Annotated in this window: 92 protein-coding genes and 1 tRNA gene (2 of these 93 running past the window's edge); 40 read left to right on the forward strand and 53 right to left on the reverse strand. The window is 64.6% G+C overall.

Features of this window, described 5'->3' with window-relative positions:
- Both G404_RS0102245 and G404_RS0102250 read left to right on the forward strand, forming a co-directional pair.
- Positions 1 to 1,078, forward strand: partial view of an ATP-binding protein gene (locus G404_RS0102245; RefSeq protein ID WP_028639642.1) — the 3' portion only. 773 nt of this gene lie to the left of the window's left edge; 1,078 of the gene's 1,851 nt are visible here — the last part of the coding sequence; its start codon lies off the left edge, out of view; it ends in the stop codon at positions 1,076 to 1,078.
- Complete coding sequence (locus tag G404_RS0102250; protein WP_028639643.1) at positions 1,078 to 1,527, forward strand: MaoC family dehydratase; 450 nt, start codon at positions 1,078 to 1,080, stop codon at positions 1,525 to 1,527. The genes G404_RS0102245 and G404_RS0102250 overlap by 1 nt, the downstream gene beginning before the upstream one ends.
- Here G404_RS0102250 and G404_RS0102255 read toward each other — a convergent pair.
- Both G404_RS0102255 and G404_RS0102260 read right to left on the reverse strand, forming a co-directional pair.
- On the reverse strand, positions 1,511 to 2,992 hold the full coding sequence (locus tag G404_RS0102255; protein WP_028639644.1) for an MFS transporter: 1,482 nt from the start codon (positions 2,990 to 2,992) through the stop codon (positions 1,511 to 1,513). The two genes, G404_RS0102250 and G404_RS0102255, sit on opposite strands and share 17 nt — an antisense overlap.
- A 156-nt stretch (positions 2,993 to 3,148) precedes the next feature.
- On the reverse strand, positions 3,149 to 4,177 hold the full coding sequence (locus G404_RS0102260) for a LacI family DNA-binding transcriptional regulator (protein WP_028639645.1): 1,029 nt from the start codon (positions 4,175 to 4,177) through the stop codon (positions 3,149 to 3,151).
- A gap of 283 nt (positions 4,178 to 4,460) precedes the next feature.
- On the opposite strand from G404_RS0102260, the gene G404_RS0102265 reads away from it, so the two are divergent.
- Both G404_RS0102265 and G404_RS0102270 read left to right on the forward strand, forming a co-directional pair.
- Positions 4,461 to 7,334, forward strand: coding sequence for a TonB-dependent receptor (locus tag G404_RS0102265; protein WP_028639646.1), 2,874 nt, complete (start codon positions 4,461 to 4,463; stop codon positions 7,332 to 7,334).
- Between the two features lie 85 nt (positions 7,335 to 7,419).
- Positions 7,420 to 8,904 (forward strand): tryptophan halogenase family protein, encoded by a 1,485-nt coding sequence (locus G404_RS0102270; RefSeq protein WP_028639647.1) that lies wholly within the window; start codon positions 7,420 to 7,422, stop codon positions 8,902 to 8,904.
- Here G404_RS0102270 and G404_RS0102275 read toward each other — a convergent pair.
- Both G404_RS0102275 and G404_RS0102280 read right to left on the reverse strand, forming a co-directional pair.
- The gene (locus G404_RS0102275; protein WP_028639648.1) at positions 8,870 to 9,553 is read right to left on the reverse strand and encodes a DUF6445 family protein; all 684 of its coding nucleotides are present in this window, start codon (positions 9,551 to 9,553) and stop codon (positions 8,870 to 8,872) included. The genes G404_RS0102270 and G404_RS0102275 overlap by 35 nt on opposite strands.
- A 2-nt stretch (positions 9,554 to 9,555) precedes the next feature.
- Positions 9,556 to 11,073, reverse strand: coding sequence for a tryptophan halogenase family protein (locus G404_RS0102280; protein WP_028639649.1), 1,518 nt, complete (start codon positions 11,071 to 11,073; stop codon positions 9,556 to 9,558).
- Positions 11,074 to 11,247: 174 nt separating this feature from the next.
- On the opposite strand from G404_RS0102280, the gene G404_RS0102285 reads away from it, so the two are divergent.
- The 4 genes from G404_RS0102285 to G404_RS0102300 are packed head-to-tail and all read left to right on the forward strand — an operon-like array spanning position 11,248 to position 16,898.
- Positions 11,248 to 13,095, forward strand: coding sequence for an alpha-amylase family glycosyl hydrolase (locus G404_RS0102285; RefSeq protein ID WP_051280045.1), 1,848 nt, complete (start codon positions 11,248 to 11,250; stop codon positions 13,093 to 13,095).
- Positions 13,092 to 14,726: an alpha-amylase family glycosyl hydrolase gene (locus G404_RS0102290; protein WP_245584349.1), complete on the forward strand. Its 1,635-nt coding sequence runs from the start codon at positions 13,092 to 13,094 to the stop codon at positions 14,724 to 14,726. Before G404_RS0102285 ends, G404_RS0102290 begins: the two co-directional genes overlap by 4 nt.
- A 55-nt stretch (positions 14,727 to 14,781) precedes the next feature.
- Positions 14,782 to 15,639, forward strand: coding sequence for a dimethylarginine dimethylaminohydrolase family protein (locus G404_RS0102295; protein WP_036520037.1), 858 nt, complete (start codon positions 14,782 to 14,784; stop codon positions 15,637 to 15,639).
- Complete coding sequence (locus G404_RS0102300; protein ID WP_028639653.1) at positions 15,636 to 16,898, forward strand: Zn-dependent hydrolase; 1,263 nt, start codon at positions 15,636 to 15,638, stop codon at positions 16,896 to 16,898. The genes G404_RS0102295 and G404_RS0102300 overlap by 4 nt, the downstream gene beginning before the upstream one ends.
- A gap of 44 nt (positions 16,899 to 16,942) precedes the next feature.
- On the opposite strand, the gene G404_RS0102305 is transcribed toward G404_RS0102300, so the two are convergent.
- Positions 16,943 to 19,381, reverse strand: a complete 2,439-nt coding sequence (locus G404_RS0102305; RefSeq protein WP_028639654.1) for a TonB-dependent receptor — start codon at positions 19,379 to 19,381, stop codon at positions 16,943 to 16,945.
- Positions 19,382 to 19,528: 147 nt separating this feature from the next.
- The gene (locus G404_RS0102310; RefSeq protein ID WP_028639655.1) at positions 19,529 to 21,946 is read right to left on the reverse strand and encodes a glycoside hydrolase family 31 protein; all 2,418 of its coding nucleotides are present in this window, start codon (positions 21,944 to 21,946) and stop codon (positions 19,529 to 19,531) included.
- A gap of 130 nt (positions 21,947 to 22,076) precedes the next feature.
- Here G404_RS0102310 and G404_RS17790 point away from each other — a divergent pair, with 130 nt between their 5' ends.
- The 5 genes from G404_RS17790 (at position 22,077) to G404_RS0102335 (ending at position 26,934) form a co-directional block, all read left to right on the forward strand.
- Entirely contained in the window at positions 22,077 to 23,741 is a 1,665-nt protein-coding gene (locus tag G404_RS17790; RefSeq protein ID WP_051280046.1) for a M28 family peptidase, read from the forward strand.
- A 98-nt stretch (positions 23,742 to 23,839) separates the two neighbouring features.
- Positions 23,840 to 24,850, forward strand: a complete 1,011-nt coding sequence (rsgA, locus tag G404_RS17795; protein WP_028639656.1) for a ribosome small subunit-dependent GTPase A — start codon at positions 23,840 to 23,842, stop codon at positions 24,848 to 24,850.
- 3 nt (positions 24,851 to 24,853) lie between these two features.
- Positions 24,854 to 25,009 carry a hypothetical protein gene (locus G404_RS20585; RefSeq protein ID WP_169719674.1) on the forward strand — a complete coding sequence of 52 codons (156 nt, stop codon included), beginning with the start codon at positions 24,854 to 24,856 and terminating at the stop codon, positions 25,007 to 25,009.
- A 133-nt stretch (positions 25,010 to 25,142) separates the two neighbouring features.
- Positions 25,143 to 26,033 (forward strand): ion channel, encoded by an 891-nt coding sequence (locus tag G404_RS0102330; protein ID WP_036520126.1) that lies wholly within the window; start codon positions 25,143 to 25,145, stop codon positions 26,031 to 26,033.
- Between the two features lie 91 nt (positions 26,034 to 26,124).
- A complete protein-coding gene (locus G404_RS0102335) occupies positions 26,125 to 26,934 on the forward strand; it encodes a class I SAM-dependent methyltransferase (protein WP_028639658.1) in 810 nt (269 codons plus the stop codon).
- A 45-nt stretch (positions 26,935 to 26,979) separates the two neighbouring features.
- On the opposite strand, the gene mdlC is transcribed toward G404_RS0102335, so the two are convergent.
- Positions 26,980 to 28,536, reverse strand: coding sequence for a benzoylformate decarboxylase (gene mdlC / locus G404_RS0102340; protein ID WP_036520039.1), 1,557 nt, complete (start codon positions 28,534 to 28,536; stop codon positions 26,980 to 26,982).
- Between the two features lie 178 nt (positions 28,537 to 28,714).
- Here mdlC and G404_RS0102345 point away from each other — a divergent pair, with 178 nt between their 5' ends.
- The gene (locus G404_RS0102345) at positions 28,715 to 29,062 is read left to right on the forward strand and encodes a RidA family protein (protein WP_028639660.1); all 348 of its coding nucleotides are present in this window, start codon (positions 28,715 to 28,717) and stop codon (positions 29,060 to 29,062) included.
- Between the two features lie 87 nt (positions 29,063 to 29,149).
- Here the strand turns inward: G404_RS0102345 and G404_RS0102350 are convergent, their stop codons facing one another.
- Positions 29,150 to 31,540, reverse strand: a complete 2,391-nt coding sequence (locus G404_RS0102350; protein WP_028639661.1) for a TonB-dependent receptor — start codon at positions 31,538 to 31,540, stop codon at positions 29,150 to 29,152.
- 407 nt (positions 31,541 to 31,947) lie between these two features.
- On the opposite strand from G404_RS0102350, the gene G404_RS0102355 reads away from it, so the two are divergent.
- The 5 genes from G404_RS0102355 to G404_RS17800 all read left to right on the forward strand — a co-directional run bounded on the left by G404_RS0102355 (position 31,948) and on the right by G404_RS17800 (position 37,868).
- Positions 31,948 to 33,948, forward strand: coding sequence for an alpha-glucosidase (locus G404_RS0102355; RefSeq protein WP_028639662.1), 2,001 nt, complete (start codon positions 31,948 to 31,950; stop codon positions 33,946 to 33,948).
- Positions 33,945 to 34,958 (forward strand): LacI family DNA-binding transcriptional regulator, encoded by a 1,014-nt coding sequence (locus tag G404_RS0102360; RefSeq protein WP_028639663.1) that lies wholly within the window; start codon positions 33,945 to 33,947, stop codon positions 34,956 to 34,958. Before G404_RS0102355 ends, G404_RS0102360 begins: the two co-directional genes overlap by 4 nt.
- On the forward strand, positions 34,955 to 35,869 hold the full coding sequence (locus G404_RS0102365; protein ID WP_028639664.1) for an aldo/keto reductase: 915 nt from the start codon (positions 34,955 to 34,957) through the stop codon (positions 35,867 to 35,869). The genes G404_RS0102360 and G404_RS0102365 overlap by 4 nt, the downstream gene beginning before the upstream one ends.
- Complete coding sequence (locus G404_RS0102370) at positions 35,866 to 36,966, forward strand: LLM class flavin-dependent oxidoreductase (RefSeq protein ID WP_028639665.1); 1,101 nt, start codon at positions 35,866 to 35,868, stop codon at positions 36,964 to 36,966. Before G404_RS0102365 ends, G404_RS0102370 begins: the two co-directional genes overlap by 4 nt.
- Positions 36,967 to 37,043: 77 nt before the next feature.
- A complete protein-coding gene (locus G404_RS17800) occupies positions 37,044 to 37,868 on the forward strand; it encodes an alpha/beta hydrolase (RefSeq protein WP_211230711.1) in 825 nt (274 codons plus the stop codon).
- A gap of 27 nt (positions 37,869 to 37,895) precedes the next feature.
- Here the strand turns inward: G404_RS17800 and G404_RS0102380 are convergent, their stop codons facing one another.
- A complete protein-coding gene (locus G404_RS0102380) occupies positions 37,896 to 39,119 on the reverse strand; it encodes an MFS transporter (protein WP_028639666.1) in 1,224 nt (407 codons plus the stop codon).
- Between the two features lie 133 nt (positions 39,120 to 39,252).
- Between G404_RS0102380 and G404_RS0102385 the strand changes: the two genes are divergently transcribed.
- The 3 genes from G404_RS0102385 to G404_RS17805 all read left to right on the forward strand — a co-directional run bounded on the left by G404_RS0102385 (position 39,253) and on the right by G404_RS17805 (position 44,872).
- Positions 39,253 to 40,344 (forward strand): YeiH family protein, encoded by a 1,092-nt coding sequence (locus G404_RS0102385; RefSeq protein WP_028639667.1) that lies wholly within the window; start codon positions 39,253 to 39,255, stop codon positions 40,342 to 40,344.
- A gap of 178 nt (positions 40,345 to 40,522) precedes the next feature.
- A complete protein-coding gene (locus tag G404_RS0102390) occupies positions 40,523 to 43,168 on the forward strand; it encodes a TonB-dependent receptor (RefSeq protein ID WP_028639668.1) in 2,646 nt (881 codons plus the stop codon).
- A 366-nt stretch (positions 43,169 to 43,534) separates the two neighbouring features.
- Positions 43,535 to 44,872 carry a spinster family MFS transporter gene (locus G404_RS17805; protein ID WP_084600954.1) on the forward strand — a complete coding sequence of 446 codons (1,338 nt, stop codon included), beginning with the start codon at positions 43,535 to 43,537 and terminating at the stop codon, positions 44,870 to 44,872.
- 229 nt (positions 44,873 to 45,101) lie between these two features.
- Here the strand turns inward: G404_RS17805 and G404_RS0102400 are convergent, their stop codons facing one another.
- The 5 genes from G404_RS0102400 to G404_RS0102420 form a co-directional block, all read right to left on the reverse strand.
- Positions 45,102 to 45,446, reverse strand: coding sequence for a hypothetical protein (locus tag G404_RS0102400; protein ID WP_028639669.1), 345 nt, complete (start codon positions 45,444 to 45,446; stop codon positions 45,102 to 45,104).
- Positions 45,447 to 45,482: 36 nt separating this feature from the next.
- Positions 45,483 to 46,148 carry a transposase gene (locus tag G404_RS0102405; protein WP_028639670.1) on the reverse strand — a complete coding sequence of 222 codons (666 nt, stop codon included), beginning with the start codon at positions 46,146 to 46,148 and terminating at the stop codon, positions 45,483 to 45,485.
- 281 nt (positions 46,149 to 46,429) lie between these two features.
- The gene (locus G404_RS17810) at positions 46,430 to 47,536 is read right to left on the reverse strand and encodes a glycoside hydrolase family 53 protein (protein ID WP_245584350.1); all 1,107 of its coding nucleotides are present in this window, start codon (positions 47,534 to 47,536) and stop codon (positions 46,430 to 46,432) included.
- On the reverse strand, positions 47,536 to 49,971 hold the full coding sequence (galA, locus tag G404_RS0102415; protein WP_028639671.1) for a beta-galactosidase GalA: 2,436 nt from the start codon (positions 49,969 to 49,971) through the stop codon (positions 47,536 to 47,538). Before galA ends, G404_RS17810 begins: the two co-directional genes overlap by 1 nt.
- A gap of 11 nt (positions 49,972 to 49,982) precedes the next feature.
- On the reverse strand, positions 49,983 to 50,903 hold the full coding sequence (locus G404_RS0102420; protein ID WP_342663686.1) for a Gfo/Idh/MocA family protein: 921 nt from the start codon (positions 50,901 to 50,903) through the stop codon (positions 49,983 to 49,985).
- A 136-nt stretch (positions 50,904 to 51,039) separates the two neighbouring features.
- Between G404_RS0102420 and G404_RS0102425 the strand changes: the two genes are divergently transcribed.
- Both G404_RS0102425 and G404_RS0102430 read left to right on the forward strand, forming a co-directional pair.
- On the forward strand, positions 51,040 to 52,836 hold the full coding sequence (locus G404_RS0102425) for an IlvD/Edd family dehydratase (protein WP_028639673.1): 1,797 nt from the start codon (positions 51,040 to 51,042) through the stop codon (positions 52,834 to 52,836).
- 7 nt (positions 52,837 to 52,843) lie between these two features.
- Positions 52,844 to 53,710 carry an SMP-30/gluconolactonase/LRE family protein gene (locus tag G404_RS0102430; RefSeq protein ID WP_036520042.1) on the forward strand — a complete coding sequence of 289 codons (867 nt, stop codon included), beginning with the start codon at positions 52,844 to 52,846 and terminating at the stop codon, positions 53,708 to 53,710.
- Here G404_RS0102430 and G404_RS0102435 read toward each other — a convergent pair.
- Positions 53,707 to 54,435 (reverse strand): FadR/GntR family transcriptional regulator, encoded by a 729-nt coding sequence (locus G404_RS0102435; protein WP_156906160.1) that lies wholly within the window; start codon positions 54,433 to 54,435, stop codon positions 53,707 to 53,709. The genes G404_RS0102430 and G404_RS0102435 overlap by 4 nt on opposite strands.
- Before the next feature lie 101 nt (positions 54,436 to 54,536).
- On the opposite strand from G404_RS0102435, the gene G404_RS0102440 reads away from it, so the two are divergent.
- From G404_RS0102440 to G404_RS0102450, 3 genes are read left to right on the forward strand one after another with little or no spacing between them, the layout of a single operon-like run.
- The gene (locus G404_RS0102440; RefSeq protein ID WP_028639676.1) at positions 54,537 to 56,114 is read left to right on the forward strand and encodes a sodium/sugar symporter; all 1,578 of its coding nucleotides are present in this window, start codon (positions 54,537 to 54,539) and stop codon (positions 56,112 to 56,114) included.
- Position 56,115: 1 nt separating this feature from the next.
- Positions 56,116 to 56,985, forward strand: coding sequence for a 2-dehydro-3-deoxygalactonokinase (locus tag G404_RS0102445; RefSeq protein ID WP_028639677.1), 870 nt, complete (start codon positions 56,116 to 56,118; stop codon positions 56,983 to 56,985).
- The gene (locus tag G404_RS0102450) at positions 56,982 to 57,611 is read left to right on the forward strand and encodes a 2-dehydro-3-deoxy-6-phosphogalactonate aldolase (RefSeq protein ID WP_028639678.1); all 630 of its coding nucleotides are present in this window, start codon (positions 56,982 to 56,984) and stop codon (positions 57,609 to 57,611) included. Before G404_RS0102445 ends, G404_RS0102450 begins: the two co-directional genes overlap by 4 nt.
- On the opposite strand, the gene G404_RS0102455 is transcribed toward G404_RS0102450, so the two are convergent.
- The 5 genes from G404_RS0102455 to G404_RS0102475 all read right to left on the reverse strand — a co-directional run bounded on the left by G404_RS0102455 (position 57,608) and on the right by G404_RS0102475 (position 65,392).
- Positions 57,608 to 58,711 (reverse strand): nucleoside hydrolase, encoded by a 1,104-nt coding sequence (locus tag G404_RS0102455; protein WP_036520044.1) that lies wholly within the window; start codon positions 58,709 to 58,711, stop codon positions 57,608 to 57,610. The two genes, G404_RS0102450 and G404_RS0102455, sit on opposite strands and share 4 nt — an antisense overlap.
- Positions 58,712 to 58,740: 29 nt before the next feature.
- Entirely contained in the window at positions 58,741 to 60,072 is a 1,332-nt protein-coding gene (locus G404_RS0102460; protein WP_036520046.1) for a uracil-xanthine permease family protein, read from the reverse strand.
- An 85-nt stretch (positions 60,073 to 60,157) separates the two neighbouring features.
- Complete coding sequence (locus G404_RS0102465; RefSeq protein ID WP_028639681.1) at positions 60,158 to 61,519, reverse strand: 8-oxoguanine deaminase; 1,362 nt, start codon at positions 61,517 to 61,519, stop codon at positions 60,158 to 60,160.
- Positions 61,520 to 61,529: 10 nt separating this feature from the next.
- A complete protein-coding gene (locus G404_RS0102470; protein WP_084600956.1) occupies positions 61,530 to 62,606 on the reverse strand; it encodes a purine nucleoside permease in 1,077 nt (358 codons plus the stop codon).
- Positions 62,607 to 62,815: 209 nt separating this feature from the next.
- Positions 62,816 to 65,392: a TonB-dependent siderophore receptor gene (locus G404_RS0102475; protein ID WP_245584351.1), complete on the reverse strand. Its 2,577-nt coding sequence runs from the start codon at positions 65,390 to 65,392 to the stop codon at positions 62,816 to 62,818.
- Positions 65,393 to 65,683: 291 nt separating this feature from the next.
- Here G404_RS0102475 and G404_RS0102480 point away from each other — a divergent pair, with 291 nt between their 5' ends.
- Positions 65,684 to 66,607 carry a LysR family transcriptional regulator gene (locus G404_RS0102480; protein ID WP_028639684.1) on the forward strand — a complete coding sequence of 308 codons (924 nt, stop codon included), beginning with the start codon at positions 65,684 to 65,686 and terminating at the stop codon, positions 66,605 to 66,607.
- On the opposite strand, the gene guaD is transcribed toward G404_RS0102480, so the two are convergent.
- Genes guaD through G404_RS0102555 form a run of 15 tightly spaced genes read right to left on the reverse strand, consistent with a single transcriptional unit; the run spans position 66,600 to position 83,651 of the window.
- Positions 66,600 to 67,916, reverse strand: coding sequence for a guanine deaminase (gene guaD, locus G404_RS0102485; RefSeq protein ID WP_036520052.1), 1,317 nt, complete (start codon positions 67,914 to 67,916; stop codon positions 66,600 to 66,602). The two genes, G404_RS0102480 and guaD, sit on opposite strands and share 8 nt — an antisense overlap.
- Positions 67,913 to 68,830: a xanthine dehydrogenase accessory protein XdhC gene (xdhC, locus tag G404_RS0102490; RefSeq protein ID WP_028639686.1), complete on the reverse strand. Its 918-nt coding sequence runs from the start codon at positions 68,828 to 68,830 to the stop codon at positions 67,913 to 67,915. Before xdhC ends, guaD begins: the two co-directional genes overlap by 4 nt.
- Positions 68,827 to 71,106: a xanthine dehydrogenase molybdopterin binding subunit gene (xdhB, locus tag G404_RS0102495; protein ID WP_028639687.1), complete on the reverse strand. Its 2,280-nt coding sequence runs from the start codon at positions 71,104 to 71,106 to the stop codon at positions 68,827 to 68,829. The genes xdhC and xdhB overlap by 4 nt, the downstream gene beginning before the upstream one ends.
- The gene (gene xdhA / locus G404_RS0102500) at positions 71,099 to 72,532 is read right to left on the reverse strand and encodes a xanthine dehydrogenase small subunit (protein ID WP_028639688.1); all 1,434 of its coding nucleotides are present in this window, start codon (positions 72,530 to 72,532) and stop codon (positions 71,099 to 71,101) included. Before xdhA ends, xdhB begins: the two co-directional genes overlap by 8 nt.
- A gap of 1 nt (position 72,533) precedes the next feature.
- The gene (gene uraH / locus G404_RS0102505) at positions 72,534 to 72,866 is read right to left on the reverse strand and encodes a hydroxyisourate hydrolase (protein WP_028639689.1); all 333 of its coding nucleotides are present in this window, start codon (positions 72,864 to 72,866) and stop codon (positions 72,534 to 72,536) included.
- Positions 72,863 to 74,059, reverse strand: a complete 1,197-nt coding sequence (locus G404_RS0102510; RefSeq protein ID WP_036520055.1) for a urate hydroxylase PuuD — start codon at positions 74,057 to 74,059, stop codon at positions 72,863 to 72,865. The genes uraH and G404_RS0102510 overlap by 4 nt, the downstream gene beginning before the upstream one ends.
- The gene (gene uraD / locus G404_RS0102515) at positions 74,056 to 74,547 is read right to left on the reverse strand and encodes a 2-oxo-4-hydroxy-4-carboxy-5-ureidoimidazoline decarboxylase (protein WP_028639691.1); all 492 of its coding nucleotides are present in this window, start codon (positions 74,545 to 74,547) and stop codon (positions 74,056 to 74,058) included. The genes G404_RS0102510 and uraD overlap by 4 nt, the downstream gene beginning before the upstream one ends.
- Positions 74,544 to 74,924, reverse strand: coding sequence for an oxalurate catabolism protein HpxZ (gene hpxZ / locus G404_RS0102520; protein ID WP_028639692.1), 381 nt, complete (start codon positions 74,922 to 74,924; stop codon positions 74,544 to 74,546). The genes uraD and hpxZ overlap by 4 nt, the downstream gene beginning before the upstream one ends.
- Positions 74,921 to 75,802: an allantoinase PuuE gene (puuE, locus tag G404_RS0102525; protein WP_028639693.1), complete on the reverse strand. Its 882-nt coding sequence runs from the start codon at positions 75,800 to 75,802 to the stop codon at positions 74,921 to 74,923. Before puuE ends, hpxZ begins: the two co-directional genes overlap by 4 nt.
- Complete coding sequence (locus G404_RS0102530; protein WP_028639694.1) at positions 75,799 to 77,043, reverse strand: pyridoxal-phosphate-dependent aminotransferase family protein; 1,245 nt, start codon at positions 77,041 to 77,043, stop codon at positions 75,799 to 75,801. Before G404_RS0102530 ends, puuE begins: the two co-directional genes overlap by 4 nt.
- Complete coding sequence (locus tag G404_RS0102535; RefSeq protein ID WP_028639695.1) at positions 77,030 to 78,277, reverse strand: allantoate amidohydrolase; 1,248 nt, start codon at positions 78,275 to 78,277, stop codon at positions 77,030 to 77,032. Before G404_RS0102535 ends, G404_RS0102530 begins: the two co-directional genes overlap by 14 nt.
- On the reverse strand, positions 78,271 to 79,854 hold the full coding sequence (locus tag G404_RS0102540) for a gamma-glutamyltransferase family protein (RefSeq protein ID WP_036520140.1): 1,584 nt from the start codon (positions 79,852 to 79,854) through the stop codon (positions 78,271 to 78,273). The genes G404_RS0102535 and G404_RS0102540 overlap by 7 nt, the downstream gene beginning before the upstream one ends.
- Before the next feature lie 4 nt (positions 79,855 to 79,858).
- The gene (locus G404_RS0102545; RefSeq protein ID WP_028639697.1) at positions 79,859 to 81,196 is read right to left on the reverse strand and encodes an NCS2 family permease; all 1,338 of its coding nucleotides are present in this window, start codon (positions 81,194 to 81,196) and stop codon (positions 79,859 to 79,861) included.
- The gene (locus tag G404_RS0102550; RefSeq protein ID WP_028639698.1) at positions 81,193 to 82,521 is read right to left on the reverse strand and encodes an AtzE family amidohydrolase; all 1,329 of its coding nucleotides are present in this window, start codon (positions 82,519 to 82,521) and stop codon (positions 81,193 to 81,195) included. Before G404_RS0102550 ends, G404_RS0102545 begins: the two co-directional genes overlap by 4 nt.
- Positions 82,518 to 83,651 (reverse strand): bile acid:sodium symporter family protein, encoded by a 1,134-nt coding sequence (locus G404_RS0102555; protein WP_084600960.1) that lies wholly within the window; start codon positions 83,649 to 83,651, stop codon positions 82,518 to 82,520. The genes G404_RS0102550 and G404_RS0102555 overlap by 4 nt, the downstream gene beginning before the upstream one ends.
- A 195-nt stretch (positions 83,652 to 83,846) precedes the next feature.
- Between G404_RS0102555 and G404_RS0102560 the strand changes: the two genes are divergently transcribed.
- A complete protein-coding gene (locus G404_RS0102560; protein ID WP_425411613.1) occupies positions 83,847 to 84,470 on the forward strand; it encodes a cysteine dioxygenase family protein in 624 nt (207 codons plus the stop codon).
- A 216-nt stretch (positions 84,471 to 84,686) separates the two neighbouring features.
- On the opposite strand, the gene yaaA is transcribed toward G404_RS0102560, so the two are convergent.
- The gene (gene yaaA / locus G404_RS0102565; RefSeq protein ID WP_028639701.1) at positions 84,687 to 85,439 is read right to left on the reverse strand and encodes a peroxide stress protein YaaA; all 753 of its coding nucleotides are present in this window, start codon (positions 85,437 to 85,439) and stop codon (positions 84,687 to 84,689) included.
- A 185-nt stretch (positions 85,440 to 85,624) separates the two neighbouring features.
- On the opposite strand from yaaA, the gene G404_RS0102570 reads away from it, so the two are divergent.
- The 3 genes from G404_RS0102570 to G404_RS17815 all read left to right on the forward strand — a co-directional run bounded on the left by G404_RS0102570 (position 85,625) and on the right by G404_RS17815 (position 89,756).
- Positions 85,625 to 87,058 carry a coniferyl aldehyde dehydrogenase gene (locus G404_RS0102570; RefSeq protein WP_028639702.1) on the forward strand — a complete coding sequence of 478 codons (1,434 nt, stop codon included), beginning with the start codon at positions 85,625 to 85,627 and terminating at the stop codon, positions 87,056 to 87,058.
- A gap of 83 nt (positions 87,059 to 87,141) precedes the next feature.
- Positions 87,142 to 87,669, forward strand: a complete 528-nt coding sequence (locus G404_RS0102575) for a hypothetical protein (protein WP_028639703.1) — start codon at positions 87,142 to 87,144, stop codon at positions 87,667 to 87,669.
- Positions 87,670 to 87,770: 101 nt separating this feature from the next.
- The gene (locus G404_RS17815; protein ID WP_245584352.1) at positions 87,771 to 89,756 is read left to right on the forward strand and encodes a DUF2075 domain-containing protein; all 1,986 of its coding nucleotides are present in this window, start codon (positions 87,771 to 87,773) and stop codon (positions 89,754 to 89,756) included.
- 153 nt (positions 89,757 to 89,909) lie between these two features.
- Here G404_RS17815 and G404_RS0102585 read toward each other — a convergent pair whose 3' ends face one another.
- Entirely contained in the window at positions 89,910 to 90,581 is a 672-nt protein-coding gene (locus tag G404_RS0102585) for a DUF3291 domain-containing protein (RefSeq protein ID WP_245584353.1), read from the reverse strand.
- Positions 90,582 to 90,748: 167 nt separating this feature from the next.
- Positions 90,749 to 90,839, reverse strand: a tRNA-Ser gene (locus tag G404_RS0102590).
- A 77-nt stretch (positions 90,840 to 90,916) separates the two neighbouring features.
- On the opposite strand from G404_RS0102590, the gene G404_RS0102595 reads away from it, so the two are divergent.
- The 3 genes from G404_RS0102595 to G404_RS0102605 all read left to right on the forward strand — a co-directional run bounded on the left by G404_RS0102595 (position 90,917) and on the right by G404_RS0102605 (position 94,386).
- The gene (locus G404_RS0102595; protein WP_028639705.1) at positions 90,917 to 91,873 is read left to right on the forward strand and encodes a peptidylprolyl isomerase; all 957 of its coding nucleotides are present in this window, start codon (positions 90,917 to 90,919) and stop codon (positions 91,871 to 91,873) included.
- Between the two features lie 76 nt (positions 91,874 to 91,949).
- Positions 91,950 to 93,110: a CaiB/BaiF CoA transferase family protein gene (locus tag G404_RS17820; RefSeq protein WP_245584354.1), complete on the forward strand. Its 1,161-nt coding sequence runs from the start codon at positions 91,950 to 91,952 to the stop codon at positions 93,108 to 93,110.
- A gap of 22 nt (positions 93,111 to 93,132) precedes the next feature.
- Complete coding sequence (locus G404_RS0102605) at positions 93,133 to 94,386, forward strand: cysteine desulfurase-like protein (protein ID WP_028639706.1); 1,254 nt, start codon at positions 93,133 to 93,135, stop codon at positions 94,384 to 94,386.
- A gap of 31 nt (positions 94,387 to 94,417) precedes the next feature.
- Here G404_RS0102605 and G404_RS0102610 read toward each other — a convergent pair whose 3' ends face one another.
- Complete coding sequence (locus G404_RS0102610) at positions 94,418 to 96,526, reverse strand: RelA/SpoT family protein (protein WP_028639707.1); 2,109 nt, start codon at positions 96,524 to 96,526, stop codon at positions 94,418 to 94,420.
- 118 nt (positions 96,527 to 96,644) lie between these two features.
- On the opposite strand from G404_RS0102610, the gene G404_RS0102615 reads away from it, so the two are divergent.
- Complete coding sequence (locus G404_RS0102615) at positions 96,645 to 97,895, forward strand: glycosyltransferase family 87 protein (protein ID WP_028639708.1); 1,251 nt, start codon at positions 96,645 to 96,647, stop codon at positions 97,893 to 97,895.
- Here the strand turns inward: G404_RS0102615 and G404_RS0102620 are convergent.
- Complete coding sequence (locus G404_RS0102620) at positions 97,874 to 98,521, reverse strand: GNAT family N-acetyltransferase (RefSeq protein ID WP_036520062.1); 648 nt, start codon at positions 98,519 to 98,521, stop codon at positions 97,874 to 97,876. The two genes, G404_RS0102615 and G404_RS0102620, sit on opposite strands and share 22 nt — an antisense overlap.
- Positions 98,522 to 98,537: 16 nt before the next feature.
- Complete coding sequence (gene hemF, locus G404_RS0102625) at positions 98,538 to 99,407, reverse strand: oxygen-dependent coproporphyrinogen oxidase (RefSeq protein WP_028639710.1); 870 nt, start codon at positions 99,405 to 99,407, stop codon at positions 98,538 to 98,540.
- A gap of 64 nt (positions 99,408 to 99,471) precedes the next feature.
- Here hemF and pdeM point away from each other — a divergent pair, with 64 nt between their 5' ends.
- The 4 genes from pdeM (at position 99,472) to G404_RS0102645 (ending at position 102,665) form a co-directional block, all read left to right on the forward strand.
- A complete protein-coding gene (gene pdeM / locus G404_RS0102630; RefSeq protein WP_028639711.1) occupies positions 99,472 to 100,188 on the forward strand; it encodes a ligase-associated DNA damage response endonuclease PdeM in 717 nt (238 codons plus the stop codon).
- A gap of 118 nt (positions 100,189 to 100,306) precedes the next feature.
- Positions 100,307 to 100,828, forward strand: coding sequence for a translation initiation factor IF-3 (infC, locus tag G404_RS0102635; protein ID WP_028639712.1), 522 nt, complete (start codon positions 100,307 to 100,309; stop codon positions 100,826 to 100,828).
- 116 nt (positions 100,829 to 100,944) lie between these two features.
- Complete coding sequence (locus tag G404_RS0102640; protein WP_028639713.1) at positions 100,945 to 102,066, forward strand: potassium channel family protein; 1,122 nt, start codon at positions 100,945 to 100,947, stop codon at positions 102,064 to 102,066.
- Between the two features lie 179 nt (positions 102,067 to 102,245).
- Positions 102,246 to 102,665, forward strand: coding sequence for a hypothetical protein (locus G404_RS0102645; RefSeq protein WP_156906162.1), 420 nt, complete (start codon positions 102,246 to 102,248; stop codon positions 102,663 to 102,665).
- 68 nt (positions 102,666 to 102,733) lie between these two features.
- Here G404_RS0102645 and G404_RS0102650 read toward each other — a convergent pair whose 3' ends face one another.
- The 12 genes from G404_RS0102650 to ccoN all read right to left on the reverse strand — a co-directional run.
- The gene (locus G404_RS0102650; RefSeq protein ID WP_028639715.1) at positions 102,734 to 105,517 is read right to left on the reverse strand and encodes a phosphoenolpyruvate carboxylase; all 2,784 of its coding nucleotides are present in this window, start codon (positions 105,515 to 105,517) and stop codon (positions 102,734 to 102,736) included.
- A 42-nt stretch (positions 105,518 to 105,559) separates the two neighbouring features.
- Positions 105,560 to 106,174: a bifunctional 4-hydroxy-2-oxoglutarate aldolase/2-dehydro-3-deoxy-phosphogluconate aldolase gene (eda, locus tag G404_RS0102655; RefSeq protein WP_028639716.1), complete on the reverse strand. Its 615-nt coding sequence runs from the start codon at positions 106,172 to 106,174 to the stop codon at positions 105,560 to 105,562.
- A 94-nt stretch (positions 106,175 to 106,268) separates the two neighbouring features.
- Positions 106,269 to 107,600, reverse strand: coding sequence for an oxygen-independent coproporphyrinogen III oxidase (gene hemN, locus G404_RS0102660; protein WP_028639717.1), 1,332 nt, complete (start codon positions 107,598 to 107,600; stop codon positions 106,269 to 106,271).
- Positions 107,590 to 107,853: a hypothetical protein gene (locus G404_RS0102665; protein WP_028639718.1), complete on the reverse strand. Its 264-nt coding sequence runs from the start codon at positions 107,851 to 107,853 to the stop codon at positions 107,590 to 107,592. Before G404_RS0102665 ends, hemN begins: the two co-directional genes overlap by 11 nt.
- On the reverse strand, positions 107,850 to 108,005 hold the full coding sequence (ccoS, locus tag G404_RS0102670; RefSeq protein ID WP_028639719.1) for a cbb3-type cytochrome oxidase assembly protein CcoS: 156 nt from the start codon (positions 108,003 to 108,005) through the stop codon (positions 107,850 to 107,852). The genes G404_RS0102665 and ccoS overlap by 4 nt, the downstream gene beginning before the upstream one ends.
- Positions 108,002 to 110,071, reverse strand: a complete 2,070-nt coding sequence (locus G404_RS0102675) for a heavy metal translocating P-type ATPase (RefSeq protein WP_036520149.1) — start codon at positions 110,069 to 110,071, stop codon at positions 108,002 to 108,004. Before G404_RS0102675 ends, ccoS begins: the two co-directional genes overlap by 4 nt.
- Positions 110,072 to 110,133: 62 nt before the next feature.
- Positions 110,134 to 110,625 (reverse strand): FixH family protein, encoded by a 492-nt coding sequence (locus G404_RS0102680; protein WP_028639721.1) that lies wholly within the window; start codon positions 110,623 to 110,625, stop codon positions 110,134 to 110,136.
- On the reverse strand, positions 110,622 to 112,106 hold the full coding sequence (gene ccoG, locus G404_RS0102685) for a cytochrome c oxidase accessory protein CcoG (RefSeq protein ID WP_028639722.1): 1,485 nt from the start codon (positions 112,104 to 112,106) through the stop codon (positions 110,622 to 110,624). Before ccoG ends, G404_RS0102680 begins: the two co-directional genes overlap by 4 nt.
- 21 nt (positions 112,107 to 112,127) lie before the next feature.
- Positions 112,128 to 113,051 carry a cytochrome-c oxidase, cbb3-type subunit III gene (gene ccoP / locus G404_RS0102690; protein WP_051280063.1) on the reverse strand — a complete coding sequence of 308 codons (924 nt, stop codon included), beginning with the start codon at positions 113,049 to 113,051 and terminating at the stop codon, positions 112,128 to 112,130.
- A complete protein-coding gene (locus tag G404_RS0102695; protein ID WP_028639724.1) occupies positions 113,041 to 113,214 on the reverse strand; it encodes a CcoQ/FixQ family Cbb3-type cytochrome c oxidase assembly chaperone in 174 nt (57 codons plus the stop codon). The genes ccoP and G404_RS0102695 overlap by 11 nt, the downstream gene beginning before the upstream one ends.
- On the reverse strand, positions 113,211 to 113,963 hold the full coding sequence (gene ccoO, locus G404_RS0102700) for a cytochrome-c oxidase, cbb3-type subunit II (RefSeq protein WP_028639725.1): 753 nt from the start codon (positions 113,961 to 113,963) through the stop codon (positions 113,211 to 113,213). Before ccoO ends, G404_RS0102695 begins: the two co-directional genes overlap by 4 nt.
- Positions 113,964 to 113,981: 18 nt before the next feature.
- A protein-coding gene (gene ccoN / locus G404_RS0102705; RefSeq protein WP_028639726.1) for a cytochrome-c oxidase, cbb3-type subunit I crosses the window boundary here: on the reverse strand, positions 113,982 to 115,343 show its 3' portion. It continues 297 nt past the right edge of the window; 1,362 of the gene's 1,659 nt are visible here — the last part of the coding sequence; its start codon lies beyond the right edge, outside the window — the gene reads right to left on this strand; its stop codon occupies positions 113,982 to 113,984.

The following is a 115,343-nucleotide window of genomic DNA, read 5'->3' on the forward strand; positions in this document are numbered from 1 at the left end:
CGCGGTGCGCGCGGCCCGCGCGGTGAATTATTGCGGGGCGGGTACGATCGAATTCATCGCCGATGGTTCGGGCGCGCTGTCGGCCGATCGCATCTGGTTCATGGAAATGAACACCCGGCTGCAAGTCGAACATCCGGTGACCGAGGCGATCACCGGCATAGATCTGGTCGAATGGCAATTGCGCGTGGCATCGGGCGAACCGCTGCCGCTGACCCAGGCGGCGATCACGATGGCGGGCCATGCGGTCGAAGCGCGGCTTTATGCCGAAGATCCGTCCACCGGATTTCTGCCCAGCATCGGCAGGCTTGATCATTTCCGCCTGCCACAGACGGGCCGGATCGACAGCGGTGTCGAACAGGGCGATGCAATCAGCCCGTTTTACGACCCGATGATGGCCAAGCTTATTCAGCACGCGCCGACGCGGACCGAGGCCATCGCGGGCCTGGCCGACATGGCCCGCGCGGTCGAATGCTGGCCGGTGCGCACCAATGCCGGTTTCGTCGCGCGCGCGCTGGCCGACGCCGATGTCGTGGCCGGGCGGCTCGATACCGGACTGGTCGGGCGGCGTGGCGACGACTGGGCGGCGCGTCCAGCGCCTGGCATGCCGCTGTTGCGCGCAGTGGCGCAGCATCTGCATGGCCCGGCCTGGCCCATGGCGGGATGGCGGCTCAACGCCCCGGCGATACCGACCACACTGCGGCTTGATGACGGCGAAGCCGTTCACACGGTGGCGGTTGCGGGCGACGCGCGCGGGGCGATCACGCCCATGCCCCACGGCGTCCTGGCCAGCGAGGCGGGCGCAACCTGGTTGATCCGGCCCTGGCGTCCGGCCGGGGTCGAAGATGCCGCAACGGCCGGCGCATTGCACGCGCCGATGCCCGGGCTGGTGACCGCGGTGATGGTGGCTGTGGGCGATCGCGTTGCCAAAGGTCAGACGCTGCTGACACTCGAAGCGATGAAAATGGAACAGGCGATCAAAAGCCCGATCGACGGCGTGATCAGCCAATTGCCTGTTGCGGCCGGGCAGCAAGTCGGCGCAGAGGCGCTGCTGGTGCGTGTGGAAAAGGAACAGGGCTGATGCCGGGACGTTTTTTCGAAGACTGGACGATCGGCACGCGGATCACGCATCAGCCCAGCCGCACTGTCACCGAAACCGACAACCTGCTGTTTTCAGCGATGACCCACAACCTGCAACCGCTGCATCTTGATGCCGAAACCGCGCGCGCCAGCGAATTCGGCCAGATTCTGGTCAATTCCACCTTTACCTTTGCGCTGTGCGTGGGGCTTTCGGTGGGTGACACCACCGTCGGCACGCTGGTGGCCAATCTGGGCTTTGACAAAGTGGTCACGCCCCGGCCGACATTCATCGGCGACACGCTGACCTGTCACAGCGAAGTTATCGAACTGCGCGACAGCAAGTCTCGGCCCGAAGCAGGGCTGGTCGTCTTTCGCCACGCGTTGACCAACCAGCGCGGGGACGAAGTGCTGTCGTGCACGCGTACCGCGCTGATCAGGCGGCAGGCCTGAGCCGCATCGAAAAACCCGCAGCGATCACCAGCGCACCTGCGCCAAAGGCCATCGTCCACACCGGCTGGCCCGGAAACGCCAGTTTCAGGATCGATCCCATCAGCGTCGATACCAGCAATTGCGGCACCACCACAAACACGTTGAACAGGCCCATATAAACCCCCAGCTTTGACTGCGGCAGGCTGGACGCCAGGATCGTATAGGGCATTCCCAGGATCGAGGCCCAGGCCATGCCCACCCCGATCTCGCTCGCGATCAGCAGCATGGGATCGTGCAGCACCATGAAACTGCCCAGCCCCGCAGCGCCAGCCAACAGGCACAAGGCATGCGCGCGCGCGCTGCCCATGGTGCGCGCCAGCCACGGCAGCGCGGTCAGCGAAAACAGCGCCGCCACACCGTTGTAACAGGTGAACAGCACCCCGACCCAGTTGCCCGCCGCCTGATAGCCCGCACTCGCGGTATCGCTGGTGCCATAGAACACTTGCGCCACCACCGGCGTGGAATAGATCCACATCACGAACAGCGCCGACCAGCTGAAAAACTGGACCACCGCCAGCCGTTTCATCAGCGCGGGCATGCCCGAAAAATCACCGACGATGCTGGCCAGCATCGTCTGCCCGCGCCCCACCCGCGCCAGCCCCCAGGCCACCAGCGACAGCACGCCATAGCCCGCCAGCAATGCACCCAGCAGATAGACCTCTTTTTGCAGATGCAGCCGTGGCACCAGCGCCAGCACGACCAGCCCGCCGGCAATCCACACCAGGCTGGGGGTCCAGCCGCGCGCCACCAGATCGACCGCGGGATGCGCATGATCGTCTTCGTGCCCGAACGCGGCCATTTCATCGGGCGAATATTCGCGATTGCCCAAAACCGTGGCCAGCACCGCGATCAGCAAGGCGGCGGCACCTGCATAAAAGCTGATCCGCACGGTATCGGGGATCATGCCGGCCGATGCCACATTGGCCACACCGAAATGGCTGAGCACAAAGGGAAAAATCGAACCGACCACCGCACCCGCGCCGATAAATGCGGTCTGCACCGCATAGCCCGCAGCGTGCTGATCCGAACGCAGGCTGTCGCCGACAAAGGCCCGAAACGGCTCCATCGCCACATTCATGCTGCCATCGAGCAGCCACAGCAGCAGTGCTGCGGCCAGCAACCCCTGCGCCTGCGGCATGCCCACCAGCGCCAGCGAGGCAAGCACCGCACCCGCCAGGAAATAGGGCCGGCGCCGCCCGAACCGGCCCAGCCAGGTGCGATCCGACAGATGGCCGATAATCGGCTGGACGAGCAGCCCGGTCAACGGCGCCGCCATCCACAGCGCGGCCAGATCGTCGACACTGCTGCCCAACGACTGGAACACCCGGCTCATATTGGCGTTTTGCAGCGCAAACCCGATCTGGATGCCGAAAAAGCCCACGCTGATGCGACACAGGCCAAAAAAGGACCGGCGCGGCTTGTCCATGCATTCTCTCCCCGGGGGTATCAATTTATCGCCAGGACCGCTTACCCGCAGCGGGGCCTGTTTGCCGGTTTGTGAAGCACGCCCCCACCCCGCCAACAACCGCACTGCATACGAATACTGTCATGGTCTGGTGTCACCCACCGCCCCGCAACCGCATCACAGCGGCCGGATCGCCGACTGGCGGACGATCAGACGCGGGGGCAGCACGGCATTCTGGATATCCTGCCCCTTGATCTGCGCGATCAGCGCCTCGACCAGGAGCGCCCCGGCGCGCGTGGCGTCCTGCGCCACGGTGGTCAGCGGCGGGTGGGTGAATGCCGCCAGCGGAATATCGTCAAACCCGACCAGGCCGATGTCGGCGGGGATCGACAGGCCCGCCTCTTCAAACGCGCGCATCGCGCCGATCGCGATCAGATCGCAGGCGGCGAACACCGCATCGAATGGCGTGCCCTGCGCCAGCAAGGCGCGCGCCGCGACATAGCCTGCGGTATCGGTGGTTACCGCGCTGATCACCAGATCGGGGTCGGGGGTGATCCCGGCCTCGGCCATGGCATCGCAGGCCCCGCGATAGCGATCCTCGATTTCGGGCGCATGGCTCGATGCCTCGCCCAGAAAGGCGATGCGGCGATAGCCTTGTGCAATCAGGTGGCGCGCCGCCAGCTTGCCGCCCAGCCGGTTGTCGCAGCCGATCGTCATGCCCGGCGCATCGGCGGTGACCGAACCCCACCGCACATAGCGCGTGCCCTCATCCTCCAGCTGCGCCAGCCGTTCGCGATAGGTCTCGTAATCGCCATAGCCCAGCAGCATGATGCCGTCGGCTTTGCGGCTGTATTCATAATCGACATGCAGATTGCGCGAAAACTGCTGGAACGAGGTCAGCAGGTCATAGCCGTGCTGCGCACAGGTGCGGGCAATCGACCCCAGCATGGCCAGAAAAAACGGATTGATATGCGATTCATCGGGCGTGGGATCTTCGAAAAACAGCAGCGCCAGCGTGTTGGTGGTGCGCGAACGCAGGCGTGACGCATTGCGATCGACGGCATAGTTCAATTGCGCGGCGATCGCCTCGATCCGCAGACGCGTCGCTTCGCTGACCGATGGATGCCCGCGCAGCGCGCGCGACACGGTCGGCTGCGAAACGCCCGCACGCTGGGCGATATCGAATGATGTCGGTTTGAAGCTCATGCCTGTTGCGGTCCCTCTCACCGCGCGTTTTTTTCTGCGCGCAATGACTAGCAGGCCCGCAGCGGTTCTCAAAGGGGTCGTTGGGGAAAACGGGGGCGGATACCCGCATGCCCGTGCATGGACGTAACATACGTATGTCGATGTCTTTACCCGGAGGCCCCCTCGGGCGCAAAGCAGAGCAGCGATGTCGTGGTGGGGGAACCATCCCAGGGGGGATGCAACAGCACGGCCGAGTTTTGAGCAACTCGCAAGATGCGCCCAGCGCACTGGCAGGGAGAGAGACATGACCGAGCGGAATCCGAGCCACGGCTCGACGGCGCTGTTCAAGCAGATTTTGAAGACGGGTGTTGCAGCCATGGCCGTTGCCGGGTTTACGCCCGCGATGGCGCAGGACGCGACCGCGCCTGCCACCAAGGCGGCCGAACCCGAAGCCGGCCAGATCGTGATCAGCGGCTATGCCCGTTCGATCACCAACGCCAACCGCATCAAGGAACTGTCGGTTTCGGTGGTTGAAGCGATTTCGGCCGAAGACGTGGGCAAGCTGCCCGACGTGTCGATCGCCGACGCGTTGTCGCGCCTGCCCGGCCTGGCCGTGCAGCAGGCTTCTGGCCGCGCCAAATACCTGTCGATCCGCGGCTTTGGCCCGGATTACACCACCGCCAGCCTGAATGGCCGGATGATCGCCACCGTGGATGACAACCGCCGGTTTGACTATGGCCAGTTCCCGGGCGACCTTTTCCAGGAAATCGACGTCATCAAGACGCCTTCGGCAGACCTTCTCAACCAAGGCTTGGCAGGCACGGTCGATCTGAAGACTTACGATCCGCTGAAGGCCAAGAAAAGCTTCAGCATCAATATCCAGGGTCAGGTTGGCCAGTATGCCCCGCTCAACCCTGAAGGCTCAAACAAGGGCTACAAGGTTTCCAGCGTGTATGTCGACAAATTTGCCGACGACACCATCGGCGTGTCTTTGGGCTTTTCGGCAATCAAGGACCCAACGCAGGACTATCACTGGGCAACCGGCGGCGGCAACGGCAACTATTACGGGCCGGGCAGTCCGGATGCGGCAGGCAATATCGGCCCCGACGACATCCAGAACTATGCAAACACCAACACTCTTTATCGCCAGTCGGGCTTTGGCCACGTTGTCTATCGCCCGAGCGACGCGTTCGAGATGTCGGTAGACGGCCTCTACACCCAGTCCAAGACCCGCGAATATTCGCGCGGTTGGGAAATGCCGCTGGCCAGCTGGAGCCATGACTCCGAAGTAGCAGGCAGCGAAACCGCCAACAATGGGTATGTCCAGTCGGAACAATGGTTGGTCAATCCCGTGCTGCGTAACGATTTCAACACCTCGGATGCCAGCACGTATGCCGTGGGCTGGAATGCCAAGGCCAAGCTGTCGGATAGCGTGAAGCTGGTGGTTGATGCCAACATTTCGCACGCGCATCGCCACGACAACACGTACGAAATTTACGGCGGTACTTCGTTTCAGAACATCACCAATCCGGCCACGGCGACCATCACCCGCCAGCCCGATGGGTCGTATGGCGTCAACATCGCCGGCGCCAACTACGCCGATCCCAACCAGGTTTCGCTGACCGACCCACAAGGTTGGGGCCAGGTCGGGTTCAACAACGTTCCCGACGTAACCGACACAATCAAGGGGCTGCGTGGCGAACTCGACGGCGATCTGGGCACCGGCTTCTTCAAAAGCTGGGAAGTGGGGGCGAACTATTCCGATGAAAACAAGGTTTCGGCCTATTCGGGATACTTCATCTGTCTGCCGGGCGCGCCGGGCACGACATCGGTCGCTGGTTGCGGCAATTGGCCGGGTACCAACGGCGGCGCCAACAGCGTCGCCATCCCGCAGTCGATCATCACCGGTTCAGTTACACCTTATGGCGTGACAGGCACCAGCCTCATCGCTGTTAACCCGATCGCCGCCCAAAACCTGCTGCGCGTCGCGCCACAGTCGCTTGCCAGCGACAGTGCCCGCGACTGGACTGTGCGCGAACGCGTGCTGACCGGTTATGCGCAGCTGAATTTCGACGGGACAACCGCGGGCATGAACATTCGCGGGAACGCGGGCATGCAGATCGTCCACACCAATCAGAGCTCGATCGGCAACATTGCGCTGTCAGCCACCCAGTTCTCGCCCAGCGAAGCAGGCACCACCTACACGTATTTCCTGCCCAGCCTGAACACGCGCATCGAAGTCGCGCCGTCGACGTTTGTCCGGTTCGGCGCAAGCCGCACCCTGGCCCGCGCCACGCTCGACAATGAAAATGCGTCGTTCTCGGTCAATTACTGCGGCACCCAGGGTTGCACCACCGTCCCGCAGATCAACGGCAAAACACCGCTGCTGTCGGGCAATGGTGGCAACCCCTACATCCGGCCCTATTTTGCCGACAACGTCGACCTTGCCGTTGAAAAGTACTTTGCCCACGATCAGGGCAAGATCGCGCTGGCGGGTTATTACAAGCACATCAGCAACTTCGCGACACAGAACTCGAACCTCAACACCGGCAACATCAACAGCAACGGGCCGAGCACATCCACGACCTATGGCTATGACTTCTCGGCCTACAGCGCGCTTGTGACCAACCAGGCGCTGTTGACCAACACGAACTACACCACGCAAGGCTGGGCCTCGGCGCCGATCAACGATGGTTCGGGTGATGTTTATGGCTTCGAAGTCAGCGCAGTGCTGCCGCTCAAGGTGATCGCCCCCGAACTCGACGGGTTTGGCGTGATTGGCAACTACGCCAACACGACAAGCAAAATCAAGTTCTCCAATGGTGCAGCTATTACGTTGCCCGGTCTGTCAAAAGACGTTTTCCAGGCACAATTTTACTTTGAAAAATATGGCTTTAATGCCCGCGCTTCTTTTACCCATCGCGGCGAATATCTGGGTGATTACCAGCTGTTCAGCGCGCAGGTTACGGCGAACGAAACCAAGGCGCAGTCGACGCTCGATGCGCAGATCGGCTATGACTTCAAGTCGGGCCCGCTCAACGGCGTTTCGATCTATCTGCAAGGTCACAACCTGACCAATGCAAAGACCCTGTCGTATGTGAACAGCGATCCGAAAGAGATCAACATTCGCGACCAGTATGGTTCGACGTATCTCGCCGGTATGACCATCAAGTTCTGATAACACGGTCCCTCACCGTGGGCGGCGAACAGGTTGTGCCTGTTCGCCGCCTTTTTCTTTTGTGGCGGCAGGGTATGGTGACGGCATGAGCACGGTTCAACGCATCGTTGTTGTCGGCGGCGGCACCGCCGGATGGATTGCCGCGGCATCGCTGGCGCGGTTTTTGCCGCCGCAGCGCTATGCCATCACGCTGATCGAATCCGACGAGATCGGGATTGTCGGCGTGGGAGAGGCAACGATACCCCAGATCCGTCTGCTCAACGCCGCGCTGGGCATCGACGAATACGCGTTCATGCGCGCAACGCAGGCGACGTACAAGCTGGGCATCGAATTTGCCGGCTGGGGTGCGCAAACCAGCCGCTACATGCATGCCTTTGGCGCGGTTGGCCGCCCGACCGGCACGGTGCCGTTCCACCATTTCTGGCTGCGCGGGCAAACGCTGGGTGAACATGCCCCGCTCGATGCCTATGCCCCCAATGCCCAGGCAGGATGGGCCAACCGGTTTGCCAAGGCGGACCCTGCCGATCTGCCCTATGCCTTCCATTTCGACGCGTCGCGCTATGCCGGTTTCTTGCGCAGTTGGGCCGAACCGCGCGGTGTCACCCGCGTTGAAGGGCGCATCGTTGCGGTGGGACGCGATGGCGAAACCGGTGATGTGACGGGCGTGCAACTGGCCGGCGGCGATACCGTCGCGGGCGACCTGTTCATCGATTGCTCGGGATTTCGCGGACTGCTGATCGAAGGCGCGCTGCAAACCGGGTATGACGACTGGTCGCATTGGTTGCCGTGCGATCGCGCGCTGGCGGTGCCCTGCGCACCTGTGGCAAAGCTGACCCCCTATACCCGGTCAACCGCGCATGCGGCGGGATGGCAATGGCGCATCCCGTTGCAGCACCGCACCGGCAACGGCCACGTCTATTGCTCGTCGCAGATCAGCGATGACGAAGCGGCCGCAGTCTTGCTGCGCAACCTTGATGGCGAAGCGCTGGCCGATCCACGACCGATCCGGTTCACCACCGGGCGCAGGCGCCGGTTCTGGAACCGCAATGTCGTGGCGCTGGGGCTGGCGGCAGGTTTTCTTGAACCGCTTGAATCAACCAGCATCCACATGGTGCAATCGGGCATCGAACGGGTGATCAAATACCTGCCCAACGGCCCGCTGCGCGATGCCGACATGGCCGCCTACAACACCGAAGCCGGGTTTGAATGGGAACGCGTGCGCGATTTCATCATCCTGCACTATCATGTCAACACCCGGCCCGAACCATTCTGGCAGATGTGCGCAGCGATGCCCGTGCCCGAGACGCTGGCGGCAAAACTGGCGCTGTTTTGCGCCAATGGCCGCATCACCCGGTTCAACGAGGAACTGTTTGCCGAAATCGGCTGGTTGCAGGTGATGGTCGGCCAGGGGATCATGCCGCAGGGGTACCACCCGCTCGCCGATGCCCCTTCGGATGGCGAGGTGCGCGAACTGCTGGGCCTGATACGCCAGGTCATCGCGCGCCAGGTCGGTGCCCTGCCCGATCATGCCGCCTTTATTGCGCAGCACTGCCCATCAGGAACGTGTTGACCGTCAGCCGGGCGCGGCGCGGATCGGGCGTCAGGTCCAGATCGGGCGGCAGATCGGCGCAATGCAGCGCGTGGCTGCGATAGATCAGCGCACGATTGGGTGCCGCGTCAAACCGCGCGATGCATTCGTAGATCGCGGTATCGTCGGTGATATAGGCCGCCTGGGGCAAACCATGCTGCGCAACATCGCGATGCAGCGCTGCGTCATAGGCCGGGTGGCGTGCGGCATCGATCGTTTCAAAGCCGGTGCTGCGATGGCGCCAGAAACTGGTGCCGCCCTGGTCGGTCCGCGACAGGAAATGCAGCAACGCGATCCGTTCGCGCTCAAGCCCGTCGATATGCGGAATCCGCTGGATCGGGGTCAGGGCCTGTGGCGGTGTGGTGACGATCGAATAGCCCGCAGAAACAATCGCAGGCACCGAGACAAAACCGAACGTGTCGGCGACAAGTTCGAGCACCGGTGCCAGAAAGGCCTGCACATCGTCATCGGCAACTTCGGCGCGAAGCCCGGGATAATGCCGGCCCATCGGCTGATACGCCAAAGCCTCGGCCCGGGCACGCAACGCGGCCGGATCGGGGACAAACTGGTCAAGCACGATCACCGGCTGCCGTTCGTTGCCGATCATTTCGATGCGGTGGCGCAAGGCCATGATCAGGCGACAGGTTCGGGCGCCGCCAGCCGGGCCAGCACCGCGTCATGCGCCGGAAAGGTCTGCGCCGCAGCCTGCATCAAGCCGCGCAATCGCCTCAATTGCGCCGCAGGATCGACCGTGCCCGCGCGGATATCGGCCATCGTGTCATACGTGTCGGGGACCATGCCCTGCCCGAGATAGACCGCCAGCCAGCTGGGATTGCGAAACAGTTCATCCTGCGGTGAAACCAGCCGCGCGGCGGCCATCCAGTGGCGGATCTTGTAGGCCAGTTCGTCGGGCACGGGTGTGCTGGCGCATTGCTGCCAGAATGGTTCGGGCCGCGTGTTGGCGTGATAGTGCAGGATGATGAAATCGCGGATGCGTTCGTATTCGGCCTGGCTGGCGCGGTTGTATTCCTGCGCGTTCAACGGATCGTGATTGCGGTCGGGCAGCACCAGCAGCAGCCGTTCGATCGCGCTCTGGATCAGGTGCAGGCTGGTCGATTCAAGCGGTTCGAGAAACCCCGACGACAGCCCGATGGCCACGCAATTGCCGACCCACGCGTGCCGCCTGCGCCCGGCGGTAAAACGGATCACGCGCGGATCGGCCAGCGCTTCGCCATCAAGATTGCTGCGCAGCACGGCCTGTGCTTCATCGTCGCCCATCGCCTGCGAGCAATAGACATGGCCATTGCCCTGGCGATGCTGCAAGGGAATGCGCCATTGCCAGCCGGCGGCGTGCGCGGTCGATCGGGTATAGGGTGTGATCGGCCCGGTGTTGGTGCACGGCATCGCCACCGCGCTGTCACACGGCAGCCAGTGCGCCCAGCTTTCAAACCCCGCGTTCAGTTCGCGTTCGATCAGCAGCCCGGCAAAGCCCGAACAATCGACAAAAAAGTCGCCCGCGATCGCCCGGCCGTCGTCCAGCGTGACATGCGTGATGTGCCCGGTCTGGCCATCGCGCTGGACCTGGTTGATACGTCCCTCTTCGCGCCGCACGCCGCGGTCTTCGGCATAGCGGCGCAGGAATTTGGCGTAGAGCCCGGCATCGAAATGATACGCATAGCCATGCGTTGATCGCACATCGCGCGGATTGTCGACCGGCGCGCCAAACCGGTTTTCGCGCGCCAGTGCCCAGCACATCGCAAAGTCGTCAAACGGCGTCGCATCGCCGCGCAGCCGTTCGCGCAGCCACCAGTGGTGCAGCGATACCCGGTCGAAATCGGCGCCATAGCTGCCGAACGGGTGGAAATAGCGCGATGTCGCCGCACCCCAGCCGACAAATTCGATGCCCAGCTTGTAACTGCCGCGCGTGGCGCGCAAAAAATCAGCCTCGGCAATGCCCAGCCTGGCGTTGAACGACTGGATCGGCGGGATCGTCGCCTCACCCACCCCCACCGTGCCGATCGCATCGGATTCGATCAGCGTGATCGCCACGGTCGTGCCCACGGCATTGGCCAGCGCGGCCGCCGTCATCCACCCGGCCGAGCCGCCGCCCACAATCACGATCGAACGAAGCATCTGGGGATTGGTCTGCATGATAGGTGCAAACGCTACCGGGGCAGCCCCCCCTTGGCAATTGCCGTGCGGTGACACATGCGCGATCGCCGCTTCGGCGGTATACGTATTCTTGTAAACGTGGCCGCAAACCGATGGCACAAGACACAAAAGAAGGGAGAAGTCGTGCCATCATCCGTTGCGACGTGCGCCGCATTGCGGCCCGCGCGCCCGAAAGGTTCGCTTGCACGGTTTGCCCTGCAGGCCGGCGCCGCATTGGCGGCGCTGGCGTTTGGCGTGTCTGCGCAGGCCGCGCCTGTCCTGTCCGCTGTGGCGGCGCGTCCGGTGCAGGACGAAGTGATCTATTTCCTGTTGCCCGACCGGTTCGACAATGGCGATCCCGCCAACGACACCGGCGGCCTGTCGGGCGATCGGTTGCACACCGGGTATGATCCCACGGCCACCGGGTTCTACCACGGTGGCGATCTGGCCGGGGTGATCCGGCGGCTCGACTATATCAAATCGCTGGGCGCAACCGCGGTGTGGGTGGGGCCGGTGATGAAAAACCGCCCCGTGCAGGGCCCGCCAGGGCACGAAAGCGCCGGGTATCACGGCTACTGGATCACCGATTTCACCCAGGTCGATCCGCATTTCGGCACCAACGCCGATTTTGCCCGGCTGGTGCAGGCGGCGCATGCGCGCGGGCTGAAGATCTATATGGATATCGTCATCAACCATACGGCAGATGTGATCCATTACCGCGAATGCCCCACCGGCGATTGCCCATACCGGTCGCGCGCCGATTATCCCTATCAGCGGCACCTGGGGGTCGATGGAGCGCCGATCAACCCCGGTTTTGCCGGCGACGGCGTGGGCACTGCCGACAATTTCGCGCATCTGGTGCGGCCCGACTATGCCTATACCCCCTATCTCGACGCGGGCGACGAACACCTCAAGGTGCCCGACTGGCTGAACGATCCGCTGTTGTACCACAATCGCGGCAATTCGACCTTTGCCGGGGAAAGCTCGACGATGGGCGACTTTGGCGGGCTGGACGATGTGATGACCGAAAACCCCCGCGTGATCCGCGGGATGATCGATATCTATGCCGACTGGGTGCGCCGCTTTCACGTCGACGGGTTCCGCGTCGATACTGCCAAACATGTCGATCCGGCGTTCTGGCGGGCATTTGTCCCGGCGATCCGCGCGGTGGCGCGCGATCAGGGCCTGCCCAATTTCGCGATCTTTGGCGAAGTCGGCGGCGGACCCGACAATGCGGTCTATCAGGCGCGGTTTACCCGTGTGGCCGATTATCCGGCCACGATCGACTTTGGCTTTCGCTTTGCCGTGATCGATGCGGTCAGCGGCAAAGGCGGCACCGACCGGCTGGAAGACCTGTTTGCGGTCGACACGTTGTATGCCGGCGGCGAGGCGGGCGCGCGCGATCTGGTGACCTTTGTGTCGAACCACGACAATGGCCGCATCGGCTGGTTTGTGCGCCGCGCCCTGCCGCAGGCCGACGATGCGCAAGTGCTGGCGCGCGTCACGCTGGCGCATGCGATGATGTTTGGCCTGCGCGGGGTGCCGTCGGTCTATGCCGGCGATGAACAGGGCTTTCCCTCGGGCGGCGACGACCAGGCCGCGCGCGAAGACCAGTTCGGATCGAAAGTGCCCGCGTACAACGCCGAACGCCTGATCGGCACCACGACCACCACTGCAACCGCGCATTTCGGCACCGATCACCCGTTGTTTCGCGCGATCGCCGATCTGGCACGCGTGCGCAGCGCCACGCCTGCCCTGCGGCGCGGGCAGCAGATCGTGCGCGCGCGTTCGGCCACGCCCGGCCTGTTCGCCGTATCGCGCATCGACCCGGTTGACGGACACGAGGTCCTGGTGGCGTTCAACACCGCAGCCACCCCGGTTACGGCGCAAATCGAGATCGACGTGGCGACCACGCGGTTTGCCGCGTTGATCGGCACGTGCCCCGCCCTGGCCAATGCGCCCGGGTCGGTCCGTCTGGAATTGCCCGCACTGGGCTATGCAATCTGTGAGGCCCGCAAATGACTGCCACCCAACCGATGCCGCGTGCGGGCGCCGACACCGGGCAGGCCTGGTGGCGCGGGGCCACGATCTATCAGATCTATCCGCGCAGCTTTGCCGACAGCAATGGCGATGGCATCGGCGATCTGCCCGGGATCACTGCGCATCTTGATCATGTGGCCAGGCTGGGGGTCGATGCGATCTGGATTTCGCCGTTTTTCACCAGCCCGATGGTCGATTACGGCTATGACGTGGCCGATTATCGCGATGTCGATCCAACCTTTGGCACGCTGGCCGATTTCGATGCGCTGATCGCCCGCGCGCACGAACTGGGGCTGAAAGTCACTATCGATCTGGTGTTTGCGCACACGTCCGACCGCCACGCCTGGTTCGTCGACAGCCGCAGCGCAAAGCACAGCGCGCATGCCGACTGGTATGTCTGGGCCGACGCCAACCCCGACGGCACCCCGCCCAACAATTGGCAATCGGTGTTTGGCGGCCCGGCCTGGACCTGGGACGCGCGGCGCCAGCAATACTATTATCACCAGTTCCTCAAGGAACAGCCGCAACTGAACGCGCACCTGCCCGCGGTGCAGGCGGCGCTGCTCGATGTGACGCGGTTCTGGCTTGAACGCGGCGTCGACGGGTTCCGGTTCGATGCGCTGAACCATTCGATGTTCGATCCGTCGCTGACCGACAACCCGCCCGCCACCGGCGACCACCCGCGTACGCGGCCCTATGATTTTCAGGTCAAGACATTCAGCCAGAACCACCCCGACGTCGTCGGTTTTGTCGAACGCATCCGCGCGGTCTGCGATGACTATGGCGCGGTGTTCACCGTGGCCGAAGTCGGCGGCGACGGCGCCATGCCGCTGATGAAAGCCTACACCGCGGGCGAGCACCGGCTGTCGAGCGCCTATGGCTTCGATTTCCTCTATGCCCCCGAACTGAGCGCCGATCTTGTCGCCAAAGTCATGCGCGACTGGCCCGATGCGCCCTGTGCCGATGGCCTGTCCGAAGGCTGGCCCAGCTGGGCGTTCGAAAACCACGATGCGCCGCGCTGCCTGTCCCGCTGGGCTGACGAAGCCTCGCGCGGGCCGTTTGCGCGGCTCGCGCTGGCCTTGCTGACAGCGATGCGCGGCAATGTGTTCCTGTATCAGGGTCAGGAACTGGGCCTGTTGCAGGACGATATCCCGTTTCATCTGCTCAAGGACCCCGAAGCGATTGCCAACTGGCCGCTGACGCTCAGTCGCGACGGGGTGCGCACGCCGATGCCATGGAATGCGCAGGCTCCGCATGGCGGGTTTACCCGGGGCGAACCCTGGCTGCCGCTGTCGGCCGGCAATATTGCCCGCGCGGTCAGCGCGCAGGAGGGCGATCCCGATGCGTTGCTGACGCACACCCGCGCGATGATCGCGCTGCGCCGCGCCCACCCCGCGCTGCGCCTCGGCGCGATCGAGGCGCTGCGCGCCCATGGCGACGTGCTGACCTTTACCCGCCGCCTGGATGACGAGATGATCCATTGCGCGTTCAACATCGGCAAGACCGCGCATGTCCATCACAGCCCGCCGGGCGAGGTGATCCTGACGCTGAACGGTGCCGACACCCGGCACCTGCCGGCGTGGGGCGTTGTTTTCGTCAAGGCAACCGCATAAGACTGCACCCCGCGCGCATCCCCGCTCGGTACGGGGCTGCGCGAAGGGGGTGGCGATGCGTTGGAAAGTGGATTCGGAAACGGGCGTTTTGACCGATGTGCTGTTGTGTGCGCCGGATCATTACCGCTGGCTCGATACCAATGCAGTGGCAGTTTCGACGCTGGCCGCGTCCACACAGTTCAACCGTGCCGAAATGCTGCGCCAGTGGGACGGCCTGCTTGATGCGCTGACCCGCGCCGAAGTGCGCCAGCATTTCCTCAAGCCCAGCGCTGCGCACCCCTATCAGGTCTATACCCGCGATTCGAGCCAGACGACACCCTGGGGCCCGGTGCTGACCCAGCTGGCATTGCCGCAACGGCGCGGAGAATACGCCGCCGTGCTTGATTTTCACCTGTCCGCCGACGGGTTTCACGCCTTCGGCAGCGAGGGCGTGTTTGAAGGCGGCGATATCCATATCGTGCGCCCCGGCCTGATGATCATCGGCCATTCGGGCGTGCGCACCAACCGCACCGGCGCACAGCAGTTTGCCGGATGGTTTGCCGAACACGGCTGGGAAACCCGCCTGGAGGAATTCCCCGAACATTTCCTGCATCTCGACGTGCTGTTCTGCATGGCGACCGACCGGCTTGCGGTGGCGTGCATCGATGTGCTGGGCGACGAATTTGCCCGTTACCTGAACCATCACGGCATCGAGATCGTCGCCGCGACTTATCCCGAAGTCATGGCGATGAGCTGCAACCTGCTGGCGCTGGGCGACAATCGGGTAATCAGCCCCGCGCACAGCGTGCGGATCAACGCGGAACTGCGCGCGCGCGGCATAACCGTGATCGATCCGCCGCTCGATCTGTTTGCGCGTGGCGGCGGCAGCATCCATTGCATGACCATGCCGCTGAACCGCGAGGCGCTGGCATGACCCCCACGCGCCTTGGCGATCTGCGCATTTCGGGCGAACGGCTGTGGGCCAGCCTGTGCGAAACCGCACAGTTCGGCGCGATCCCGGGCACCGACCGGGGCATGTGCCGGATCACCCTGTCGGACGAAGATATCGCGGTGCGCCGCTGGTTTGTCGCCGCGTGCGAAGCGGTTGGCATGTCTGTCACCACCGACCAGATCGGCACGATCTATGCGCGCCGCCCCGGTAGCGACGCAGACCTTGCCCCGATCGCAATCGGCAGCCACCTCGACACGCAGCCGACCGGCGGACGGTTTGACGGCATTCTGGGCGTGCTGGCCGGGCTGGAACTGGTGCGCACGCTGCACGATGCGGGCATCACCACCCGCCACCCGATCGAAGTGATCAACTGGACCAACGAAGAAGGCGCGCGGTTTGCCCCGGCAATGGTCGCCTCGGGCGTGTTCGCGGGCGAATTCACGCTTGACCATGCGCTGGCGCAGACCGACCGCGATGGCGTGACCCTGGGCGAGGCGCTGGCCCGGTCGGGCTTTGCCGGCGACGAGCTTCCGGGCGGGCATCGCCTGGCCGCCCATTTCGAATTGCACATCGAACAGGGCCCGGTGCTCGAGGCCGAGGGGCTTGAGATCGGTGTGGTCAGCGGCGTGCAGGGCATTCGCTGGTACGATGTCACGGTCCGGGGTCAGACCTGCCATGCCGGCACCACGCCGATGCATCTGCGCCGCGATGCGCTGCATGCGGCCGCGCGTCTGGCACTGGCGGTCGACGCGATCGGCCGGTCGGACCCGGGGGCCTCGCTGTCGACTATCGGCCTGTTCCAGGCCTATCCGGGATCGCGCAACACCGCGCCGGGCGAAGTGCGCCTGACGGTCGACTTGCGCCATCCCCAGGTGCCCGGGCTCGACACGATGGAAGCGGCGCTGCGCCGCGCGATCGAAGCATTGCAGGCCGAATTGCGCGTCGCCATCACGCTGACGCCGGTGTGGTCATCACCCCCGGTGGAATTTGACCCCGATGTGCTGTCGGCGATTGCAGCAGCAACCCGGCGGCTTGGCTATAGCCACCGCACAATGCAGTCGGGGGCCGGGCACGATTCGGTCTATACCGCGCGTGTCGCCCCCACCGGGATGATCTTTGTGCCGTGCGAACAGGGCATCAGCCACAACATCGCCGAAAACATCACCCCCGCACAGGCCGAACAGGGCGCGAATGTCTTGTTGCAGGCCGTGCTCGACTACGATCGCGGCGCAAACGCCTGACGGCGCAGGGGCGGGCCGATGCGCCCGCCCCTGCGCCTGCACGATCAGTACCGCGCGCTCAGCTTCAGGCCGAATTGCTGCGGCTTGATCGGATAGTTGCGTGCATAGGCGCCGCAGATCGTCGGCACGCAGATCGGATTGACGCTCAGGATCCCGCGCTCGTCGAACAGGTTCTGGACGAAGGCCTCGATCGTATAACCGCGGAACTTGCCGCCCAGCGACATGTCGACCGTGCCGAACCCGGCCGAATTGGGCAGATACGGCATCATGGTGCCCGGCACATTGGTCAGATATTGCCGCGCCCCCGCCTGGTGGTTGCCCGTCACCTGGAACCAGCCCTTCACCCCGCCTGCGACAAAATCGTACCGCGCGGTGACATTGCCCTTGAACTGCGGCTGGATCGGCAGCGGCGTGCCCACCGGTGCGGCCAGGCCATTGGTGCAATCAGGGTTGTTGCCCACGCCGAAATTGCAGAACGGCGTGGTCAGCCGGGCATCGATATATGATCCCGAACCCGACAGCGTGATCGGCGCCAGGTGCAAGTTGAAATTGGCTTCGACGCCTTTGATCTTGGCATTGCCCGCGTTGTAGGTGGCCAGCACGCCGATCGCACCCGGAGGGGCCAGGCCGAACTGCATCTTGTTCCAGTTTTCGACAAAGGCGGCCATGTTGACCGTCAGCTTGCGATCAAGCCACTGCGTCTTGGCGCCAAGTTCGAAATTGTCGAGCCTGTCGGCCTGATAGGGCAGGACGCTGGTGATACGGTTGATCCCGCCAGGGCGAAAACCGGTCGAATAGGTGAAATAGACCAGCTTGTCGGGGGTGACTTTCCAGCTGAGGTTCACCTTGTGGGTTTCGCCGCTTTGTTTGACCGTGCTGCCGAACACCAGGCATGGATCGACCCCGCCGGTGCCGATGACGCAGCTTTTGCCCGCGACCGGCGTTGACCCGGCAGCCAGCACCGAACTTGCCAGACCCGAAAAGCCCGACAGCGAGTTCTTGGTGGTGAAATAGCGGATCCCCGCATCGATCGTGACATTCGACAACAGATCGTACGACCCGTCGGCAAAGGCGGCATAGTCGCGGTCCACGCGATAGACCCGCGTGCAGAACACATCGTCGCCGCAGGTGGGCACGGCGGTGGTGTATTCGTTGGGGTTGGCCACTTCACCGGCCAGTCCGGTTACGCTGTAATCGTTGAACATCTTGTCGGTCTGGCGTTCCATGAACACCCCGGCGGTGAAGTGATAGGCTTCGCTGGCCGGTGACGAGACGCGCAGTTCGTTGTTCAGCTTGGAATAGATATCCTTGCCCGAATAGTTCTGCGTCGGATCGATGTTGTTGCCATGCCCGTCGAAGAACGTGGCGTAAGACGGTGACAGCGCGTCATAGGCCACGGTATAGGCCGAATAATCCTGCACCACTTGCGCCGTGCGCGCAAAATATCCCCCGGCATAGGTCACGTCCCAGGTGCCGATCTTGCCCTTGATCGTCAGCGCCGCCTGAACCCACTCGTCGCTGCCAAATTCGGGCGTGTAATCCTGCACCTGCAGATCGCCGACCGTGGGATCGTAAAGATAGCTGCCGTGGCTGTTCTGGTGCTGATAGATCAGCGAAGGTTCCAGATACCAGTCGCCGAACGTGGCGCCCAGGGCCACGCGCCCGCCCGCTGTCTCGGTGTCGTTGAAATTGCGCTTGACGAAAGGCGCGTTCGAAACCGGGCCAAAGCTGGCGGGATTGCCGTTCTGGTCGATGACCTGGTAGGTCCGCGTGCCGGGCACATTGCTGATAAAGCCGCCATCGCGTTCATAAAACGCCGAGGCACGCACCGCGATATCGCGATTGAGCGGAACGTTGACGAACCCTTCGACAGTGCCACCCGACGAATTGCTGCCTTTGCCAAAGGTCGTGCCGGTCACATCGAAGCCGGCTTCGAACTTGCCCGGATTGGGCTTCTTGGTGATCAGGCGCAGCGTGCCCGACAACGAGCTTGATCCGAACAGCGTGCCTTGCGGCCCCGACAGCGCCTCGACCCGTTCCATGTCATAGACATGCAGGTCGGGCGCGCCGCCGATCGTGGTCAGCGGAATTTCATCGACATAGATCGCGCTGGTCGGCTGCGGGCCCGAATGGCTGCCGTTGGCATCCGAACCGCTCGACACGCCGCGGAAATAGATCTGCGACTGCCCCGGTCCGAACGACTGAAAGCTGACGCTGGGCAACAGCTTGGCATAGTCGTCAAAGCTGGTGATCTGGTTTTCTTCAAGTTTTTTCGATCCGAACGCCTCAAGGCTGATCGGCACATCCTGCAGATATTGCGCCCGTTTTTGCGCGGTCACCACGATCTGCGATCCCGTATCGGGCGCGGCAGCGGCGGGCGCCTGTGCGTCGGCGGCATGCGCCTGCGATCCCGCCAGCATCGATCCGCCCAGCAATGCCGACAACAGCGCGGCACGACCCACGCGGTTCGTTTCAAACCTCATGTCAAATCCCTTTTTACGTCTTTGCGTGACGCGACGCTGCACCACCGCGCGCGCCCGCGCAAGCCGGCCGCGTCGAAAAGGTCACAGGTGATGCACGAAGTCCACGCCGGCAGCTTTCACGCATCGCCGCCGGCCGATCCCGCATTGCTAGCCCGCGTTGAATGTCACCGTGACAGCCTGGGGCTGATCGGGGATGACGATCGTCCGGGTGCCCGATGCGGCGGGATAGGCTTTGCCACCCACCGTGGCCGAAATCGGCGCGTGATCACCATGCACCACCAGCGCGATCGCGTGCCACCATGGTTTCCATGTGCCCTGGCGCGCATCAAACGTGATGGACTGCACACCGTTTGCACCGGTGGTGCAGCGCACCGCCTGGCGCGCATAGGCGCCTGCCGCAAACGCCATGCTGTGGCCGTCGTCGTCGTACAATTCGCCCGCACAGTCCGCACCCGGATAGACATGCAACTCCAGCGGCCCGTCGGGCACTTGGCTGGTGCTTTGCACCAGCGGCTGGCGCGGCACGATCGATCCCGCACGCACAAACACCGGCAGCGCATCGAGCCGGGGCGTCACGCTGATCGTGGCATAAGGTTTGTGGCCGATCGGCTGTGCGGTGACGGCTTCGCCCGTCCAGTAATCGAACCAGCCGCCTTCGGGCAGGCAGACGTCATAGGCTTGCAGCGATTCGGGCTTGGGGCTGCCCGCGATCAGCAGCTTTGCCCCCAGCGTGAACGTCAGCGCGGTGTTGCACGGCGCCGTCAGCGCCTGCGGATAGTCATAGAACACCGGACGCATGATCGGATCGCCGGTCTGCGCGTTGCTGGCGGCCAGGCTGTAAAGATAGGGCATCAGGCGATAGCGTTCCTCGACAAAATGCCGCCGGATCGCCAGGTGCGCCGGCCCGTCAACCCAGGGTTCGGCCTGCGGTGCATCGTTGGCGGCATGATCGCGGAAAAATGGCGTGAACGCTGCGACTTCGAACCATTTGGTCAAAAGATCGGGTGACGGCCCCCCGGTAAACCCGCCGACATCGGCCCCGCTATAGCTGAATCCCGACAGCCCGAGATTGAGCAGCATGCTGACCGACAGCTTCAGGTGGTCCCAGGTCGAACTGTTGTCGCCGGTCCAGGTCGCTGCGTATTTCTGCCCTCCGGCATAGCTGGCGCGGGTCAGGACAAAGGCGCGTTCTTCGGGGCGCAGCGCGCGCAATCCGTCATACGTCGCGCGCGTGTTTTCCATGCCATAGATATTGTGGATTTCGGCATGACTGGCATTGCGCGGCGCAAAACCGTCGCCGGCGATGCGGTGCACGGTGTCGATCGGCATGGTCTTGCTGGGCGTTTCGAAAATGGCCGGTTCGTTCATGTCGTTCCAGATGCCGCCGACACCGGCATCGGTCAGACGCTTGAACTGCGTGCCCCACCAGGCGCGCGTGGCCGGCACGGTAAAGTCGGGAAACACCGCCGGCCCCGGCCAGACCGGTGCGACATAGACCGACCCGTCGGGGTTGTGCACGAAATGATTGGCCGCGGTGCCGCTGTCATAGGGGGCATAGGCCTGCCCCGGTGCATGCGCGACATGCAGGTCGACAATCGTCACCAGCTTGATCCCCAATGCCCCGACCGTGTCGGTCAGCTTGTGCATGTCGGGAAAGGTGACCGGGTTGAACGTAAAGGGGCGGTTGCGATCCTGATAATCGATATCCATCCACACCACGTCGGCCGGGATATGGTCCGAACGCAGATGCGTGGCGATCGCTTCGACTTGCGCTGCAGAGCTGTAGCCCCAGCGCGATTGCTGATAACCCAGCGCCCAGCGCGGCATCAGCGGCGCCTTGCCGGTCAGATCGGTATAGCGGCGCACCACATCGCGCACGGTTGGCCCCGCAATCACGTAATAGGTGATCGGGCCCCCGGTCGCGCCAATCGCCACCACACCCTCTTCGCGATGGCCGAAATCGAACCATGTCCGCCAGGTGTTGTCGAGAAACAGGCCATAGCTGCCCCCTGCCCCGCCCGTTGCAATGAAAAACGGCACTGACTTGTACAGCGGATCCGTGCTCGACGCATAGCCGAACGCATCGGTGTTCCAGTTGACAAAGCTGCCGCCGCGCCGGTCGAGCAGACCGGATTTGTCGCCCATGCCAAAGAAATGTTCATCGGTGCCCATGACCTTGCGCAGGGTGAAACCGTCGCGATCCAGCACCACCGGGTTTGCCGCATCGTCGACAATCGCGCGCCCGCTGGCATCGACCACGCGCAAATGCAGCGTTGCGGGATCGACGCTGGCCGTCAGCTGCGCGGTGCGCAACGTGCCGTAATCGATGGTGGCGGGGGCGCGATGTGCCAGCATCGCCGGCGATACCGCCCAGCTGGCCGTTTCGCCCGGTTTGCCATCGCGATCGATAGTGACGCGCAAGATCGTGTCGGTAATCGCGGTCACATGTACGGTGGCGCCGTGCGCCGAAACATCCAGCGTATCGGGTGCGGCCTGCGCGCCCGTGGCCGCCAGCATCAGGCACGTGGCAAGCGCAAGATTTTGCAAATGATTGATTCTACGCATGACCTCATCCCGTATTGATCGCGCCGCGCGCTGGCATCGCGTGCAAGGAAGACCCTTGCATTGCGCCGCTTCGGCTGTTGTGTTGCACAGCTTAAGCAGATCATGCCCGATCGGGAGGAAATTTATTCGTATGCGACTGTGCCCCGCGCTTGCCGTCGTTGCCCTGGTTGCCACGCCTGCCAGTGCCGATCCGCTGCCCCGGCCCGTGGCAGCCGCGCTCGCCGCGATCAACGAGGCCGGCTTGCGCGCCGATCTGACCTTTCTGGCGTCGGACGCGTTGCGCGGGCGGATGTCGCTTGAACCGGGCGACGATGCCGCGATCGCCTGGATCGCTGCGGAATTTGCCAAGGCCGGGCTGCAACCTGCCGCGATCGATGCCGACGGCATGCCCAGCTATCTGCAGGCAGTACCGTTGATCGAATATATCGGCGATGGCCGCACCAGTTTCATCGCGCTGGGCGATCGGCGGTTTGCACCGCCCAGCTATACCGGCGGCTATCGCGACGATGTCGACCTGACCGCGCCATTGGTGTTTGCAGGCTATGGCATCACGGTGCCGGGGCTCGACTATGACGATTATCGCGGGATCGATGCGCGCGGCAAAATCGCGCTGGTGTTCGACCACGAACCGCAGGAAGACGACCCCGCATCGCGGTTCAACGGCGCGGGCAACACGCGCCACGCCACCGCACGGGTCAAGGCGTTGAATGCACAGGCGCATGGCGCGCTGGCGGTGATCGTGCTGCCCGAACCCAACCGCAAGCATCTGTCGAACGCCGAACGGTCGCGCCGGATCGGCGGCAGCATCACGCGCACCCCGCCCCTGCCATTGCAGGCCCGCGCCGATGACGAACTGCACATTCCGGTGCTGACCCTGACCGATCCGGTAACCAAAGCGATCTTTGCCGCGGCCGGGATGGACGCGGGCGCGTTGCAGGCGGCGATCGATCGCGATCTGGCCCCGCGCGGCGCGGCGCTGGCGACCGCACCCTTGCACCTGCATATCGAAAACGCCCTGCGGCGGCGCGGCATCAGTTACAACGTCGTGGCGCTGCTGCCGGGTTCAGACCCCTTGTTGAAAAACGAAACGCTGATCCTGTCGGGCCACCACGACCACGATGGATCAAGCCAGAACGGCGCGCAGATCTGGCACGGCGCCGATGACAATGCCTCGGGCACGGTGGGCGTGGTGGCGCTGGCGCGCACCTTTGCGGCAATGCCGGTACGGCCCCGGCGCTCAATCCTGTTCAGCGTGTTTGCCGCCGAGGAACGCGGACTGCTGGGCGCCTATGAAATGGCCGCGCACCCGTTGCGCCCCCTGGTGACAACGCGCGCGATGATCAATTTCGACATGATCGGCCGCAACGAGGCGCCCAGTCCGCAGACCGACGGCCTGATCGCCATTCCCGCCGACACCACCAACCGGCTGAACCTGATCGGCGCACCTTACAGCCCCGATTTCAACGCCGCGATTGCTTCGGCGAACAAGGATGTGGGGCTGGTGCTGGATGACCGGTTCGACCGCGACAATGTGCTGAACGTGTTTTTCCGGTCAGACCAGTTTCCGTTTGTGCTGCACGATGTGCCCGCATTCTGGTTCTTCACCGGGTTTCACCCCGATTATCACCACGAAACCGACACCGCCGACAAGATCAACTATGCCAAGATGGCCAGGATCCTGCGCCTGAGCGGCACGACGCTGTGGCAGCTTGGCAATGCCGCCACAGTGCCGGCATTTGTCCCCAACCCGCGCCCCGACGGGGGGGCCGCACAGCCAATCGGGCGCCCGCAATAACCGCCCCGATCAACGTATCCATAGCCATGGATGATCTGTATGGGCCTGAATCGAGCACTGCCTGTTCACCCCTGCAAAGGCCGCCTTGCGCACCACCGATGACCGAACCTGAACCCACACTTGAAGACCTTGGCTGGCGGCCGTTTTTCGTCGACCAGATCACGCCCGATGAGCGCAATGCCAGCCGCCCTGTCCGGGTCATGGCGGTGCATCGCGGCAAACTGGCGGTGGCGGGCGCAGCGCTTGAATGCCAGATTGCCTCGCACCTTGCCTCGTCGCGCGGGGAAGAGGACAGGCCGACCGTGGGCGACTGGCTGCTGATCGATCGCGACAGTCTTGAGCCGCAGCGCATTCTGGACCGCGCCAGCCTGTTCAAACGGCGCGCGGCGGGCGGCGATCATCGGCTGCAACTGATCGCGGCCAATGTCGATACGGTCTTGATCGTGGCCTCGTGCAACCAGGATTTCAACATTCCCCGGCTGGAACGCTATCTCGTGCTGGCCCGCGAAGTGGGGGTGAACCCGGTGATCGTGCTGACCAAGATCGATCTGACCGACCGGCCCGACACTTTTGCCGCGCAGGCACGCGCGCTGCAACCGGGGCTGCGCGTCGAATGCGTGAACGCGCGCGATCGGGCCAGCGTGGCGCAGCTTGCGGCGCTGTGCGGCCCGGGCGAAACCGTGGCCCTGCTGGGATCATCGGGCGTCGGCAAATCGACGATGGTCAACACCTTGCGCGGTTCGGACCTGATCGCCACCCAGGCCGTGCGCGACCACGATGGCAAAGGCCGCCACACCACCACCGTGCGCGAAATGCATCGGCTGGAAGGCGGCGGCTGGCTGATGGACACACCCGGCATGCGCGAATTCCAGATGATCGACGCCGCGGCGGGCCTGGCCGAAGTGTTCGACGATATCGAACAATCCGCGCTTGCCTGCCGCTTTACCAATTGCAGCCATACCACCGAGCCTGGCTGCACGATCCAGGCGGCGCTGGCCAACGGCACGCTCGATAGCGCCCGGCTGGACCGCTGGCGCAAATTGACCGAACAGGATAGCGGCACCCCCGCATGGCAAACGCGCGCGCGCAAACCCGCAAAAAGGACCTGACCAATGGCCGATCTCTATCTCAAGGCGCTCGAATCCGAACGCAAAAGCCTGTGGGCCGCCTGCCGCCTGAAGGGCCTGCCCGTGGGCACGCCCGAACGCCAGCGGATCGTCGAACTTGACCAACTGCTGGCCGAGCACAAGGCAAAGAAGGCCGTCTGACCAACCACATCGTGCCAACTCTTGGGTCGCTGCCTGATGTTGCGATCGGCGCGTGTTGCCATTGACCATCGACGCGGGGCCAAGGCCAAGGCACAAGGGCCGCAATCCCACGACCAGCAAGGCCGTCCCCGCCGTGAGCAACGCCAATCCCCGCAGCCTGTCACAATCGATCCGCAACGCCGATGGGCCCGATATCGCGCGCAAAGGCATGGATCAGCGCTGGCACCAGGATCTGTACCATCGCTGGATCAGGACGAGCTGGACCAGGTTCTTTGCCGGTTTTGCCGCGGTGTTCACCGGGCTCAATCTGGTGTTCGCGTTGCTCTATGCGCTTGACCCTGCAGGGTTGGTGCAGATCGGCGCGCATACACCCGACAGCGTGCTGTTCCGCAGCTTCATCTTCAGCGTGCACACCATCGCCACCGTCGGATATGGCAATATCTATCCGGATTCGACGTATGTGAACGTGGTCGTCGTGCTGGAAATCGCCATCGGCATTCTGGTGTTTGCACTGACCTCGGGGCTGGTGTTTGCCCGTTTTTCGATCCCGCGCGCACGGATCATGTTTTCCGATGTGGCGGTGGTGCGAAATTTCGAAGGCTGGCCCACGCTGATGTTCCGCGCCGCCAACCAGCGCAGCAATTTCATTGTCGAAGCCAGCGTGCGCGTATCGATCCTGCGGTATCAGACGATCGACGGGCGGATGATGCGACGCTTTTTCGACCTGCCGCTGATCCGGGCAAGCTCTCCGGTGTTCGCGCTCAGCTGGCTGGTGATGCACCGCATCGACGAAGCCAGCCCGCTGTTCGGCGTGACGCAGGACCAGTTCGATGCCCGGGAAGACGAGCTGATCATCCTGATGACCGGGATCGATTCGAGCGTGTCGCAGCCGGTGATCGCGCGCCACGGCTATGGCCCTGGGCGCATTTTGTGGAATCATGAATTTGTCGATGTGATGCGCCGCGATGATGCGGGACGGCAATGGATCGATTTTGGCCGGTTTCACGACGTCACACCGATCTGACCCCCCTTTCGCGCAAGTTCCGGTGGCGAAGGCCGCGCGGCGTGCTAGTTTCACCTGCAATCGCCTGCCCTGTTTTCGAAAGGTCCCCTTCATGCGCGCCCGTATTCTTGCATCGGGGCTGTTTGCCTCGCTTGCCCTTGCCACTGTGGCCACCGCGCCGCTTGCCGCCAAAAGCACATCCGACATCACCGCCGCCGTGGCCGACCCCCACCGTACCGAGGCCGAACGCCACCGCGATCCATATCGCCACCCGGTACAGACCCTGGAATTTTTCGGGGTCCGCGCCGATCAGACCCTGGTTGAATTCAATCCCGGCGGCGGTTGGTACACCGCCATTCTTGCGCCGATGCTGGCGCCGCACGGCCATTACATCGGTCTGGTCGTGCATGGCGAAAAGAGCGAGGCTTCGCTGGCCAAACTGATCGCCGCGGGCGGCGATCGTTATCACGGGGCGACCGCAGCAACGCTTGATCCTGCCACCGGGTCTTCGACCGTGCCCGACAATTCGGCCGATGTGGTGGTGACATTCCGCAATGTGCACAACCTGATCTTTGCCGGTGGCACGACGCCCGACGGGGCGTTCAAGGCGTTTTATCGCATGCTCAAGCCCGGCGGCGTGCTGGGCGTGGTCGACCACCATCTGCCCGAGACGATGGACAGCGCGCTTGAAAAGAAAAGCGGTTACCTGAAGCGTTCGACCGTGATCCGCCTGGCCGAAGCAGCCGGTTTCAAACTGGCAGGCGAAACCGCGATCAACGCCAACCCCGCCGACACCCACGATTGGCCCGAAGGCGTATGGACCCTGCCGCCGGTTCTGCAACTGGGCGACAAGGACAAGGCCAAGTACCTTGCCATCGGCGAAAGCGATCGGATGACCTTGAAATTCGTCAAGCCCCGGTGATCGCCTGATCAAGCACCCCTGTGGCGCCGCGGTGCCACAGCGGGATCAGACGATCATCATTTCGACGAGTGTCGGCCCGGTCTGCGCAAACGACCAGCGCAGCGCGGGCCCGACACCATCGGGTTCCCCAACCTTTTGGGCCGGGATGCCCTGGGCCGTGGCCAACCCGCAAAAGTCGATCCCCGACAGATCTGTTCCCGCGACGCTGTGCATCCCGAACAGGCGGCCAAAGCCGCGCAACGCCTCGTACCGGCGATTGTTGAGAATGATAAAGCTGATCGGCAGGCCAAGCTGCCCCGCGCTCCACAGCCCCTGGATTGCATACATCGCCGAACCGTCGCCCAGCACCGCGATCACGCGCCGGTCGGGCCTGGCCAGTGCCATGCCCACGCTGGCGGGCAGGCCATGGCCCAGGCCGCCGCTGGCGCACGTATAGAACGTGTCGGGCACGGTGATCGGCAGATGATCGTGCATCGGTCCGCGCGCGGTCGGCGCTTCTTCCACCACGATCGACCCTGCGGGACGCAGCGCGGCCAGATGGTCGAACACCAGCCGGTCGGTCAGGATCGCCCGATCGGGCGCCGCCGCCGCCGCGCGTGGCGCGATCGCGGTGCGCGGCGCCGGCTCCGGCCCCACCAGCAGCGCCGCCAGCGCATGATCGGCGTCGGCGACAACTGCCAGATCGCACGGCGCCCAGCTGACCTGCGCCGGATTGTCGGCGATGAACACGGTGGTCGCACCCGGCGGCAGGTGCGGCCCATCGCCTTCGACGTGATACAGGCTTAACGGCCCCCCCAGCGCCACGATCACATCGTGTGGCGTCAGCGCCGCCACGATCGCTTCGCGCCGCGGATCGAGAAATCCGGCAAACAACGGGTGATCTTCGGGGAAACTGCACCGGGCGCTGAACGGCGCGACCCACACCGGCGCCTGGTGCCGTTCCGCCAGCGCGATCACACGGGTCCACCCGCCGTCGCGCGCCACCCCGGCACCGACCACCAGCACCGGCTGCCGCGCGCGCGCCAACACTTGCGCGGCCTGCGCCAGCAACGCCGGATCGCCCGGATTGGTTGCCCCGGCCTGCGGGATATGCACCGGTTCACAAGGCCTGTCCCAGTCATCGACCGGGATCGACACAAAGGTCGGCCCGCGCGGCGGCTGCATCGCCACGATGTAGGCGCGCGCGATGGCCGCAGGCACGTCTTCGGCGCGTGCCGGTTCGATCGCCCATTTCACGAACGGCCTGGGAAATTCGGTGGCTTGTTCCGCAAACAGGAACGGTTCGAACGGCAGGATCGAACGCGCCTGCTGTCCGGCGGTGACCACCAGCGGGGTCTGGTTCTTCCATGCGGTGAACAGGTTGCCCAGCGCATGCCCGGTGCCGGCGGTGGCATGCAGATTGACCAGCGCGGCGCGGCCGGTGCCTTGCGCATAGCCATCGGCCATGCCCAGCACGACCGATTCCTGCAGGCCCAGGATATAGCGGAAATCCGCTGGCAAATCGCGTAGCAGCGGCAGTTCGGTGCTACCCGGATTGCCGAATATCGTGGTCATGCGCAAGGCGCGCAGCACAGCCAGGGTTGCAGTTTGTACGTTGGGCATCAGCTCTCGAATTTCAGGGTTTGGTTGCGCGCCGACGATGCAACACAAAACCACCGAACGCTATCGCAAATAGCCATATGCCACGCCGGCAACCATGGCCGGTTCGCGCAAAGCCGCGTGCAATCGCGGCAATTTTCGTCAACAAGGCACCGGCACACGCACCAACAAGGAGACCACAATGACCATTACCCGCATCGATCAGGGGCCCCGCATGAGCCAGGCCGTGGTCCACGGCGGCACCGTTTATCTGGCCGGGCAAGTCGGTGCGCCAGGCGCGACCGTGACCGAACAGACCCGGGCCGTGCTGGCCGCGATCGACGCGCTGCTGGCGCGCACCGGCAGCGACAAGGACCACCTGCTGACCGCCACGATCTGGCTGGCCGACATGGCGGATTTTGGCGAAATGAATGCAGTGTGGGACGGCTGGATCGCCGGGCACCCCGCCCCGGCACGCGCCACTTCCGAAGGCAAGCTGGCCACGCCCGACTTCAAGGTGGAAATCATCATCGTCGCCGCGGTCGCCTGACCGCCGGTTGACAGGCGCCCCGGCCGCCAAGCGCACACAAAAGGGGCCGGCGCGCCGCGCCGGCCCCTTGTTCATGGCGTCGGCCGATCAGAAACTGGTGCGCAGCGTAAAGCCCCAGTAGCGATCGGAATCGCGCGGAATCTGATAAAGGTAAGACCCGCCCGGCCCACCGGTGCCGATGGTCGAGGCATAGTGATCGTTGAACAGGTTCTTGACCACGAACGCCAGCCGATAGTGCTTGGCCAGATCGACCGCGGCCACGCTGATATCCACCTGGGTATAGGCCTTGAGGATCTGGTTCTGGAATGCCACCTGCTGGGCCGCGGTGTTGGTCGGCGCCAGCGTGGAAACCTGCTTGTCGCTATAGGCGGCCAGCGCGTTGAATTCGATCCCGAACGGCAGGCCTTGCGGCAGGGCCGTATAGGTTGCGCCCAGATTGCCTTTGTTCTTGGGTGCAAAGGCCAGCGGCGTGCCCGACGCAATGAAGTTTACCGCCTGGGCTGCCGGCGGTTCCAGAAACTGGTCGACATGCGCGTCGGTGTAGCTGTAGCCGCCATTGATCGTCAGCTGCGGCGTCGGGCGATACAGCAGTTCCACTTCGGCGCCGCGGGTCGATACATTGCCCGCGTTGATGATCGTGGTGGTCACCGCGCCATTGACGGTGGTCGGGTAATTGGCCTGGTAGTTGTCGACCTTGGTGTAGAACCCGTCGACGTTGAAGATGATCCGGCCATGATCAAAGCTGTTTTTCAGGCCCACTTCGAATGCGTTGGAGGTTTCGGCCGAAATCGGCGCGGTGTTGAACCACTGCATGTTGAAGAACACGTTGAACGCCGGGCCCTTGTAGCCGCGCGAATAGCTGGCGTAGAGCATGTGGCCCTTGGCCAGGTCATATTCCAGCGCCGCCTTGCCCGAGACATTGCTGGCACTGGTCTGGCCCGTCCACGGCGTGCCGTTGAACCCGGCGCCGTTGGTAACCTGGGCTGCGGCAACATTGGCATCGAAGCTGGCCGCGATCCCGGCCGGGCCGCCTACACCGGGAAACGTGCTGCCGGTAAAGTTGTCGGTGCGCGTGTCATAGGCCGAAACCTTGTCATGGGTATAGCGCAGGCCCGTGACCGCGCGGAACGCCGGGCTGAAATGCCAGGTGGCCTGGCCATAGGCGGCAACGTTGTCAAAAGTCGATCCGAACACGCCCACGCCCACCGGATTGGCGGTGGTCGAACCGGCAGCAGGGCACGGGGTCAGGCCATTGGCCTGCACCGTGGCCGTGGTCGACAGGCAATAGGTATCCGACCGGGTATACGTACGTTCGGCCAAGGCCTGATAGTAGAACGCGCCGATCACATAATCGAGGAAACCGCCGGTGGGCGACGTCAGGCGCAGTTCCTGGGTAAAGGTATGCGCGCGTTCGGGGCCATCGTCATGGATCAGCGGCACGCCGACATACAACTGGTCGATCCAGTCGCCATCGCGCACTTCCTCGTTGTTCCACTGCCGCCATGACGTGATCGAGGTCAGCGTGTGTGTGCCCAGCGCCAGATCGGCCTGCAACGACACGCCATAGGTTTCTTCCTCGGTGCGGTTGGGCAGGCTCTGGATGCTTTGACGCGTGGCCCCGCCCAGCGCCGGCGGCAAAATGCTTTGCAGCGCGGCCTGGCCCGGGGTTGGCGAAGGATTGAGCGCACCGATCACAAAGGCGCAGCACTGGTCATCGGCCTTGCGGTAATCGGCGATCAGCTTGACATGCAGATTGGGGGTGACATCGCCTATCACCTGCCCGCGCACGCCATAGTGCTTGTAGCCGTTGATCTTGCTCTGGGTGGTTTCGTCCCAGATGTTGCCTTTGTAATCGCTGTAGAATGCGGTGATCCCGGCGCGCCAGTTATCGCTGATCGGGCCGCCCAGGCTGGCCTTGAGCTTGTATTCGCCGCCGCTGAACCCTTCGACATCCAGGTATCCGCCCAGTGTCTTGCCCGGCTCCCTGGTTACGATGTTGATGACGCCAGCCGACGAATTCTTGCCGAACAGCGTGCCCTGCGGGCCCCGCAACACTTCGACCCGGTCGATATCGTACAGATCGCCAAAGCTTTCACCCGCACGCGCCAGCACCACGCCGTCGAGCACGCTGGTCACGCTGGGTTCGGCCGCGATCGAAAAGCTGACCGTGCCGAGACCGCGCAGGAACAGCGCGGAATTCAGGCTGGTATCGCCTTTCACGAACGTCAGCGCGGGGACAAGCCGCTGCGTATCCTCGATATTGTTGGTCGACAATCGTGCCATCGCGTCGCCCGATACGACAGTGATCGCCACCGGCACTTTTTGCAGCGGTTCGGACCGCTTTTGGGCGGTAACGATGATTTCGGCAGGTGCGGATGCCGCGTCGGCAGCAGGCGCAGGTGTCTCGGCTGCCAGCGCTGGCGATGCCACAAGCGCCACCAGGGGCAGCGCGGCCAGTACACAATATGTCGATCTCATGTCGTTCCTCCCTGTAGGGACGGCGCGTGTCACGCCTGTCCCCGTGGTGCTGATCGGTTACCCGCTGGTCGTGAGGGCATTGCTGTGACGATCGTAATAAGTCAATTATATTTGTAGAGATTAATGCAAGGCGGTGAAATATGATAACACGCGGTGGGCCGGCGCAGGCATTCATGCGGTCGTGGTGATGGCATGCCTTTCATCCTCGTTGGCAGGACCGTCCCGGGCTTGATCCCGGGTACGCCGCTGCGCTGGCAGTGCTCCGGCGTAACGTCCGGGCCTGCACTTGCCTGTTGATCTGCCGCGCTTCGGTCGATATGTCAATCGGTGTCACAAGTGGTCTGCCAATTTCCCGCGTGGCGGACCCAATCCGCCCGTCCCACGCCGGACCCAACGATGGAATCGGGATGAAACTGCGTCTGGAAGCCACGAAGTCGGGATTTGCACTGGTGCTTGCGGGCCGGCCGGTGCTGATTCACGATCGTGTCTGTCCAGCGGTGACAGTTGCCTGTGGCGCGCCCGAGGTGATAATGCTGCGCGGCAATTACCGCATGACCGACGCGCCGCACGGGATGGTTGCACCGCGCGAATGGCGGCAGGACGGCGCATGTGTGCTGCTGCTTGATGGCGATATGCCGATCGCGCGCATCGATCTGGCCGACGAAGGCTTTGACATTACCGCCATCGACCCGGCGCATGACCGGATCCACGTGCGATTCCACGCAACCACCGACGAGACCGTTTGGGGCGGCGGCGAACAGATGAGCTATCTTGCGCTGAATGGCCGCACGTTTCCGATGTGGACCAGCGAACCCGGCGTCGGCCGTGACAAATCGACCGCCCTGACCCGGTTGATGGACGAAACCGCGATGGCCGGAGGGGATTACTGGAACACCAATTACCCGCAGCCAACATTTCTGACTTCGCGCTGGATCGCGGTGCATTGCGCCAGCACCTGTTACAGCGTGCTCGATTTCACCGATCCCGCCCATCACGCGGTCGAAGTCTGGTCTGGCACGGCGCGGTTCGACCTGATTGCCGCCGATGGCCCGCAGGACCTGGTCGGGCGTTTGTCCACGCGCTTTGGCCGCCCGCCCGCCCTTCCCGACTGGGCGATTGGCGGCGCGATCGTCGGGCTTAAGGCCGGGCTGGACAGCTTTGCCCGGCTTGACGGCTTTATCGCCGCAGGCACTGCGGTCGCCGCTTTGTGGTGTGAAGACTGGGCAGGGGTCCGCGAAACCGGCTTTGGCCGCCGCCTGTTCTGGGACTGGACATACAGCCGCGCGCGTTATCCCGACCTGCCCGCGCGGATCCGCGATCTGAACGCGCGGGGCATTCGCTTCATGGCCTATGCCAACCCGTATCTGGCGGTTGACGCAACGCTGTATGGCGAGGCCGCAACCGGCGGCCATTTGGCCCTGCATCCGCACGAAGACACGCCCTATCTGGTTGATTTCGGAGAATTTGACTGCGGCGTGATCGATTTCACGCGTGCCGCAACGCGCGACTGGTTTGCGTCGCGCATCCTGGGCCAGGAAATGCTCGATATCGGCATTGACGGCTGGATGGCCGATTTTGGCGAATACCTGCCCACCGATGTGCGCCTGTACAGCGGGATCGACGCGATGGAAGCGCACAACCTGTGGCCGGTGCTGTGGGCGCAAGTCAACGAACAGGCGCTGGCAGCGCGCGGGCGGCACGGCGATGCGCTGTTTTTCATGCGCGCCGGCTTTTCGGGGGTGTCGCGGCATTGCCCGCTGTTGTGGGCGGGTGATCAATCGGTGGATTTCACCCGGCACGACGGTATCGGCACGGTGATCACCGCAGCGCTGTCGGCGGGGCTGGTCGGCAATGCCTACAGCCATTCGGATTGCGGCGGCTATACCTCGCTGCACGGCAACCAGCGCAGCGCCGAACTGATGATGCGCTGGTGCGAACTGGCGGCCTTTGCCCCGGTCATGCGCAGCCACGAGGGCAACCGGCCCGACGACAACCTGCAATACGACAGCACGCCGGCATTGCTGGCCTGTTTTGCCGCGTGGAGCCGGGTCCATGCGCACCTGGCCCCCTATGTGCGCCACCTGTGTGACCAGGCCGTGGCATCAGGCCTGCCTGCGCAACGGCCGTTGTTCCTGCATTATCCCGATGACCCGGCGCTTTATGCGATCCAGGACCAGTTCCTCTATGGCGCAGATCTGCTCGTGGCCCCGGTGATCGATCAGGGCGCGTCCGCGCGCCGGGTGGTGCTGCCGGGCACCACGCCGTGGCGACATGTGTGGAGCGGTATCGATCATGATCCGGGCGAGGTGTTCATTGCTGCACCGATCGGGCAACCGCCGGTTTTCTATCGCCTCGACAGCGGCTATGCGCCGCTGTTCGAAGCGATGCGGGGAATGATACAGGAATGAGCGAACGCGCCAACATTCGCGATGTGGCCGCCCGCGCGGGCGTGGCGGTCAAAACGGTCAGCCGGGTGCTCAACGGCCACCCCTATGTCAGTGTGCCGATGCGCCAAAAGGTCGAACGCGCGATGCACGAGCTGGATTTCCGCCCCAGCGTCGCAGCGCGCATCCTGTCGGGATCGAAATCGAACCAGATCGCGCTGATCTATGACAACCACAGCCCTTATTACATGTTCCAGATCCAGTCAGGCTGCTGGGATTGCTGCAAGACGCACGGCATCCGCCTGCTGGCGCAACCGGTCGATGTCGCCGATCCCGATGTGGGCGATCAGGTACGCGGGCTGGTTGGTGAAACGCATGTCGATGGCATCGTGCTGTCTTCGCCGGTAACCGATTGCCCGGCGGTGCTGCGCGCGCTCGATGCGCTGGATATCCCGTTCGTGCGGATTTCACCCGGCACCAACCATGCGCTGACTTCGTCGGTGTTCATCGACGATGCGCAGGCCGCAGACGATATGACCACCCACCTGATCAACATGGGGCACCGCCGCATCGGCTTTATCAAGGGCCACCCCAATCATCCGGGCAGCGATGATCGCCAGTTTGGCTATCGCCGGGCGCTCGATCGTGCGGGCATTGCCTTCGAACCGCAGCTGGTGATGCCCGGCGCGTTCGATTTTGAAAGCGGGATGGCCGCAGGCGCAGTGCTGCTCGATTTGCGCCATCCCCCCACCGCGATCTTTGCCGCCAACGACGACATGGCCGCAGGCGTGCTGGCCGTGGCGCATGACCGGGGCCTGTCGCTGCCCGATCAGCTGTCGGTGGCCGGGTTCGATGACACGACGCTGGCGCGCACGGTGTGGCCCGCGCTGACCACGATCCATCAGCCGATGGCCGATCTTGCCCGTACCGCCACCGAAATTCTGATCAGCGGGGGCGATATCACGCACCGCCGTCTGCCGCACACGCTGATCGAACGCGCATCTGTTGCCCCGCCTGCAAGGATCATCCCATGAGTGTACTACCCCTGCCCCCTGCCATCCGCCGCCTGGGCGTATCCGTGCTCAGCACGTCGCCGATCGCCTGGGGCATGTGGCGCCTGGCCGACGAAGCGCGGAGCGTGGCCGAGGCCGCGCGGCTGGTCCATGCTGCACTCGATGCCGGGATTACGCTGCTCGACACGGCCGACATTTATGGTTTTGACGGCACTGCCGGGTTTGGCGATGCCGAGGCGCTGCTGGGCCAGGTGCTGCACGCCGAACCCGGTCTGCGCGATCGCTTTGTGCTGGCGACAAAGGGCGGCATCCTGCCGCCTGTGCCCTATGATCAAAGCCCGGCCTATCTCGACGCGGCGATCGACGCGTCGTTGCGGCGGCTGGGCGTCGATTGCATCGACCTGTGGCAGATCCACCGACCCGATATCCTGGCCCATCCGCAAGAGGTTGCGCGCACGCTTGATGCCGCATTTGCGGCGGGCAAGATCCGTGCGCTCGGCGTGTCGAACTTCACGATGGCGCAGACCGCCGCGCTCAACCATTTCCTCGACATCGATCTGGCCACGACCCAGCCCGAGATCAGCCCGTTGCGCATCGACTGCCTTGAAAATGGCGAGATGGACCAGGCGATGATGCTGGGCCTGACTCCGCTGGCCTGGTCGCCGCTGGGTGGCGGTCGCCTGGCCGATCCGCAACGCCCGCGCGACATCGCCGTGGCCGCGGCGCTCGATGCCTTTGCCGCGCCGCTGGGGATCAGCCGCACGGTCGCCGCCTATAGCTGGCTGATGGCGCATCCGGCCGGGATCATCCCGATCGTGGGATCGCAAAACCCCGCCCGCATCGCCGAAGCGGCCAGTGCGCTGACCGTGCAATGGACCCGCACGCATTGGTACGCGGTGCTGGTTGCCGCCAGAGGAGTAGCGCTGCCATGACCGCCAAGGTTTCCGCGCCGCAATGCGAAGTGGCATGGTTTTCGGCGCTGTGCGACGACGATTATGAATTTCTGGGGGTCAGCGACCCGGCGCTGAAATCCAGCTGGGAGCATTGCCGCAATATCGTGCTGCGCGCCGAAGAGGGCGGGTTCGACAATATCCTGCTGCCGTCGGGATACAGCCTGGGGCTAGACACCACGGCCTTTGCCGCGGCGGTGGCGCCGATGCTGCGCCGTATGAAGCTGCTGTGGGCCACGCGCATCGGCGAAGACTGGCCACCGCAACTGGCGCGGCGCATCGCCACGCTTGACCGCATTCTGGGCCCCGATGCCGCAGGCAGCGCGGGGCGGCTGAATGTGAATATCATTTCGTCGGACATGCCGGGTGAAACCATCGCCTCGGCCGCGCGCTATGCCCGCGCGACCGAGGCGATGCAGATCGTGCGCACGCTGCTCAATGGCCAGCCGCTCGATCACCAGGGCGAGTTCTATCGTCTGAAGCTTGATCCGCCACGCGTGACCACGATTTCGGGCAGATGCCCGGCGTTCTATTTCGGCGGGCTGAGCCACGAGGCGCGCGAATGCGCCGCGCAAGGGGCCGATGTCTATCTGATGTGGCCCGACACGATGGACAAAGTGCGCGACACCATTGCCGACATGACCGCACGCGCCGCGCGCCATGGCCGCACCCTGAAATTCGGCTATCGCGCGCATGTCATCGTGCGCGAAACCGAGGACGAGGCGCGCGCGTGGGCCGACCGCCTGCTGTCAAAGCTTGACGATGCCACCGGCGCCGCGATCCGCGAACAGTCGCTCGATGCCAAAAATTACGGCGTTCAGCGGCAGGCCGAATTGCGCAGCGCGGCCGGCGGCGACGGCTTTGTCGAGGACAACCTGTGGACCGGGATCGGCCGCGCGCGATCGGGCTGCGGCGCGGCGATTGTCGGCAATCCCGACCAGGTGCTGGCCAAGCTGCACGCCTATCAGGCCGAAGGGATCGAGGCGTTCATCCTGTCGGGATATCCCCACGCGCAAGAGGCCGACCTGTTTGCCCGCCATGTGCTGCCGCATATCCAGCACGGGCCGCTGGTGCTGTGAGGGGTTGGTTGGTCGCGGCGGCGTGGTTGGCCTGTGCGGCGCCCGCCTTGGCCAGGCCGGGCGACTGGGTGGATGGGGTGACCCCTGTCGCCACCCCGGCCGAGCCGCCGTCGATCGCGCTGCCGATGGCGGCAACGTTGCCCAATCGCGCGCCCGAGGCCTGGGCGCGGCAAGATGCGCGCGAGCGGCAGGTGTACAACGTGTCGCGCCCCACGCTGACCCCGATGCCCGCCAGCATGACCGGCACCGCACCGCAGGCCGCGGTGATCCTGGTGCCGGGCGGCGGGTTCCAGTTCCTGGCGATGGACAACGAAGGCTATGATGTGGCCAGCCGTCTGGCCCCGCTGGGCGTGCGGGTGTTCATCCTGAAATACCGCACCCAGCCGGTGGGCGATGGCATCGATGCCTACAAGGCTGCGATCAAGGCAACATTCCAGCGCGGCGAAGGTGCCGCGATGCGCGCGCAGATGATCCCGCTGGCCATCGCCGACACACAGGCCGCGATCCGCATGGTGCGCGCGCATGCGGGCGAATGGCATGTCGATCCCGCGCGGATCGGCGTGCTGGGCTTTTCCGCCGGCGCGATGGCGGTGCTGGGCGCGCTGCAGGCCAATGCGCCGGATGCGCGGCCCGATTTTGCCGGATTGGTCTATGGCCCCACGCAAGCCGACAGCGTGCCGGCCAGTGCCCCGCCGCTGTTCGCCGCCATCGCTGCCGACGACCGGTTTTTCGGACAACAGGATTTCAGCCTGATCAGCAATTGGCGCAAATCGGGCGCAAAAATCGAATTCCACCTGTTCAGCGGGGGCGGCCATGGCTTTGCCTCGCAACCCAATGGCACCACCAGCGATCTGTGGTTCACCGAATATGCCGCCTGGCTGAAAGCATCGGGGTACAACTGAAGCCTAGGCGGCAAGGACAGATTCCGCCTAGACATTCGCCAGTTCAAGCCGCGGCAGCATCGCCTGGATGAACGCCAGCGCGGCCAGATAGGCGCCGCCGCAGATCGCAAACATCGGCACATAGCCGTGGCCGTTGCTCAACGACCACCCAGCCAGCTCGATAATTGCCGTGCCCGACAGGTTGCCCGCCACCGCGCCCAGCGCGATCACGCTGGCAACACGCATCGCGGGCACCACATCGGCGGTCATGCCAAAGATATTGGTCGAAAATCCCTGGTGCGCAAACAGGCCCAGGCCGATCATCACCGCGGCGATCCACGGACTGCCGACGGTCAGCGCCAGCGGCATGGCCAGCACCACCAGCGCATAGAACAGCATCGAGGATTTGCGCGCGCCATTCACCGTAAACCCGCGTGACAGCAGTATCGGATAGATCCCGCCCGAGGACATCGCACCCAGTGCGGCAAGCGAGAAGATGATCGCGATCGGCCAGCCGATGGCGCCCTGCCCCATGGCAAACTGCCGGTTGAAGAAATCGGGCATCCAGAACAGCACGAACCACCACACGCAATCGGTCAGCGCCTTGGCCCCGATCACGGCCCAGGTGCGCCGGTCGCCCAGCAGCACGCCCCAGGCAACGCGCGCACGTTCGGGCACATTGCCCAGCGGTTTCAGATTGCGCGTGGCCAGCGCCCAGCCGACCAGCCAGGCAAAGCCCAGGCTGCCGGTCACGATGAACGCTGCCTGCCACCCGAACGCCAGCGCAAACGGCGGGATCAGCACCGGGGTCAGGATTGCACCGATATTGGGCGCGGTGTTGATCAGGCCGATCGCCACGCTGCGGGTGCGCAGCGGCAGGTATATTGTCGCCGCCTTGACACCGGCCGGGGTCGAAACGGATTCGCCCGCCGCCAGCACGATCCGCGCCGCCACAAACTGCTGCACCGTGCCCGCCAGCGCATGCGCCATGCCCGCCATGCTCCACGTGGCCACCGCGATGCCATAGGCCAGCCGCACCCCCAGCCGATCGACAAACCAGCCGACAAACAGCAGCGCACCCGCCGCCGCAATCTGGAACGCCGCGCCAAGATGCGCGTAATCGCGGTCGCTCCAGTGGAATTCAACCTGCAGCGTGGGCTTGAGCAGCGCCAGCACCTGCCGGTCGACATAGTTCAGCGCATTGCCGACAAACAGCAGTGCAACCAGCGCCAGCATCACGCGGCCGGCCGCGCGATCCGCCGCGGTTGCCATTGCACCGCTATCCCCGCTATCCACTCGTCCGTCTCCCGGTGCTTATGGCTTGCACTCTAGCGTTTCGGCGGGATATGAAAAGCGGCATATGACACCGAAGGACAGAGATCCTTTGCGCAAGGGCACGGACACAATGGCGCAAGGCGCGGGCATCGATTGGGATTCACTGCCGCATGGCGGGGATCTGTATGGCGAACTGCATCTGGCCGAAACCACCCGGCCCCCGCGCACCGCCCCCGCAATGTCGATGTTTCCGGGCCTGGCCGCGTGTGGCGTGGCATCGGCAGCGGCGGCGTGGCTGTCGGACCATTACCATTTTCCGATTATCCTGCTGGGCCTGCTGGTCGGATTGTCGCTGAATTTCATCGCGCACGATCCGCGCACGCACCGCGGGCTGGACTTTGCGTCGCGCACGTGTCTGCGGCTTGGCATCGTCGCGCTGGGTCTGCAGGTGACGCTGGCGCAGATCGGTGCGCTGGGCGTGTGGCCGTTTGTGGCGCTGCTGGCGGTGATGGCGTGCGCCTTTGTGGCCGCGATGGCGGGCGGGCGGATGGCCGGGCAATCATCCTATGCCAGTATCCTGGCGGGCGGCGCGACCGCGATCTGCGGGGCAAGCGCGGCGCTGGCGCTGTATGGCGTGATCGGCAAAAACCGGCTGAGCCAGGCGCAGTTTGCGCTGACGCTGGTGGGCATTTCGCTGGCCAGCGCGCTGGCCATGTCGATCTATCCGACGCTGGCGGCCGAACTGCATCTGAACGATCGCGAAGCCGGGTTTCTGATCGGCGCATCGATCCATGACGTGGCGCAGGCGATCGGCGGCGGCTATGCCTTTTCCGATGCGGCGGGCAGTTATGCGACGATTGTCAAACTGGCGCGCGTGGCGCTGCTGGCACCGCTGGTGGCGGTGGCCAGCGTGGCGCTGGGCAGTGGCGAGGGCGAAGGCAGCCCCGCCCCGTCGGTATGGCGGCGTCTGGCGCTGCCCTGGTTCATCACCGCGTTTCTGGGCGTGCTGGCGCTGAACAGCGTGATCACGTTGCCGGCCCCGGTCAGCCAGGCAGCACTTGCCGGATCAAAGGCGCTGCTGCTGCTGGCCGTCACCGCCACCGCGATCCGTTCGCGCATGGACCTGCTGATGCAGATGGGCTGGCGTGCGACGATCCCCGTGCTGACCGCCACGATCGCCAGCTTTGTCGCGGCGCTGGGCTTTGCCGTGGCGTTTCTCTGACACCCGGCCACCGGTTTTCTTCGCCAATGTGACGGTATCGTGTCGGGCAAAACGGCCCGCGGCGAAGCATGCGCGGCGGTGCCCTGTTGACATCTGATCCCGCTACATCATATTTATGTGATAAATCGGAATCAAAGATGAAATCGTGGGAGAACCTGCCGTGAAGCGCACTTCGATAATGATGGCATCGTTCGCCGGCATCATGGCCTGTGCACTGCTGCCCGGCACAGCGATGGCCGCAGGCGATGCCGCGCAGGATGCCCCGGCCGATGCCCCAGCCAAGGCGCAGGATTCCCCGGCCCAGGACAGCAACGCGATCGTGGTCACCGGCTTGCGCGCCAGTCTGCGCGATGCGTTGCAGGCCAAGCGGATCAACACGCTGGTGGTCGACACGATTTCGTCAAAGGATATCGGCGCGCTGCCCGACATCACCATTGCCGACGAGTTGAACCGCCTGCCCGGGGTCAACGCCTCGCGCGATCGCGGCAATGACAGCCAGGCTTCGGTGCGCGGGCTTGGGCCCCGGCTGGTGCTGGGGCTGGTCAATGGCCGCGAAGTTGCCACCTCCGAACCCGATCGCAATGTGCGCTGGGAAATCTATCCGTCCGAAGACGTGTCGGCGGTTACCGTCTACAAGTCGCAGGATGCCAGCCTGATCGACGGCGGGGTTGCCGCCACGATCGACATCCGCACGCTGCGCCCGCTCGATTATGTCGGATCGCCGCTGACCGTGCGCGCCGGTGCGCAATACAACGACGGCGGCAAGGATATCCCCGGCTACAGCCGGTGGGGCACCCGCGGCAGCCTGCAATATGTGGCCAAGCTGACCGATACCTTTGCACTGGCCGCAGGCGGCAGCTATCAGCAACAGCGCAACGGCAAAGTGTCGTTCCAGGGCTGGGGCTATAACGAAGCCAACACCAACGGCGACAGTGCGCCGGTGTATAACGGCAGCCCGGTCAACGCCCCCTATGGCGCGCAGACCGAAGTCGATGCCACCACCGAAACCCGCTGGAGCGCCACCGGCGCGATGCAGTGGAAGCCCGATGCCGATTGGGATATCAACGCCGACATCCTGTATTCAGACGTAAAAATCGCCGAGCCGCAGTTCCAGCAATGGTATGGCAATGCCAATGGCTGGGGCGATTATGGCGGCACCATCGGCGCGCCGGGCGATATCTATCAGCCGGGCCATTTCACGATTGCGGGCAACAGCATCGTGGCCGCCACGCTGAACAACTATTCCTCGGTTACCAACGTGATCGACGATTATTCCGAAGACAAGCATCTGCTGACCGCCGGACTGAACGTAAAGTACAGCCACGATGACACCACGATCAAGCTTGACGGGTCTTATTCGCAGGCCGCGCGCACCAATGCCTATTACGCGGCGCAATCGCAGGTCTATCCGCAGACGGTATCGTTCAACACCGCCGCCGGCGTCCTGCCCAGCGTGATCGAAAGCGGCGACCCCGCCCTGCCCGCCAGCCAGAATTTCACCATGACCGGCGACACCGGGCCGCAACGGCTGGTCGACAGCCTGGGTGCGTTTCAGTTCGATGTGTATCACCGCCTGCACGACAGCCTGTTCACCGGCATTGGCGCGGGTGTGCGCATGGCCGGGCGCACCAAGACATTTACCTCGGGCTTTGCCACGGTGTCGATCAACCCCGGCACCCCGACACTGAGCGAATTCGGTGTCAACAACACCGGCATCACCGTGCCCAACCTGGTCTATGGCAATTTCAACCAGCTGGTTGCGATCAGCAACACGACCGACAGCGGCGACAATTCGCAATACTGGCGCGTGTCCGAAAACACCTACGAAGGCTATGCAAAGGCGGATTTTGCCGGGCAAGCGGGCGCAGTGCCCTTTGCCGGGAACATCGGCGTGCGGCTGGTCGATGTGGTTACCGGATCATCGGCGTTCCAGGGCACCACCACCTATGATTCCACGATCGGCGCCAATGTCACCAGTTATCAGCCGACCTATTTCACCAACCATTATTTCCGCGCGCTGCCCAGCCTGAATGTCAATTTCACGCTGTCGCCCGATGTGATCCTGCGCGCGGGCGTGGCCGAGGTAATGAGCCGCCCGCCGCTCGACGAACTGCGCGCCAGCACCAACCTCAGCTATTACCCGCCGTCCTATCTGCAAGGATCGGCCGGCAATCCGCTGCTGCGTCCGTTCATGGCGACCCAGGGCGATCTGTCGGCGGAATGGTATTTCCACAAGGATGCGCTGCTGGCGGTGGCCGGATATTACAAGCAGATCGGCACCAATGTCGGCTATGCCGTGTTTCCCGAAACGATCGCGGGCACGAACTATACGATCACCGGCCCGGCCAATGGCCCCGGCGGGCATATCGCGGGCAGCGAAGTCACCTTCCAGACGCCGTTCTACTTTGTGCCCGCGCTGCGGCAGTTCGGCATCTATGCCAATGTTGCGCTGGTCACGTCAAACCTGAAGGAACTGGCGCCTGTCAGCAATCCGTTTGCCGCGGTGGGCCTGGCCGCGTTCACCAGCGAAAGCGACCTGTGGTATTCGGGCCATGGCATCGACGCGCGCGTCGGCCTGAAACACCACAGCCCCTATACCGCGATCTTTGGCTGGAACGCCGCGCAACTGACCCGGCTGGAATCCGAAACCACGCTGGGCGCCAGCGTGTCCTATGCCCTTACCCGGTCGATCAGCGTGCGGTTCCAGGCCAACAACCTGCTCAACAAAGCCTCACGCTATTACTTCAACAACGACCCCAACCAGATCGCCCGCTACGAAAAATACGGCGTCAACTACCTGGCCGACGTGACGTTCAAGTACTGAGCCACCGGGCCCTGCGCGCATCTGAACCCTCCCCCTGCTGGGGAGGGTTCTGCTACGGTCTTTTCGAACGACGCGCTTTTCGTGGGGCACAGTGGCACATCGACAGGGCCAGTCTCTTCAAAAAACTGTCCTGCTTGCGCAGGATCATGCGCATCGTTGCGGCCCTTCGTTCCTTTTGCGGAAATGGGCCGCACTGGCAGCCCTATCGACACCCTGCCGCTGTTAAAGCCCTGGATGACCCGTTCCGGGTTGGCCGACGTCCCCGGACCTTGTGCCCGGAACTCTGCGCATCGCGCATCAAGATCTGCTGGCCAGCGGTGCAAGCTGTGATACCAGCAGGCGCACGGGGATCGAACGGGGGCAACAATGACAGGCACAGTGCGCACAATCGCGGCGCGTTACGATGACGCGCAGGACGATACGACGCTGACGCGCTGGTATGTCCTGGCTTTGACCATGCTGGTCTATACCGTCAGCATTGCCGACCGCTATGTCATCTCGACCGTGCTTGAACCGATCAGGCTCGAATTTCATCTCAGCGAGACCGAGGCCGGTCTGTTCACCGGGGTTGCGCTGGGTCTGTTCTATGTCACGATGGGGCTGCCGATGTCGTGGCTGGCCGATCGCACCAACCGCCGCAACGTGCTGGCGGCGGCGCTGGCGATCTGGTCGATCATGACCACGCTGTGCGGGGTGGCGCGCACCCCGATGCACCTGATGTTTGCGCGGATCGGGGTGGGTTCGGGCGAAGCCGGCGGAACACCGCCCTGCAATGCCATCATCGCCGACTATTTCCCGCCGTCGCGCCGCGCGATGGCAACCACCATCTTCGCGCTCGGCGCACCGCTTGGCGCGTGGCTGGGTTCGGATATTGCCGGGCGCATTGCCGCCGGGCAGGGATGGCGCGCGGCATTCCTGGTGCTGGGCGTGCCGGGGCTGGTCCTGGCCGCGCTGATCGTGCTGACCATGCGCGAACCGCGCCGCGGCCGGTATGACCCGGCCATCGCGGATCATGCGCCGTCGTTTGGCGAAACCGTGCGGTTCATGGCGGCGCAGCGCGGCAGCCTGCACGTGATGATGGGGCTGGGTATCTCGGCGCTGTGGGGTTGGGGCCTGATCTGGTTCACCCCGGCCTTTATCGAACGGACCTACCACATGGGCGATGGCAGCGGCGGCGTGCTGCTGTCGCCGATCCATCTGATCGGCGGCGCCGGCGCAACGCTGATCACCGCATGGCTGGTCGGGCATCGCCTGTTCGCCGATCCGCGCCGGATCCTGCGGCTGTTGTCGCTCAGCACCGCGTTCGCCACCATTCCGTCGTTCTATGCCTATTTCACCCATGATCCTGCGGTGATGACACTGATGCTGTGGCTGTTTGTCCCGGCCATCTATCTCTACGTCGGCCCGACGTTCGCGCTGGTGCAGAACGCGGCGCCGGCCGGCATGCGCGCGGTGTTCATCGCGGTCGCGCTGTTGATCGCCAATGTGTTCAACCTGATCGTCGCGCCCTGGGTCGTCGGCGCGCTGAGCGACCATTTTTCGGGCGGGCACCCCACCGCATCATCGCTGCGGCTGGCGCTGCTGATCCTGGCGCCGACCGGATTGTGGGCGGCGTTCCACTATTGGCGCGCAGAACATCACCTGGCCGCCGATGCGGCCAGGATTGTCGCCTATACCCGCCACCGCAACCAACCATACGATTGAGCCACGCCGCGCCGCGCCCACCCCGCCCGATGGCGCGGCATTTTGGCACGCTCAGGCAAGATCGGCCGCGCGTTGCGCGCCACACACACCAGGCCCGCGCCGTGTGCCATGGCGCGCGCCACAGCAGCGGCACCCGATGGCGGGAACGATATTCTGGGGAGTACTGGCGATGACCAACCGGCGGCATGCAATGATGCAGCGGGAATTACCGTGACAGGTGCGAAAACCCCTAAATACCCTTAGGCTTCGGTCCCCGCTTTTTGGGAATGAGGTCCAGCCCGGTACGCGCTTCCATATCGACCAGCCATTCGGGTGATCCAATCGGTCGGCCCAGGCTTTCGGCCTTGCGCAGCGCGGCATATGTGAACGATTCATCGAAGGCTTCTCCAAGAAACGCGCGGAAATCGCCTATCCGCTCAAGCGCAGGACCAACCCGGACGACATGGTCATCGCATCCGGCATAATGCGCGCGCACGCTGGACCACGGCCAGTCTTCGGCGCGCTTCACCTTACCGGCACGCACGGGATTCAATGCGACGTAGCGCAATGCAGCAAAAAGATGCTGCTCATCCATGGCAACAGAGAATTACCGTGACAGGTGCGAAAACCCCTAAATACCCTTAGGCTTCGGTCCCCGCTTTTTGGGAATGAGGTCCAGCCCGGTACGCGCTTCCATATCGACCAGCCATTCGGGTGATCCAATCGGTCGGCCCAGGCTTTCGGCCTTGCGCAGCGCGGCATATGTGAACGATTCATCGAAGGCTTCTCCAAGAAACGCGCGGAAATCGCCTATCCGCTCAAGCGCAGGACCAACCCGGACGACATGGTCATCGCATCCGGCATAATGCGCGCGCACGCTGGACCACGGCCAGTCTTCGGCGCGCTTCACCTTACCGGCACGCACGGGATTCAATGCGACGTAGCGCAATGCAGCAAAAAGATGCTGCTCATCCATGGCAACAGAGCTGAACCGACCCTGCCAGAGATGACCAGTCACACGCATCCGCGCATTGATGTAACCCGTATAGTGGCGATGGACATGGCGAAATGCCCGGCTCAAACCATCGTCATCACGCGGCACAGCAATGATGTGGACGTGGTTCGGCATAAGGCAATAGGACCAGATCTCGACCCCGGCGCGCTCTGCGCCCTCCGCCAGAAGGTCAAGGTAAAGTGCATAATCGCCATCCTCGAAAAATGTCTGCTCGCGGCGGTTTCCACGCTGCGTGACATGGTGCGGAACGCCGGGCAGAACCATTCTTGCGAGACGTGACATGCCCCGCCATTACACCTTCCTTCTCAATGATGCAATAAAGGGGTTTTCGCACCTGTCACGGTAATTCCCCTGTCACGGTAATTCCCTGTCACGGTAATTCCCTGTCACGGTAATTCCCTGTCACGGTAATTCCCTGTCACGGTAATTCCACGGTAATTCCCTGTCACGGTAATTCCACGGTAATTCCCCTGTCACGGTAATTCCTGTCACGGTAATTCCTTTTTTGCCGAATTCGCGCTGGCCGCCTTGCCCCCTCCTCTTGTAAAAGCGCTTTTCCTCGGTCACGGGCCAGGCTTGCCGTAATCCTGCCGCAGGAAATCAAACACCGGCAGGGCGGCGTGGTGGGCGAGGTCAAACCAGGCGGCGTTTTCCCAGGTTGATCCGGTGCCCCAGCGCGTTTTGCATCGGGTCGATACCCAGTCGGGCGCCCAATAGACAACGCCGCTGCCACCGTTGGCGACCACGGTGCGGGTCAGATCGATCATATAGCGCTTCTGGCCTTCGGGGCTGGCGCGATAGCCGGGGGCCAGGGCGTGTTCGCCCAGCACATTGCCGCTGCTGTCCGCGCCGTCGAGCGTGAAGGGATAGGCGGTTTCCACCACCACGACTTGCGCGCCATAACGCGCGCGGGCCGCCGCGATCACTTTGCCCAGGCCCGAAAAGCTGTATTTCGACCAGTTGGAATAATAACTCAGCCCGATCTGGTCGTAATCCAGCACGCCGGCCACGGTTGCCGCATCAAGCCAGGGGAACAGGTTTTCGGGCTGGGCAATGTGCAGCATCACCTTGATCGGGGCGTGATGCGCCCTGCCCGCTTCGCGCACTGCGGCGATCCCGGCGTTGATCAGGCGCGCGTTGCGCGACCAGTCAATCGCGTGGTCCTTCGTGCCGCCCAGCAGTTCGGAATTGATCTCGTTGCCCACTTGCACCCATTCGGGCAATTGGCCGGCGGCGCCCAGCCGTTCGAGCACATCGCGGGTATAATCGTGCAGCGCGGCCGCTTGCGCGGCCGTGTCCAGTTTTGCCCAGGCGGCAGGTGCGCGCTGCTTGTCGGCATCGGCCCAATCGTCGGAATAATGGAAATCGAGCAGGACTTTCAGACCCGCGGCATGCGCACGGCGGATCGATTTCAGCACATCGTCATAGGTGCTGTAACGCGTCCAGTCGGGATTGTTCCAGATGCGGATGCGCGCGATCGTGCCGCCGGCCGCCTTCAGCAACACGAACGGATCGGCGGGGTGCCCGCCGGCATCGCGGAACCTGGCGCCGCAATCCTCCATTTCGTTGGTGAACGACAGATCGGCCCCCAGATCGAGCGCCGCTGCATGAACAGGGGTGGCCAACAGGCCGGCGATGAACAGACAGGTGCGCAGGCGGTGCATCGGCATCAGGCTCCGGTGTGAAAGAACAGGTCGATCGCGGCATCGGGCATGCCCTGGGCCGTCACCACCAGCCGCGCCGCGCCCTGGCGGCCATCGCTTTGCACGATGGCCAGTGCCAGCGCATTGAACGCACGCCGCGTGGTACCCTTGTCGGGTTCGGTCGAAGTCGGATCGCCGTTGCCCAGCCCGATCAGGCGCGCCGCACCGGTCAGGCCAAACCGCAACGGGGTGTTTGCGGTCGGCACCGGATTGCCCTGCGCATCGCACACTTCGACGCGCACCATGGCCAGATCAGCGCCATCGGCGGACAGCCGGATGCGATCGGCGCGAAGCATCAGCCGGGCGGGTGCCCCTGCGGTTACGCGCCGGTCTTGCGCCACCACGCGGCTGTCGTTGCGCCCGATCGCGGTCAATGTGCCGGGCGCATACGGCACCTGCCACACCAGGTGGCCATTTTCGGGCATCGCCTGCGTGCCCAGGCTAGCGCCGTTAAGCAGCAATTCCACATCATGCGTGTTGCCATGCACCCACACCTCGATCGGTTGGCCCGCCCGATCGGGCCAGGTCCAGTGCGGCAGCAGGTGCACCAGCGGCTGATCGCGCCGCCACCATGCGCGGTAGTAAAAGGCATTGTCCTTGGCAAAACCGCACAAGTCATAAGCCCCGAAATAGCTCGATGTGCTGGGATAGGCGGCATAGGGGGTCGGCTCGCCGCGATAATCGAACCCGGTCCAGATAAACCCGCCGGCTATCCCCGGACTGGTTGCGACAATCGGCCACCATTGTTCGGCATTGGCCGCCCACCACGGATGTTCGGTGTCATAGGCGCGCACGACATGCCGGGCCGGATCGTTGGCATAGGCGCCGCGCGTGGCCACCGTGCTGGCGGTTTCGGTGCCGATCACCGGCACATCGGGATGTTTGGCCTGAAACGCCGCGATCTGGTCGGTGCGGTAATTGAACCCGACGACATCGACTGCGGTGGCGGCCCCGGGTTCGTTCCAGCCGCTGTCCATCGCCTGCGTGGTCAGGCGGGTGGGATCGAGCGCCTTGGCCCGCGCGACCAGTTTGCGGCTTAGCATTGCGCCGCGCGGTGTGCCCTGGTGGCCTTCTTCGTTGCCCACCGACCACAGGATGATCGAGGGATGGTTGCGGCTTGACCGGATCATCCGGTCAAGTTCGTCGATACCTTCGGGGCTGGTGGTGTTGAGCCTGGTTTCGGCGATCATCATCATGCCGCGCGCATCGCACGCATCGAGCAACGCCTGTGCCGGCGGGTTGTGCGCGCTGCGCCAGGCATTGGCGCCCATTTCGCGCATGCGATCAATCCGCCAGGCATGCAGCGCGTCGGGAATGGCGGTGCCGACGCCGGCATGATCCTGGTGGTTGCACACCCCCAGCAATTTCATCGGTGTGCCGTTGAGGAAAAAGCCCTGCCGCGCGTCGAACCGCACCGCGCGGATGCCAAAACGGGTTTCGACGCGATCGATCACCGCGCCATCGACCATGACCTCGCTGATCAGGCGATAGAGCGCGGGATCGGCCGGTGACCACATGCGTGCGCGCGCCAGGGCAAGTTCGCCGTGGCCCTGGGCAAACGCGCCTGTCGCAACGGTGCGGCCATCGGGTGCAACCACGCTGTGCCGCACCATCGCAGAGGTCGTGCCCGACAGCTCGGTGCTGATCGCGATCCGCGCGCCTTCACCCTGTGGTTGGGCGCGCACAAACACCCCCCATGGCGGGATATGCACCGCAGGCGCCGACACCAGCCGGACATGGCGATAGATCCCTGCGCCTTCATAAAACCAGCCCTCGCCCAGGCTGGCATCGACGCGCACCACCAACTGGTTGGGCGTGCCGTCGTAATTGACGAAATCGGCGATATCGACGTTGAACGGAGCATAGCCGCTGTCGCTGCCGCCGACATGATAGCCGTTGACGATGACCATCGACGCGCGGAACACGCCGTCGAATTCCAGCCAGATCGCGCGGCCCTTGTCGCCTGCGCCCAGCGGCAGCGTCAGCCGGTACCAGCCGATGCTGTTTTGTGGAAAATCGCGGCCGATCGCGCGAAAACCATGCGCCGCGGCAAAGTCCTCCTTGCCCTTGGGCACCGCGGCGGGTGCAGCATAGTCAAGCCCGACGGCCCAGTCATGCGGCACGCGCACCTGTTCCCAGCCGCGATCGTCGAAATCGGCCAGCACGACCGCGCCAAGCTCAAAACCCGGCTTGGCAAAGCTGCGCTGCCACGCGCCAAACCCGAAATCGCGCGCCGGATCGGCGGCATGGCCCAGGTGAAATCGCCAGCCATCGGCCAGCACCATTTCGCGGCGCAGCGGTGCGGCGATGGGCGCAGGTGTGGCGGCGCGCAGGCCCGAAGACATGGCACCGGTCACGGCCGCAGCGCCTGCCATCACGGATCGACGATCAAGCTTTGGCATCGCGTTCGTCCTTAAAATTCAAATGCCGGCAAGGCGCGGGTCTGCCCCAGCAGCATCGCATCGGCCACCAGCATCAGCGGGCGTGCGTCCACGTCGCTGGCCCGGGCATCGATCAACGCGGCGAAGCGCGCATAAATCCGCGCATATTCGCCATCGGCATCGGTCGTCTGCGGGTGATCGTCGATCGTCAGGCGATGGCCGCCCGTGCCCAGTACCAGCCGCCCGGCGTCGGTTTCGACCACGATATCCCATTGGGGCGGCCCGGCATGCACAATCGACAGATCGCAGGTAACCGCGGCATGGCCATCGTGGAGCATGGCCACACGCGCCTCCGTCGGGGCGCCACGATTGACCGGCACGGCCAGGTCTGCGGCCACAACCTCAAGCGCGCCCGGCAGGATCCGGGTCAGCAGCGAAAACGCATTGATCGCCGGATCGAACACGCCAAACCCGCCCGCTGCCAGCAACCAGTCCTGCCCCGGATGCCACTGGCGCACATCTTCGCGCCAGATCACCTGCGCCGACACGATCCGCCGTCCGGTCAGCCAGGCACGTGCCGCGTCGGCCGCAGCGGTTTCGCGCGAATGCCAGGTGGCCATCAGCGACCGGCCCGCACGACGCGCGGCCACCATCAACGCATCGACCTGCGACAGGCTGGCCGCAGGCGGCTTTTCCAGCATCACATGCAATCCGGCCGCCAGCGCACGGCGCGCCAATTGCGCGCGCACGCCGGGCGGCGTGCACAGGCACACCGCATCGATGGCGCGATCTGCTGTCAGCATGGCATCGATGTCGTCAAACGCCGGCACCGCATCGATGCTGCCGTGCAGGCTGGCCGTGGCGACCAGTGCAAAGCGCGGATCATTGCGGATGGCGGGGATATGCTGATCGCGGGCAATCTTGCCGACACCGACGAGGCCGAGGCGAATCACGCTTTTGTGCATTACGGTTCATCCCCTACTTTACTTTTATATGATATATCTGCTTAAAGCGGTCAACAGCGTGCGTGCGCCCCGCGACAACGGGGCTATACCCGTGACGCAGCGACCAAGAAGGAGCGGAACAGGCATGTCGGATCAACCCCCAACGCTGCGACTGCGTTCGCGCGCCTGGTTCGACAATCCGGCCTCGCCCGACATGACCGCGCTCTATCTCGAACGGTATCTCAATTACGGATTGTCGATCGAAGAACTGCAGTCCGATCGCCCGATCATCGGCATTGCCCAGACCGGCAGCGACCTGTCGCCGTGCAACCGCCACCATCTGGTGCTGGCGCAGCGGGTGAAAGACGGCATTCGCGATGCGGGCGGCATTCCGATCGAGTTCCCGACCCACCCGATCCAGGAAACCGGCAAACGGCCGACCGCCGGGCTTGATCGCAATCTGGCCTATCTGTCGCTGGTTGAAACGCTGTTCGGATATCCGCTTGATGGTGTGGTGCTGACCATCGGCTGCGACAAGACCACACCGGCCTGCCTGATGGCGGCGGCCACGGTCAACATTCCGGCGATCGCGCTGTCAGTGGGGCCGATGCTCAACGGCAGCTATCAGGGCGAACGCACCGGCAGCGGCACGATCGTGTGGAAAGCGCGCGAGATGCTGGCCCGGGGCGAAATCGACACCAAAGGCTTTATCAAGCTGGTCGCATCGAGCGCGCCATCGGTTGGCTATTGCAACACCATGGGCACCGCGACGACGATGAATTCGCTGGCCGAGGCCTTGGGGATGAGCCTGCCGGGCAATGCCGCGATCCCCGCGCCCTATCGCGATCGGGCCGAATCCGCATGGGAAACCGGCCGCCAGATCGTCGAGATGGTGCGCGCCGATCGCAAGCCTTCGGACATCCTGACGCGCGCCGCGTTCCTCAATGCCATTCGCGTCAATTCGGCGATCGGCGGATCGACCAATGCGCCAATCCATCTCAACGCCATTGCGCGGCACATGGGGGTCGCGCTGACGCTTGACGACTGGCAGGACCATGGCGCCGATGTGCCGCTGCTGGTCAATCTGCAGCCGGCCGGCGAATACCTGGGCGAGGATTATTACCGGGCCGGCGGCGTGCCGGCGGTGATGGGCGAACTGTTGCGCGGCGGGCTGCTCGACGGTGATGCGATGACCGCCAACGGCCGGACCGTCGCACAAAACGTGGCCGACGTGCAGATCGAAAACGAGGCCGTGATCAGGCCCCTGGCCAGCCCGCTGCTGCACCATGCCGGGCTGACCGTGCTGCGCGGCAATCTGTTCGATGCGGCGGTGATGAAACAGAGCGTCATCTCGCCCGAATTTCGCGCGCGGTTCCTGTCCAGTCCCGACAGCCCCGACGCGTTTGAAAGCCCGGTGGTGGTGTTCGACGGCCCTGAGGATTATCACGCGCGCATCGATGATCCCGCGCTGGGCGTGACCGAACGCACGATCCTGGTGATCCGCGGCGCGGGCCCGATCGGGTACCCGGGCGGAGCCGAAGTGGTCAACATGCGGCCGCCCGCGGCGCTGATCCGCGCCGGTGTCGATGCATTGCCGTGCATCGGCGATGGACGCCAGTCGGGCACCAGCGGCAGCCCCTCGATCCTCAACGCCGCGCCCGAGGCGGCGGTCGGCGGCGGCCTGGCGTTGCTGCGCACGGGCGATGTGGTCCGCATCGATCTGGCCCGGGGGCGGGTCGATGTGCTGTTGACCGAGGCCGAACTGACCCGTCGCAAGACCGAAAACGACCAGAACCCGTTTGCCGGACCCGAAAGCCAGACCCCGTGGCACGAACTGGCCCGCGCCGAAACCGGCCAGTTTGACGGCGGCGCGGTGATCGAACGCGCAGTCAAATACCAGCGCATCGCCCAGACCCGCGGCTTGCCCCGCGACAGCCACTGAACAGGCCATGGCGCGCCACTGGACCATCCTGCCCCGTCCCGACGACCGCCGCGACCGGCTGGGCGAAGGCGTGACCTACCTGCCTGGCGAAAACGCGCTATACTGGGTCGATATTCTGGGCCAGCGGCTCCATCGGTTTGGGCTTGATGATCGGGCCCATGCCGAATGGGCGATGCCCGACATGATCGGCTGGGTGATCGAACGCGCCGCAGCGCCCGGCTTCATCGCCGGGATGCGTTCCGGGTTTCACACACTGACGCTCGATCCCTTTGCGCTGGTGCCCGTCGGACATCCCGAGCCCGATCGGCCCGGCAACCGGCTGAACGATGCCGTGGCCGATCGCCACGGGCGGATCTGGGCGGGCACGATGTCGATCGACGGCAGCCACGATCACGGTGCGCTGTACCGGCTGGATCACGACCTGACCTGGCACAAGGCCGATGCGCCCTATCGCATCGCCAATGGGCCGGCGCTGTCGGGTGACGGCCGCTGGATGTATCACGCCGACAGCGCACGTGGCGTGATCTATCGCTTTGCCATGGATGCCGCAGGGGCGCTTGGCCCGCGCGAACTGTTCGTGCGGTTTGCCCCCGGCTGGGGCGCGCCTGACGGCATGACCACCGACCGCGATGGCGGGCTGTGGGTGGCGCATTGGGGGGGCAGCTGCGTCAGCCGTTTTACCCCAGACGGACACCGCGAACGCTGGATCGACCTGCCCGCCAGCCAGATCACCCGCCCGTGTTTCGGCGGGCCCGAACTTGACCGCCTGTTTGTCACCAGCGCCGCCGATGGCGTGGATGAACCGTTGGCCGGATGCCTGTTCGAGGTTGATCCGGGCGTGCGCGGCCTGCCCGCCCACAGGTTCGGGGGTTAACCGCCGTGATCGGCCTGCTCGGTGGCAATGACCTGCATGACATCGCCGATGATCGCGGCCATCGCATGGTGTGCGCGCGCCGGATCGCGCGCCACGATCGCATCCTTGACCGCACCATGCGCGGCCAGATCGGCGGTACGCCCGACAATACGGTTGGTGAACTTGATCGACGTGCGCAGCGCTGTCGCCACCAGATCGCGAAACTGGGCAAAGAACGGATTGCCCGAGGCGCGCAGGATCGCCAGGTGAAAGGCGATATCGGCATTCAGCCCGTCGTCCTTGCCATCCTCGGCTGCAACCATGCGCGCGAAACCGGCCTCGATCAGGGCCAGCCCGCGTGCATCGGCGGCTTGCGCGGCAAGCGCGGCTGCGGCCGGTTCAATCGCGGCGCGCAATTCGTTGAACTGTTTCAGCAATTCGGGTGAAAACTTGCGTTCGAGCAGCCAGCGCAGCACATCGGCGTCGAACAGGTTCCAGGTCGCCACCGGCTGCACGCTGGTGCCCTGGCGCGGTCGGGCCGAAAGCAGCCCCTTGGCGGTCAGCATCTTGACCGCTTCGCGCGTGACAGACCGGCTGACCCCGTGTTCCAGCGACAGATCGGCCTCGGTCGGAAAGGCCGCATCGGTAAAAGCGCCCGTCACGATCTGGCGGCCGAGGTGTTCGAGCAGGCCATAGGTCAGATTGCGGCCCAGACCGCTGCGCCCGTCGTCGGTTTCGATATCCATGCAAATGCTCCCGCTGGGCTTCAGTTTAATCATATAAATAGACCAATGCAAAGCCTGCCGGCCGAACGCGCGGGCAAGGCGATGCCAGGAGAGGGTTTGCAATGACGCTTTCGCCGATCGATGCGGCCATGGTCGTGGCCTATGCGATATTCATCTTTGGCCTGGCGCAATGGGTCAGCCGTAAAAAGGCAGGCGCCGTCGAAGACAGCGCCGGCTATTTCCTTGCCGGCCGCGCGCTGCCGTGGTGGGCGATCGGCGCGTCGCTGATTGCCGCCAACATTTCGGCCGAACAGATCGTCGGCATGGCAGGGTCGGGCTATGCGATCGGCCTGGCGATATCATCCTACGAATGGATGGCGGCGGCGACGCTGTTGATTGTCGGCAAATTCTTTCTGCCCGTGTTCCTGAAAAACCGCATCACGACGATGCCCGAATTTCTCGAGGCGCGGTTCGGGCCAAGCATCCGCACGGTGATGGCCGTGTTCTGGCTGGTGCTCTACGTGTTTGTAAACCTGACCTCGATCCTGTGGCTGGGTTCGATCGCGGTCACGCAAGTGGCAGGCGTGAACCAGGACGCGGCGCTGGCCGGGCTTGGCCTGTTTGCGCTGGCCTATCAGTTCCGCGGCGGGCTGCGCGCGGTGGCGCTGACCGATATCGTGCAGGTAACGCTGCTGGTGATGGGCGGACTGGTGATCAGCGGGCTGACGCTGTCGCGGATTGGCGCAGGCGGCGGGATCATGGCAGGATTTGGCACGCTGATCGCGCGCGTGCCCGACCATTTTCACATGATCCTGAAGACGGGCGATCCGCATTACAAGGATCTGCCCGGGCTTGGCGTGCTGATCGGCGGGATGTGGATCGCCAACTTGTCGTATTGGGGGTTCAACCAGTATATCATTCAACGCACACTGGCAGCCAAATCGCTGGAAGAAGCGCGCAAGGGCATTGTCTTTGCCGCGTTCCTCAAACTGCTGATGCCGGTGATCATCGTGCTGCCGGGTATTGCCGCGGTCGTGCTGGCGCCGCATCTGGCCAAGCCCGACAATGCCTATCCGGCGATGATGCACCTGCTGCCGACGGGTCTGCTAGGCCTTGTGTTTGCGGCATTGACCGCGGCGATCATCGCGTCGACGGCCAGCAAGATCAATTCGATCGCGACGATCTTCACACTCGACATCTATGCCCGGCGGTTCCACCCGACCGCGGGTGAAGCGCGGCTGGTGCAAGTCGGGCGGATCACCGCGGTGACCGCCACGGTGATCGGCATCCTGGCGGCGCGCCCCCTGCTGGGCAGCATGGACCAGGCATTCCAGTATATTCAGGAATTTTCGGGCTTCGTCACGCCGGGCATCACCGTGATCTTCCTGACCGGACTGTTCTGGCCGCGCGCGACCGAAACCGGCGCACTGACCGGCGCGCTGGCCAGCGTGGTGCTGAGCGCGCTGTTCCGGTTTGGCGGCATTGCCATGCTTGAAGCGGTCCCGTTCATGCATCGCATGGCAATCGTGTTCGTGATTTCGCTGGGGCTGACGATCGCGGTGTCACTGGCGCGGCCTGCGCCCGTGCGCACGGGCCTGGGGATCATGGAGGGTGTCTCGTTTGACACCAGCCGCGCCTTTGCGTGGGCCTCGGCGCTGATCGTGGCCATACTGGTCGTGCTTTATGCGGTATGGTGGTGACATGACCGCCGCGCTGCTGGCGATCGACTGGGGCACGACCAACCGGCGCGTGCATGTGCTCGATGCTGCCGGAAACGTGCTTGAAACGGTGTGCGACGCGATGGGCCTGATGATGGTGCCATCGGGTGATTTTGCGCGCGAAGTCGCGGGCATTCGCGCCCGGCATGGCGATGTACCGGTGCTGTTGGCGGGTATGGTCGGCTCGGCCCGGGGCTGGGTGAATGTGCCCTATCGCCCGTGCCCGGTGGGGATCGAGGATCTGGCCCGGTCGTTGCACTGGATCGAGCCGGACCGCACGGCCATCGTGCCCGGTGTGTGCGACCCGGCCGGCGATGTGATGCGCGGCGAAGAGGTGCAGATCCTGGGCGCGGTGGCCGGCAACCTGGTGCCCGACCACGGCCTGCTGTGCCAGCCGGGCACGCATTGCAAATGGGCGCATGTGCACGGCGCAAGACTGGTCGAATTTGCCACGGCGATGACCGGCGAACTGTTTGCACTGTTGAAATCGCACAGCCTGCTGGCCGATTTTCTGCACGGCACGGTTGCCGATGGCCCGTCGTTTCAGGCCGGCGTGCGCGATGCGATGGACGGCCATCTGACCACGCGGCTGTTCCGGGTGCGCGCCGCCGCGCTGCTGGGCCAGCGCGCGATCGAAGACAGCGCGGCCTATACCTCGGGGCTGCTGATCGGGCATGACGTATGGGGCCAGACGCTCGGGCCCGGGCAAAGCGTCTATCTGCTGGCCGATCCGCAACTGGGTGCGCTCTATGCGTCGGCCATCCGCCTGGCGGGCGGGCTGCCCATGCTGATCGACAGCCAGGCCGCATTCGTGGCCGGGATCAACCATATCTGGAAAGCGAGCCAACGATGACCGACCCCGCACAGCTGCTGAACACCGCGATGTCACGTTGCCCCCTGGTCGCGATCTTGCGCGGGGTCCGGCCCGACGAAGTGGCCGCGATCGGCGATGCGTTGGTCGATGCGGGGTTTGCGATGATCGAGGTCCCGCTCAATTCGCCCGATCCGCTTGGCTCGATCGCGCTGCTGGCCAATCGGTATGGCCCCGATGTCCTGATCGGGGCAGGAACCGTGCTGCGCGTCGCCGATGTCAATGCGGTGGCCGCTGCCGGGGGCCGCCTGATCGTTTCGCCCAATGTCGATGCCGCGGTGATCCGCGAAAGCGTCGCACAAGGGCTGGTTTCGCTGCCCGGATACCAGACCCCAAGCGAAGCCTTTGCCGCGCTGCATGCAGGCGCGCATGGCCTGAAACTGTTTCCCGCCGAAGCCGCCAGCCCCGCCGTGCTCAAGGCACAGCGCGCGGTCCTGCCCGCGGCAATTCCGCTGTTTGCGGTGGGCGGTGTCGGCGTTGACACGTTGCATGTGTGGATGGACGCAGGCGCACAAGGCGCCGGGCTCGGCTCAGCGCTCTACAAGCCCGGCATGACTGCGCACGACGTTGCCACGCGGGCGCGGGCGTTTGTTGCGGCGCTGCCCTAACGGTTCAGCAGTTCGACAAACTTTGCCTTCACCCGCGCTGTATCGACGCCCAGCACCACGCGCACATCGCGTTCGCCCAGGTGCGGCCCCTTGCCCGGCGCCCAGGTCAGCAGCGCCCCGTAACTGGCACCTGGCATCAGATCGACATCAATCGCCAGCCGCGTCTGGCGCGTTGCGATCGTCGGGTCCATCCATACCGCAACCGCGGTTTCGTCCCACAGCGGGTATCCGGCCTGCGCGATCTGCGCCACATAGCGGGCGACAGCATGCCCCGACCGCGTGGCCTGTTTCAGCAGGTCGGCATTGGCAAGGTCCTGGCGGCTGGCATCGTTCGTTACCAGCGTCAGCGCGGGCCACGGTGCGGTAAACACGATCCGCGATGCTTCCGGATCCCAGAAATGGTTGATCGACATGCGCGGCGCATATGCCGCCTGCATCGCAAATTCGTCGAGCGGCCGGTCGATTTCGGGGGGCAGCAGCACGCAGCCTTCGGAAATCAATTCCTGCACACGCCCCGCAAACCCATCGTCCAGCCGCTGCGCCAGCGCCAGATTGGTCAGCGGACCCATCGCCAGAATGGTCACCTGGCCCGGATATTTGCGCGTCATGTCGATCATGAACTGCGCTGCCGAACGCGGGTCTGGCCGGGTCGTCGGCATGCCCTCGTCCATCGGCGGCACCACCTCGGGCGCATGCGTCTGCCGGCGCTTCAACGTGTTGTAGCTGGGCCAGCTTTCCATCCACGCGCCCTTGTAGGGCATCGGGCTGTACGTTGCCTCGCGCAGCGTGTTGCGCGCCTGCGTGTTGACCAGCGGATAGATGGCACCCTGCGCCACCGGGATATCGCTACGGCCGACGAGTTCAAGCATGCGCAAGGTTGCGGCGGTTTCCTCTGGCGCCCAGCCATCGCCCGACACGATGGTAATGCCCAGAACTTCGACCGAGGGGTCCTGCAGCAGCATCAGGATCGGTTGCAGATTGGGGCCTTCGAGCGCGTCCTGATCGATGATCACCTTGCGCCGTTGCGCAGCGGCGGCGGGTGCGGCACCAGCCAGGACAACGGCGATCAGCAACGCCAGCAGGGCATGAAACAGGCGCATGGCAACAGGTCTCCTATGCGGATGTGCAATCAATCGCCCGGCAAACGGTGCGGCAAGGTCAGATTGAGCAGCACCGCGATGAATGCCGCGGGCAGCACGCCCGACGTCAGCAGCACGCGCAGTGTTTCGGGCACATGCGCCACCGCCGCGGGTTCCAGTTGCAGTCCCAGGCTGATCGACAGCGCGACGCCGAATATCAGCATATTGCGCTGGTTCCAGGTCACCCCCGACAGCATCGACACGGCGGCAGAGGCCACCATGCCGAACATCACGATCACCCCGCCGCCCAGCACTTCGATCGGGATGGTGGTAATGATCGCGCCAATCTTGGGCGCCAGGCCGCACAGCACCAGGAACACCGCGCCGACCGTAACGACGTGGCGGCTCATCACCCCGGTAATCGCGATCAGACCGACATTCTGGCTGAACGTGGTGTTGGGCATGGCGCCGAATATTGCCGAAAACGCGGTACCCACGCCATCGGCGCTGACCGCCCCGATCAGTTCGCGATTGGTCGCGGGCCGTCCGGCGGTGCCTTCGCAGATCGCATCGACATCGCCGATCGATTCGATCGACGAGACAAATCCGGTCAGGCAGAATCCCAGAATGGCGGAGGCCTGCAACGCAAAGCCGAAATGGAACGGCGACGGCAGCATGACCCAGCCCGCGCTCGCCACCGGTACAAACGAAATACGCCCCATCGCCAGCGCCGCGCCATAGCCTGCGAGCAGGCCCAGCAGCACCGACGCGCTCGACCAGATACCACGCGCAAAGAATTTGAGACCAAGCGTGGCAGCCACGACGATCCCTGCCAGCAGCCAGCTTGGCCCCGCGCCATAGGCCGCAGTGCCGATCGCGGGCACGCCGCCTGCTGCATATTCGATACCGATCCGCATCAGCGACAGGCCGATCATCAGCACGACCAGCCCGGTGACCATCGGCGGCAGCGCAAACCGGATGCGCCCGACAAACACGCTTAATCCCGCATGCAGGATGCCGCTGCACAAGGCCGCGGTGGTCAGTGCCGCCATCGCCTCCACGCCCCGGCCTGCGACAATCGGGATCATGATCGGAATATAGGCAAAGCTGGTGCCCTGAACCAGCGGCAGCCGTGCGCCCACCGGGCCAAAGCCGATGGTCTGCAACAGCGTGGCGATCCCGGCAAACAGCATCGACATCTGGATCATGTAGATCAGCTGTGCCGGATTGGCCGAGCCAAACCCGAACCCTGCTGCCCCCGCAACGATGATCGGCGGGGTCAGATTGCTGACAAACATCGCCAGAACGTGCTGGATGCCCAGCGGCACGGCCGTGCCAAAGCCGGGGAAATAGTCGGGATCGCGCGCCTGTTCGGCGGTCATGATCCCGCCGCCCCCTGGGTGCGATACGGCAGTGGCTGTTACGGAACCGGCCATCATTATATCCCCGTTGCTGTGTGACGCGGCATCATGCCAGCCGCATCAGGCGCGCGACCGATCGTTGCGCATCACGCACAATTTCGGCCCGCGAACTTTGCACCAGTTCGCCATCGCGCACGACCGCGCGGCCTTCGACAAACACATCGCGCGCGCCGGGCGGCGGGGCCAGCACGAGTGCGGCAACTTTGTCCCACGCGCCCAGCGAAAACAGGTCGGCCATGTCCCACACCGCAAGGTCGGCGCGCTTTCCGGGTTCGAGCGATCCGCAATTGCTGCGTCCGAGCATCTGCGCACCGCCGCGCGTGGCAATGTAAAGCGCGGTGCGCGGATCAAACGCGCCGGCGCCCCCGGTCACGCGTTGCAACAGCATCGCCTGGCGCGCCTCTGCCAACAGGTTGCCGCTGTCGTTGGAGGCCGATCCATCGACGCCCAGCCCCACCGGCACGCCGCGTTCGACCATGCGGCGCAATGGCGCCACGCCCGACCCCAGCCGGCAGTTCGATCCGGGGCAATGGGCCACACCGGTGCGCGTGCGCGCAAACAGATCGATCTCGTCATGGTCAAGCTGGACGCAATGCGCGTGCCACACATCCGGCCCGGTCCAGCCGAGATCATCCGCATATTGGCCGGGGCGACAGCCAAAGCGTTCAAGCGAAAATGCCACATCGTCGGCGTCTTCGGCCAGATGGGTGTGCAGCATCACGCGCTTGTCTCGCGCCAGCAGGGCGGAATCGCGCATCAGCCCCTGGCTGACCGAAAATGGCGAACACGGCGCCACGCCGACCCGAACCATCGCCCCGTCCGACGCATCGTGATACCGGTCGATCACGCGGATCGTATCGCGCAGGATCGCCGGTTCGCTTTCCACCAGGCTGTCGGGCGGCAGCCCCCCGGCCGAAACGCCCACGCTCATCGATCCGCGCGTCGGGTGGAACCGGATGCCGATGGTGGCGGCCGCCTCGATCGTGTCGTCCAGCGTTACGCCGTCGGGAAACAGATAGAGATGATCGGAACTGAGCGTACATCCCGACAGCGCCAGTTCGCCAAGGCCCAGCCGGGTTGCGGCGCGAACATCTTCGGGGCGATAGTTCGCCCAGATCGGGTAAAGGCATTTCAGCCAGCCGAACAACGAGGCATTGGCCCCGCCCGGCACCGCGCGGGTCAGCGATTGGTAAAGATGGTGGTGCGTGTTGACGAGCCCGGGGGTGATCACGCAGCCGCGCGCATCGATCACCGTGTCGGCCGCGTCGATCACGTGCGCCAATGCGCCCGTGGGTCCGACAGCCACCACCACGCCGTTGCGAAAGGCGATCGCGCCATCGGCAATTTCGCTGCGCGCATCGTCCATCGTGACCACGCTGTCGGCGTTGCGGATAACGGTCAGGCCCATGCGGTTACACTCATTGTGGCGGGGTGCGGGCATAACGGTCCCAGTGGTCCAGCAGCCGGTCGACCACTGCGCCGCCCACCGTGACCAGATTTTCCAGCGCGGCGTGCATGCCGGCATAGCCCTGGTTTTCGCGCAGCAGGTAATCCGCCGCGGGCACGCCGGGCGGCGGCATCGTGTAATTGCTGCCCGCGCGCAGCACCAGCACGCGGTTGCGGTCGGCCCGGCCGATGGCCGAAAGATAGACGATTGATTGCATCGTGCCGGTTTCCTCCATCGCCGATGTCACGAATTCGCCCTTGCCCCGGGTCCAGTACCTAACCCAGTCGCTGGCCCAATCGGTCATCAGCGCACCATGCCAGAAGGTCATCGCGGCAAGCTGGTCCCCCTTCAAAACAAACGGCGGACGCTGCGCCATGGGCAAACCCGCAAACGGCGCGCGCGCGGCGGCAAGTCCCGGATCATCGGGCAAGGCAGTGTCTTTGGTCTGGGCATAGGCCCAGTCGACCAGCGCAGGGCTAAGTTCGAACATTTCGCCGTTGATCGCCGGATCGAGCGGGGTCGGGTCCTGCGGGCCCCGGCTGTGCAGCGCAAAATGCCCGTATTTCCAGTCCTGCGGCATTTCGCGCGCATCGATCTCGTGGCTCAGATCGCCATCGACCAGATAGTGCGCCCATACCGCCGATCCGATCGAGCCATGGTGCGGATCGATCCCGGCGATGCCTGCAACCAGCCAATAGGCGCGTGACAGATCGAACCGCGGATCGAGCCCCAGCGCCAGCGTCGCAGTGGCCGACCGGATCGAGCCCATGCCCGTCACTATGCCCAGCACCCCGGTATGCGGATTGTAGAACAGATCGTGATGCGACTGTGGAAACGCGATCCGCGTATCAAGGTGGCGGCGTTCCTTCCACAGCTGGAATTCGCCCGGCGCATCGCCGCTGTCCTTGCCAATCTCGAACATGGTGACGATCACCACCTTGACCGGCAGGCTGTGCGCACAAGGTTTGCCGGGCCGGCACGCGAGCACGGCCGCCAGGCGTGCGGGCGTCACCGGCTGGGCCCTGGCAGAAGGCGCGGTTGCCAGCATGGCACATCCAAGCGCGCCAATGGCAAGGCCAAGTCGACGACAGACTTGCAGCACGGTTGCGCCCTTTCCGAACATTCATCTGGCCAGGCCGCATCGGCGTTCGGTAAAAACCTCAGGCCATTGCGGGGCCTCGAGATATCCGCACGATCGCGATATCCGGGCCGGAAACCCCGGGGACAGCGGTTGGCGCCGCTGTCCCCGGTCCGGCATCAGAACTTGTACTTGATGGCTGCGGCAAAGCTGCGCGGCAACTGCGGCAGCGCGATGTCGGCACCAAACAGATCCTGGCCGCCAGCGCGGAAATATCGCGCATTGTTGGCGTTTTTCACCTGGAAACGGAACAGCCAGGGCCCCTTGGTGTACGACACGCCGACATTGGCCAGCCAATAGGCGGGCAGTTTCACGGATTCGGTGTAATTTGCCCAGACCGAGTCGACATGGCTGACGTCGCCGGTCAGCGCGATGCCGTTTTCGAACGCATAAGTCGCCGTAGCCGACCCGACGTTTTTCGGTTCACCCGGACGCTGGTCGTTCGCGCTGGTGATCTTGACCAGGCCGATTTCCGAACCGCCAAACAGCAACGCCGGATTGATCCCGGGGAAGTCGCCGGCCCCGAAATAGTTGAAGTACGAACCGGCGGCCAGGGCGCCGACATTGGCCACGGTCATGTGCGTGAACGCGCTTGTCACCAGCAGGTGGCGGTCCACCGACCAGCGCAGTTCAGCCTCGACCCCCTTGGTCTGGAGGATCTGGTTGGTCAGCCCGCTTTCCGCGCCGGCTTGGGTGCGCTTCTGGTTGAAATACGACACCGCCGTGTAGAGCTTCTTGTTCAGAAACTCGCCCTTGAGACCGCCTTCGAACAGGTTCGATTTGCCCAGCACATTGTTGCTGAGGATATTCGCCTGGTACAGTTCCGAGCCTTCGCCCGCCACGATCGTCAGCTGATGCGCCAGCGTGATGTAGGGCACCAGGCCGAACGGTGATTTGTACGACAGGCTGGCGCTCCACGACACGCCACCTTCGGTGCCGGACGCGCTGTAAGTGCCCGATGCAGGCAAGCTGACCCCGACATTGCCGGCGATATCGCCAGGATAATAATACGACAGCAATGACGTCGAAAGCGCGTGCACGCTGTCGTAACGTATGCCGCCAATGAAATCGATGCCGGGATTGGATGCGATATCAATCAGGGCTGCCGCACCAAGATCGGTGTAGTGCCCGATCAGATAGTCGGAATACCCGTCGTTTGTGTACGTTGCGCCGATGCCGTTACCAGGGATCTGGGTCGACAGCAGACGGGTGTCATACGAGGTGTAGAGATTGTCCACGCTGATGTCGGGCCGGTCCCAGAACTCTGCGCCAAAGTCATCCGCAAACTGAAAATGCGTGTACCGGATCGAAGGCGATGCCTGCACCGATATCTTGGCAAACGCGGTCTGGAAGCTGTCAGAGACGATCAGCTTGTTTTCGATGACATAGCTGCTGAACGCCTGCGAAAAGCCATAGGCGTTTTCGTTCAGGCTGACGCCCCCGTCATAAAACGACTGATCCCTGATTTTAAGATCGCCGGCGCCCTCCCAGATAAAATCGAGATAGCCGGTTTTCTGGATGTTGTTGTTCTTGTCATTCGGCCCGGTCAGCGTGTCGCGCATGCTGAGATGCGTGGTGCCGGGATTGACCAGGTTCATGTCGGTGCTGGCACCCGTCACGCCCGGCGTATAGCATTGCGCGTTGATACCGTCCTTGAACGGGGTAAAGTTGAAGGTGCCATCGACGCCCGCGCAGGAAAAGCTGCCGAACTCGGTCAGGCCATTGCCGCCATTGGCGCCCGCGGCATCCTGGTGCGTAAAGCTGTTTGCGCCATTGGTTTGCAGAATGCGCGCCGTTCCGGTGATATAGGTGCCGGTGTTGATCAGGTCCTGCGTCAGGCGGTTCCAGCCGCTGTTCTGCTTGCCGTCGTATTTCTGGTAGGTGCCACCAAATTCCATCCGCAGCCGGTCGGTCAGGTCGGTGTCGAATGCCGCCGAAAACAAGGCGTTCTTGGTATTGACATAGCGGTAATAGCTGTCGGAATCCTCGATTTCGCCATACAGGCTGTACCCGAACTTGTGGTCGCCGATCGAACCCGGCCCGGTGATGCTGGCCTTGATGATCTTGCGGCCCCAGCTGCCCAGATCGACTTCCATGTCGCCCTTGGCGTCGGCGGCATATTCGCCATTGGCCGCGCGCGCGGTCTTTGGCACGAAGTTCATGTAGCCGCCGATTTTCGACGGGCCATAGATGACACTGGCCGGGCCACGCACGATGTCGATGCGATCGGCCGCACCGATCGGGGTGGCATAGTTGCCCGGGTTGTCCAGCCGCAGCATGCCGCGGTAATAGACGTCGCTGGGCGCGCCACGAATATCGAGTGCGCCGCCGGTGCCAAAGAACGAACTGGTGAAGGTGCCCGGCGTCTGCGACACCAGATCGTAGATCTGGGTGATGCCGAACCGGTCCATCTGCTCTTTCGAAATGGTCGAGGCCGAACGCGGCGTTTCCACCAGCGTCTTGTCAAAGCCGAACACCGAACCGACCCCCTTGATCGGCAGCGCGTTGAGCGAACCGGTGATCACGATCGCCTCTTCGGGCTTGGGCGCGGCTTCAGCCGGAGCAGGCGCGGTCTGCGCCGTGACCGGCGTGACCAGCGCGGTGCACGACAGCAGCCCGGCCACGATCAGCGTTTGCACCCGGCCGTTGCGCATCGCCGCGCGAGGACGGAGATCGAAATTTCGGTCTTGCAGCATGAATACCCCCATAATCGTCAAATTCACCAGCCCGTCAGACCGACTTCACGCAAAAAAGCCGCTGCGGCACGCCCCTGCCCTGATCCCCGATTGCATCGAGCAGGCACGGCACAGCGTTCCGCGGCAATCCTTTGCCGCGAACGCGCCAATTATCCCGGCAAACTGGTGCGCCCTGCCCCGCCCTTGCAAAAGGGTGATGGCCAACGGACTATGACCTTGACACTTTGCGGGCAAACGCAATGAATCCGACACAGTGTTGCAAAAATTGTAGCGGGGTCACGACAGCTTTCCATGCCAGCCTTTTCACGCTTTGTGCGGTATTTCACCACGGTCGGTCGGCTTGGCTCGATCCGCAGGGCGGCAGACGAGTTGAACGTTTCGGCGTCCGCGATCGACCGACAGATCCTCAATGCCGAAGCCGATCTGGGCATGCCCCTGTTTGAACGGCTGCCCACCGGGCTGCGCCTGACCGCAGCGGGCGAAATCATGATGGCGGCGGGCGGGCGCTGGCAGAAATCGCTGGCCGATGTGCGCGCCCAGATCGAAGATCTGCGCGGGTTGAAACGTGGCCATGTCGATATTGCGATCATCGACGCGCTGGCCAAGGGCACGATCCCGCGCAGCATTCGCACGGTCCAGGCGCTTTATCCCGGTATCACCATCGGTGTGCGGGTGATGGAAAGCCAGGCGATCCACCGCGTGATCGCCAATGCCGAAGTCGATTTCGGCATCTTTTTCGAGCCGCGCTCGATCCGCGATCTGACCGTGCGCGCCTTTACCGATGTTGTGCTGGGCTTTGTCACTTTGCCCGATCACCCGCTGGCACAGCAGGCCAAGGCGCGCTTTTCGGCCTGTGTCGGCGAACCGGTTATCGTGCCGACCGCGCCGCTTGCGGTGGCGCAGCAGATCGGGGTGCTCGAATCGACCAGCCAGATCACGCTCGACCGCAAGGTGGTGTCGGACAATATCCAGCTGATCCTGTCGATGGTGCAGGAAGGTATCGGCATCGGCATGCTGACGTCGCTCGATGTCATTGCCGAAGTCCGCGCCGGATTGTTGGCCTTTACCCCCATTGCCGAACCGGTGCTGCGCCCGATGACGCTGGCACTGTGCACCGCCACGGCGCGGCCCACATCCTATGCCGCCGATATAGTCTTGCGCGAAATGCTGGCCGGGTTTGGCGCATTGGGCGTGGCCCCGGCCGAGATTACCTGATCGCCGGGCCGGTCGGGCAGGTGCGGTCCCACGCGCAGCGGCCCATGATCCAGGTCTGGCGGATCGCGCGGTCATCGCCCAGGATCTGCAAGGCGAACAGGCGGTCGGCCAGAGTGGCGCCCGCCGTGCGACGCGCCAGCAACGGCGTGGCGGCGGTGTCAAGCACGACAAAGTCCGCCTCTTGCCCGGGCTCAAGCGCACCGACCCGGTCGGCCACATGCAACAGCGCAGCGCTGCCGGCCGTCGCCAGGTACAGCGCGCGAAACGGATCGAGCCGATCACCGCGCGCCAGCGCCGCCTGGTATGCCAGGCCAGCCGTGTGCAGCATCGAAAAGGTCGTGCCCGCGCCGACATCGGTGCCCAGCCCGATGCGCAGGCCAAACGCGTCGGCCTGGCCAAAATCAAAAAAGCCCGAACCCAGAAACAGGTTTGAACTGGGGCATACCGCGATGCCCGCGCCGCTTTGCGCCAGTCGTGCGCACGACCGGTCGGGCAGGTGGACACCATGGGCAAAGACCGAACGCGCGCCAACCAGGCCGAACCGGTCATACACATCAAGGTAATCGGCCGCGTCGGGAAACCGTTGCGCAACGGCCTGGATTTCGCGCCGGTTTTCGGCCAGATGCGTGTGCAGCAGCGCCTCGGGATGCGCGGCCAGCACCTGCCCGGCCACCATCAGCTGTTCATCCGACGACGTCAGCGCAAACCGCGGCGTGACTGCATAGCCAAGCCGCCCGCGGGCATGCCATCGCGCGATCAGCGCCTCGGTCCCGGCGCGCGCCGATTGCGGCGTATCGGCCAGACCCGCAGGGCCAAGGTCCATCAGCACTTTGCCCGAGATGATCCGCATCTGCCGCGCCAGTGACGCTTCGAACAGCGCATCGACCGACTGGGCGTGCACCGTGGCAAAAACCAGCGCGCTGGTCGTGCCGTGGCGCAGCAATTCGTCAAGAAACGCATTGGCCACGCGATCGGCATGGGCGCGGTCGGCAAAGGCCATTTCCGCTGGAAAGATATGCCGATCGAGCCAGTCGAGCAGCTGTTCGCCATGCGCGGCGATCCGGTCCATCTGCGGGTAATGCACATGCGCATCGACAAAGCCGGGCACGATCAGCCCGGGCAGATCCGTGGTCGGCACACGGCCAAAACGTTCCGCCAGCTCGCCATAGGGCCCGCGCGCCACGATCACGCCGTGTTCGACCACCAGCAGGCCATCACTTTCGTGCCGCACGGCATCGCGATCATCGCGCGGATCGCGCGGCACCGACAGCAATTCGCCCCGAAAAGCCCGGATATCGGGACCGGTCATTCTCCCAGCCCCAGAATTTGCGCCAGCGCGGCAATCGCAATCACATCAGGTTCCTTGCCGGCAACGCCGGGCACGCCGATCGGGCAGGTCAGACGGGCGCAATCGCGCGGCGCAACGCCGTCACCCGCCAACCGCGCCAGAAATCGTGCACGTTTGGTGGCAGACCCGATCAGGCCGATATAGGCCAGGCCCGGCCGTTGCAAGGCCGCCCGCGTCAGGCGAAAATCGATCCCGTGGTCGTGGGTCAGGATCACCAGCGCCGCATCGTCGGGTGCATCGGCCACGCACGTTTCGACGCGGTCGTCGGCGACAATCGTCACCCCGTCCAGCCCGGCGAATTCGGCACGGGTGTCAAACCAGGCCAGCCGCACCGGCAGATGCACCGCATGCCGCGCAATCGCCTGTCCGACATGGCCGGCACCAAACAGGTACAGCGGGCGGCGATAGCGGCCGAGCAATTCGGCAAAGCTTGCCCCCTCGCCCGGCAGAGGTCCGCGCGCGGACAGCGGCTGGGCAACGCCACCGGGCGCAAGCCGGCGATCGATCGCGCCTGCGCCCAGCCGTGTCAGCAGCACCTGGTCTTCACCGGCATCGGCAAGCCAGCCCAGCGCCGCCGGATCGACATGTTCGACCAGCAGCCGCACCCGTCCACCGCAACACTGGCCCAGCAGAGGGCCCAGCGGATAGTCCTGCACCCGCCAGGTGCCCGGCGGATAGGCCAGCACCGCGCGCGCCTGCTGCACCGCGCGAAATTCCAGTTGGCCCCCGCCGATGGTCCCGTCACAGGCATCGGCGGTAACCAGCATGCGCGTGCCCGCGCCGCGCGGCGCAGAGCCTTCGCTGGCCAGCACGCTGATCATCGCCACGGGCATCGTGCCGGCCCATGCGCGCAGACAGCCCAGCCAGCGCGTCATGGCCCGCGGTGCCCGGCAATCGCGCGCAGGATATGTTCGGGCGTGGCCGGGGCATCGAGCGGCGCAATGTTCCGCTTGTCGGGGGCGGTGGCGGCCACGGCCTGGATCAGCGCCATGAACACCGCGTTGGCCAGCATGAACGGCGGTTCGCCCACCGCTTTTGACCGGTGGATCGTCGGTTGGGTGTTGTCGCCATCCCACAGCGCGATGTGGAAATGGACCGGCCGGTCAGAGGCGGTCGGAATCTTGTACGTTGCCGGCGAATGGGTCAGCAGGCGCCCCTTGTCGTCAAACACCAGCTCTTCGGTGGTCAACCAGCCCTGACCCTGTACAAATGCGCCCTCGATCTGGCCACGATCGATCTGCGGATTGAGCGATCGGCCGACATCGTGCAGGATATCGACCGCCAGCACACGGTGTTCGCCGGTCAGCGTGTCGATCACCACTTCGGACACCGCCGCGCCATAGGCGAAATAGTAGAACGGCCGGCCTTTGTGGGCGGCGCGGTCATATTCGATATCCGGGGTGGCGTAGAACCCGGTTGCCGACAGCTGGATCCGCCCGAGATAGGCCTTGCGGCACAGATCGGCGAAAGACAGCACGACAGCGCCGGCCTGGACCCCATCGCGGGTGAAATGCACATCGCGATCGGCACAGCCGAACGTGCGTGCGGCAAAGGCGGTCAGCCGCTCGCGGATCGCCATCGCCGCATGGTGCGCCGCCATGCCGTTGAGATCGGTGCCCGACGAAGCGGCGGTGGCCGACGTGTTGGGCACTTTGTCGGTGCGCGTCGCGGTGATCCGCACCTGCCCCACCGGCACCGCAAACACCTGCGCCACCACTTGCGCGACCTTGATATACAGGCCCTGGCCCATCTCGGTGCCGCCATGGTTGATCTGGATCGACCCGTCGGCATAGACATGGACCAGCGCCCCGGCCTGGTTGAGATGCGTGGTGGTAAAGCTGATGCCGAATTTTACCGGCGTCAGCGCGATGCCCTTTTTCAGCACGGGGTTGCGCGCATTGAATACCGCGATCGCGGCGCGGCGCGCGTCATACCGGGATGTGTGGCGCAAACGGTCGATGATCTGCGGCGCGATATTGTCGGTCACCGTCATGCCATAGGGTGTGACATCGCGGCCCGGCCCATACAGATTGGCGATCCTGACATCCAGCGGATCGCCCCCCAGCGCACCGGCAATGTGATCCATCACCCGTTCGATCGCCAGCATGCCCTGCGGCCCGCCAAACCCGCGAAACGCGGTGTTGGACACGGTGTGGGTTTTCAGCCGTTCGGACAGGATCTCGACTGCGGGCAGGTAATAGCAGTTGTCGGCATGAAACATCGCCCGGTCGTTGATCCCGGCGGACAAATCGAACGTCGCCCCGCACCGCGCCGACAGCACCAGCCGCAGCGCCTGCACACGGCCCCGGTCATCGAACCCGACATCATAGGCCACGCTGAAATCGTGGCGTTTGCCGGTCATCACCATGTCGTCATCGCGGTCGCAGCGGAACTTTGCAGCGCGCCCGGTCCTGGTCGCGACCAGTGCTGCTGCGGCGGCAAACGACGCGGCCTGCGTTTCCTTGCCCCCGAATGCGCCCCCCATGCGCCGCACTTCGACCGTAATATCGGCCGATGTGCGATCGAGCATATGCGCGATCAGATGCTGCACTTCGCTGGGATGCTGGGTGGAACTGATCACATGGACCTGCCCGTCTTCACCCGGCAGGGCCAGCGCGATCTGCCCTTCAAGATAGAAGTGATCCTGCCCGCCCATGGCGAAGCGGCCCGACAGGCGCTGCGGCGCATCGGCCAGTGCGGCATCGGCATCGCCCCGGGCCATGCGCTGGGTGGGTTCAAGCAGCGATTGCGCGGCTTGCGCCTCGGCCACGGTCAGGCACGCCGGCAACGGTTCATAGGCGATCCGGCCCAGCCGTGCCGCCCTGCGCGCGGCAATCTGGCTGGTTGCGGCGACCAGGAACACCGGTTGCCCCACATAGGTCACCACATCTTCGGCCAGCAGCCGGTCATCGCCCGCCACCGGGCTGACATCATTGGCCCCGGGAATGTCCGCCGCGGTGAACACCGCGATCACCCCGGGTGCCGCGCGCACCGCCGCCAGATCGACGCCCACGATCCGCGCATGCGCCTGGGTGCCCTGACCAAACGCCAGATGCAGCATGTCGGCCGGTTCGGGCAGATCGTCGCCATAGCGCGCGGTGCCGCTGACATGCAGATGCGCGCTGTCGTGCGGGTGGCTGGGCTCAGCCAAAGTCGGCCTCCACGTGCTGCACCGACACCAGCGTGCCCTGCGCCTGGTGATAAAGCCGCCACAGCAGATTGGCCGCAGCAGTCCGCCGGTATTGCGCCGACCCGCGCACATCATCGAGCGGGGTAAAATCGCTGTGCAGCGCCGCCGCAGCCTGCGCGATGGTGGCCTCGGCAAAGCGCTGCCCGATCATCGCCGCTTCGCAGGCGGCCGCGCGCCTGGGGGTTGCCGCCATGCCGCCAAACGCAATCCGGGCATCGGCGATCACGCCATCGCGCAGGGTCAACCGGAATGCCCCGCAGACCGCCGAGATATCGCTGTCGAACCGGCGCGACAGCTTGGACATATGCACCAGATCGTCGGGCCCGGGCGCTTGCACATGCACGCTTTCGACAAATTCGCCTGCACGGCGATCCTGCCGGCCATAGTCGAGAAAATAATCCTCGAGCGCGATGGTCCGCCGTCCCCCCGTGCTGCGCAGGGTCAGCGTGGCCCCCAGCGCAATCAGCGCCGGCGGGCCATCGCCGATCGGAGATCCGTTGGCGATATTCCCGCAAATCGTGCCCGAATTGCGCACCTGCAACCCGCCGATCCGCCGCACCAGCTCGCCCAGATCGGGATGCAGCCGCGCCAGCGCGGGATGGGCGTCGGCATAGCGCACCATCGCCCCCAACGTTACCCCATCGGTCGTTTCCGCGATGGTCGCGAGGTCGGCAATCCCGCCCAGAAACACCAGCGTCGCTATCTCGCGCAGGCCCTTGGTCACCCACAGGCCGACATCGGTGGCGCCGGCCACGATCTGCGCGTCGGGGTGTGCATCCAGAATTTCGGCCAGTTGTTCGCGCGTGCGGGGCGCAAACCAGCGCCGGGTGCCGCAGGCACCGCCTTGCGCGGGCATCAGGGCGATCGCCTGCAGTGCGGCGATCGTCGCGGTGTCATCGTGCGGCAGCGTGGTCACCGCCTGCGCCGCGGCCAGGATCGGGCCATAACCGGTGCAACGGCACAGATTGCCCGCTATCGCATCGGCCGCGGGCAGGTCCGACCCGCGCGCACCGATTGCGCGGCCGTACAGCGACATCACAAAGCCCGGCGTGCAGAACCCGCATTGCGACGCGCCATTGCCCGCCATGCATGCCTGCAACGGATTGAGCGCATCCGACGATCCCAGGCTTTCCACCGTCATCAGCGCCTTGCCGTCAAGCATCGGCAGAAACAGGATGCACGCGTTGACCGCGCGCCAGGTGATCGCGGTTCCCCCTGCATCAAGTTCGCCCAGCAACACCGTGCAGGCGCCGCAATCGCCCTCGGCGCAGCCCTCCTTGGTGCCGGTGCGACCCATGCGATAACGCAGATGGTTGAGCAACGTCCCCGTCGGATCGACCTGGTCCAGTTCCACCACCGCGCCATCAAGGACAAAGCGCACGGTCATCTCAGCTGCCCCGATATGTCGAATAGCTGTAGGGCGAAACCAGCAGCGGCACATGATAGTGCCCCGCCGTATCGGCAATGCCGAAATCGATGCCGACCCGGTCAAGGAACGGCGGATCGGGCAAGTCCACGCCGGCCTGACGAAAATAGTCGGCCACGGCAAACGCCAGGCAATAGCGCCCGACCTCAAGCGCGGGCAGCCCGGGACAACGACCGTCGGCGTTGGTCGTGCCCGCAAACAGCACCGTGCCGCCCTGTGTAGTCAGCGTCAGCGTCATACCCGCCGCCGGATGCCCGTGCGCGGTGTCGAGAACATGCGTCGATAGCGTGGTCATGGCGGGGTTCCTTGCGCAATCCAGCGGCCCAATGTGTTGCGTTCGGCGCGGGTCATGCCGGTGGTATTGCCCAGCGGCATGATTTCGGCATCGACCGCGACCTGTTTGATCCGCGGCGCAACCGCGCTGGCATGGGCATAGCTGTCCAGCAGCACACCCAGCGGCGCTTCGCCGAACCCGGGGTTGGTCGGGTGCGCCGCATGGCACCCAGTGCAATGTCTGGCAAACAGCGGCTGGACATCGGCATACGTCGTGGGCGCCGGACCGGCAGCCGGCGCTGCCGATTTTTCCAGCGCGACATAAGCCACGGTGACCAGCGCCAGCGCCACCGACAGCACCATGAACGCCACGCCCGACCTGCCCTTGTGCCGCAGGTTGAACACGTGCCGCACCGATACCCCGGTGGCCCCGATCAGCGCCAGCACCAGCCAGGGCCGTGTCGCGCCATAGGTCATCGGGTAATGGTGGCTGAGCATGATGAACAGCACCGGCAGGGTCATATAGTTGTTGTGCACCGAGCGCGTCTTGCCCGCCTTGCCCAAGGCGGGGTCGGGCACATGTCCGGCCTTCAGCGCCGCCACCACCTTGCGCTGGTTGGGGATGATCACGAAGAACACGTTGCCGACCATCACCGTGCCGATCATCGCGCCGATGTGCAGATAGGCCCCGCGCGCGTTGAACACCTGGCACAGTGCCCACGCCGCGCCGACCAGCACCGCAAACCACACCACCCCGAACAGCCGGGGGTTTGCCGCCAACGGCGACCGGCACAGCCCGTCATAGATCAGCCAGCCACCGCCCAGCGCCGCCAGACCGATGGCGATCGCCGCGGGCTGGGTCAGTGCCAGCCTGGACGGATCGATCAGAACGCCCCTTGCACCCAGATAATAGACCAGCACCAGCAATGAAAAGCCGCTCATCCAGGTCCAGTACGCTTCCCATTTGAACCAGTGCAGCTGGTCGGGCATGGTTGGCGGCGCCACCTGGTATTTCTGGTTGTGATAAAACCCGCCACCGTGGACCGACCACAATTCGCCCGAAGCCGCACCATGCACCGCGGGCTTGAGATGGTTGTCCAGCCACACGAAATAGAACGACGATCCGATCCAGGCGATGCCCGTGGTCAGGTGCAGCCAGCGCAGCGCCAGATTGAGCCATTCGGCCCAATCGATCGAAAACAGCGCCGCACTCATGCCATATCCTCCAGCCGCAGCCGCACGATTTCGCCGATCTGGGCCATTGCGGCGGCGATCTCGTTGTCGCGATCGTTGCCCAGCCGCTGTTCCATCGCGGCCAGGATCCCGGCCTTGTCGGTCAGGCGCACGCAGATGATGAACGGAAATGCAAACCGCGCGCGATAGGCGGCGTTGAGCGTGTGAAACCGCGCATATTCCGCAGGCGTCAGGCGGTCGAGCCCGGCCGAGGCCTGTTCGGCCGCCGAAGCCTCGGTCAGCGTGCGATCGATCGCAGCCTTGCCCGCCAATTCCGGGTGCGCGCGGATCAGCGCCAGCTGTTCGTCAGGGCTGGCTGCATGCAGCGCGGCCATCAGCCCGGTGTGCAGGTCGGCAAATGGGCGCAAGCCCGCTGCGCGTGCCACAACCCATGGCGAATGTTCGAACAGCGCCCCGAACCGGGCGACAAAGGCGGCCGTGTCGAGCGCGTTGATGTCGGCAAGGGTCAATGCGTTTCCCCTTCCAGGCTGACATGCGCCGACACCACTTTCCAGCCGTCGGCAAAGCGCACCCAGGCCTGGCTTTGCCGACCGCGCCGGGTGCTGTGTTCGCGGAAGAATTCAGCGTCGGCGGTGGCGAACGCCGTGCCATAAACGGTGATCGCGACATGGCCCAGGCGCCGCTGCGGCGAACCGCCGCGGCCTTTGCGAAATTCGCGGATGGCATCGATGCCATACAGCACTTCACCCACCCCAAACCGGTTGGTGGTGGCGGCATCGTGAAACAGTGCATCCATTGCCGCCACGTCGTCGGCCATCAACGCGGCTTCATAGGCGTGGAACGCGGCCGTGACTTCGGCCAGCAGCGCGGGATCGTTGATCATCATGCCGGATGCACCTTGGTCCAGTGGCGGGCGATATCGATGCGCCGTGCAACCCAGGCATCACCGCAGGCAATCACATGGTCGACAAACCGTGCCAGCGCGCGCGCGCGCGCCGGGCGCCCGGCGATGCGCCCGTGCAGCCCGATCGACATCATCCGCCCGCCTTCGTCGCGCAATTGTTCAAATGTATCGACCAGATAGCGGAAAAACTGGTCACCCTCGGTAAAGCCGTTCAGCGCGACCATCTTCATATCGTTGGCATCGAGCGAATAGGGCACGATCAGCTGCGCGCGGCCATACTGCCGATCCCAATAGGGCAGATCGTCGGCATAACTGTCGGCATCATAGGCAAAGCCCCCCTCTTGCGCGACCAGGCGCGCGGTGTTTGGCGATGTGCGCCCCTGATACCAGCCCAGCGGGCGGCTGCCGGTGACCTGCGTGTGCAGCGCGATGGCCTGCGCGATATGGTCGCGCTCCACCTCTTCCGGCACGGTCTGGTAATCGATCCAGCGATAGCCGTGGCTGGCAATTTCCCAGTCGGCGGCACGCATCGCAGCAACCGCGTCGGGGTTCATCGCCAACGCGCGCGCCACACCGAACACCGTGACCGGCAGGCCCGCGCGCGTGAACAGACGATGCAGCCGCCAGAATCCCGCCCGACTGCCATATTCGTACAGGCTTTCCATCGCCATCGCGCGCGCAGGGTGGCTGGCGGCGCCGACCATCTCGGACAGGAACGCCTCTGACCCGGCATCGCCGTTGAGCACGCTGTTTTCCGCGCCCTCTTCGTAATTGATCACGAATTGCACTGCCACGCGGGCCCCGCCCGGCCAGCACGGATCGGGCGGCATCGCGCCATAGCCGACCAGATCGCGGATCATGCCGTTGCGTCCCATGCGGCCAGCGCCGCCGGCACCGCCGCGCCTGCGGGCAGGACCATGCCTTCAGCCGTCAGGCAGGCTTCGAGCGCGCCCAGCGTCAGCAGCACCTTGTGCTTCATCGCGTTGTAGCCCATCGCGCCAAAGCGCCAGATCCGCCCCTGCAGCGGACCGAAGGCGGTGCCGATTTCGATCTCGAAATGATCGCGCATCGCCACCCGCACGCGTTCGCCGTCGATCCCCTGGGGAATCCAGGCGCCGGTCACATTGGTCATGCGGTGTGCGTCATCGCCAAATACCGTCAGGCCCAATGCGCGCAGGCCCGCCGTCATCGCAGCCCCTGCTCGACGATGGCGGGCAAAGCATGCCTCAAGCCCTTCGCCCAACACCACGCGGGCGCATTCGCGCGCGCCGTAAAGCATCGAGGTGGCCTCGGTATGGTGATTGAGCCGCTTTTCCGACCAGTAATCCATGATCATCGCCAGGTCGAAATAGTTCGAACCGATCCGCGCACCGGTGCCATCGACGATGTCGGTGCGGCGGATGCCCTGTTCGACATGGCGGCGGTTGAAAATATGCGCGGCGGCCGCATCCGAAATGGTGATCGGCGCAGATCCCGATGGCCCGCCCAGACATTTCTGCAGGCCGCCGGTCACCACATCGATGCCCCAGCGATCGGCAGCGATCTCCATCCCGCCCAAGGTTGCGGTGGCATCGACATAGGACAACGCCCCTGCCGCGCGGCACAAGGCACCCAGACCTTCCATCGGTTGCGCCATCGTGGTCGAAGTGTCGCCATGGACCGAGGCCACTACGCGCGGATTGCAGCGGGCGATCGCATCGGCAATCGCATCCATCGCCACGACTTCGCCCCATGGCACATCGACCGTTTCAACCACCGCACCGATGCGCCCGAGGATTTCGGTCAGCAACAGGCCGAACCGGCCGAAATTGATCACCAGCACGCGATCGCCGGGCACCACCAGGCTGACCAGCGATGCCTCGATCGCGGCGCGCGCTGTGCCGTCGATCAGCATGGTCCAGCGGTTGGCGGTGCCGAACACCGGCCGGTACAGCGCCATGACCTGGTTCATATAGGCGGTCATTTCCGGATCAAACTGACCCAGCAGGTCTGCCGACATCGCGCGCAGCACACGCGGGTGCGCGTTGACCGGGCCCGGCCCCATCAACAGGCGCTGGGGCGGATCGATTTCACCGAACAGCAGCGGATCAAGAGCGGGCACAGGCGTCTCCCAGTTTTTCGACAAAGCCGACCATCACCTGCAGCGCCACTTCGGCGTCGGCGGGTTCGACATGTTCGGCAGGGTTGTGGCTGATCCCGCCGCGGCAGCGGATGAACAGCATGGCGGTCGGGCACAGCGCGGCCATGACCATGGCGTCGTGCCCCGCGCCCGACACCAGGCGGTGAACCGGTTGGCCCGCGTCGGCCACCGCCGCATCCAGCAGGTCCTGCAAATGCGGACCGCACGGGCTGGCGGGCAGATCGTGGATGCGTTCGATGCCAACGCCCAGGCCACGGCGTTGCGCGATGGCCTCGATCGCGTCCAGGATGGCATCGGCGGCGCGGTCACGCCGTGCCACATCGCCCGATCGCACATCGATGGTAAAATCGACCTGACCGGCAATCACGTTGGCGGCACCGGGCCCTGCGGCAATGCGGCCCACCGTTGCCACCACGTCCGACCGGTCGGCCAGCGCGATGGCTTCGATTGCCACGATCATTTCGGCCGCGCCGGCCAACGCATCGCGGCGCAACGGCATCGAGGTCGTGCCCGCGTGCCCGGCCATGCCGTCAACCTGCACCCGATAACGCAATTGTGCGGCAATACCGGTGACTACGCCGACCGCCAGGCCCTGGTCCTCAAGCACCGGGCCCTGTTCGATATGCGCCTCAAGATAGGCCATGACCGAACCCGGTGCGCGCGCCGCCGTGCAGAACCGCGCCACATCGACCCCCGCATCGGCCAGCGCCACGCCATCGCCATCGACCAGGTCGAGCGCTTCGGGTGACAGGGTTCCCGCCACTGCGCGGCTGGTCAGCATCGCGGCGGGAAAGCGCGATCCTTCCTCGTCACCAAAGGCAATGACCTCGATCGCAAACGGCATGCGGCGCCCGGTGCGGTGGAGTGCGGCCACCGTCTCGATCCCCAGCATCACCCCCAGCGGCCCGTCATAGCATCCGCCATCGCGCACGCTGTCGAGATGGCTGCCGATCATGAGCACGGGTGCGGCAGGATCGCTGCCCTCATACCGGCCCACCAGATTGGCCGCAGGATCGCGCGACACCGCCATGCCGGCCGCTGCCATCCAGCCCGACAGCGCATCTTGCGCGGCGCGATAGGCCGGGGTCAGATACCCGCGATAAAGCCCGTGGGGCATATCGGAATAGGGTATCACGCCCAGCGCATCGCACCGCGCCACCGCGCGCGCGCCGCCGGTGGCCAAAGCGTCTACCATGCGGCCACCCCGCCATCGCTGCGCGGATCGGTGGCACCTTCAAGCCGGCCATCGGCATGGCGCACAATCGCGCCGGCATGGCCCATCGTCGCGGTCAAACCGCCGACGCGTTCGACATCATGGCCGGCTGCCGCCAGATCGCCATAGAGCGCATCGTCAAACCCGTCCTCGATCTTCAACGTGGTGCTCTGTTCGCCCCAGGTCCGGCCGAGCAGCCAGCGCGGTGCCGCAATGGCAGTCTGCAGATCGACGCCATAGCGGGCATAGCGTGTGAACAGCGCGGCCTGCGTCTGCGGCTGCCCTTCGCCGCCCATCGTGCCATAGGCCATGACCCGGCCATCGTCGAACCGTGCCAGCGCGGGATTGAGCGTATGAAACGGCTTGCGCCCCGGGCGCAGCGCGTTCCAGCCATCGGCGGCCAGGCGAAAACTGCTGCCCCGGTTTTGCCATATGATCCCGGTTTCGGGCAGGACCAGCCCCGAGCCGAATTCGAAATAAGTCGACTGGATCGCGCTGACCACCCGGCCCTGGCCATCGGCAGCGCCAAACCAGCAGGTGTCGCCCCATTGCGGCGGCTGCGGCCAGGGCAGCGCCGTGGCGGGATCGATGGTTGCAGCCACCGCAGCAAGCGCGGCCGGATCATCGAGCAGCGCCTGACAATCGAAATCGTGATACGCGGGATCGCCGACATGCCGGTCACGCAGCAAAAATGCCTGCTTGGTCGCCTCGACCAGCCCATGCACATGGGCAAACCCGTCGGCCGTGTCGGCCGTCAGCCGGTCGAACAGCGCCAGGATCATCAGCGACGCAAACCCCTGCGTCGGCGGCGGACTGTTGAACAGGTGTGCACCGGCAATGCGCGTGTGCAGCGCCTGGTGACGCGTTGCGCGATGCGCGGCCAGATCGACAAGCCCGACCGGGCTGCCCAGCGCGGCCAGATCGGCGGCCACCCGTTCGGCCAGCGCCCCGCGATAGAACGCGTCTGCACCATCGTGCGCCAGCGTGTGCAGCGTCTGTGCCAGCAGCGGCTGGCGCAGCACATCGCCCTGACGCAACGGCCGTCCCTGCGGCTCGAAAATCGTGGCGTAGGCACCCGGCTGTCCGCGCAGTTCATCGCCCTTGGCCGCGGCCAGCGCCGCGCCGCCTGCGGTAACCGCAACGCCAGCCTCGGCATGGGCGATGGCATCGGCCACCAGCCGACCCAACGGCATCGCGCAGGCCGGATCGGTCAGCACCTCGGCCCAGGCCGACAGCGTACCCGCCACGGTGTTGGCCGCCAGGCCCCCGCGAAACGGCACAGCTTCGTGCCCGGCATACATCGCAAGATCCGCCGCGGCGGCGGCACCGCCGCAGCCCTGGACCGATTGCACCCGCCCGTCGGGCTGGGCGATCAGCCAGAACCCGTCGCCGCCGATCCCGGTCATGTGCGGATAGACCACCGCCAGCGTCGCCGCCACGGCAACGCTGGCCTCGATCGCATTGCCGCCATCGCGCAGCACCGACAGCCCCGCGTCAGCCGCCAGCCGATGCGGTGCGGTGACCATGCCGTTGCGGCCTGAAACGGTGATCAATTCCATCATGTTATCCCGCAGCCATCCATACAAAACGCACCACAAACAGCCCGGTCAGCACAAACAGGAACCAGTCAGCCTTTACCGCCCGTCCGCGCGCCAGTTTCAATCCGGCATGCGCGGTGATGCCAAAGGCCAGGCCATTGGCGATCGAAAACGTCAGCGGGATCATCGCCACGGTCAAAAACGCCGGGATCGCCGCCATCGGGTCTTCCCAATCGATTTCGCGCAGGGGCAGCAGCATCAGCCCGCCGACCACGATCAGCGCGGGCGCCGTGGCCGCCAGCGGCACCAGCTGCGCATACGGCGCCACAAACATCGTGGCCAGGAACAGCAGCCCGGTCACCACCGCGGTCAGACCGGTGCGCCCGCCCGCCTGCACCCCGGCGGCGCTTTCGACATAGCTGGTTACCGTGCTGGTGCCCGCCATCGCGCCGACGATGGTGGCCACCGCATCGGTCATCAAGATGCGGTTGAGTCCGGGAATTCGGCCCGACGCATCCATCAATCCGGCGCGTTTGGTCACCGCCACCAGCGTTCCGATATTGTCGAACAGGTCGACGAACAGGAACACGAACAGGATTTCAACCAGGCCCAGCCCATGCCGACCCGACAGCCCGAACACGCCCGCCAGATCCAGCCTGAACGCGGTGCCGGTCAGTGCGGACAAGCTGTAAGGCTCTGGATGAAAGGAAACCTGTCCCAGCGCCCAGCCAACCAGCGTTGTGGCGACGATGCCGATCAGCATCGCTGCGCGCACGTTCCACACGCTCAGCGTACCGATCAGTGCCAGGCCGAACAGCGCCAGCGCCGCACCCGGCGCCTTCAGATTGCCCAGTGCAACGATCGTGGCCGGGCTGCCGACGACGATCCCGGCATTCTTCAGCCCGATAAACCCGATGAACAGGCCGATCCCGCCCGCCACCGCGGCAAACAGGGTATTGGGGATGACCGACACGATCAATTGGCGCACCCCGGTCAGCGTCAGGAACAGGAACGCGACCCCCGAAATCAGCACGCAGCCCAGCGCCACCGGCCACGGCACCCCCATCTGCTGCACCACGGTAAAGCTGAAATAGGCGTTCAACCCCATCCCCGGCGCCAGCGCCAGCGGCGTGTTGGCCACCAGCCCCATCAGGATCGAGGCAAAGGCGGCGGCAAAGCATGTCGCCGCCGCAACCGAAGCCACCGGCATCCCGGCCTGGCCCAGGATCGCCGGATTGACCAGCACGATATAAGCCATGGTCAGGAACGTGGTGAAGCCCGCCAGCACTTCGGTCCGCGCCGAAGTGCCGCGTTCGGCAAACGCGAAATAGCGACCAAGCGCCCAATCCTGACCCGATGTCATGCCATTTCCCCCACCGGCAAGGTGCTGCCGGTCCAACCTTTGTCTTCCAGCATGGCGGCAAAACGCAACAGCGCCGGTTCGCCCCCCGGTTTGCCGACCAGTTGCAGGCCCAACGGCAACCGCCCCGGACGGCGCAGCGGCACGGCCAGCGATGGCAGGCCGGTAAAACTGATCGGCTGGGTATGCACGCCCAGATCGGCACGTGCGGGAACCATGGCCCCGTCGATCATGATGCGCGGATCGGCAATCGGCGGCGCCACGCACGGCGCGGCGGGCGCCAGCATGACATCATACACCGCCACAAGGTCGAGGATTTTCTGTTTGAATTGCAGCCGAAATTCCTGCGCCTGTTCGTATAGCCCGCGCGGCAGCAGCGCCCCTGCGATCAGGCGATCGCGCGTGGCCGGATCAAATTGCATCGGCGCACGGCCCAATGCCTGCGCATGCAGCGCCCCGCCTTCGAAGGCGGTGATCACAAACGCTGCCGAGCGCGCCCGCGCAATGTCGGGCACGGCGATCAGCGGCGCATCCGGCGCAATCGCATCGATCGCGGTCAGCTGGTCGGGGTCCGCGTTATCGCGGAACCGGCCGCCCAGCCGCGCAACGCGCAATTCGTGGCCGGTGCCGGCGACGTCGGGCGATCCGGCCAAGACCTGCCACAGGCATTGCATGTCGGCGACCGAAGCGGTGAACGGGCCCACATCGTCAAAGCTTTCGGCAAAGGGAAATACGCCCGCCATCGGCAGTGCGCCATGCGTTGGCTTCAGACCATAAAGCCCGGTCAGGCTGGCCGGGACCCGGATCGATCCATTGGTGTCCGATCCCAGCGCAAACGGCACAATCCCCGCTGCCACCACCGCGGCCGATCCGCCCGACGATCCGCCCGCCAGCCGCGCGGGATCATGCGGATTGCGCGTTGTGCCGTGCCGCGCGTTGATCGTGGCAAAGCCATAGGCAAATTCATCCATGTTGAGCGTTGCCACCAGCACGGCGCCAGCCTGGCGCAGGCGTGCGATGGCTTGCGCATCGTGGGCCGCGGGTGCGGCATCGGCATAGATGGCCGAACCGGCAGTGGTCGGCAGGCCGGCCACATCGAACAGGTCCTTCACCCCGTAGAGTACGCCCGCCAACGGACCGGGATCGCGTCCTGCGGCAACCGCGGCATCCACCCGCCCCGCCTCATCGCGCGCACGCTCGGCCAGCACGCGCGTGACCGCGGCGAACGGATCACCCTGCGCCAGCCGGGCCAGGCAGGTTTCGGCCAGATCGATCGCGCGCACCTGCCCGCTGCGCACGGCTGCGGCAATTTCGATCGCCTGCATCAGTCGCTGCCCCCGGACAAGGTGGCCGCATGGCGGCCAAGCAGCGCCAGATTGGCGACCACGCCGGGCATGCACGCCTCGGGAATGACCATGCCCCGCGCCGCCGCCACGTGCGCCGCCTGGTCTTCGCCCTGCGGCACCCGGATCGCGGCATCGCGCAGCGCCGCTGATCGGCCAAACCGTCCGGCCAGCACGGCACAGGCAAACAGCTGCAGCTGGTGAAAGATCATCAGCGGCAGGACGACCATGCCGACGGTTGCGGGCGCAAACAGCGCGGCCGCCATCGGCACACCCGACACCAGGCTTTTCTTTGATCCGCAGAACAGCAGCACGATCGCATCGGCCCGCGTCAGCCCGACCAGCCGCGCCACCATGACATTGACCCCCATGACCACCGCCAGGATCAACGCCGAAACCACCAGCAACAGGCCCAGTTGCGGCACGGTCACCTTGGTCCAGATGCCGTTCACCACCGCCGCGCTGAACGCGGTATAGACCACCAGCAGGATCGAACCGCGGTCAACCGGTTGCAGGATTGTCTTGTGCCGATCGACCCAGCCGCCAATCACCGGGCGCAGCAGATGACCGCCGACAAACGGCACCAGCAGTTGCAACGCGATTGTCCGCGCCGATCCCCACGATGAGACCGCGCCCGCCCCTGCCGAATGCATCAGCAATCCGACCAGCAGCGGGGTCAGCACAATGCCCAAAAGGTTCGACAGCGATGCGCTGCACACCGCGCCCGCGACATTGCCCCGCGCCAGCGCAGTGAACGCGATCGAGGACTGCACGGTTGACGGCAACAACGTCAGGAACAGCAATCCTGCCCCCAGCCGCGGATCGATCACCCCACCGATCAGCCCGGTTACCGCCAGCCCGACCAGGGGAAACAGACCGTACGTCGACGCAAAAACCAGCCCGTGCAACCGCCAGTTGCCAATACCATCGACGATTGCTGCGCGCGACAGCTTGGCCCCGTGCAGAAAGAACAGCAGGGCAATCGCCAGATCGGCCGCAACCCCGAACCAGCCCGCGGCCACGCCCCGGGCGGGCAGCGCCGAGGCCATGGCGACCACGGTCACCAGCCAGATCAGGAACGGATCTACCGACGGCAAGGACGATCTTCGCAGCATGGGCCAAGCTCATGCCTGCAAACACCCTATCGATCCACTGCAATCATCTGAACGGATTGTTGCAAATAATAGCGCACCCCTCACCCCTGTCTGTGCCCGCGTCCTGCGCGGCAGGTCTGCGGCACACGCGGCTTGACATCCCGGGCGCGCAACCGCCTCATCCGGCATGTTTCCCTTCCCGCACGGAGGCCATTCTTGACGATCGACACTGCCGGACAAGCCGCCCACGCGAAGGGCCTTGCGCGGCTGCGCGGGTTTGTCACCAGCTTTGCCGAACTGCTGTCGGGCACGCAGGACGAAGCCGAAGTGCTGCAGTCGGGTGGCAAACTGCTTGCCGCGCTGGTGGCACATGACGACTGGCTGCCTGATGACTGTGCCGTACATCATCCCGACCGGTACCAGCAATATCTGCTGCATTGCGACAGCCGCGAACGGTTCAGCGTGGTCTCGTTTGTGTGGGGGCCGGGCCAGGGCACGCCCATCCACGATCATCGCGTGTGGGGCCTGATCGGCATGTTGCGCGGGCGCGAACGGGCCGAGCGTTATCATCGCGCGCCCGACGGCACCTTGCGCAGCGACGGCACGGTCGGCATGCTGCGGCCCGGCGAAGTTGAAGCCGTCAGCCCGCGCGTGGGCGACATCCACCGCGTGTGGAACGCCCTGCCCGATACGCCGTCGGTTTCGATCCACATCTATGGCGCCAATATCGGCGCGGTTGAACGCGCGACGTATGACCCCGACGGCACGCCAAAGCGCTTCATTTCGGGCTATGCCAATGCGCACCTGCCCAATATCTGGGACAGGTCTGGCCGGGCATGAGCGTGACCGCGCACCACGTCCGCCGCGCCGGCCGAGGGCAGAGGCGCGCTGGCACCTGCCCCCGCGCGATGGGCCGGTGGTGGTCGATCCGGATCGATCGCGATATGGGTAGCCCCGTCCTCCACACCCGCCCCGGCAGTCCGGCACACCCTGCGCAATCGGCGCCGATCACGCCACAGCGCATTGCGATGCCGTGCGCGAACAGCACGCCCCGGCTCAGGCGCGGATGAACTGCCAGCGATCGGCATCGCTCTGGTCTTCGGCAAAGCGATAGCCATCGCTGTCAAAGCCGCGCATCGCATCGATGTCGCAGACATGGTGTTCGCACAGCCAGCGCGCCATCATGCCGCGTGCGCGCTTGGCGTTGAAGCTGACAAAACGCGGCCCATCGGGACCAGGCTCGCGAAACTCGACTTCGATGATGCGCGCGCCTTTCAGCTTGCCTTTGACGGCCGCGAAATATTCGACGCTGGCAAGGTTGAGCACTGTGCCCGACCCCTCGTCGGCAAGCTGTTGCAACAGAAATTGGGCAATGCGCGACCCCCACCAGTCGGTCAGCCGGGTCTGGCGCGGCGCCCAGCGCGTGCCCATCTCCAGGCGATAGGGCCGGATCGCGTCGAGCGGCCGGAGCAGGCCATAAAGGCCGGACAGCATCCGCACATGCGACTGCGCAAAGGCCAGCCCCGCTTCGTCGAGCGAATGCGCGTCGAAGCCGGTATAGACATCCCCGGCAAAGGCGAACAGCGCCGGCCGCTCGGGCAAAGTGTCAAAGTCCCGAAAACGTGTCGCATTAAGCTCGGCCAGGCGCGGCGAAATATGCATCAGCTGTGCCAGCTGTTCCTGCGACAGCTGTGCCGCTGCTTTGGCAAGATCGTTCGCAGCTTTGGCGAAATGCGGCCTGGTAACCTCTGTGGGCGGTAACGCGCGCTCAAAATCGAGCGTCTTTGCGGGGGAAAGAAGGACAATCATGTCGGCGCCCGTAAAGCGAATAGGCGCCTGCGTCAAAACACGCGGCAGGCGCCGCCGCCGCGTGTTACGAACAAGCTGTAGTTCGCAAAATATAGCAAGGCATGCATTGGCAAAGTGTGTGTAACGGTGCAAAATCGATCGAACGTCGGGGCTTGGGCCCGCAGGTCCGCGAGAGGATGACCAGGATGACCACGTCTCAAACGTCGATGCAGGCGATTTTGGAGCAGCAGAAGCAGGCGCATCTGCGCGAGGGGCCGCCTGATCTGTCGGTGCGCAAGGATCGGCTCGATCGCTGTATCGGCCTGCTGGTCGATTATCGTGGCCAGATCGAGGACGCGCTCAACGCCGACTTTGGCTCTCGCTCGCGCGAAGCCAGCGCCTTTACCGATATTGGCGCATCGATCGGCCCGCTCAAACACGCCCGCGACAATCTGGCAAAATGGATCAGACCCGAACGTCGAAGCACCTCGCCGCGCATTCTGGCGCTGTTTGGGGCACGCGCCGAGGTGCGTTTTCAACCCAAAGGCGTGGTCGGCGTGATCAGCCCGTGGAATTTCCCGATCAATCTGACCTTTGCACCGCTTGCCGGCATACTGGCCGCAGGCAACCGCGCGATGATCAAGCCATCGGAATACACGCCCCTCACGTCGGCGCTGATGGCCGAGATGTTTGCCAAAGCCTTCACCGAACAGGAAATCGCGGTCGTGACCGGCGGGCCCGAGATCGGGCAGGCCTTTGCCGGCCTTGCCTTCGACCACCTGATTTTCACAGGCGCGACGGCGGTTGCCCGCCACGTGATGCGGGCGGCCGCTGAAAACCTGGTGCCGCTGACTTTGGAACTGGGCGGCAAAAGCCCGGTCATCATTGGCCGGTCTGCCGATATGGCCACGGCCACCGCGCGCATCATGAACGGCAAGACCCTGAATGCCGGGCAGATCTGCCTGGCGCCCGACTATGTGATGACCCCGGAGGAAACGCTCGACGGATTTATTGCCGGGGCGCAAGGGGCAGTGCGGCAGATGTTTCCGACAATCAAGGACAACCCCGATTACACCGCAATCGTCGCGCAGCGGCACTTTGACCGGATCACCGGCTATATCGATGATGCCCGCGCCAAGGGCGGCCAGATCATCGAACTGAAACCCGAGGCCGAGGACCTGGGCCAGCAGGAGCACCGCAAGATTGCGCCCACGCTGATCATCAACGCCACCGACGACATGAAAGTGATGCAGGAGGAAATTTTCGGACCGGTCCTGCCGGTCAAAACCTATCGCTCGGTCAGCGAAGCGATCGACTATGTCAACGCGCATGACCGACCGCTTGGCCTCTATTACTTCGGCAGCGATGCGGCCGAGCGCGAAAGCGTGCTGCGTTCCACCACGGCAGGCGGCGTCACCGTCAACGACGTGATCTTCCACGTGGTGCAAGAGGACCTGCCGTTTGGCGGCATCGGCCCCGCCGGCATGGGCAGCTATCACGGGATCGATGGCTTTCGCGAATTCAGCCACAAAAAGGCGATTTACAGCCAGATCGCCAAAGACATCGGCCCTTTGAAGGCCCTTCGCCCGCCCTATGGCCGCGGGATCACCAAATTCCTGGCAGGCCAGATCAAACGCTAGGCAGCGTGGACGAAACCGTGGCGCTGCGGAATGTGTCCGCGCCGCCTGGTCTGACAAGACCGTTTGGCAAAGGACCTTGTTGCATGGTTTCGAAGACATGGATCATTGTTGCGGCAGCAGTGTTTGCCTTGCCCCACGGGGCCAGTGCCGCCGACCAGGTGCCGGCGTGCACGACGCCCGGCAGTCTGCCGACCGAGCTGGCCGCGTGGGCCACGCCGGTCGCGCGCACCGCTGCCGCCAGCGCCGCACATTTGCCGGATGCGGCGCTGGTCATCGGCCAGGCGGCAACTGTGCCCCTGATGCAGACACCATCGGTGGTGTATCCGCGGCGGCCCGAAAAGCCGGCAGGGGCGGCCAGCTTTGGCGGGCTGCTGCAGGTCGCCGTGGCGGCGCGCGGAACCTATCGCGTGGCGCTTGGGTCCGCAGCGTGGATCGATCTGGTCGATGGCAATGGCGCAGCGGTGGTATCGGCGGCGCACAGTCATGGCCCGGCGTGCAGCGGGGTGCACAAAATCGTCGACTTCGTGCTCGCGCCGGGTACCTACATCTTGCAGATTTCCGGCAATGCCGATCGGGTCGGCAAAGTTCTGGTTGTGCGCTTGCCCGGCTGACGCAATCGGCGCGACGCCACCGGGGCACGAATATCGATCGAATTCGTGTTGCCACCTGCCCCCAAATCATTTGAGTATGCGCCAAGGCCACAGGGGGTTTGATGCGCGCCTATTACTCGGCAAATCGCGAGCAGTTTTTTGCCGACACCCCTTCGCATATTCTGGGTGAGCTGACCCGGTGGCACCATTTTGATGTCGAGCCCGGGCAACGGCAGGCCTGGCTGACCCAGATCGAGGTGATGCGCACCGCGCTTGCCGGCACGAACGATTTCACGCTGTACTTTGAATTCGCAATCCCGCGCATGGGCAAGCGCGCCGACGCCGTCGTGATCGTCGGCCGGGCGATCTTTGTCATCGAATTCAAGGACGGCCAATCGCGGTTCGAACCCGCGGCGATGGAACAGGTCGAGGATTATGCGCTCGACCTGAAAAACTTTCATGAAGGCAGCCATGCGCTGGCGATCTTTCCGATCCTTGTCCCGACCCTGGCACGCACTTCGCGCGACATTCAGCTTGAACTGGCGTTTGATCACGTGGCCAGGCCTTTGCAGCTCTGCCCGCAGGATCTGGGGCCCGTCATCGGCATGTTTGGCGCAGACCACCGCGCGCCCGATTTCGATGTGTCGGCATGGCAGGACAGCGGCTATCGCCCGACGCCCACGATCATCCAGGCGGCGACCGCGCTTTATGCGCGGCACAATGTCGCAGATATCACGCGCAGCGACGCTGGCGCCATCAACCTGACGCGCACCGAAGCTGCGGTCAACCACGCGATCGAGGCCAGTCGCAGTGGCAATCACAAGGCGATCTGCTTCATCACCGGCGTGCCCGGTGCCGGCAAGACGCTGGCCGGACTGAACATCGCCACGCGCCGCAGCGCGGGCAAAGACGATAACCACGCCACATTTCTTTCGGGCAACGGCCCCCTTGTCGATGTCCTGCGCGAAGCGCTGGTTCGTGATCATCGCGCGCGCACCGGGGGGCAACGGTCGGCGGCCGAACGCCACGTCCGGGCGTTTATCCAGAATATCCATCATTTCCGTGATGAATATGTTCATTCCAGTGCCGCACCGTCCGACCACGTGGTTATCTTTGACGAAGCGCAGCGGGCCTGGAACCGGCGCAAGGCCGCAAGCTTCATGCGCCAAAAACGCGGCCTGGTGGATTTTGACGTGTCCGAACCGGAATTCCTGTTGGGCGTAATGGACCGCCACCCGCAATGGTGCACGATCATCTGCCTGGTCGGCGGAGGTCAGGAAATCAATGATGGTGAAGCCGGCCTGAGCGAATGGATGGCGGCCCTGAAGAACCGGTTTGCACACTGGCAGGTCCATACATCCGACCGCATCGACCATCCCGATTATGACCTGAACCACGATGCGCGGGCCTTTTTGACCGGGCCACGCGTCGTGCTTGATCCAGACTTGCACCTTGGGGTGTCGATGCGCTCGTTTCGCGCCGAAACGCTGTCGAGCTTCATTTCGCATGTTGTCGATGGCGACGCGGCCGCCGCGCGCGCGGCATGTGCCGGGCTTGAACACTATCCCATCGTGCTGAGCCGCGATCTGGACGAAGCTCGGGCCTGGCTAAAGGCCAGGGCGCGCGGGTCGGAACGCTATGGCCTGGTTGCCTCGTCCGGCGCGTCGCGGCTCAAAGCGGTGGGTCTGAACGTCAAGGCGGCAATCGAACCGCCCAACTGGTTCCTGAACGGTCGCGACGATGTGCGCTCGTCGTTTTACCTCGAAGACGTCGCCAGCGAATTCGACGTGCAAGGACTGGAACTGGACTGGACTTGCGTCTGCTGGGACGCCGACATGCGTCATGATGGAACGGGGTGGAAACCGCACAAATTCAAAGGCACGCGCTGGCAATCGGTCAACGACAGGTTCCTCCGGCTCTATCTGAAGAACGCCTACCGCGTGGTGCTGACGCGTGCACGCCAGGGCATGGTCATCTTTGTGCCGAAAGGCTGCGACAACGACCCGACCCGAGATCCAGACCTCTACGACGGTATTTTCACCTTCCTCCAGCGCTGCGGGTTAACAGCGCTGCACCCGAACGGTGATACAGCTGTCTTGGATTATTGATGCCCGCGATCAACCGCGCCAATTGCCTAAATTCTGTGTCTTTGGGGCTGACAGGCGACAATGCGTTGCGCGAAAACGGTAGGCACCACCACTTCGCGGGTTCGCTATCCGCGAAGCCGTTCCACGGGCTGAGGTGCCGTTCACACCATAGCGTTATTCAATGTGCCCTGGTTCCGCAAAGCGCGCCTTGAACGTGAATGCGAATGGCGAAGACCCAAACCGATCGATCATCCAGAGCCGTGACAGGCCTTCCGCAACAGTTGGTTGGTGGCCCTTTTGTACCCACCACAATGCCTGATAGGCACCTTCAAATCTTTCGAAATACGCACGACGCCGCGACATTTCAGCCGCGTGCCCGCTGCGATAGACATACGCAAACAGCGCTTCCGTATTCGTCCACACCGACATGTTCACAATTATGAGGGGGTCGGGCGTTGCCTGCACGTCAGTTGCGTTGCCGGTCTCGCTTTGGAGGCGCCAAACGAACCCGGGCGCGCCATCGGCCATAGCGTTGATGCGGTCGAGTGCATCAAAGAACGGTTGGACCCGGGCATCCCCGTGGGGGGCCAGCAAACGCCCGATATTAATTTGGGCAATCTGCCATTCTGTTTTGCCCATTTTCGTGTTGCCGGCACCGTTCATTATCAAACCTTCATATTTATAACCATTTTTTGGCGCATATTGGCAAAATGCACAAATAGCCATTTTCGGCTTCTCGAAGTCCCGGGCCACGAAATTCAGGGCCAGTATCCCCATCGCGAGCGCTTCAGAAACGGCGGCTTTGCAGGCGTGCCATGCAGAACGCCCACGCCTCGGGTTCTCCACCCACCCGCCTGCCATGAGACCGTAAAGCCATGAGAAGAGACGAAAGCCAGTCAGAAACCGATTTTGGCGCTTCCGGCAATTTGCAAGGCTTAGATGCCAATGACAAAACGGTGCGGAAGCTGGGAATGTCTGGCCTCTTGAAGGCCCATCTCGTTGGTTCGCAGTCGTGGCGGAGCGGGAGGGATTCGAACCCTCGATACGCTTTTGGCGTATACTCACTTTCCAGGCGAGCGCCTTCGACCACTCGGCCACCGCTCCGCATGCTCTGGATGAGCGACGCGCCTAGACGCATGGCGGGGGTTTCGCAAGGGCGCAGGCGGTGGCATGGTGTGAATATGTCGAGATCAATCCATCGCTCGTTCCGCCCCGGTCTTGTGCTGTTTGCTGCGGCCCATCTGGCGCTTGTTCCCGCCACCTGCCGGGCAGACGCCGGCGACGTGGCTTCGCCGCCCGAGATCGTGGCGGCGGCAAGACCGGGCGAATGGGTGGCGATTGCGCCGTCGGACTTGCTGGTGATGGATCTTGCCCCCGATACGGCGGGCCGCGCGCGGCGTGTGGTTATCCAGTTGCTGCCCGCGCCGGTTTCACAAGCGTGGATCGGCAATATCCGCAAACTGGCCGCGGCGCACTGGTGGGATGGCACCAGCATCAACCGGGCGCAGGACAATTATGTGGTGCAATGGGGCGACCCCAACGGCGATGACAAGGCAAACGCAAAGCCCCTGCCGCCTGGCCTGATCGACACCAGCGAAGGCGGCTATCTGACGCCGCGCTTTGCCCTGCCCGCAGGCGCCGACACCGCGCTGGCGCAGGGCGGCGATGCCTATGCCCCCGAAACACGGATCATTGCCGGGTGGCCGATGGGGCTGGACAAGGACCACGCGTGGCCGTTGCATTGTTATGGCATGGTTGGCGTGGGGCGGGACAATCCACCCGATGCCGGCAGCGGCGCCGAACTGTATGTCGTGATCGGCCATGCCCCGCGGCAGCTCGATCGCAACATCGCGCTGGTCGGGCGCGTGATCGAGGGGATCGAATTTCTGTCGATCCTGCCGCGCGGCACCGCAGCGCTGGGGTTCTATACCACCGCCGGCGAACGCGTGCCGATCACGGCCATCCGCAACGGGGCCGAGGTACCCGGCCTGCCGACCTATCAGATGCTGTCCACCACCAGCGCCAGCTTCGCCGGCTATGCCGCCGCCCGTGCCAATCGGCGGGACCGGTTTTTCGTGCATCCGGCGGGCGGGGTCGACGCGTGCAACGTGCCGGTGCCGGTGCGCCGCGTGCCATGACAGCATGATCGTCATGGCGGTTGTGCGGCCTTAACCGATCGATTAGGCTTGTGCTATCACCAGGGGAGATTGCCGCGTGGCCGCGCCTAAAATGCTGGATGGCATCCGTATCGTCGATCTGACAAGCGTGGTGTTCGGCCCTTATGCGACCGAGATCATGGCCGATCTGGGCGCGGACGTGATCAAGGTGGAAGGACCGACCGGCGATCAGTTCCGCCACGCCGGACGCCCGCGCAACACCCCCGGGATGGGCCCCTGCACGCTCAATCTCAACAAGGGCAAACGCTCGCTCGCGGTCGATCTGAAGACCGACGCGGGCAAGGCCGCGCTGACCGCGCAACTGGCCGAGGCCGACGTGTTCATCCACAATGTGCGCGGGCGCGCGATCGAACGCCTGGGCTTTGGCTATGACGCGGTGCGCGCGATCCGGCCCGATATCATCTATGTGCATTGCGTGGGGTTCGGCTCGGGCGGCGCCTATGCCGATCTGCAGGCCTATGACGACGTGATCCAGGCGGCCACGGGCACCGCCACGCTGTTGCCGCGCGCCGACGGCAATCCGGCGCCGCGCTATTTGCCTTCGCTGATCGCCGACAAAGTGGCCGGGCTGCACGGGGCCTATGCAATCCTGGCGGCAATCGTGCACAAGCTGCGGTTTGGCGGCGGCCAGTTCGTCGAAGTGCCCATGTTCGAGACGTTTGCGCATTTCATGGCGCAAGAGCATCTGTTTGGTGGGGTGCTGGTTCCGCCGCTGGAACCGACCGGATATCCTCGCCAGATCGATCCGGCGCGCCAGCCGTTTCCGACCGCCGACGGGCATATCAGCCTGGTGCCCTATACCGATGCTGCGCTATGCAAGGTGTTTGCGCTGCTGGATGCCGATGACCTGTTGCACGACGTGCGCTTTGCCACCCCGCGCGACCGCGCTGCCAATATCAGCCAGGCCTATGGCGAAATCGCCCGGCGCACGCCGATGCGCAGCACCGCCGAATGGGCACGTCTGTTTGCCGAACACCAGATCCCGGCGATGCCGGTGCGCGACCTGGCCGATCTGACCACCGATCCGCATCTGGTCGAGGTTGGCCTGTTCCAGCAGCGCACGCACCCGACCGAGGGCGATTATCTGCACCTGCAGGCGCCGGTCCGGTTTTCGGTCGGATCGTGCGAAACGGGTCCGGCGCCCACGATCGGGCAGGACAATGTTGCGCTTGGCGCGCCCGCGCCAACCTGGCCTTGATGGCCGCCTTGCCGGAGAAACTATGACCCCGTTCCCCATCGACTGTGTCCGCGCACGTTTTCCCGCGATCGCCGGAACCGACCGGCCACCGGTGTTCCTGGACAATGCGGCGGGCACACAAGTGCCGCAATCGGTGATCGATGCCGTGGCGCAGGGCATGGCGCAGGGCGCGTGCAACCTGGGGGGCAAATTCGCCGGTTCGCGCCGTGCGATGGACATCTGGGATGCCGCCCACCAGGCAGGCGCCGATATCGTGGGCGCCCCGACCCCGCGCGGGGTGATCATCGGCAGCAGCATGACCGCGCTGACGATGCATATATCGCGTTCGATCGGGCGGCTGTGCCAGCCGGGCGATGAAATCGTGCTGACGCGGATGGATCACGAAGGCGATGTTGCGCCGTGGCTGCTGATGGCGCGCGATCATGGGCTGACCGTGCGCTGGGTGTCGTTCGACACCGACAGCTGGCAGATCGAGCCCGAAGCGCTGCGCGCCGTGATGTCGCAGCGCACGCGGCTGGTGGCCATGAATTATGCCAGCAACATGACCGGGTCGATCAACGATATGGCCGCGCTGGTGCGCGTCGTGCACGAATTCGGCGCGTTGGCCTATGTCGACGCGGTGCAATTGACCCCGCACCGCCTGCCCGATGTCGTGGCGATCGATTGCGATTTTCTGGTCTGTTCGGCCTACAAGTTCTTTGGCCCGCACATGGCGGTGCTGTGGGGCCGCGAAAGCGTGCTCGAGGGGCTAGAAGCGTACAAATGCCGCTGTTCATCCGACGAATTGCCCGAACGGTTCGAACTCGGCACGCCGCAAACCGAATTGCTGGCCGGTCTTGTCGCCACGGCCGATTACCTGGCATCGCTGGGTGATCTGGCGGGCCATACCGGCACCCGCCGCGAACGCATGCTGGGTGGATATGCCGCGTTCGGCGCGTATGAAACTGCGCTGACGCTGCGGCTGATCGAAGGCATTCTGGCCATTCCGGGCATCACCATCCACGGCATCACCAATCCCAACCGCATCGCCCAGCGCGTACCCACCGTGTCGTTCACGCACGACCGGATTGCCACGCATGCCTTTGCGCAAGGACTGGCCGATCAGGATATCTGCGTCTGGTCGGGGCACAATTACGCGCTCGAACCCGCCCGGCAGCTGGGGCTGGACGAAGACACCGGGGTCGTGCGCCTGGCGATTGCGCATTACAACACCGGCGAAGAGATCGAGCGGACTTTGGCGGCTCTTGCGGCCGTGGCAGCAGCCGCGCGCGCCTGAAACAGCGCCCTGCCGGGCCAGATACTGGCGATCAGATGCGGTCCGCCTGCGCCACCGCGTCGCTGGCGCGCAGCGCGCTGATGATGCGGGTCAGGTGGGCCAGATCGCGCACCTCCAGGTCAACCACATACGTGTGGAACGGGTTTTCGCGCTGGGTCATTTCCAGATTGACGACGTTGGCGTGGTTTTTGCCGAAAATGCCCGCCATTTCTGCCAATGTGCCCGGGCGGTTGTACAGTTCGGCGCGCAGGCGGCCGACCGCGCCGTCGTTCGGGGTTTCCCATGACAGGTCGATCCAATCGGCATCGACGCCATTGGCCAGTTGCAGGCAATCGATCGAATGGACCTCGACGCCCATGCCGGGCCGGCGCAGCCCGACGATGCGGTCGCCCGGCACAGGGTGGCAGCACGGGGCCAGCTTGAACGCGGCGCCCGGGGTCAATCCGCGCACGGCAATTGCGCGTTGCTGCCGCGGCCAGGAATCCTGCGGCCAATCGTCACCCTGCGGCAGGTTGGCGGCACTGCCCGGCACCAGCGCCTCCATCACTTGCCGATCGCTGACGCGGGCCTGCCCGATGGCCACCATCAATTCGTCTTCGTTGTTGAATTTCAGGCGCTTGATTGCCTCGTTCAGCGCCTTTTTGCCGATCTTGGTGGGCAGGCGATCGACGATTTCGTCATAGAGCTTGCGGCCGATCACGGCGATATCGGCGCGTTCCTTCTGCCGTACGGCGCGGCGGATCGCGGCGCGCGCCTTGCCCGTCACGGCAAACGACAGCCACGACAATTGGGGTTCCGAAGTGCGGCTGCGGATGATTTCGACCACATCGCCATTGATCAGCGGTGTGCGCAACGGCACATGGCGGCCATTGATCTTGGCGCCCACCGCTGCCGCACCCAGATTGGTGTGCACGGCAAACGCAAAATCCACAGGCGTGGCGCCCCGCGGCAACTGAAACAGAGCACCCTTGGGCGTAAACGCAAAGATGCGATCCTGGTACATCGCCATGCGCGTGTTTTCGAGCAGTTCCTCGGGATCGTTGCTGGCATCGAGGATTTCGACCAGATCGCGCAGCCAGCCGACCTGCCCGTCGGGCTGCAAGCCGCCCTGTTTGTAGGCCCAGTGCGCCGCCAGGCCATATTCGTTGGTCTGGTGCATTTCCTGCGTCTTGATCTGAACTTCCACGCGCATCGCGTTGTTATAGATCAGCGATGTGTGCAGGCTGCGATACCCGTTGATCTTGGGCGTCGAGATATAGTCCTTGAACCGGCCCGGGATCATCTGCCAGGTGCGGTGCAGCAGGCCCAGCGCGGCATAGCAGTCTTCGACCCGGTCGGTGACGACGCGAAACGCCATGATATCGGTAATCTGTTCGAACGACACGTGGCGTTCGGCCATCTTCTTCCAGATCGAATAGGGGTGCTTTTCTCGGCCCGCCACTTCGACCCGCAGGCCCGATTCCGCCAGCGCCTGCTTGATTTCCAGCGCGATGGCATCAACCTGGCCTTCGCCCGCGGCGCGGATCGCCTCAAGCCGGCCGGTGATCGTGGCATAGGCGTCGGGTTCCAGTTGCTGAAACGCCAGCAACTGCATTTCGCACATATATTCGTACATCCCCACGCGCTGGGCCAGCGGGGCATAGATTTCCATCGTTTCGCGCGCGATCCGACGGCGCTTGTCCTCGCTGCGGATGAAATGCAGCGTGCGCATGTTGTGCAGCCGGTCGGCCAGCTTGACCAGCAGGACGCGCAAGTCCTCGCTCATCGCCAGCAGGAACTTGCGCAGGTTTTCAGCCGCGCGCTCGTTCTCGGTCATGGTTTCGATTTTCGACAGCTTGGTCACACCATCGACCATGCGCGCCACATTGGCCCCGAACAGGCGTTCGATTTCCGCCGTCGTGGCCAGCGTATCCTCGACCGTGTCGTGCAACAGCGCGGTCATGATGGTTTCCTGATCGAGCTTCAGCTCGGTCATCAGGCCCGCCACTTCGACCGGGTGCGAAAAGTACGGGTCGCCGCTGGCGCGTTTCTGCGTGCCGTGTTTCTGCACGGTGTAGACATAGGCACGGTTGAGCATCGCCTCGTCCGCATCCGGGGCATAAGCGAGCACGCGCTCGACAAGTTCATACTGACGCAACATGGTTTTCCCACGATGGGGGCACATGTGCGCACAGGGCAAGGAAAAAGGGCCGCCCGTGCATACGATTCGTTGATCTTTTCGTGGTTAATCCATTGGCAGGATGAGCAGGGCAACGATCATGGTTGCAACCACCGCGCAGCGTCAGGCCCCATGGCCTGCACGCACGCGCACCCTTGCGACCCGTGCCCACGACGCGCTGCGCGCCAATCGCTGGCCCGATCGATCGCGATTGCCGGTGCTGTCGATCTTTATCCTGATCGCCTATATGCGCATGCTGGCGCATGTCTTTTCCGAGGCCACGGGTCATGTCGGCAGCGATTTCCTGGCGTTCTGGGGGGCCGGGCGGCTGGTCCTGGCGGGCACACCGCAAGACGCCTTCAACCTTGCCGCCGAACACGCGGCGCAGGCGGCCAGCCACACCGGGCAGATGGTCGCCTATGTCAATCCGCCACCCTATCTGTTGCTGACCGCGCCGCTGGGACTGATGCCCTATGGGGCGGCCTGGCTGGTCTGGGCGCTGGGCGGCTGGGCGCTGTGGTTTGCGGTATGTCGCCGGCTGTTGCCGGGTGCGCCGCTGGTGGTGCTGGCCAGTCCGGTGGCCTATCTGGCCGCATGCCATGCGCAGAACGGGTTTGTTACCGGCGCGCTGCTGGTCGGCGGCGTGATTGCGCTGGCGCGGTGCAATCGCCGCGATGACGTGATCGCCGGCGTGCTGTTCGGGGCCTTGGTGATCAAGCCGCACCTGGCGGTGCTGGTACCGCTGTGGCTGATCGCGGGCGCGCGCTGGCGCGTGCTGGCGGCCGGAGCGGCATCGGCGCTGGGGCTGTGCGTGCTGTCACTGCTGGCGTTCGGAACGCAGACCTGGGCGGCCTGGCCGCGCAGCTTCGATGTCAGCGCGGTGCTGATGGCGCAAAATGGCGGGCCGTTCTGGCTGCGCATGGCCACGCCTTATGCCCTGCTGCGCGAATGGACCAACCCCGGTGTTGCGCTGGCGGGCCAGGCGGCAATCACGCTGATGCTGGCCGTCGTGGTGTGGCGCACGACGCGCCGATCGGGCGCGAATGCCGGCACCGGCGCATTGATGCTGGCGGCCACGGCCGTCGCATCACCGTATCTGTTCAGTTATGACTTGCCATTCCTGATCCAGCCGACGCTGTGGCTGGTGACCACGGCCCGCGCCCGGGGCTGGCGACCCTGGGAAAAACCGGCGGTGATCGGCCTGTGGCTGGCGCCGCTTGCCACGCGCGCCATGGCGCTGCCGTTGCATGCCAATCTGATGCCGTTTGCCGGGCTGCTGTTGGTGGCGATGATCGCCACCCGGCTGCGCCCCGCACAAGCGGCTAGCGGTCAATCGACAATCAGCGGGTGAAGCGGCGCGGCATCGGCCGGCAACAGCCCGGCCAGACGCGGATCGCGGAACACTTCGACAAAGCGCGCGCCCGGCACAAACCCCTGCGACGCGTAGAACGAGGCCGCGCGCGCGTCGTCCAGCGTGCACGTGTGGACCCACACGCGCGACACCGGCACCGCGTCGCCGCGCGTCCAGGCGCGTTGCAGCGCTCGCCGCATCAGCCATTTGCCAAACCCCTGCCCGGTCGCTTTTGGCACAAAGCCGAAAAAGGCAATTTCGCACGCGCCGGCCACGCGGAAATCGAGCTCCAATATACCGATTTCCACGCGTGCACGGTCGGTTACAGCGTACAGTTCAACCGCCGGATGATGCAGGATGGCAACCAGCGCTGCATCGTCGAGCGCAAGGCGCGACCACCACAGCCATGGCGCACCCACACGCTGGTACAACAAGCGATAGCGCGCCGGATCGCACCCGGACCAGCGCACCAATTGCACCGGCACATCGGGCTCTGCCACCGGGCGGCGCAGCGCCTGGGGCATTGCGCGCATTTCAAGCGCGGTGACCACCGCCGCCAGATCGCCGCGGGCCACACTGTGAAAACCATGCGCCAGTGGCGCAGCCCCGTCGTGGACAATCGCCATCACACTGGCCCGGCGTTCAGGCCCACGTGGCCTCGGGCGGCAGGCTCATCAAGATGGCATCGATATTGCCCCCGGTTTTCAGACCGAACAGCGTACCGCGGTCATAGACCAGGTTGAATTCGGCATAACGTCCGCGCCAGGCAAGCTGCTGCGCCTTGTCCGCGGCGGTCCAGTCCTGCGCCATGCGGCGGCGGACAAGGCGCGGATAGACGTCGAGAAAGGCCTGACCCACCGCGCGGGTAAAGGCAAAGTTCGCCTCGAACGCGGCCATGTCGGGGCATTCGAGATGGTCATAGAAAATCCCGCCGACACCGCGGTGCACCTTGCGATGGGGGATATAGAAATAGTCGTCTGCCCAGGCCTTGAACCGGGGATAGTATTCCGGATCGTGCGCGTCGCAGGCCGCCTTGTACGCGGCGTGGAAATCGGCAGTGTCCTCCGCATAAGGGATCGGCGGATTAAGATCGCCGCCGCCGCCAAACCACGCCTTGCGCGTGGTCAGAAACCGCGTGTTCATATGCACCGCGGGCACATGCGGATTGGCCATATGCGCGACCAGACTGATGCCGGTGGCGGTAAAGCCCGGGTTCTGGGCATCGGCACCGTTGATGGTGTGGGCAAAATCGGGGCTGAACGCGCCACCCACGGTGGAGACATTGACTCCGACCTTTTCGAACACTTTGCCTTTCATCAGGCCCTGCACCCCGCCGCCACCTTCGCCCTCGTTCGCATCGCGCTGCCACGGGGTATAGGCAAAGCATGCATCGCTGCCCGCCTCGCGCTCGATCGCCTCGAACGCGGCGCAGATCTGATCGCGCAAGCTTTCGAACCACGCACGCGCACGGGCGGTGGCCTGGCTCCAGTCGGCAGGTGTCGTTTCGGTCATTGGCATCCTCGGCTTTGATGCTGCCAGACTTGCCAAGCCGCAGACCATCCGGCAAGGGACAATCATGGTTCCCGTTTCGTTCGCATCATTTGCCTTTCAGACGCAGGAATTCTGCCTGGGCACCGGCGGCGATGCCGCGTGCGCGCTGTACTGGGTTGAAGAAAACGCGCTGCTGGTGGCCGACCTGCATCTGGAAAAGGCCAGTTTCTATGCGCGCACCGGCCAGATGCTGCCGCCGTATGACAGCCGCGAAACGCTGGAACGGCTGGCGCACGCGGTACGGCTGACGGGCGCGCGCCGGGTGTTCTGCCTGGGCGACAATTTTCACGATGCGGGCGGGCCCGACCGGCTCGACCCGCATGCGGCGGGCATGCTGGCCGCGCTGACCCGCGTCACCGACTGGGTGTGGATCACCGGCAACCACGATATCAAGGGCGCGGCATCGGTGGCCCCGGCCCTGCCCGGCACACACCTGATCGAAACGACCGTGGCCGGGATTGTGCTGCGCCACGAAGCCGTGCCGGGTGAAGCCAGGCCCGAACTGTCGGGCCATTTCCACCCGCGCCTGCGCGTGGGCGTGCGCGGCCGCACCATTCGCCGGCCCTGTGTGGTGGCCAGCGCGACCCGCATGGTGCTGCCCGCGTTCGGCGCGTTGACCGGGGGACTCGATGCCGATTCGCCGGCCATTCGCGCCGCGCTGGCGCCTGCCCGCACCGCCGATGCGCTGGTGCCCGCGGCAGGCCGTATCGCCCGGTTTGCGCTGTGGGGCGGGGCCGCCTGACTGTCGGGGCTGAAAGTGGCCCCCACCGCCCCGATTGCTCTTTAACTGTTGGCGCGATGTGGTATGAGCGCGAACCGTAATAACAGGAGAACCGAAGATAGCTCCCCCTCCCCGGCGCATGATGGCGCCCCCCGTCAAGAGCGGGCCCCGCTTCAATCAGATGATCAACGTGCCCAAAGTGCGCGTGATCGACGAGAACGGCGAAAACCTGGGCGTGATGTACACCCGCGAAGCGATCGAACAGGCTGCCGAGGTCGGACTTGACCTTGTCGAAGTCTCGCCGAACGCCGACCCGCCGGTGTGCAAATTCCTGGATGTTGGCAAATTCCGCTACGAAGCCCAGAAAAAGGCCAACCTCGCCCGCAAGAGCCAGAAGACGCAGGAGATCAAAGAGATCAAGATGCGTCCCAACATCGACGACCACGATTATGATACCAAGATGAAGAACGTACATCGCTTCATCGACGATGGCGACAAGGTGAAAGTCACCCTGCGTTTTCGTGGTCGTGAACTGTCGCACCAGCAGCTGGGCATGAACCTGCTGCGCCGCGTGCAGGATGATGTGGCCGAGATTGCCAAAGTCGAAGCCTTTCCCCGCATGGAAGGCCGCCAGATGCTGATGGTGCTTGCACCCAAGTAAACGGCGGTATCCATTGCCGGACACCAAACGGGCGTGGCCAATGGCCGCGCCCGTTTCGTATTGTGCGCATTGCCTGCTGGACAGACCGGCCGGGGATACGTCACACAAGGCCCGATATGGCGGGCAAGATACACTACACCGCGCCCGTACCGGGCCAAACCCACGGAACGGGGGGGCTGCTTGCCTCTCCGCTGAAACTGCTGTCGGGCACGATTGTCTGGATGGGCGGGGTGTTTGTGGTTGCGACGCTCGGCTATGTCCTGGCCGGATGGTCGGTGGGCGATGCCGCGTTCATGGTGCTGACCACGGTCTATTCGGTCGGATATGGTCAGGTGCGGCCGGTCGACACGACATTTCTGCGGCTGTGGACGATCATGACCATCGTGCTGGGCTGCACCGGCATGATCGTCTTGACCGGTGCACTGATCCAGGTGTTCAACCTGTATCAATTCCGCCGCTTTCTGGGGCTTGATCGGATGCAAAGCGAAATCGAACGGCTGCACGGCCATGCCATCATCTGCGGCTATGGCCGGATCGGGGTGCGACTGGCCCGGGCACTGACCGAGGCCCATCACCCGTTCGTGATCATTGAACGCGATGCGGGCCGGGCCGAAGAGGCGCGCGCCGCCGGGCATCTGATCCTGATCGGCGAAGCAACCCACGAAGACACGCTGAAACAGGCGATGATCGGTCAGGCGCGCGTGCTGGCCAGCGTGCTGTCCGATGACGCCGCCAATGTGTTCATCACGTTGTCGGCGCGCAGCCTGAACCCCGCAGTGCAGATCATCGCGCGCGGCGAAGCACCCACCACCGAAAGCAAGCTGTTCCATGCCGGCGCGGACAAGGTGGTGCTGCCCACGCACATCGGCGCCGAACGGATTACCGAGCTGATCCTGTTTCCCGCCACCGAAAGCGTGCTCGGCGACATTCGCGAAGTGGGCACGATCAAGCGCAATCTCAACGACTTTGGCCTGGATCTTGAAGTTGTGGTGGCAGGCGACAGCGGCGGCATGACCGGCCTGACCGTGCGCGAGGCCGAACAGCGCGGCAATGGCGCGTTCTTTATCGTGCAGATCGACCGCGACGGCGGCCAATCAATCCAGCACCCCGGCGAAGACCTGCGGATCGAGGCGGGCGATCTGATCATGCTGGTGGTGCGCGGCAGCCGTCTGTCGGCAGGCGCGCTGTTCAACACCCCGCCGCGCCCCGCACGCCACGGGCGGCTGTTCATCGGATAGGCCGAATTGAACAGCTCGCCAAAGGGCCCCGCCGTCTTGATCGATGCCAGGCCATTGGCGGCGCGCAACAGCCGCAGATTGAGACATCCAACCTTAGCAGGTATTATTCCCTACACCTCATGCATCAACATCGGGTGAAAGGGGAATTGGCAATGCTTGCTGGAATGATGGGCTTGTGCATGCTGGTGATGCGGCTCTTCCCGGATACCCCGACCGCACGGCACCTGCACCATCATCTTGCCGAACGCCCGGTGGCCTGGTTCAGCCGGCTCGACAGGCGACACCTGCTGCTTGCGCTAATAACGATCGGCGCGCTGCTATTGGCGGGTGAAGTGATCGGCATGCTCGGCTCGGCGGATCTGATGCTGGCCTGGACGTGGGATCTGACCGTCTATTGCGATGCGTTGGCGATGACGGTTGTGCTGGGAGGCGCTGCCCGGGTTCAGCCGCTCTTGGCGCTGGCGCGCAGCAAGGTGATCGCATGGCGCGCCACCGGCACGCGTGCGCGTCGTAGCCTGATTGTAAGGGCGAAATCCTTGCGCAGCGATAATGTGGACAGCGACGAAGACCACCCGGGCCTCTATTTGCTGGCCGCATAGTCCGTCAGGTACGATTCAGGACCTCCTTGACCCGCCCCTGCGCGAAACAAAGACCCGGGCCAAACCGCTTAGCCGTGCGCACCGAAATAGTTGGCGATGGCAACGGCGATGCGCGTGTTGAGCGCGTGGGCCCTGTCGATCGGATCGATGAAACGGGTGCGGATCGCGCTGTAATCCTCGGCCTCGTGGTCGGGATAATCGGTCGGTTCGTCCAGCGCGAAATCGCCGATGCGCGGCTCGATCACCGGATAGGCGCGGCGCAATTGCGCCAGTGCCTCGTCCACGCGCAGCGACAGCACCATTTCCAGCACGTCTTCGCGGCTGATATCGTTGGCGCGCGAAAACTGCGGCACCTGCACCGCGCGCAGAAACATGTGCATCAGCAGCGTCAGGCGCACCGATTGCAGCAGCCCGATCGTGCGTCGCGCATCGTCCATCGCCGGATCGCGTCCCGCAGCAGCGCCCGGCACCAGCGCCAGCAGCCGGTGCAGCTTCATCCAGTCGACGCGCAGCCGCGACACCAGCCGCCGGAACACCCCGGCGCGATCATCCTTGGTCAGATAATCGGCCAGCGCCAGGCATCCGGTTTCCAGCGCGGTTTCGGTGCCGCGATAAGGCCTGCTTGCCCAATAGGCCGAATTGAACAGCTCGCCAAAGGCCCCCACCGTCTTGATCGATGCCAGGCCATTGGCGGCGCGCAACAGCCGCACCAGCTGATTGCCCCGGTCGGACGCGCCGAGCAATTCGGCAACCGACTCGATTTCCTCGCCCGCCGCGGTGCCCGCCCCCGCGATCACGTTCACGGCATAGCCGATCTGTTGCAAAATCGCATTGTGGGGGATCGCGCGGATCTGCCGCAGGCTCATCGTACGGTCGGCGTTGAGATCGGACTGGCGGCGCGACACGCGGCTGCCGGTCACTTTCAGCATGCCCAGCCCGAACGCGGTGACCGCGCGCGCATAGGTCGTGCTGCCCAGATAGTCGCGCTGCACGCGGCGGATCGAGCGATAGAAATCGAGGCTGAGATCGGTGCGGTCATAGAACGGATCGCGGGTGTATTCGCCCGACAGCAGGCCTTGCGCCTCGGCAATCCGGGTCAGCGTGGCAAGCGCCAGATCGTCATTGCGGAAAAACAGATAACCGTCGCCGCCCTGAAAGCTGACCTCGGGTTCAAGGATCACGCCGGCGCGGGCAAAGCGGCTGCGCGCCCAGCGGCTGAGCGGCCACGACAATCGGTCGACCATGCCGGTGGGATGCGCGCCGCGGCCCATGCTTTCGCCGTGGGTGTTGAAGATCAGTGCGGCGACATCGGTCATGTCGTGCGCGCGCATGGCCTGCGCCAGCCGCCCCTGCAGCCGTTCGATCGCCAGCGCCGCGGGGATCTGACCCAGAAAGCGCCCGGCATCGGAAAACCCGGTCTGGATGGCCACGCGTCCGCGCGTTCGCGCATAATCGCGATAGGCGGGTTCCGCCAGCAAGGCATCGAGAAAGCGCCCCCCGTGTTCGAGCGCGGTTTCGGTTTCGAACAAGGGCGAGACATCGACTTTGTCTTCGATGCCGAACAGCCGCGCGAAATACAGCGCAGCCAGCACGGTCTGCGGCTGTTCGCATTCGGCGATCAGCATGCGGATCGGCGCATCGGCATCGATATGGTGCAGGATCTGCGCCATGACCAGAAACTGCCGCATGGCGGTCGAGGTTTCGATTGCCAGCGCGCCGAAATTCACCCGCAGCGGCGCGGTGCCGGCCAGCACTTCGCGCAGCCGCGACAGCGCGCCCCGGCTGCCCCAGTCGAGCGTGCCATCGGGATCGATGCGGCGGCGCAGGGCATTGTGCAATTGCGATGAATTGACCCGGAAATGGATCCAGCCGATGCCCAGCCCGTCGGCGCGCATCGCCGCGGCCAGCGCCGCATAGGCCACGGCACTGGCGTCGTTCGCCGCCTTTGCATCGGCATCGAGCGCGGCGATGATCGGCGCCAGCGACAGCAGCCGCGCAGGGTCGTCAGCCGTCATGCGGTTGGCCACATCCGACAACACCGCCGGATCGGTCAAAGGCGCGGCAAACAGATCGGCCATCGCCGCCGCCTGGTCGTGCCCCGCGATCAGCGTTGCCAGCGCGGGATGGGCGGCATCGATTGCGCGCAACGTCTGGGCATAACCCGCCAGGCGGCGCACCTTTTCGCGCAGGCGGAACAGGATCGAGGTGCTCCACCCGATATCGGTACGCCCGTCCATGTCATAGCCGACCCAGGTGGCAAACCGGAACGGCAGCGGCCGGAAATCGAGCCAGCGCCCCGGCCAGCGCGCGCGGGCATGCGCCAGCAGGCGGGTGTTGATGCGATCGCGTGCAATCGCGGCGCGTTCGATCGCCGCCATTGCCTCGGCATGTTCGAATTCCAGCGTGATCGCAGGGCCCGGCCCCGGCACCGCGCAGACCGTGGCCTGACGCGGATCATCGGCCAGCGCCGCACTGGCCACCGCATCGGCATCGCCCGGCGTCAGCAGGAATGTCGGGTGCGCGGTAAACACCGCGTGCAGCAGCGGGCGTTCCCAGCGGCGGCGAAATTCGGAAAAACCGTCTTCCTCGTTCAACAGCCCGACGATCCGATCCAGATTGCCGGTCGGATCGGTTGGCGCAACCAGCGCGCGCAGCCGTATCGCGCGGGTCTGCAGCGCCTCGCATTCCAGCTCTGCCACCAGCGCCTCGATCGCATCGAGGTCGATTGCCCCCGATTCAAGCTGGCGCGACAGGTCGTGGCTCAATTGAAACACCGGATTGAACAGCGGCGTTTCGGCGGTGCGCTGGTGCAACGTCTGCAATCGCGCGCGCAACGTATCGACCGTGGTCATGATCTGTTTCCTGTCGGTTGCCGCGCGCCGTGCCATCGCCGGTCAGGTGCGCAAGCCGAATGCCGCGTGCGCGGCCGCCTCGATCGCGGCTTCGTCGGGCGCGCCCTTGGGCACCAGCCAGCTGCCGCCGACACACAGCACCGGATCGAACGCCAGCCATTCGGCCGCACTGGCCAGGTTGATGCCGCCGGTCGGGCAGAATTTGACCTGATGAAACGGCCCGCACAACGCCTTCAAAGCGGGCAATCCGCCCGAGGTCGCCGCCGGGAAAAACTTGAAATGGGTCAGGCCAAGATCGAGCCCGGTCATGATATCGGCAGCGTTGGCGGTGCCCGGCAGGAACGGAATGCCCGACGCCACGGCCGCTTCGCCAAGCCGCGCGGTCAAACCGGGCGAGACGATGAATTCCGCGCCTGCATCGATTGCCGCCTTCAGATCGCAGGGATTGGTGACAGTGCCGGCACCGACGATGGCGCCTTCGACACCGCGCATCGCGCGGATCGCATCGAGCGCAGCAGGCGTGCGCAAAGTCACCTCCAGCACGCGCAGGCCACCGGCGACCAGGGCGCGCGCCACCGGAACGGCGTGGGCGGCATCCTCGATCACCAGCACCGGAATGACCGGCGCGGTGCGCATGATGGTTTCGATCGGCTTCATGGTTGTTCCCGCAAGACTATGGAGGCGGGAAACTAGACTGCAACTGCCTGTTGTGCAGCCGCAAACAACGCGACCGCATACTTATTCCCTGATCTCAGACCGCCGAACTGAAGCGCCGCTCGCCGCTGCGATAGGCATCGAACACCGCCGCGATCGATCGGGCATAGGGCTCGCTGCCGCGTTGCAGGATCAGACGATCGTTGTCCCACGCGATCAAGCCGCGCGCCGCAAAGGGCGCCAGCCGCGCCAGGGCCGCTGTCCGCAGGTCGGCATCGATCTGCGCCTCGCCCCGGCACAGCAGGGCCTCGATCACGCCGCCGCGCCGATGATCCTCGTTGCTGCGCACGGTGCCGCGCCGGCCGGTCAGCACGCCCGCACTGGCCAGCATGCGATAACGCCCGGTGTTCTTTTCGTTCTGCACGAACGCCCCGTCAAACTGGCTGATCGCTGTCGATCCCAGGCCCAGCAGCACCGGCGCCTGATCGTCGGTAAAGCCCTGGAAATTGCGCCGCAGCGTTCCCGCCAGCGCCGCCTGGGCCAGGCCATCGCCAGGCTTGCCGAAATGATCAAAGCCGACCGGCTGATACCCTGCGTCGACCAGCCGCGCATGGCCGTGGGCCGCCATGCGAAACCGCGCGCGTTGATCGGGCAATTCGCTGGCATCGATCCGCCGCTGGCGTGCGATCATGTGCGGCACATGGGCATACCCGAACAGCGCGATGCGATCTGCACCCAGGGCCGCCGCCTCGTCCAGGGTCTGGGCCAGCACTGCATCGTCCTGAAACGGCAGGCCATACATCAGGTCGAAATTGATCGAATCGACGCCGCTTGTGCGCAGACCGTCAACCGCGCGGGCGATATCATCGCGCGGTTGCACCCGGCCGATCGCGGCCTGCACGCGCGGGTCGAACGTCTGCACCCCCAGGCTGGCCTTGATGATGCCGATGCCGCGGATCGCGGTCAGCCAGGCCGGTGTCAGGCTGCGCGGATCGAGCTCGATCGAAAACACCGGCCACGGCACGCGAAAATTGACCAGCAGCGCATCGACCAGCCGCACCAGTTCGTGCGGCTGGATCGCGTTCGGGCTGCCACCGCCGAACGCGATGCGCGACACCCGCACCGACGGGGGCAGCAACCGCGACACCGCGACGATTTCGCAATGGAGCGCGTCGAGATACGACGCGACGCGCGCGGTGCGATTGGCCGCACTGGTGTTGCACCCGCAATACCAGCAAATTTCGTGGCAGAACGGGATGTGCAGATACAACGAGACATCGCCGCGCACCGCTTTGAGCGCATCATGCTGGTCCTGCGCCAGATCCTGTTCGTTGAATTCGGCCGCGGTGGGATAGCTGGTGTAGCGCGGCACCGCCTGCGCCAGCAATTCGGGATGATAGATCCAGTCGGCAAAGCGTTCAGGTTGCATCGGTGGGGTCCTCTCCGTCGCAACAGCTATTGCCCGCGCCGCGCTTGCGCATTGCGCTATGACAAATCTTGCAACACGGCGCGCCCGGCGGCGCATCGCCCTTGCCCGGCAGGCGGATCGGCACCGCACGGCCGGCAACGTCGCCACACAGCGCCACCATGACGACACGCGCGCCAACCGGCGCCGGCGCGGTCATCTGCGCCAGCGCCAGCAGCCCAAGCCCGCCCGCGACCCATGGCTTTGCCCGCGTCATGGTGCATCCCGATCATCATCCTCGATCAGGATCCGCGCCGCCGCGCCATCCAGATCGCTGAATTGTCCGCGGCGCAGCGCCCAGAAGAACGCGGCCAGCCCCATCATTCCCATCAGCAGCGCGATCGGGATCAGCAGCGCCAGCGACGTCATCGGATCGTGCCTGCCAGCCGCAGCGAATTGGCGATCACCAGCAGCGAAGACGTGCTCATCGCCACAGCCGCGACCAGCGGCGTGACCAGCCCGGCCATCGCCAGCGGCACCGCCAGCAGGTTGTAGGCAATCGCCAGCACGAAATTCTGCCGCACCACGCGCATCGTGGCGCGGGCCGCACCGATGGCGCGCGGCACGGCCAGCAGCGAAACGCCTGTAAACACCAGATCCGCCGCCTGGCGCCCGACATCGCTGGCGCTGCCCGGCGCGATCGAGGCATTGGCCGCCGCCAGCGCGGGCCCGTCGTTCAGCCCGTCGCCCACCATCAGCACCGTGGCGCCCGTCGCCTGCAGCGCGGCAATCGCGGCCTGCTTGTCGGCCGGGCTGACCGCTGCGCGCGCCGGCAGGCCGGTGATCTGCGCCACCTCTGCAACCGCAGCGGCATTGTCGCCCGACAGGATCGCGCATTCGACATGCAACGCGCGCAGGCGCGCAAGCGCCTGGTGCCAGTCGGGGCGCAATGCGTCGGCAAAGCGGATGATCCGGACCGGATTGCCCGGCGTGGTCAGGGCGGTGGCCATGCCGTCAGCGCCCGCCGCGCGTCCCAGCGTGACCACCATCGCGCCGCGCCGCGCGGTCATCCCGCGCCCGGCAATTTCGGCCACGTCGGTCAGATCGACCGCGCGCACGCCGCGCAACCCCAGCGCCTGGGTCAATGCCACCGACAGCGGGTGGCGGCTGTGACTGGCCAGCGCCAGCGCCACGGACGCTTCATCACCATGCAGCATATCCAGGCTGGCCGCATCGGGAACGGGCCGCCCGAATGTCAGCGTGCCGGTCTTGTCGATCAGGGCGTGGTCCACTTCGGCCAGACGTTCGAGCGCAGATCCGTCCTTGACCAGCACGCCCCTTCGCAACAACGCGCCCGTCGCCACGACTTGCGCCACCGGCACCGCCAATCCCAGTGCACAAGGGCACGTGATGATCAGCACCGAAATCGCGATCACCAGCGACTGGTGCAGCCCGGCGCCTGCTGCCAGCCACCCCGCAAAGGCCAGCACCGCCAGCGTGTGCACCACCGGCGCATAGAGCCGCGAAGCGCGATCGGCCACGCGCACATAGCGCGATCGCGCTTGCCCCGCGACAGCCATCAGACGCGCGATTTCGGCCAGCGACGTGTCCTGACCGCTGGCGGTCACGCGCACATCGACCGGATTTTCCAGATTGAGCGTGCCGGCCAGAACCCGATCGCCAGGGTTGCCCGGCACCGCAGCGCTTTCGCCGGTCAGCAGCGACTGGTCGAAACGGCTGGCCCCACACACGATTGCGCCATCGGCGGCCAGCCGTTCGCCGCTGGCCACGCGCATCACCATGCCCGGCGCCAGATCGGTCACTGCGCGCCAGGTGGCGGCCCCTTGGGCATCGACCACCATCGCCCCGCCCGGCGCCTGGCGCAGCAGCGCATCGACCCCGGCGCGCGCGCGATCGCGCATCATCGCATCCAGCGCGCGCCCCGCCAGCAGGAACAGCAACAGCATCAGCGTGCCGTCAAACCACGCCTCGGGCCCGCCGGTGATCGTTTCATGCACCGAAAGTGCTGTCGCCAGGATCACCCCGATCGCAATCGGCACGTCCATATTGGTCGATCCGCGCCGCACCGCGCCCCAGGCCGAGGCAAAGAACGGCCGCCCCGCAAAGACGATCGCGGGCACCCCGATCATCGCCGACAGCCAGTGAAACAGCGCGCGTGTCGGTCCATCAGCCCCCGACCACACCGATACCGACAACAGCATGACATTCATGCACGCAAACGCCGCCACCGCCAGCGGCGCCAGCAACGGGCGCACCGCCGACACCGGTTCGGCCAGATCGATCCGCGGTTGCGCGTCGAATCCGATCAGCGCCAGCGCGGCCACCAGATCGGGCACGCAGACCCTGTCATCATGCGCCACATCGACCTGCCGCGCGGTCAGATTGACGCGTGCCGATACCACCCCGTCGATCCGGCCCAGCGTGCGTTCGACTTTGGCCATGCATCCGGCGCAATGCATGGCCGGCACGACCATCACGGTGTGCACGGGTGCCGTTGCCTGCCCCGCGCCGGGCGCGCGCGGCAGGGCCGCGGCGGTCACTGACCTGCCTGTGCGGTGACTTCGGCCACATGATGCCAGTCATGGCCACCGGCGCGTGCCAGCAGGTGGATCTGCCACCGGCCGGCAGGCAAAGTCGTGGTGTAGATCCCCGGCCGCGCCTCGGCAAAGCGCAGGACCAGATCGGTGTCTGCACCCAGCGGATGGGTGGCATGTGCCGAAACCTGCGCATGGGGAACAGGCTGCCCGGCATTGTCGGTGATCGCCACCTGCAGGATGTTGTCGGTCACCGACAGGCCAGCCTTCCATCCAAGCACGCGTTCGGCCTTGGCCTGATCGAGCCAGCCGTTGAAACGCTGGCTGGCGACATAGGAATTTTCGACCACTTCGCCGCTGAACGTCGACAGCGCCAGCCGCGCCATGACCAGATTGACCACAAGCACCACGCCGAAAAAGGCCACCAGGATCGCCAGCATGTGCCACCCGGAAAAGGGGCGACGTGGGCGCTGCGCCAAAGCTTGGGGGATCATTGTCCGTTTCCTTCCGGGGTGGAAAATGTTGAGCGGACCTGATCCTGCCCGCCTTCGCGATCGGTTGCCTTGAGCTGGAACAAAACCGCGCCCGGCTTTGCGCCTTTGGGACCCAGCAGATAGAGCCGCAGGCGCAAGGTGGTGTCGGCCGGCACCACCATGGCAAGCGCGCCGCGCGCGGCATGATCGTCCATGTCGTCGGTAAAGATCCGCGCGCCGGAAATGCCGGCGGTGGCCACCGTCACGCGGCGCGGGCGATCTTCCATATTGCGCAGCTTTACGGTGAACCCGTCGCGCACCGCCCCGCCCGACAGCTGGACATAGTCGGGGTTGCGATCCTTGGCGACCGACAGCGTCAGCCGCGTGCGCGTGCCCAGCATGAACAGCAGGCCCATCCCGATCGCCGCCCAAACGCCGAAATAGATCAGCGTGCGGGGGCGCAGAATGGTCTTCAGCACCGGCGTATCGGCCTGGCCCCGGGCTTCGCGCGCCGAATCTTCAAGCGTGCAGTAATCGATCAGCCCGCGCGGGCGTCCGATCTGCGCCATCGCCTTGTCGCAGGCATCGATGCACAGGCCGCACGTGATGCAACCGATCTGCGCCCCGTCGCGAATGTCGATGCCGGTGGGGCAGACCGCCTGACACTGATGACAGTCAATGCAATCGCCCACCGCGGCAAGCCCGGTCTCTAGGTGGCGATGCGCGGTCTTGAGCGAGCCGCGCGGTTCGCCACGCCAGTGCTTGTACGTCACCAGCAGCGATTTTTCATCGAGCATGGCCGACTGGATGCGCGGCCAGGGGCACATATAGATGCACACCTGTTCACGCATGAACCCGCCAAGCACGAACGTGGTCAGCGTCAAAAGGCCCACGGTGATATAGGCCACCGGATCGGCGACGCCGGTCCAGAACTGGCGCTGCAAGGTCGGCGCGTCGGCAAAATAGAAGATCCACGCGCCACCGGTCATGAACGCAACCACCAGCCAGACCGACCATTTCAGCAGCCGCCGCGCAAGCTTTGAGCCGGTCCATGGCGCATTATGCAGCCGCAGCTGGGCGTTGCGATCGCCATCGATCAACCGGTCGATATGCTGGTACAGATCGGTCCACACGGTCTGCGGACAGGCATAGCCGCACCACGCGCGCCCGACCACGCTGGTCACCAGGAACAGCCCGATGCCGGCCATGATCAGCAAACCGGCCACGAAATAGAATTCGTGCGGCCAGATCTCGATGGCAAACATGTAGAACCGCCGGTGCGCCAGATCGACCAGCACCGCCTGATCGGGCGCAAACGCGCCGCGGTTCCACCGCAACCACGGCGTTACCCAGTAAACCGCAAGGCAGGCCACCATGACCGCCCATTTGAACCGGCGAAAAGGTCCATCGATCTTGCGGGGAAAAACGGGAACGCGTTTGGCATAAAGCTGTGGCGTGTCCCCGTGGGTCGGTTCAGCGAGCCTGGGATCGGTCGCAATCATGACTGGCGGGCCTTTTTCGGGTTATCTGGCCGCAGGCGATGTTTCGCCCCCGCCGAGCGAATGGACATAGGCGGCCAGCATCTTGATGGTCACCGGATCGAGCCGTTGCTGCCAGGCGGGCATGACCCCGGCGCGCGCATTGGTCACCGTTTCGGTCAGCGCAGCACGATCCCCGCCGTACAGCCAGATCGCATCATTCAGCCGTGGCGCCCCGACCTGCCGCCCGCCTTCGCCGTTGGCGCCGTGACACACCGCGCAATTCTGGGCAAAGATCGCAGCGCCGCGCTGGGATGCCGCCGATACCGCCTCTTGATGGCTGATCACGCGGACATGACTGACCACGTCCTGGACTTGTGCCGGGGTCAGGATCCCATCGTGGCCAAACGCGGGCATCTGGCTGATGCGGGTGGCGTCATCGCCCGGATAACGGATGCCGTGCTGCAAGGTCTGTGCGATCGCGCCGATATCGCCGCCCCACAGCCAGTCATCGTCGTTGAGGTTGGGATACCCTTTGCTGCCCGCCGCACCCGCGCCGTGGCATTGCACGCAGTTCTGTTTGAACGCGGCGCGCCCGCCCTCGATTGCGGCGCGTTGCAGCACCGGATTTTTCACCAGGTCCTCAACCGGCATGGCCGCGATCGCCGCGCGCACCGCCGCATGGCCGGCATCGGCCGTCTTGATATCGGCGGCCAGCGCGCCGCGGCTGGTCCAGCCGAGCACACCCGGCGTGGCCCCGCGCAATCCGGGCAAGGCCGGATAGAGAATGACGTAAACAATCGCAAACACAATGCACAGATAGAACAGGATCAGCCACCAGCGCGGCAGCGGCGTGTCGAGTTCTTCGATCCCGTCCCATTCGTGGCCGACGGTGTGCGTCCCCGTCGCCTCGTCCAGGCGCGATGTTTTGCCGGTGTCGGGGCCGGCCTGGTCATGATCATGCACCATCGTGTTCATCCTCGAAGATCGAATTGGCGGCCCTGTCCGCGGCATTGCGTGCGCCGGGGCGGAACGGCCACAGGCACAGCACGAGAAACACCACCGCCATTGCGGCCAGGCCCCAGCTGTCGGCCAGCGCGCGCAGCGTGTCGTATGTCGATGCGGCGTTCATCGGCCCTTCTCCTTCGCCAGCTTTTCCTGCGCGGCGGGCGCACCGGTATCGACCATGGTGCCCAGCACCTGCAGATAGGCGACCAGCGCGTCCATCTCGGTCAGGCGCCTGGGATCGCCGTCAAAATCGCGCGCCTGCGCCTTGGGATAGCGTTTTTTCAGATCGGTCGCGTCGGCCTGCGGATCGGCCTGGGCGGCCAGATCGGCATTGGCCCTGGCGATGTCCTGTTGCGTATAAGGCACGCCAACCTCGGACAGCACTTTGGTCTCGGCGCGCATGTCACCGGCATCAAGGTCCCGCGTGGCCAGGAACTGATAGGTGGGCATGATCGATTCGGGCACGACCGAGCGCGGGTCCTTCAGATGCTGGACATGCCAGGCATCCGAATATTTGCCGCCCACGCGCGCCAGATCGGGGCCGGTGCGTTTCGATCCCCACTGGAACGGATGGTCGTACATCGATTCCGCGGCCAGGCTGTAATGGCCATAGCGTTCGGTCTCGTCGCGGAACGGGCGGATCATCTGGCTGTGGCACAGATAGCAGCCTTCGCGGATGTAGATGTCGCGACCGGCCTGTTCGAGCGGGGTATAGGGCCGCATGCCCTGGACTTTCTCGATCGTGTTGTCGATCCAGAACAGCGGGGCGATTTCGACGATGCCGCCGATGGTCACAGCGCCGAATGCCAGCGCCGCCAGCAGCGTGATATTGCGCTCGATCATCTTGTGGCGCTGAAGGAATGAGATTGCCATGGGTCGTGCTCCTTCAGGTCAGACGGCTGTGGCCGGGGTCAACGGCACGTCTTTGGCGGGGTCGAAGGCGATGCCACCGAACGCGGGTTCGGGACGCAGCGCATGGCCCGCAATGGTGCGTCCGATATTCCAGGTCATGATCGAGGCGCCGGTCAGGTAAAGCAGCCCGCCAAAGCAGCGCAGCACATACATCGGGTGCACCGCGGCCACGGTTTCGGCGAACGAATTGACCAGATAGCCATCAGCACCGTATTCGCGCCACATCAGGCCCTCGGTCAGGCCGGCCACCCACATGCTGTCGGCGTAGAAAACGATGCCCAGCGTCGCCAGCCAGAAATGCCAGTTGATCATGCGCACCGAATACATCCGGGTGCGGTTCCACAGGCGCGGCACCAGGTAATACAGCGCGCCAAAGGTGACCATGCCGTTCCAGCCAAGCGCGCCCGAATGGACGTGGCCGATCGTCCAGTCGCTGTAATGCGACAGCGAATTGACCGACTTGATGCTCATCATCGGGCCTTCGAAGGTGCTCATGCCGTAAAAGGCCAGGCTCATCACGAACATGCGCAGGATCGGATCGGTGCGCAGTTTGTCCCACGCACCGTTCAGCGTCATGAGCCCGTTGATCATCCCGCCCCAGCTGGGCATCCACAGCATCAGCGAAAACACCATGCCCAGCGTCTGCGCCCAGTCGGGCAGCGCGGTGTAATGCAGGTGGTGCGGACCGGCCCAGATATAAAGGAAGATCAGCGCCCAGAAATGGATGATCGACAGGCGATACGAATAGACCGGGCGTTCGGCCTGCTTGGGCACGAAATAGTACATCATGCCCAGGAACCCGGCCGTCAGGAAAAAGCCGACCGCATTATGGCCATACCACCATTCGATCAGCGCGCCCTGCACGCCACCTGCAACCGAGATCGACCTGCTGCCGAACCAGCTGACCGGGATCGCCGCATTGTTGACCAGATGCAGCATCGCCACGGTCAGGATGAACGCCAGATAGAACCAGTTGGCCACATAGATATGCGGTTCGGATCGGCGCAGGATCGTGAACACGAACACCGCCAGATAACTGACCCAGACCACCGTCAGCCAGATATCGACATACCATTCGGGCTCGGCATATTCCTTGCCCTGGGTGATCCCCATCAGATAGCCGGTGGCGGCCAGCACGATGAACAGCTGATACCCCCAGAACACGAAACGGGCGAGACCGGGGAACGCCAGCCTGGCCCGGCAGGTGCGCTGAACCACATAGAACGACGTTGCGATCAGGGCGTTGCCGCCAAAGGCAAAGATGACGGCCGACGTGTGCAGCGGGCGCAGGCGGCCAAAGGCGATATATTCGATGCCGAAGTTCAGCGCCGGAAACGCCAT

It is taken from the genome of Novosphingobium acidiphilum DSM 19966 (assembly GCF_000429005.1).
GTDB classification, from domain to species: domain Bacteria; phylum Pseudomonadota; class Alphaproteobacteria; order Sphingomonadales; family Sphingomonadaceae; genus Novosphingobium; species Novosphingobium acidiphilum.

Bases quoted from the DNA above. Each gene is read 5' to 3' on its own strand.
- G404_RS0102250 (WP_028639643.1), top strand. From the start codon at position 1,078: ATGCCGGGACGTTTTTTCGAAGACTGGACGATCGGCACGCGGATCACG.
- G404_RS0102255 (WP_028639644.1), bottom strand. From the start codon at position 2,992: ATGGACAAGCCGCGCCGGTCCTTTTTTGGCCTGTGTCGCATCAGCGTG.
- G404_RS0102260 (WP_028639645.1), bottom strand. From the start codon at position 4,177: ATGAGCTTCAAACCGACATCATTCGATATCGCCCAGCGTGCGGGCGTT.
- G404_RS0102265 (WP_028639646.1), top strand. From the start codon at position 4,461: ATGACCGAGCGGAATCCGAGCCACGGCTCGACGGCGCTGTTCAAGCAG.
- G404_RS0102270 (WP_028639647.1), top strand. From the start codon at position 7,420: ATGAGCACGGTTCAACGCATCGTTGTTGTCGGCGGCGGCACCGCCGGA.
- G404_RS0102275 (WP_028639648.1), bottom strand. From the start codon at position 9,553: ATGGCCTTGCGCCACCGCATCGAAATGATCGGCAACGAACGGCAGCCG.
- G404_RS0102280 (WP_028639649.1), bottom strand. From the start codon at position 11,073: ATGCAGACCAATCCCCAGATGCTTCGTTCGATCGTGATTGTGGGCGGC.
- G404_RS0102290 (WP_245584349.1), top strand. From the start codon at position 13,092: ATGACTGCCACCCAACCGATGCCGCGTGCGGGCGCCGACACCGGGCAG.
- G404_RS0102295 (WP_036520037.1), top strand. From the start codon at position 14,782: ATGCGTTGGAAAGTGGATTCGGAAACGGGCGTTTTGACCGATGTGCTG.
- G404_RS0102300 (WP_028639653.1), top strand. From the start codon at position 15,636: ATGACCCCCACGCGCCTTGGCGATCTGCGCATTTCGGGCGAACGGCTG.
- G404_RS0102305 (WP_028639654.1), bottom strand. From the start codon at position 19,381: ATGAGGTTTGAAACGAACCGCGTGGGTCGTGCCGCGCTGTTGTCGGCA.
- G404_RS0102310 (WP_028639655.1), bottom strand. From the start codon at position 21,946: ATGCGTAGAATCAATCATTTGCAAAATCTTGCGCTTGCCACGTGCCTG.
- G404_RS17790 (WP_051280046.1), top strand. From the start codon at position 22,077: ATGCGACTGTGCCCCGCGCTTGCCGTCGTTGCCCTGGTTGCCACGCCT.
- rsgA (WP_028639656.1), top strand. From the start codon at position 23,840: ATGACCGAACCTGAACCCACACTTGAAGACCTTGGCTGGCGGCCGTTT.
- G404_RS20585 (WP_169719674.1), top strand. From the start codon at position 24,854: ATGGCCGATCTCTATCTCAAGGCGCTCGAATCCGAACGCAAAAGCCTG.
- G404_RS0102335 (WP_028639658.1), top strand. From the start codon at position 26,125: ATGCGCGCCCGTATTCTTGCATCGGGGCTGTTTGCCTCGCTTGCCCTT.
- mdlC (WP_036520039.1), bottom strand. From the start codon at position 28,536: ATGCCCAACGTACAAACTGCAACCCTGGCTGTGCTGCGCGCCTTGCGC.
- G404_RS0102345 (WP_028639660.1), top strand. From the start codon at position 28,715: ATGACCATTACCCGCATCGATCAGGGGCCCCGCATGAGCCAGGCCGTG.
- G404_RS0102350 (WP_028639661.1), bottom strand. From the start codon at position 31,540: ATGAGATCGACATATTGTGTACTGGCCGCGCTGCCCCTGGTGGCGCTT.
- G404_RS0102355 (WP_028639662.1), top strand. From the start codon at position 31,948: ATGAAACTGCGTCTGGAAGCCACGAAGTCGGGATTTGCACTGGTGCTT.
- G404_RS0102360 (WP_028639663.1), top strand. From the start codon at position 33,945: ATGAGCGAACGCGCCAACATTCGCGATGTGGCCGCCCGCGCGGGCGTG.
- G404_RS0102365 (WP_028639664.1), top strand. From the start codon at position 34,955: ATGAGTGTACTACCCCTGCCCCCTGCCATCCGCCGCCTGGGCGTATCC.
- G404_RS0102370 (WP_028639665.1), top strand. From the start codon at position 35,866: ATGACCGCCAAGGTTTCCGCGCCGCAATGCGAAGTGGCATGGTTTTCG.
- G404_RS0102380 (WP_028639666.1), bottom strand. From the start codon at position 39,119: ATGGCAACCGCGGCGGATCGCGCGGCCGGCCGCGTGATGCTGGCGCTG.
- G404_RS0102385 (WP_028639667.1), top strand. From the start codon at position 39,253: ATGGCGCAAGGCGCGGGCATCGATTGGGATTCACTGCCGCATGGCGGG.
- G404_RS0102390 (WP_028639668.1), top strand. From the start codon at position 40,523: ATGATGGCATCGTTCGCCGGCATCATGGCCTGTGCACTGCTGCCCGGC.
- G404_RS17805 (WP_084600954.1), top strand. From the start codon at position 43,535: ATGACAGGCACAGTGCGCACAATCGCGGCGCGTTACGATGACGCGCAG.
- G404_RS0102400 (WP_028639669.1), bottom strand. From the start codon at position 45,446: ATGGATGAGCAGCATCTTTTTGCTGCATTGCGCTACGTCGCATTGAAT.
- G404_RS0102405 (WP_028639670.1), bottom strand. From the start codon at position 46,148: ATGTCACGTCTCGCAAGAATGGTTCTGCCCGGCGTTCCGCACCATGTC.
- G404_RS17810 (WP_245584350.1), bottom strand. From the start codon at position 47,536: ATGCCGATGCACCGCCTGCGCACCTGTCTGTTCATCGCCGGCCTGTTG.
- galA (WP_028639671.1), bottom strand. From the start codon at position 49,971: ATGCCAAAGCTTGATCGTCGATCCGTGATGGCAGGCGCTGCGGCCGTG.
- G404_RS0102425 (WP_028639673.1), top strand. From the start codon at position 51,040: ATGTCGGATCAACCCCCAACGCTGCGACTGCGTTCGCGCGCCTGGTTC.
- G404_RS0102430 (WP_036520042.1), top strand. From the start codon at position 52,844: ATGGCGCGCCACTGGACCATCCTGCCCCGTCCCGACGACCGCCGCGAC.
- G404_RS0102435 (WP_156906160.1), bottom strand. From the start codon at position 54,435: ATGGATATCGAAACCGACGACGGGCGCAGCGGTCTGGGCCGCAATCTG.
- G404_RS0102440 (WP_028639676.1), top strand. From the start codon at position 54,537: ATGACGCTTTCGCCGATCGATGCGGCCATGGTCGTGGCCTATGCGATA.
- G404_RS0102445 (WP_028639677.1), top strand. From the start codon at position 56,116: ATGACCGCCGCGCTGCTGGCGATCGACTGGGGCACGACCAACCGGCGC.
- G404_RS0102450 (WP_028639678.1), top strand. From the start codon at position 56,982: ATGACCGACCCCGCACAGCTGCTGAACACCGCGATGTCACGTTGCCCC.
- G404_RS0102455 (WP_036520044.1), bottom strand. From the start codon at position 58,711: ATGCGCCTGTTTCATGCCCTGCTGGCGTTGCTGATCGCCGTTGTCCTG.
- G404_RS0102460 (WP_036520046.1), bottom strand. From the start codon at position 60,072: ATGACCGCCGAACAGGCGCGCGATCCCGACTATTTCCCCGGCTTTGGC.
- G404_RS0102465 (WP_028639681.1), bottom strand. From the start codon at position 61,519: ATGGGCCTGACCGTTATCCGCAACGCCGACAGCGTGGTCACGATGGAC.
- G404_RS0102470 (WP_084600956.1), bottom strand. From the start codon at position 62,606: ATGCTGGCAACCGCGCCTTCTGCCAGGGCCCAGCCGGTGACGCCCGCA.
- G404_RS0102475 (WP_245584351.1), bottom strand. From the start codon at position 65,392: ATGCTGCAAGACCGAAATTTCGATCTCCGTCCTCGCGCGGCGATGCGC.
- G404_RS0102480 (WP_028639684.1), top strand. From the start codon at position 65,684: ATGCCAGCCTTTTCACGCTTTGTGCGGTATTTCACCACGGTCGGTCGG.
- guaD (WP_036520052.1), bottom strand. From the start codon at position 67,916: ATGACCGGTCCCGATATCCGGGCTTTTCGGGGCGAATTGCTGTCGGTG.
- xdhC (WP_028639686.1), bottom strand. From the start codon at position 68,830: ATGACGCGCTGGCTGGGCTGTCTGCGCGCATGGGCCGGCACGATGCCC.
- xdhA (WP_028639688.1), bottom strand. From the start codon at position 72,532: ATGACCGTGCGCTTTGTCCTTGATGGCGCGGTGGTGGAACTGGACCAG.
- uraH (WP_028639689.1), bottom strand. From the start codon at position 72,866: ATGACCACGCTATCGACGCATGTTCTCGACACCGCGCACGGGCATCCG.
- G404_RS0102510 (WP_036520055.1), bottom strand. From the start codon at position 74,059: ATGAGTGCGGCGCTGTTTTCGATCGATTGGGCCGAATGGCTCAATCTG.
- hpxZ (WP_028639692.1), bottom strand. From the start codon at position 74,924: ATGATGATCAACGATCCCGCGCTGCTGGCCGAAGTCACGGCCGCGTTC.
- puuE (WP_028639693.1), bottom strand. From the start codon at position 75,802: ATGATCCGCGATCTGGTCGGCTATGGCGCGATGCCGCCCGATCCGTGC.
- G404_RS0102535 (WP_028639695.1), bottom strand. From the start codon at position 78,277: ATGGTAGACGCTTTGGCCACCGGCGGCGCGCGCGCGGTGGCGCGGTGC.
- G404_RS0102540 (WP_036520140.1), bottom strand. From the start codon at position 79,854: ATGGAATTGATCACCGTTTCAGGCCGCAACGGCATGGTCACCGCACCG.
- G404_RS0102545 (WP_028639697.1), bottom strand. From the start codon at position 81,196: ATGACATCGGGTCAGGATTGGGCGCTTGGTCGCTATTTCGCGTTTGCC.
- G404_RS0102555 (WP_084600960.1), bottom strand. From the start codon at position 83,651: ATGCTGCGAAGATCGTCCTTGCCGTCGGTAGATCCGTTCCTGATCTGG.
- yaaA (WP_028639701.1), bottom strand. From the start codon at position 85,439: ATGATTGTCCTTCTTTCCCCCGCAAAGACGCTCGATTTTGAGCGCGCG.
- G404_RS0102570 (WP_028639702.1), top strand. From the start codon at position 85,625: ATGACCACGTCTCAAACGTCGATGCAGGCGATTTTGGAGCAGCAGAAG.
- G404_RS0102575 (WP_028639703.1), top strand. From the start codon at position 87,142: ATGGTTTCGAAGACATGGATCATTGTTGCGGCAGCAGTGTTTGCCTTG.
- G404_RS17815 (WP_245584352.1), top strand. From the start codon at position 87,771: ATGCGCGCCTATTACTCGGCAAATCGCGAGCAGTTTTTTGCCGACACC.
- G404_RS0102595 (WP_028639705.1), top strand. From the start codon at position 90,917: ATGTCGAGATCAATCCATCGCTCGTTCCGCCCCGGTCTTGTGCTGTTT.
- G404_RS0102605 (WP_028639706.1), top strand. From the start codon at position 93,133: ATGACCCCGTTCCCCATCGACTGTGTCCGCGCACGTTTTCCCGCGATC.
- G404_RS0102610 (WP_028639707.1), bottom strand. From the start codon at position 96,526: ATGTTGCGTCAGTATGAACTTGTCGAGCGCGTGCTCGCTTATGCCCCG.
- G404_RS0102615 (WP_028639708.1), top strand. From the start codon at position 96,645: ATGGTTGCAACCACCGCGCAGCGTCAGGCCCCATGGCCTGCACGCACG.
- G404_RS0102620 (WP_036520062.1), bottom strand. From the start codon at position 98,521: ATGGCGATTGTCCACGACGGGGCTGCGCCACTGGCGCATGGTTTTCAC.
- hemF (WP_028639710.1), bottom strand. From the start codon at position 99,407: ATGACCGAAACGACACCTGCCGACTGGAGCCAGGCCACCGCCCGTGCG.
- pdeM (WP_028639711.1), top strand. From the start codon at position 99,472: ATGGTTCCCGTTTCGTTCGCATCATTTGCCTTTCAGACGCAGGAATTC.
- infC (WP_028639712.1), top strand. From the start codon at position 100,307: ATGATGGCGCCCCCCGTCAAGAGCGGGCCCCGCTTCAATCAGATGATC.
- G404_RS0102640 (WP_028639713.1), top strand. From the start codon at position 100,945: ATGGCGGGCAAGATACACTACACCGCGCCCGTACCGGGCCAAACCCAC.
- G404_RS0102645 (WP_156906162.1), top strand. From the start codon at position 102,246: ATGCTGGTGATGCGGCTCTTCCCGGATACCCCGACCGCACGGCACCTG.
- G404_RS0102650 (WP_028639715.1), bottom strand. From the start codon at position 105,517: ATGACCACGGTCGATACGTTGCGCGCGCGATTGCAGACGTTGCACCAG.
- eda (WP_028639716.1), bottom strand. From the start codon at position 106,174: ATGAAGCCGATCGAAACCATCATGCGCACCGCGCCGGTCATTCCGGTG.
- hemN (WP_028639717.1), bottom strand. From the start codon at position 107,600: ATGCAACCTGAACGCTTTGCCGACTGGATCTATCATCCCGAATTGCTG.
- G404_RS0102665 (WP_028639718.1), bottom strand. From the start codon at position 107,853: ATGACGCGGGCAAAGCCATGGGTCGCGGGCGGGCTTGGGCTGCTGGCG.
- ccoS (WP_028639719.1), bottom strand. From the start codon at position 108,005: ATGACGTCGCTGGCGCTGCTGATCCCGATCGCGCTGCTGATGGGAATG.
- G404_RS0102675 (WP_036520149.1), bottom strand. From the start codon at position 110,071: ATGGTCGTGCCGGCCATGCATTGCGCCGGATGCATGGCCAAAGTCGAA.
- G404_RS0102680 (WP_028639721.1), bottom strand. From the start codon at position 110,625: ATGATCCCCCAAGCTTTGGCGCAGCGCCCACGTCGCCCCTTTTCCGGG.
- ccoG (WP_028639722.1), bottom strand. From the start codon at position 112,106: ATGATTGCGACCGATCCCAGGCTCGCTGAACCGACCCACGGGGACACG.
- ccoP (WP_051280063.1), bottom strand. From the start codon at position 113,051: ATGGTGCATGATCATGACCAGGCCGGCCCCGACACCGGCAAAACATCG.
- G404_RS0102695 (WP_028639724.1), bottom strand. From the start codon at position 113,214: ATGAACGCCGCATCGACATACGACACGCTGCGCGCGCTGGCCGACAGC.
- ccoO (WP_028639725.1), bottom strand. From the start codon at position 113,963: ATGGCAATCTCATTCCTTCAGCGCCACAAGATGATCGAGCGCAATATC.